This window comes from Nonomuraea monospora, assembly GCF_039531895.1.
In the GTDB taxonomy this organism is placed as follows: Bacteria; Actinomycetota; Actinomycetes; order Streptosporangiales; family Streptosporangiaceae; genus Nonomuraea; species Nonomuraea monospora.
Map to the genome: position 1 here is coordinate 79558 of NZ_BAAAQX010000029.1, position 87794 is coordinate 167351.

Consider the following 87794-nt stretch of genomic DNA (forward strand, 5'->3'; position numbering starts at 1 on the left):
TACGCCAAGTACGGCCGGGAGATCCTGCGCCAGCCCGGCTCGATCGCCTACCAGATCTACGACGCCAGGCTCCGGCCGCTGCTCCGCACCGAGGAGTACGACATGCCGGGCATCAGCGTCGTCGAGGCCGGCAGCGTCGAGGAGCTCGCCGACGGCCTCGGCATCGACGCCGCCGCGCTCTCCTCCACCGTCAAGGAGTTCAACGCCTCGATCGAGACGGACCGCCCGTTCGACCCCACCGTCAAGGACGGCAGGCGCGCCCGCGTCACTCCCCCGAAGAGCAACTGGTCCTCGCCGATCGACCGGCCGCCCTTCTACGCCTACCCGGTGACCTGCGGCATCACCTTCACCTTCGGCGGGCTGAAGGGGGACGACCACGGGCGCGTCCTGCGCGAGGACGGCACCGTCGTCCCCGGGCTGTTCGCGGCGGGCGAGGCGCTGGGCGGCCTGTTCAGCGGCAACTATCCGGGCGGCACGGGCCTGACCGCCGGAATGGTGTTCGGCCGGCGGGCCGGCTCCGTCGCCTGACACCCCCTGGCGGCTCACCGGAGCCGCCGCCCCTTCGCGCCTTGCGAAGACCCCCCTTGCGAAGACTCTCCTGCGAAGCGGAGACCACCATGACCACCGACCCGACCTCGACGCAGACCTCCCCCGACCCGAAGGACGTCCGCACCGCCGTCTCCTCCGGCGTCATCGGCACCGCCGTGGAGTACTACGACTTCTTCGTGTACGGCACCGCGGCGGCGCTCGTACTCAACAAACTGTTCTTCCCGACCTTCTCCCCCGCGCTGGGCACGCTCGCGGCGTTCGCGACCTTCGCCGTGGGCTTCGTGGTACGGCCGATCGGCGCCATCGTCCTCGGCCACGTCGGCGACCGGGTCGGGCGCAAGAAGGCGCTGGTGTTCTCGCTGGTGCTGATGGGCGTGGCCACGTTCGCCATCGGCCTGCTGCCGACGTACTCCACGGCGGGGGTTCTCGCGCCGATCCTGCTGGTGACGCTGCGGCTGGTCCAGGGGCTGGCCCTGGGCGGCGAGTGGGGCGGCGCCACCGTGCTCGCCTCCGAGTACGCCTCGCGCGGCAACCGCGGCTTCCTCGCCTCGTTCGTCCAGCTCGGCTCGCCGCTCGGGCTGCTCATGTCCAGCGGCGCGTTCGCCCTCGTCGGTCTCGGCTCGGACGAGTTCGTCCAGAGCTGGGGCTGGCGGATCCCGTTCCTGGCCAGCGCCGCCCTGGTGGCCATCGGCCTGTACATCCGGGTCCGGATCATGGAGTCCCCCGAGTTCAGGCGCGCGACCGCGGCGGGCGAGATGTCCACCCGCGCCCCGCTCGTCGAGGTGTTCACGTACTCGTGGCGGCAGGTGCTGATCGCCATCGGCATCCGGTTCGTGCCCGACATCGGCTTCTACATGGCCGCCACGTTCCTGGTCAGCTACGCGACGACGAGCATGAACTATCCCCGTGGAGCCATCCTGACCTGCGTGATGGTCGCCGCGGCGATCGAGCTGTTCACCATCCCGCTCTTCGGCCGGCTGTCCGACCGCGTCGGCCGCAAGAAGGTCTACCTCTTCGGGGTCGTGGCCATGACCGCGCTCGCCTTCCCGCTGTTCGCCCTGCTCGACAGCGGCTCGATCTTCCTGACCGGCGTCGGCGTGACGCTGGCCCTGGCCGTCGCGCACGCCTCCACCTGGGGGCTGAGCGCGGCGATCAACTCGGAGCTGTTCCCGACCCGGTACCGGACGACGGGCGCGGGGCTCGGCCTCAACGTCTCCAACATCGTCGGCGGCGGCCCTGCCCCGCTCATCGCGTCCGCCCTGGTGATCAGCGCCGGCGGCGGGTCGTGGCTGGTGTCGCTGTACATCGTCGCGGCCGGGGTGATCAGCCTGATCGCGATCGTGTCCATGTCGGAGACCTCCGGCCGGGACCTGGCCGAGGACTACAGCAGGCGCCCGGCCCCCACCGGCCTCACCCCCGAGGTGCGGGGTCAGGCCCTGTGACCGTGCTCGTGACGGGCTTCCCCGGGCACCCGCCCGCCCGCGCCCTGGCCGCCCTCGACACCCAAGGGAACCGTTCATGACCCGACCCGCTCTCGCCCTCGGCGGCACCACCTACAGCTGGCTGCACCAGGCCCCGTTCCACGACGCGCTGCGCGGCCTGGCCGCGACCGGGTTCCGGCAGATCGAGATCACCACGGCCGCGCCCCACCTGCAGACGAGCGGCTTCGGCGCGTACGAGCGCCACGAGCTGCGCCGCGAGCTGGCCACGCTCGGGCTGACCGTCACCTCCGTCAACCCGGGCTTCCTGGACATCAACCTGATCAGCCCCAGCAACGACTTCCGCCGCGCCAGCCTCGACGCCGTCCTCGGCGAGATCGAGCTCGCCCACGACCTCGAAGCCCCGATCGTCATCCTCATCCCCGGCCGCAGGCACGCGCTGTCCCCCGCGCCCGCCGACGCCTGCCGCTGGTGGCTCGACCAGGCGCTGCGCCTCCTCCTGGACCGGGCGGGGAAGCTGGGGGTGACGATCGCCCTGGAGACCAGCCCGTACGGCTACCTCGGCGACGCCTCCCAGCTCGCGCAGGTCGTCGACGAGATCGCCGCCCCGAACCTCGGCATCGCCTACGACGTCGCCAACACCATCAACCAGGAGGACCCGCTGGACGGCGTCCGCACGGCCGGCCACCGGATCCGGATCGCCCACATGAGCGACACCTGGCGCGGCCGGTGGGCCCACACCTCCCCTGGACGGGGCGAGGTCGACTTCGCCCGGTACGCGGAAGCGCTGCGCTCCATCGGCTTCGGCGGCGTCACCGTCTTCGAGCTCATCGACCTCGAACCGCCCCTGCCACGGCTGCACGACGACATCGCCGCCTTCGAGAAGCTGGGCTGGAGCCTGGACCATACCGGCACGGTGCCCTGGCGCCCGGCCGGCGCGGCGTCGTCCAGCGGTTAGGGATAATCCGGTCACGGCAAGTGCGGCAGATCCTGACAAGACCTGTGGACGTGTTCTCGTTACGATGCGAGCGGCATCCGGCCATGTGAGGCAACGTGCCGGAGGACGTAGCCGGAGGGCAACGTGTACGGCGTCGCGTGGTTCGGCATCCTCGGCCCGCTGGAGGTGACGGCGGCGGGCCGGCCGATGCGCGTCTCCGGCCGCAGCCAGCGAGAGCTGCTCGCGGTGCTGCTGCTCAGGGCCAACCGGCTGGTCTCGATCGACCTGCTGATCGAGTCGGCCTGGCCGCACGCGCCGCCCGCCAGCGCCAGGCGGCAGGTGCAGAACGCGGTGGGACGGCTGCGGAACACGCTGACCGGCGGCGGCCTGCCCGGCGACCTGATCGAGACCCGCCCCGGCGGATACCTGCTGCGGGCGATGGCCGACGAGCTGGACACGCTCACCTTCGAGCGGCACGTGGAGCAGAGCAGGCGGGCGAGCGCGGGGCGGCAGTGGGACAAGGCGGTGGCCAGGCTCCGCGCCGCTCTGGCCCTGTGGCGCGGCCAGCCGCTGCCCGACCTGGACAACGATCTGGTGGTGGCCGAGGCGCGGCGGCTGCAGGAGCGGCGGGTCGAGGTCCTGGAGGAATGCCTGGACCTGGAGCTGAGGCTGGGCCGTCACCACCAGGTGGCGGGAGAGCTGGCGGCACTGGCGGAGGAGCATCCGCTGAGGGAGCGCGTCTGCGCCCTGCTGATGCTGGCGCTGTACCGCGACGGCCGTACGGCGGAGGCGTTACGCGCCTACCAGCGCACCCGCCAGGAGTCCGTCTCCGAGCTGGGCCTGGAGCCCGGCCCGGAGCTGCGGCGCCTGGAGCAGGCGATCCTGACCGGCGACGACTCCTTGAAGCCCGAGCCGGCCGTGTCGAGCCCGAGCCGCCCACGCCAGCTACCGCCGGACATCTCGGACTTCACCGGCAGGGAGGGCGTCGCGGAAGAGCTCCATGGCCTGTTGCGCGAGGGCGGCCCCGGCAACGCGGTCACCGTCGTGTCCATCGCCGGGCAGGCGGGGGTGGGCAAGACCACGCTGGCCGTCCACGTGGCCCACCGGCTGACCGGCCGCTTTCCCGACGGCCAGCTCTACGTGAACCTCCAGGCGTACCCGATGGCGCCGGCCGACGTGCTCGCCCGCTTCCTGCGCGCCCTCAGCGTCCCGGAAGCCGACCTCCCTCGCGGGCTGGAGGAGCGGGCCGAGGAGTATCGGTCGCGGCTGGCCGACCGGCGCGTCCTCGTGGTGCTGGACAACGCGGTGGACGAGGCGCAGGTCCGCCCGCTGATCCCGGGAGGGCGGGGGTGCGGCGTGCTGATCACCAGCCGCCGCAGGCTGGCCGGGCTGCCGGGAGCGCGGCTGACCGAGCTGGAGGTCCTGAGCCTGGACCAGGCGGTGAGCCTGCTGACCCGGATCCTGGGCCGCGAGCGCGTCGCGGCCGAACCGCGGGCGGCCCGCGGGCTCGCGCGGTTGTGCGGCGGGCTGCCCCTCGCCCTGCGCATCGCGGGCGCGCGGCTCCTCACCCAGGACTGGCCGCTGGAGCGCCTGGCCGACGCCATGGCCGACGAGCGCGGCCGGCTCGACGAGCTCTCCTACAGCGACCTGGAGGTGCGCGCCAGTCTCGCGCTCAGCCACCGCGGCCTCAGCGAGCGGGCCCAGCGGCTGCTCCGCCTGCTGGCTCACCTCTACGCGCCCGACGTCGCCGCCTGGACCTGCGCCGCGCTGCTCGACCTGGAGGTCGCCGAGGTGCGCCCGCTCATCGCCGAGCTGGTGGAGGCGCGGCTGCTCGCGGTGTCGGGCGCCCGCTATCACCTGCACGACCTGGTCCGCCTGTACGCCAAGGAGACCGGCACGCAGGATCCGGCGCCGGCCGTCGCCAGAGCCCTGGGCGGCTGGCTGGCCCTGGCCGAGCGGGCGCACACCGTCCTGTCCGGAGGCGACTTCGCCACACTGCACGGCACCGCCGCGCGCTGGACGCCCGCCGTACGTGAACGGGCGGCGGCCATCACCGAGGACCCGCTGGCCTGGTACGACACCGAACGGGTCAACCTCGTCATGGCGGTACGGCAGGCCGCGGACGCCGGCCTGGACGAGCTGTGCTGGGATCTCGTGGCCAGCTCCTACACCCTGTTCCTCACCCGGGCGCACAACGACGACTGGGAGGAGACGCTCAGGTGCGCCCTGGCCGCCACCCGCAGGAGCGGCAACCGCAGGGGAACGGCGGTCATGCTGATGGGCCTGGGGCTGCTGGGCGCCTACCGGCACCAGTACGCCGAAGCCGTGGTCGTGCTGGAGGAGTCGGTCGGCACCTTCCGCGACCTCGGCGAGCACCGCGGCCTCGTCTACGCCCTGGGGGTGGCCGCCCACGTGGACGGCATGCTCGGCCGTTACGAGCAGGCCGTCGTCCGTCACGAGGACGCGTTGCGGGCCCATCGCGCCCGGGGTGACCGTGGCGCGGAGATCCTCCTGCTCAGATCCCTCGGGCAGCTGCTGGTGGAGATCGGCGCGTTCGACCGGGCGCAGCCGTACCTGGAGCAGGCTCTGGAGGCGGGGCGGGCCGGTGACCCGCGCATCCGGGCCGAGGTGTTCTACTGGCTGGGCCAGCTTCGGCTCGGGCGCGGGGAGATCGACGGGGCGGAGGCGGCGTTCAAGGAGATGCTGGGCATCTCCGAGGAGCTGCGCGATCCGCGCGAGGAGGCCGAGGCCCGATACGGCCTGGGCCTGGTCCGGCTGGAGACGGGGGCGCTGGGCGCGGCCACCGGGCTGCTGCGGGAGGCCCTGGAGCTGAACAGGCCGCTCGGCGAGCCGCTGACCGATGGCAGGATCCGGGTCGCGCTGGGCATGGCGCACCACCGGCGCGGGGAGGCCCGCCAGGCGATCGATCAGCTCTCCGCGGCGATCAGCACCTTCTCCGGCCTCGACGCCCCGCTGTGGGAGGCCCGCGCCTGCCGGGCGCTGAGCGAGGCGCACGGTGACGCCGTCGCCGCGCGGAGGCTGCGGGAGCGCGCTCGTGACCTGTTCCTTCAGGTCGGCTCGCCGGAGGCCGAACACGTGCACTTATGACGGACTTATGACGGCGGAAGCTCAGACTGAGCCTGTTTTGACTTCTCACTCTCAGGAGTCATCGTGCTCAGCAGAATCCTCATCATTGTCACGCTGTTATGCGGCGGCCTGACCGCGCCCGCGCTCGGGGACACGGCCACCCGGATGGCGCCGCCGGAGCTGGACTGGCGCGCGGCGCTCGGGAGATCGGCCGCCCCGCCGGGCTCGCCACGGGTCACCCCGATCCGCTCGGGCGCCGAGGTGCGCAGCACCCCGGCGCCCGAGCCGGAACGCACCGAGCTTCCTGCCGCGACGTCGGCCGAGGTGAGACTGGACGCGAAGGCGCAGCGCGTCGGACCGCTGGAGGTGAGCGGGGCCGCCGGCACGACCGCGCGGGTGGAGGTGCTGGAAGAGCGGCCGGGCCTGCCGGGGCTGCTGTTCCGGATCTCCGCGGCCACCAGGGTCTCCGTCGACTTCGCCGGCTTCGCCGAGCGCTACGGCGCGGGATACGCCGACCGGCTCAAGCTCGTCCGGCTCCCCGAGTGCGCCCTGACCGGCGGCTGCGAGCGCCGGCGCGCGCCCTCGCTCAAGGACGGCACCGACCGCCCGGTCGTGCCGTCGGTGAAGAGCGGGACCAGGCTGAGCGCGCAGGTCCCCGCCGGGCTGTTCGCCGTCACGGCCGGCCCCGAGGGCGAGGAGGGCTCGTTCAAGGCGACGCCGCTCGCGCTCTCCGGCGACTGGCAGGTCATCACCGGGTCGGGGAACTTCACCTACAACTACGACGTGCCGCTGCAGCAGGCGCCCGCCGGCCCGACGCCGTCGCTGAGCCTGAGCTACTCCTCCGGCGCGGTGGACGGCATGGTGTCGGGCAGGAACACCCAGAGCGGCCCGATCGGGCTGGGCTGGGGCGACTTCGCCGACGCCTTCATCGAACGCCGCTACAACTCCTGCCGCGCCGACGGCCAGGGCTCCGACGACCTGTGCTGGAAGTCCGACAACGCCACCATCTCGCTCAACGGCCGATCGGGAGAGCTGGTGCCGCTGCCCGGGACGCCGACGAAGCAGTGGCGGCTCAAGGACGACCCCCGATGGCGGATCGAGCAGTTGACCGGCGCGAAGAACGGCGACAACGACGGCGAGCACTGGAAGGTGACGACCCCTGACGGCGTGCAGTACTTCTTCGGCCGCGGCGTCAACCCCGACGTCGGCGTGGAGACCCACTCGGCGTGGACGGTGCCGGTGTTCGGCGACGACGCGGGCGAGCCGTGCAACGCCGAGACCCCGCTGCCGTGGTGCGCGCAGGCGTGGCGGTGGAACCTGGACCTGGTCATCGACCCGCACGACAACGTCCAGCAGTACGAGTACCGCAAGGAGATCAACCACTACGCCGCGCTGAACGGCTGGCCCGGCTTCGAGCACACGCAGTACGTCCGGGGCGGCGCGCTGGAGCTGCTCAAGTACGGCAAGCGGCGGGCCGCCGGCGAGACCGAGCCGTCGGCGCGGGTCACCTTCGACCTCGACTACCGGTGCGTGGACCTGGCGGCGGGCTGCTCACAGCCGACCGCGGCCACGGCCGCGAGCTATCCCGACACCCCGGTCGATCTCATGTGCTTCACCGAGGTGTGCGCCGAGCACTCCCCGACGTTCTTCACCGCGTTGCGGTACGTCTCGCTGACCACGCAGGTCGAGGTGGGCGAGGAGGAGTTCGCCGACGTGGACCGCATCCTGCTCTCCCACGCCTTCCCCGACCCCGACCCGAACCGGACCGGCGACCAGAAGCTGTATCTGACGGCGATCCAGCGCAAGGGCATGTCCGAGGAGGAGCGGATCACGATGCCGCCGGTGACCTTCTGGCCGGCCTTGCTGAGCAACCGGGCCGACACGGCGGGCGGCCTGTCGGCGATGCCGCACTACCGGGTCGGCGTGGTGACCAACGAGACCGGCGGGCAGGTCATCGTCACCTACGGCCGGCCGCACCCGTGCCCGAGCCCGATCCCCGATCCGCCGAACTGGCACCTGAACACCCGCGACTGCTTCCCGCACTGGCACGCGCCGGACGGCGGGGCCGCGGGGTTCGCGGTGTTCCACAAGTACGTGGTGACCCAGGTGGAGCAGCGTGACACCGTCGGCGGCAGTCCGCCGATGATCACCTCCTACAAGTACGGCGACCAGGTCGGCGCGGGTTTCCCCAACGCGGCCTGGCATCACGACCGGGACGAGTTCGTCCCCAACGCCAACCAGACCTGGTCGGAGTGGCGCGGCTACGCCGACATGCTGGTCACGCAGGGCTCCGGGCGTACGCAATACCGGCTCTTCCGCGGCATGAACGGCGACAGGCTGGCCGGGGACCCGTTCCCGGGGCCGGGCTCGCGGGTGGCCAGGACCTCCAGCCTGGACGGCACCGTCACCAACGTCAACGACGAGAACTGGCTGGCCGGCGGGGTGCTCGACCAGCAGGAGCTGCGCGCCGACGGCAGCGTCGAGCACGGCACGGTGACCGGCTACCACACGCAGCGCACCGTGGACGCCGCCGGGCCCGATCCGCTGGACGACGCCTGGTTCGTCATGCCGGGCGACCGGGTGGAGCGGCGGCGCGACCCCGCCGGCGGCGCTCTGGTGCGCAGCCGCTCCCAGACCGTCTACAACGGGCTGCTGGGCACGCCGGACAAGGTGATCGAACACGGCTGGCTGGCCTCGGCCGGTGACGAGCGGTGCACGGTCACCGTGCCCACGGTGAACACCGACCGCTGGCTGCTGGACCTGCCCGCGTCGGTCACCCGCTACGGCAACGCCACGTGCGACGGGCCCGAACTGGCCCGGGAGGAGTACGCCTACGACGGCGGAGCGTTCGGCGCGGCGGCGACGTCGCGCGGCGACCGGACCGGCGCACGAGTCAAGATCACCAGCGCGCCGGTCTGGGCGACGACCACCACGACCTACGACAGGCTGGGACGGCCGCTGAAGGTGACCGACCCCAACGGGCACACCACCACGACCGCCCACACCCCGGCGATCAGGTATCCGGCGACCACGACGGTCACCGACCACCTGGGGCACAGGACCACCACGACCTGGTTCCGCCCCCGGCAGGCGCCGGAGGCGACCACCGACGCGCGGGGCGCGCGGACCAGCTTCTCCTACGACGCGCTGGGCCGTACGCGCACCGTGCACCGGCCGACGGAGCAGGGCGGCGCCGCCTCGTACGAGTTCGGCTACGACCTCGACCCCGGCAAGACCAGGCCGGGCGTGGTCCGGACCCGCAGACTCCAGGACACCACCAGGTACGTGGACTCCTGGGTGCTGCACGACGGCTGGCTGCGTCCGCGCCAGACCCACGTGCTGTCCCCCGAGTCCGGCAAGGTGATCGTCACCGACACCCGCTACGAGGGACGCGGCCTGGTCGCCGCCACCTCCCAGCCGCAGGCTCTGACCGGCACGGCCGGAGCCGGCCTGCTCCCCGTCCCGGCGGGCGGCTGGGCAAACGACGAGACGACCGCTTATGACGAGCTCCGCCGTCCCGTCTGGCAGATCTCGTGGACCGCGGGCGCCGCCCGGCGCTCGGTCGTCACCGACTACACGCACGACTCGGTGACGACGACCCCGCATCCTCTGGCGGGCGGAGTCGTCCGCACGGTCAGCGACGCCCACGACCGCGTGACCAGAGTGGAGGAACGCGACGGCGCCGCCTGGCGCTCCACCCAGTACGGCTACGACAAGGCCGACCGGCTCACCACCATCACCGATCCGGCGGGCAACACCATCACCAACACCTACGACCTCGCCGGGCGCAAGATCGCCACAACCGATCCCGACCTGGGCGCCTGGACCTACGGGTTCGACGCGGCCGGGAACCAGACCAGGGCGACCAGCGCCACCGGCACCCAGGTGCACACCCTCTACGATGCCCTGGACCGCCCCGCCGAACGCCGCAGGGACTCCCCCACCGGCGCCCTGCTCGCCAAGTGGGAGTACGACGCGGCCGGGGAGACGGGCCTGCTGGACAAGACCACCCGCGTGGAGGGCGGCAGCTCCTACGTGGTGGACGTCACCGGCTACGACGGCCGGGCCAGGCCCACCGGCCAGACCTGGATCTTCCCCGACGCCGCCTACACCGTCGGCTACGGCTACGACGCCGCCGACCACCCCACCCGCATCACCTACCCGGCCGTCGGCGGGCTGCCCGCCGAGACCGTGACCACCACCTACAACGACGCCGGCCTCGCCGCCACCATGACCGGCGCCGCCGAGTACGTCTGGGCCGCCCTGTACGACGACCGGGCCCGCTCGGTGTGGAACCTGTCCGGATCCAGGTCCGTGCCCTTCAGCCGGGTGACGGAGTACGACGCCGACCAGCGCGTCAAGGCGATCAAGGCGGGCGGCGGCGACACCACGCTGCAGGACCTGCGCTTCACCTACGACGACACCTTCGGCGACGTCGTCGACCGGCTCACGACCCTGAACGGGCAGTCGTGGCGCGAGTGCTTCGGCCACGACGACCGCCGGCGCCTCACCCGCGCCTTCACCACGACGGGCACCTGCGCGACCGGCGCCCCGGGCACCGGCGCCAACGCCTACGACCACACCTACACCCTCAGCGTGGACGGCAACCTCACCCAGCGGGCCGAGGGCGGCACGCCGATCGCCTACGCCTATCCGGCCGCCGGCGGCGCCCGGCCGCACGCCCCCACCGCGGTCGGCGGCGACACCTACACGTGGAACGCCAACGGCGACCTGGCGAGCCGTACCGTCTCAGGCCGGACCGAGACGCTCACCTGGAGTCCCGAACGGCTGCTCCTCGCCGCGGGAAGCTCCAGCTTCGTCTACGACGCCGACGGCGAACGCCTGCAGCGCAAGACCCCGGCGGGCACGACCCGCTACATCGACGGCCACGAGATCACCGGATCGAAGGCGGTGCGCACCTACAGGTTCAACGACACGCCCATCGCGATCCGCACGGCCGGCGGTGTGGAGTTCCTGGCCGCCGACAATCAGGGCTCGGTCCAGCTCAGCGTCCCCACCGGCGCCACGGCCGCCTCCCACGTCAGGTCCTACCAGCCGTACGGCAGGCCGCGCGGCACCGGCACAACCGCCACCGACCGCGGCTGGATCGGCCAGATCGAGGACGCCTCCACCGGGCTGAGCTACCTCAACGCCCGCTACTACGACCCCTCGATGGGACGGTTCGTCTCCCCCGACCCGCTCTTCGACGTCGCCCGGCCGCAGACCCTGAACCCCTACGCCTACGGGCTCAACAATCCCACGGCCTTCTCCGACCCCAGCGGCCTGATCCCCGACGCGTGCGCCTTCGGAGAGGTCAAGTGCTCGTTCAACGGCAAGGGCTGGATCAACGTCCAGCCCGTGCCCTCGACCCCCGACCCGCCGCCGGCGGCCCAGGAGCTGTGCGCCCCCGGCAGCTCGGGCAACAACCATCCCGCCTGCGGCCCCAGGCCCGAGCGCGCCACCATCACAGGCGATGAGGACCTCACCGTCGAGGACCTCGCCGAACGCGTGAACGACGGCACCGACACCGCGCTCGACGTCACCGACCTCGGCATGGAGCTGTGCACCGACTCCCTCGGCTGCGCCAAGATCACCGAGTTCGTGGAGATGACCGACGGCATCGGCTACGCCACCGGCGCCCTGGGCGTCGTCATCGACTGCGAGTCACAAGGCTGGACCAGCCAGGCGTGCGTCAAGGGGGCCATCCTGGAGGGCGGCCAGCTCATCCCGGGGGTGGGGGTCGTCTTCCTCACCCTGGACGTGCTGGACCAGTTCGGACTCGTGGATCCCGTCATCGACTTCGTCCAGGAGCTCTTCACCAGCGACGGCCGCAGCCCCGTACGGACGTGCGACTCCGGCTCCAGGCCGGAATACGGGTGCACGCACCTGCCCAGCGGAGGGCAGGGCGAGCACACCGGCTCGGCCGGGGTGCCGCCGCCGTGCGAGGGCTGCGCGGCTCCGCAGGCGGGACCATGTCCGGTGAGGGGGTGCGACCACAACAGTTACAACCTGGATGACTGACGACTGGATGGGGGAACGTCCGGCAGCCCTCTTCATGGGCTGCCGGACTGATGCGCAACCTCGCCAACGCATTCGGTATCGCGTGAGACTGCTGTGGGACGGCCTGTGTAGCGTTGCCGAGGATCTAGGGGAGGCCGTGGTGACACGTCAGCACGCGACAGGCGCCGGCGCGTCGGCGCAGGCCCGATATCGGGCGACCTGGCGGGCGGGACGATCACGCCGATGGCTGGTGCGGGCGGCCCTGGCGGTGGCCGCGTTCGCGGCGGTGACCTGGGCCTGGACCTGGCAGGCCGGGCTGCTGGCCGCGGCGGTCGCGGCGCTGGCGGACACGGTGCAGCGGTGGCGGGTGCACTCAGCGGCGGCGGCCTGGCGCAAGGGCGCGCTCGGTGAGCGAGCCACCGCACGACGGCTGCGGGCGCTGGAACCGGCCGGGTACACGGTGCTGCACGATCGGGCGCTGCCGCGCTCACGCGCGAACCTCGACCACCTGGTGATCGGCCCGGGCGGGGTGGTGCTGGTGGATTCCAAGCGGTGGCATCGCAACACCAGCATCCGCGGCCACGGCGGCCGGTTGTGGATCGGCCGCCGCCCGGCCGACTCCCTGGTGAAGGCGACCGTGTTCGAGGCGGGCCGGGTCGGTGAGGTGCTGCGCGCGGCCGGGTGGCAGGTGCCCGTGGTGCCGGTGGTCGCGGTGCACGGGGCCAAGCTGCCCCGCTGGGGTGCGCTGACGGTGTCCGGCGTGACGATGTTGCGGGCCGGGAGGTTGTGCGGCTGGATCCGCCGTCACCCGCCGCGCCTGTCACCGGAGCAGGTGGCCTCCGTCAGCGCCGCCGCCGAACGCATCTTCCCGCCGTACTCGGCCGCCGAGTAGCGACGGCTTCCTCTCAGCGGCCGACCTCGCGATCGCCAGGATCCCGATCTCGTCGCTTGCCGGGTCGCACCCGGCCAATATTTGACCGTCGCCCTGCCCGGGCCCAGAGCCGCCGCGGGTAGGCCGACAAGCAGGCCGTGCCCGCCAGACGGTTCGTCCACGTACGCCACGAGGAGTACGCCGCGCTGGCCGCCGTGGGCTACGCCAAGTTCACCGGCCGGCCCGCCGCCTGCGTGGCCACCTCCGGCCCCGGCGCGCTGCACCTGTTGAACGGCCTGTACGACGGCAAGATCGACGGCGTGCCGGTGCTGGCCGTCACCGGCATGACCTACCACGACCTGGTCGGCACGCACTTCCTGCAGGACATCGACAACGACAAGGTGCTGGAGCCCGCCTGCACGTTCAGCGAGCGCGTGATGGGACCGGCGCACGCCCTCGCCGTGACCGACCGGGCCGTGCGCGCCGCCCTCTACCAGCGCGCGCCCGCCCACCTGACGATCCCCATCGACACCCAGTCCTGGACCGGGGAACAGGACACGGCGTCGGAGAAGAACATCCCCGGCCACCTCTCGGCCGCCGGCCAGCGGCACGTCCAGGTCCCGGCCGAGGACGACCTCGCGCGGGCCGCCGAGCTCCTCAACTCCTGCGCCAGGATCACCGTCCTGGCCGGCGCGGGAGCCCGGTTCGGCGCCGGAGAGCTGCTGGAACGACTCGCCGAGACGCTGGGCGCGCCGATCGCCAAGGCGGGCCTCGGCAAGGACGCCGTTCCCGACGACAGCCCGTGGTGCACCGGCGGGATCGGCTTCATCGGCACCCGGGCCTCACAGTGGGCGATGGAGAACTGCGACGCCTTCCTCATCGTCGGCAGCAGCACCCCGTTCTACGACTTCTGGCCCGAGCCCGGCCAGGCGCGGGCGGTGCAGATCGACGTGGCCGGGGACCGCATCGGCATGCGCTACCCGGTCGAGGTCGGGCTGTGCGGCGATGCCGCCGCCACGCTGGCCCTGCTGCTGCCCCTGCTACGGGTCCGCGAGGACCGCTCCTTCGCCCGGCGGGCGCGCGAGCTGTACGACGAGTGGTGGCAGCTGCAACAGCGGCGGGCGGCCGACCCCGCGGTGCCGATGAAACCGCAGGCGGTGACGTGCGCGCTGAGCGAGATTCTCCCCGACGGCGCGATCCTCACCGGCGACGCGGGCACGGTCAGCTCCTGGGGCTCGCGGGTGATGCTGCGCCGCGGCATGCAGTTCTCCTTCTCCGGCACGTTGTGCTCGATGGGCTCGGCCGTGCCGTACGCGATCGGCGCCCAGATCGCCTACCCCGACCGGCCGGTCGTCGCGTTCGTCGGCGACGGCGGCCTGAGCATGTGCCTGGGCGAACTGGCCACGCTCGCGCAGCACCGCCTGCCGGTCAAGGTCATCGTCCTGCGCAACGACACGCTCGGCCTGGAGGTGTGGGAGCAGAACGCCTACCTGGGCAACCCGCAGTACGGGTGCGAACTCTCACCGGTCGACTTCGTCAAGGTCGCCGAAGGCTGCGGCCTGGCCGCATTCCGCGCCGAGCAGAGCGGCCAAGTCACCGACGCGCTCACCCGGGCCTTCGCCCACGACGGCCCCGCGCTCGTCGAATGCGTGGTGGATCCGCACGAGCCGCCCTTCGGCGAAACCGTCAAACCGGACCAGGTCGGCAAGATGCTTCAAGCGTACGAACGAGGAGAGAAAGCCGCGGCCCCCATGTCCGCCAACCTGCTCGCCCCGGGCCGCCCGGCCCTGTCCCCAGGCGTCGCCCAGCACCAGGACGACCTCGCCCGCCACGCCCGCGACCCGAGGCGATGAAGCGCCCCTTTCACCAACTCGGCCGGTACGGCCTCTGCCAGTCCACCCCCGCTCACGCCACCGCGTTCAACTTCGCGCAAACAACGCCCGGGTCGAGGGATGGCGGCGGGTCGCCCGGGAATGAGGTCCCTGTTGTGGCGTCCTGTCCCCCCGGAGGCACCCCGGGGGGAGTGATGAGCACCGAGACCGAGACGGCCGCCGCCGCGCGCAAGCTGTCGCTGCCGACCCTGACCGCCATGGTGGTCGGCTCCATGGTGGGTGCGGGCGTCTTCTCCCTGCCGCGCAACTTCGCCCAGGCCACCGGCGTGTGGGGGGCGGTGGTCGCGTGGCTGGTGGCCGGGTTCGGCATGCTCATGCTGGCCTTCGTCTTCCAGCTGCTCGCCGTGCGCAGGCCCGGGCTGAACGCGGGCGTGTACGCCTACGCCAAGGCCGGGTTCGGCGAGTTCCCCGGGTTCCTGTCGGCGTTCGGGTACTGGGCCAGCGCGTGCGTCGGCAACGTGTCGTACTGGGTGCTGATCAAATCCACGCTCGGCGGCGTCGTGCCCGGCCTCGGCGAGGGCAACACGCTGCTCGCCGTGGGCATCTCGGCGATCGGCGTCTGGGCGTTCCACGCCATGATCATGCGCGGGGTCAAGGAGGCCGCCTCGATCAACAAGATCGTGACGGTCGCCAAGCTCGTCCCCATCCTGCTGTTCGTCATCATCGTCGCGGTGTCGCTGCGCGGCGGCGTGTTCACCGGCAACCTGTGGGGCGACGGGCCCGCCTCGGCGGGCGCACTCTTCGAGCAGGTCAAGGCCACGATGCTGGTGACGGTCTTCGTGTTCCTCGGGGTCGAGGGAGCCAGCGTCTACTCCCGCTACGCCCGGCGGCGCCAGGACGTCGGCCGGGCGACGGTGCTGGGCTTCCTCAGCGTGCTCGCGCTGTTCGCCTCGGTCTCGGTGCTCTCGTACGGAGTGCTGCCCCGGCGGGAGCTGGCCGGGATCCGCCAGCCGTCCATGGCCGGGGTGCTGGAGTCGGTGGTCGGGCCGTGGGGGGCGGCCTTCATCGGCGCCGGGCTCATCGTCTCCGTGCTGGGCGCGTACCTGGCCTGGACGCTCATGGCGGCCGAGGTGCTGTACGTCGCGGCCAAGGACGACGACATGCCGGCCTTCCTCAAGCGCGACAACGGCCGGGACACGCCGGTGGCCGCGCTGCTGCTGACCAGCGGCCTCATCACCGCCGTGCTGGCGATCACCCTGTTCTCCGACGACGCCTTCGCCTTCACCCTCAAGCTGTGCAGCTCGCTGTCGCTGGTGCCGTACCTGCTGGCGGCCGCGTACGCGCTGAAGATCTCACACGCGCCCGAGCGCGGCAGGGACCTGCTGGTGGCGGGGCTCGCGGTCGTCTACACCGCGTTCCTGATCTTCGCGGCGGGGCTGAAGTTCCTGCTGCTGTCCTGCGTCATCTACGCCCCCGGAATGATCCTGTTCGTCCTCACCAGGCGCGAGCGCGGCAGGCCCGCCTTCTCGCCCGGCGAGCTGGCCCTGGCCGCCGTCATCCTGATCGGCGCGGTCGCCGGCGTCGTGGCCCTGGCCGCCGGCCTGATCACCATCTGAGCGGGAGAGCATCGTGACCACCAGATTCGGCGTTCACTCCGAGGTCGGCAGGCTGCGGCAGGTAATCGTGCACCGGCCCGAGCTGAGCCTGAAACGCCTCACCCCCTCCAACAAGGAGGCGCTGCTCTACGACGACGTGCTCTGGGTCAGCCGCGCCCAGATCGAGCACGACGAGTTCGCCACGGTCCTTCGGGAGCGCGGCATCGAGGTGCTCTACCACCAGCGGCTGCTCGCCGAGGCGCTGGACGCGACGCCCGAGGCGGCGCGGCACGCGGTCGAGCGCATGGTCACCCACCTGACGGTCGGCCCCGCACTCGTGGACGAGGTCCGCGCCGAACTCGCCTCCTGGGACGGCGCCACGCTGGCCGCCCACCTGATCGGCGGGCTGACCAAGGAGGAGTTCCTCGACGCGGCGCAGCCGCGCAGGGCGGGCTTCGACGCGCGCTCGCTGGTCACCGCCACCGCGGGCACCGGCTCGTTCATCCTGCCGCCGCTGCCCAACTCGCTCTACCAGCGCGACCCGTCGGCCTGGCTGTACGGCGGAGTGGTGCTGAACCCCCTCTACTACCACGCCCGCCGGCTGGAGACGATCAACCAGAGCATCGTCTACCACTTCCACCCCATGTTCGCCGGCGGCGACTTCGCCTACTGGTACCCGCCCATGGGCGACGACGGCGGCTTCGACGAGGAGGACTTCGGCCGGGCCTCGCTGGAGGGCGGCGACATGATGCCCATCGGCAACGGCGCCGTGGCCATCGGCATCAGCGAACGCACCAGCCCGATCATGATCGAGCACCTGGCCATGGAGCTGTTCGCCGCCGGCGCCGCCCATCGGGTGCTCGCGGTGAACATCCCGCCCAGCCGCTCCTACATGCACCTGGACACCGTGTTCACGCTGCTGGACGCCGACAAGGCCACCGGCTACCCGCCCGTCGTCGAGAACGCCGAGGTGTACTCACTGCGCCCCGGCGACCGGCCGCGCACGGTGGAGGTGCACCGCGAGCCCGGCCTGGCCGCCGCGTTCGCCGACGCGCTCGGCATCGGCGCGCTGGACGTCATCCCCACCGGAGGCGACGACCACCAGCGGGCCAGGGAGCAGTGGGACAGCGGCAGCAACTTCGTCGCCCTGGAGCCCGGGGTCGTGGTCGGATACCACAAGAACGAGTTCACCAACAGGAAGCTGCGCGAGCACGGCGTGGAGGTCGTCGAGATCGAGGGCTTCGAGCTGGGCAAGGGCAGGGGCGGCGGGCACTGCATGACCTGCCCGATCCTGCGCGACCCCGTCTGACCACCCGGCAACGTCATGGCGATCTCGGTGGGTGAGCCGGCAGCGGCTGGGCTCACCCGGCCTGGAGCGGCCGTTCCGCCTGCTGGTTGCCCTGTTCACTGCGCGAAACGAGATCAACGCGAGCACTTTCACTGACCGTTACGGTCAAGACGTGAGGATCATCGCCGTAGAGGATCACTGGCCCGAGTACGGAACGATCGTCGTCAGGGACACACATGGCGTCGATCCGGCATCCAGATCGCGACCGGGGCTGCCCCTGCTCGACGAGCACGCGGTGAACACGCAGCCTGGCGGCACCATCGCCAAGGCGGGCGATGGATGGTTACAGGCGTCAGCTCGCGATGCGCGCCATCACGTGCGCCTGGAGGCGCATCACGGCCCTCCCCCCTTGGACGACGCCTGGCACGACGTGGTCGAGACGCCGTACCACGCCAACACCGGTTCCGTCATGCTGACGACCGTGCACCACGGCCAAAACTACGCAGACAGGCCGCTGAGGCTCGGAGCACCGGGAATGCATCGAGTCCGCGTCTCCTGCCGCAGGACTCCGCCGGAGGTCCCCGGATTCGAAGCATCGGAGGGTGACCTCTGGCGGATGCAGTTCTGGGCGACCCCCGGGCCTCCTCAGCCTCCCCGCTGGTTCGCGCGGAACCGGCCCGCCGTACGGTCCGGGCACTCTGGCTGGGAGGCTGTTCTCGGGCTCCCCTGTCAGGAGGTGCTGCACGCCGTCCGGGTCGCCGCCCGCACCGGTGACGCCACCGAGGAACAGATCGCCACCGCTTACCAGCCATGGTCCAGCAGCTCAGGCAGTTGGAGCGCCCCGCTTTCCGACGATCTGTCGGGCTACGCCGTTCAACTGGGTGTGCCCGCACCGGCCACCCGGCAAGAGTTGCTCCGGCTCCTGGTGACGGCCGGCCTTGTGATCGCTGAAACCTCCGCCGAGGTGACCCGCTATCGTCCCGCCGCAAGCCCACCGCATGTTGAGGAGGTGCTGCGCCTGCCGGACGAGCAAGTAACCATGATCCGGAGCCAAGACGCGTTTCACCGCTACACCTCGTTCGCCGCCGACCTGGCCGCCGTGGCGGTGTGGAGCCCGGGTTGCACCGTCTCGGCAACGCTGGAGGAGCTCTCCCACCAGTTGCTGGCAACAGAAGAAGAGATTCGCGGGGCGATCCGTTACGGCACCGAACGGGGCTTCTTCAGCACCTCCGCAGACGAGGGCATGTTCACGGCGATGCCACGTCTCCCGCCACCCGAGGTGGGCCGCCAAGCCGGAAGGCTCATGTGAGGCGGTTCGAGGGCCCGTAGCAGGGTGAGGTCGTCGACCGGCGCGACATGGCCGGGTTGTCTCAGCCGGCGGGTGCGGCGACCAGGCCAGCGTGGAACAGCCCGAGGTAGGCGTCGCTGGCGGCATTTCGCCGGTCGGCCGGGTGCTCACTGATGGCGTGGACCAGGCCGCACAGGAGCTTGAGAAGATTCTCTCCGGTCAAGGTGGTTGACGGGGCCGCCTGCTTGAGGAGATCGGCGACCGCGGCGGCCAGTTCGGCTTTGGCCAGCGCGAGAGCCGGCGTCTCGTCGTCGCTCGTGATCAGCACTTCGAACAGGCCGGGCCGCTCCAGGGCGATCCGCAGGGCCGAACGCAGGAACCCGATCAGCGACTCACCCGGGTCGGCACCGCGGGCCATCTGCGCCGCCAGGTCGATGAGCTCGCGCACGGCCTCCTCGACCACGGCCTCCAGCATCGCCCGCTGAGTGGGAAAGACCCGGTAGACCGTACCGACCCCAACACCGACGCGCCGCGCGAGCTCGTTGAGAGTGAGCCCGGTCTCCCCGGCGGCGACCGCCTCACGGGCTTCCTGGAAGATCCTCTGCCTGTTGCGTACGGCGTCAGCGCGCATGCCCCTCCTCCACTCGATGTGGATAGCTTATCAACTTTCCTGCTACGGTTAAATCGATAGGTTATCAACTTGCAGGAGAGTCTCCATGACCATCGTTTTCGTGCACGGAGTCCCCGAGACCCCGTCCGTCTGGAACGGCCTCCGCGCCCGCATCGAACGCCCCAGCGTCGCCCTGCGACTGCCCGGCTTCGGCAGCCCGCATCCGGCCCACCTGCGGGACAAGGAGGACTACGCCGCCTGGCTCGCCGACCGGCTGCGCGCCATCGGCGGCCCCATCGACCTCGTCGGACACGACTGGGGCGCCCACCTCGCCATGCGGGTCGTCTCCGCCTACGACGTGCCGGTACGCAGCTGGGTCTCCGACGTCGCGCACGGCTGGCACCCCGACTACCGGTGGCACGACGCCGCCACCCTGTGGCAGAAGACCCCGGACGGCGAGCTGTCCCTGGCCTCGCTACGCGACGCCGAGCCCGGAAGCGGCGCCACCTTCGGCGACATTCTCCAGCCGCGCGGCATGAGCATGGACCTCGCCAAGGAGGTCGACGAGGTCCACGACGAGGACATGAGCACCGCCATCCTCGCCCTCTACCGCTCCGCCTGGCCCAATCTCGACGCCGACTGGGGCCAGGACTTCACCGGCCCGGCCAAGGCTCCCGGGCTCATCCTCGCCCCCAGCGGCGACCCCATGGCCCATCCCTCCCAGGACCGGGACATCGCCGAGCGCCTCGGCGCGCGCTTCACCGAACTCGAAGGCCTCACCCACTACTGGATGCTCCAAAGCCCCGACCGGGGCGTCCAGGCACTGCACGCCTTCTGGGACTCCCTCTCAGAGCGGCGGCCAGCGCCTGGCAGGTGAGCTGCTCGCACAAAGCGGCGCTCACGCCCTGGCGTGCACCCGTCGGGCGGCGACCAGGGAGGCCACCACCAGACCGGCGAGCACGCTCCAGTACAGGATGCCCCGGGCACCGGTCACCCTCAGGTTCTCGGCCAGGTAGACCAGGCCGGGAAGCAGGTAGACGGCGGCCGCCAGCGCCCAGCGGCCGTCCCTGGCGGCCGGCGTGGCGGCCAGCACCAGCAGCAGGGCCACCACCTCGACGCCGGCGGGCAGGGTCCGTAGCGTACGCTCTTGACCGCCATGCTCTTGCCGACGAGCTCCGCAGCCAGCACGTCGCGCGGCCCGGCTTAGCCGTCGCCGCCATCGAGAACGTCGACCGCGACCCGGATGGCCACGCTGTCGTCCAGCGCGGCACGGTTGAGGCGGTAGTCGTCACAGAAGCGGGCCAGGTCGGGCACCGGCACCGCAGCGGCCAGCAGCGCGGTGAAGAGAGATCACTATACGATCTGAGCGCCTTTACAAAGTAAGTCCAGCATCGGGCTAGGACGGCCCGCGTAACCCCAACGGCAGTCGCCTTCCGCGATGATGAAAGCCATGGCTCACCTTGTCGAACACATGGAACGCTTCCTCGGCCCGATCGACAGCGGCTCCCGCGGTGACGACTCCACCCCCGCAGGCGTGCAGGTCATCCGCTTCGGTCCAGATGCGCCTTTCACTGGGGTGACCACGTGGGCCACCCTTGGCTTGTCCGACCATCACCTTGGCCAGACGAGTGGACGTGGCCTCCACCAGGAGCTAGTGATGCACGTACGTCATGACCGTCAACCAGCCAATCTCGCCGGGGTGCTGTTCCAAGTCGCTGGAGAACTGGTCCAGCGAGGGCGAGGCTTGGCGCGAGGAGAGGTGATCGGCCCGCGCGGTCGCCTGTTCCCCCAAGGCGAGATGGCCGCATTGGTAGCGGCGCCTCCGGTGTATCTCCCCGACTCGTTCGCGGTCTGCGACACACCTGCCACGCCCATCGTGGTGACCTGGCTTGTTCCCCTCACCGAGGCTGAGGCGCGGTTCGTGCACGCTCACGGATGGGGTGTCTTGGAGGACATCTTCGTTGCGCAAGATCCTGACCTCACCGACATCGAGCGCGCCGGCGTGCAACTGAGAGACACCCTTTAGCCTTCCCCAATCAGGCTGGAGGGGTCCGCCTATGAAGGCGCACATCATCATCGCAGGCTCGGCTCGGTCACCGCATGCCGCTAGGTGTGCGGAGCGGATACGCCCGGCTACCTACAGATCGTATGGCGAAGCGTCTTTCGTGTATCAGCGTTCGCACGTAGGCTCACGGTGACGGTGACACCGTCACCGACCGCGCTCACCTACGTCAGAGGAACATGATCGCTGCTGCTCTCCGAGGTCCCCATGTCGCCCTTGCGCCTTGACTGCCGCCCGTTCACCGCAGGCCCAGGGAGTGGCGTGCTGATCAGCGTGTCCGATGAGCGGGATGCCGCCAACGCCGATGAGCTGGAGTCCTACATCGGCCGGATGCGCCGGCCGGTGGTGCTTGAGCTGGGCGGGCTCACCTTCATGGACAGCATCGACCTGCACGTCCTGCTGCGCGTGCACGGCGACGGGCGCCGGCGAGGCGGCTCTTTACGCCTGGCGGCGGTACGGGACGTGCCCCGAGCCGGAGCCGGGAACGTCCTGGACCTTCATAACAGCGCCGAAGCCGCCGGCATCGCCACACTGAGCCCCCCGGCACACCGCCGGCGGAGGCCGCGGTGATCCTGACGCACCGTTACCTGCCGCGGGCGTGCGTGATCACGATTGCGGGTGAGGTGGACAGCACCACCTCCGGCCGGTTGGAGACCTACATCGATCAGGTACGCCGCAGACTGGGCGAGCATCTGGTCATCGATGCCACCAGGTTGGCGTTCCTGGACAGTTCCGGCCTCGCCGTGCTGCTGGCCGCGGCCGCCCTGACCCGCGCTGCCGGCGCGGACGTGCACCTGGCCGGGCCCCGGCCACGGGTGACCCGCATCCTGGAGATCACCGGCACGCACCGGGCGATGAGCGTCCACGACCACATGACACAGGCGCTGGCCGCGATCGAACGCCACGGCGACGCCGACTCACCGGCATCGGCGTAGACCGCGCCGATGGCGCGGGAAGGGCGGGCTCCGGACGCCGGCCGGCAGCGTGTGGCCGCGGCAGCCGGCCATCCGCAGGCGGCGGTGCGTACGGTGGACGTCCCGCGGGACTTCGGCGAAAAGGCGAGGGGGCGCTACGGATGCCGATGACGCGCCTGATTCTCACACGTCGTCACCTGCCCGGCGTCACCGCGATCCACGTGGACGGCGTGCTGAACGTCACGTCCACCGCGATCCACGTGGACGGTGTGCTGGACGTCACGTCCACCGCACACCTGACCGCCTACCTCATCACCACCCGGCAGAGCCGGCGCGTTCAGCTCGTCCTGGACCTGGCCAGGCTGCGACCTGCTGGTACGGGCCGGGGCGATGGCCTGACGCCGCGCCGGTGGCCTGCACTCGGCCGCCGTCCCCTGCAGCCTGGCCGGCCACCTTGACGCGCGCCTGGCCGAGGCGGGCTTGCTGGCACATCGCGACTGGCCGAGGCAGGCTTGCCAGCACATCGCGACTGGCCCTCCACCGTGCGGGCCGGCGGCACCATCCCTGCTGCCCCAGCGCCCTGAACCTCCTGCGAACGGCCGGCCGCATGCGCTGGCGGGCTTCGTACCCGCTCAGTCGTCGCACGCTTCTACGCTGCGGGCACCGCCCCGAAGCATCCGCCCGCGACTGCGGGCGCCCCACCATGCAGCCACGGCTGCCGGGGACAAGGGAGCGGCACGTTCGGCTCGGCAACGGCTATCGGCTCGGTGGCGTGACGGGCGCCGTGCCCGCCGCCTCGGCCACCAGCCGCTCGTAGACCTCGGCCGCCGTGGTCTCGCAGCCCAGCCGGTGGCCGGTCAGCTCGCCGTGGTCGTCGCTGGACCCGGTCACGGCCAGGCCCAGGTCGGCCGCCAGCCCGCGTACGTGCGCGCGTGCGGCCGCGTCGTGGTCCATGTGGTCGGCCTCGATCCCGAACAACCCTGCCGCGGCGAGCTCGGCGATCCACTCGTCGGGCACGACCGCGCCCCGCTTGACCGCTTTCGGATGGGCCAGCACCGGCACCCCGCCCGCGGCGCGTACCAGGCGGACCGCCCGCTCGGGGTCCAGCGCGTAGCGGGACACGTGGGCGCGGCCGCCCGTCCCGATCCACTCCGGCGTGAACGCCAGCTCCGGTGCGTCGATCGCCCCGGCGGCGACCATCGCGCGGGCGATGTGCGGCCGCCCGACCGGCCCTCCCCCGGCCAGTTCGGACACCTGCTCCCAGGTCACCGGCACGCCCAGCTCGGCCAGCCGCTCGACCATCAGCCGCCCGCGCACCTCCCGGGCCTCCCTGATGCGCGCGCACTCGGCGCTCAGCTCGGGCTCCTCCGCGTCGAAGAGGTAGGCGAGCAGATGGATGCTCTGGCCCGCACGCCGGCAGGACAGCTCCATGCCCGGCACGAACGTCAGCCCGCCGGGCAGCGCCTCGACGGCCTCGGGATGCCCGGCGACGGTGTCGTGGTCTGTCAGCGCGAGCACGTCCAGGCCGCGGGCGCGGGCGCGGCGCACCACGTCGGCCGGGGGCTGCGTGCCGTCGGAGGCGCTGCTGTGGCTGTGCAGATCGATGCGCATCGTCCCTGATGGTAGGTCACACCGCGACCCGGCCGGCAGCCGCTGGAGTCGTACGAGCCGCATTGGGTTGTGCTGGCCCGTTGGTTGCCGCCGTCTGCGGGCCACGGCGGTACCTCTCGCTGACAACCGGCTCGCTGCGGGCGTCTCCGAAGTGACCAACCGCCGCTTTGAGCAGCTCTGGAAGCTCAGCCCGGACGAACGCTCCGGTGGACGATCTCCCGCTCGCCCTTGCCCGGATACGCCATGATGAGCAGCCGCTGCCCACTCCGTGCCTCGCCCTTCCAGGGGAACCAGGCGTAGTGCACGCGGATGCGGTAGTGCCCCTTGCGCCCGTTGAGGGCGAGGTTGGGCAGTTCGGTGCCGCTGAGGCTGTCGTAGAGGACGATCTCGCCGCCCGGGCTGTCGTAGCCGACCTCGACCACCTTGTCCCAGCCCTTGGTCTCGACGGGCGGCCGGCGGGTGTAGGTCTCCAGGGTGACGCAGAGGTCGAAGTCGGGGTGGGTCATGACGGCGAGGATGCCGCGCGCGGAGGAGACCAGCCCGTTTCCGGGGTCCATGTCCGGCTCGGTCTCCTCCTCTCCTTCTCCCTCGTACGTCTGCAGCACGCCGTAGTCGGTCCACTGCGGCTCCTTCATCCGGATCGCCTGGACCGGCTTGATACGGGGACGGTGGCGCGGCGTGGCGTCGCACATGGCTTGGGAGTCGGCCTGCATCGCCGCGATCTCCTGGTCCTGCTCGGCCTTCGCGGCCTGGACGATGGCGGTGGCGCTGGGGCAGATGCCGGCCAGGGGATGGGTGAGGGCCGCGCGGTCGAGCTTCAGCCGGGCCAGTTCGCGCGGGTCGTTGCGGGTGTGGACGCCGCACAGGCGGCGCCCGTAGGCGAGTACGGCCTGGTCGGGCGTGGTGTCGGGGAACACGTGCAGGGCCTGTGCGCCGTAGTCGCCGCGCAGGGAGCAGACGAACTTCTGCTCGGCCGTCAGCTCGCGCGGCTCCGCCTCGCCCATGTCGATCTCCCACTGCTCGGGCACGTCGCAGTCCGTGACGGGGCCGCGGGCCATGTCCGCCGCGGGCAGCAGGCACAGGGCCACGGCCGAGGCGAGCCCCGCCAGCAGAACGTGGTGGCGCACGCGGTGAGCGGGCCGGGCGGCGTACAGCAGGAGCAGGATGAGGCCGGAGGCGGTGAGCGCGAGCGCGTACCAGAGCGGGGAGATGCCGGGTGACAGGAGCTGAGCGCCCTCATAGGGGACGGTGGCGCCCGGCTCGACGTAGAGGCTTTCCGGGTAGAGCCACAGCTCCCCGAAGAAGGTGGAGCGCTCCGCGGCGAACGCGCTCACGGCGCCGGCCCCGCCCAGCAGGAACAGGCTCAGCGTCGTAGCGCGCAGTAACGTGCGCGTCCGCCGCCGCACCGCGACCAGAATCAGCACCGCCGGCGCGCCGACGCCGACGAGGAGGTCGAGCGCGAACCAGTACGCGGTGGCCTCCGCCCCGGTGTACTCGCGTACCGCGTCGCCCAGCACGTTCTTCGGTCCGAGCCAGAACGGCACTCCCCGCGCGAGATTGACGGCCGCGGGGACCAGCGGGAGCACGATCGCCACGGCCGGCAGCGGCCACCACCTGGCGCGCGCCCGCACAGGCTCCGTCCGGGGCGCGGGAGGCTGGAGCGTGCCCAGGTCGTGCGCCGACCGCGCCCACCAGACCAGCGAGAAGACCGAGACCGCGCCCAGCAGCGAGGGAATCAGCGACTCCCAGGGCACCGCGTCCGAGCCGCTGAACGCCACGATCGAGGTCGAGCCGGACGAAAGGAGGGAGAACAGGACCGCGATCACGCCCGCCCGTACCGTCGCGCCGCTCCAGCGCGGGTCCCGCGCCTGCGCCACCAGCAGCGACGCCAGCCACACCGACCACAGGGCGTCCAATGCCCAGGTCCAGTTCTGCCCGGCGAACAGGAAGTTCCCCGTCTGGTACGCGATGGTGGTGACGACGTCGTACACCAGGCTGAGCGTGCCGGTCGCGAGCATGAACACTCGCGTCCAGCGGCGGGTGGTCTCCCGCAGCACGCGGAAGAACAGCCAGATCACCACGAGCTCGATCACATCGGCGACCACCGACGTCCACCACAGGTAGGGGATCGGCAGTCGCCAGGTCAGGACGTACACAACCGTCGCGTAGAGGGCGACCCGCAGCCATCGCACCTCCCGCCCATACCGCGCCGGTTCTCCCCGCAGCCGCCCGCGCAACACCTCCCGATACGCCCAAGCCTGCACCGCCGCGATCGGCACCAGCAGGGCGAGCAGCCACGGCCACGCCTCGATCTCGTCCGCCAGGTATCCGTCCGGGTCCGCCACAACCCTCCACAGCGGGACGAGGTCGCCGGTGACCAGTCCGACGATGGCGAGGACGATCGCGGCGGCCACGTAGAGAGCCGCGAAGCCTGCGGCAAGCCGGCCGAAGCGGTGGCGGCGCATGAGGCACTCCGGGATGGGGATGGGGAGGAAAACGCCCAACCCTACTGATCCCTTATCAAGTGGATCAAGCGCTGACTTTCCCTTGGCGGCCCTTGGCCCGAAGCTCGGGAGCCGTGCGTCCAGCTCGTCGTATCGGAAGCCGACTTCGAGCACCTTCTGAGCCGTATGAGGGACTGCCGTCCCCGAGCTCCTGCCAGGCGGGCGTGGGTGAGGGCGCGTGGCGCGATTGTGGTCAACCCTTGATGTGTGCGGCCGCCCTGGCGACCTGCTCGATCTTCGCGCGGTAGGCGGCGCGGGCTTCCTCGTCGATGGGCTTCTCGTGTTCGGCGCGCAACCCGGTCCGGCCGTCGAGGCCCTCGCGCAGGATGTCGGCGTGCCCGGCGTGCCGGACGGACTCGCTGAGGACATGGAGCATGATGGCGAACAGGTTCGTGTTCGGATAAGGCTCCGGCCACCACGGCACATGGCCGGAGGCATCGGGAGGAAGCTCGTTGACCGGGTCAGCGGTTCCGGGGAAGGACGGTCGAAGACCTCGCCGAAGTACCTGGCCTCGACGGTGGCCACATGCTTGACCAGGCCGAGGAGATTGGTCCCGGTCGCTGTCAAAGGTCGGCGGGCGTCGTATTCGGACAAGCCGTCGAGTTTCCAGAGCAGCGTCTTACGGTCCCGCCGCGAAATCGTCGATCACGGGTCACGATCTTGTCAGACTGCGACCGTGGGCTCAGCCGGCAGGATCGTCGATGGCGGGCGGCGGCGTCGAATGGGTACCGGCCGATGCTGCTCGCCGTACCCGCTGAACGCCAGCGCGCGGGAAGTCGAAGCGGTGCATCAGCTCATCGATCGTGGGACGGAGCACCCTCCTGCTCGCTTGTAGCGATGCCTGGCCAAGGCTCGCGGCCGGTTCCGATTCGGAGGGAGAGAACCCGAGCGGCGAGATCGGCTGATCGAGGTGTTCGACGAGCCTGGGCTCATCGAACAAGCGCCTCGGCCTGCGCTTCCCCTCGCCCACGTCGCACCACGGTGCACACAGGCTCCCCTTTGCGTCGAGTAGGCGGAACAGCACTCCAATGGGGGAAAGCTGCAGGTGAGAACCACCCACACAGGGAGTAGAACCATGCGCGCCGCCGTCGTCACCGCCTTTGACAAGCCCGTCGAACTACAGGCGGTGCCCGCCCCACAGCCGGGACCGACCGAGGTGCTCGTCCGGATCGAGGCGAGCGGACTGTGTCACACCGACATCCACGCCGCCCACGGCGACTGGCCGGTCAAACCAGCGCTGCCGTTCATCCCCGGCCATGAGGGGGTCGGCGTGATCGAGGCGATGGGTTCCGCGGTGACCGGCCGGGTGGCCGGGGAGCGGGTGGCCATCCCCTGGCTCGGCTACGCCTGCGGCACCTGCGAGTACTGCGTCAGCGGCCGGGAGAACCTGTGTGAGTCCCAGCTGAACAGCGGGTACGCCGTCAACGGCGGCCACGCCGAGTACGCGGTCGCGCACGCCGCCTACGTGGTCCCGGTGCCCGGCGGGGTGACCCCGGCCGAGGCCGCGCCGCTGACCTGCGCGGGCGTGACCACGTACAAGGCGGTCAAGGTCTCCGGCCTGCGCCCGTCGGAGCGGGCGGCGATCTTCGGCATCGGCGGGCTGGGCCACCTGGCGCAGCAGTACGCGCAGATCTTCGGCGGCGAGACCGTCGCCGTCGACGTCACCAAGGACAAGCTGCGCCTGGCCCGGGAGCTGGGCGCCGCTCACACGGTCAACGCCGCGCTGGCCGATCCGGTCGCCGAGATCAAGGCTCTCGGCGGGGCGGACGTGGCGATCGTGCTGGCGGCCAGCCCGCGCGTGCTGGAGCAGGCGCATGCCTCGCTGCGCCGCGGGGGCCGTCTGGTGCTGGTGTCGCTGCCCAAGGACAACACCATGAGCCTGCCGATCTTCGAGACCGTCCTCGGCGGCATCAGCGTCATCGGCTCCATCGTCGGCACCCGCGCCGACCTGGCCGAGGTCTTCAAGCTGCACGCGGCGGGACGTACCAAGGTCATCTACGAGACGCGCAGGCTGGAGGAGATCAACCGGTCCTTCGACGAGGTCCTGGCCGGCTCCGTGCCCGCCCGGCTGGTCTTCGAGCTCTGACCACCATCGCCCGGACGTGCGGGGCTCGGGTCGGGCATCGGCACGGACATGACAGCGGCCGCGGTCAGCCCGGCGGCGCTCCTTTCCACGGCATGCTGCGGCCGAGCACGGGGGGCGGAGGGCGCCGGACGGTCCTCGGCTGCGGTGATCAAGAGCACACCTCGGATTGCGCGCCTTCCTCTCGCGAACCTGCCTGGGCAGTGTGGCGTGGCTCAGCCGAGCTCAGCGGGCAGGTCACGCGAATTCACCTTGGCCACGATCAGTGCCGGCGCGCTGGACGCCTTCGCCGTGGCGAGCGCCTGGTCGAGGGCCGCCGTGGTGGTGACGAGTTGGGCGGCCTGCACGCCGAGCCCGTTGGCGAACTTGACGAAGTCCCAGCGGTTGAGCACGACGTATGGCCTGGGCTGGGTGGCGGGATCGCTGAAGTAGCCGGCGTCGAGCAGGAACTGCTCGAAGGCGTAGATGCCGTTGTCGATCACGACCACGACGGGGTCGCGTGCGTAGCGGACCATGGTGGACAGCGCCTGGCCTGTCATGTGGAAGCCGCCGTCGCCGCAGATGACCAGCGGGCGCCGGGTCGAGCCGAACGACGCCCCGACCGCCGCCGCCACCGAGTGTCCGATCGAGGCCCACACGGCCCCGCTCAGGAAACCGTCGCGGCCCTTGACCGGTAGGTGAGCGGCGGAGTGCACGCCGAGGAAGGTGTCGGGAATGACCAGCCAGGACGGGTCGAGCGCGGCACCGATGCGCTCGAACACCCGGCGATAGGTCAGCGGGCCCGCGGCCGTGGGCGTGACCGGGGCGACGGCGGCCGGTACCGGTCGCGGCGCCGCGCTGGCGGCCTCGGTGACGAGTGCGGTGATCAGGGCGCTGAGCTGCGCGTTCTGCTTGGCGGCGGTCTTGATTCTCACCTTGCCGTCGTAGGCGGTGATGATGCGGTTGGTGCCGGTACGGATGAGCGTGGCGTAGCTGCTGGGGAACACGCAGCCGAGCATCACCAGCAGGTCGGCCTGCGCGACGGCGTTCACGGCGGGCAGCGAGTGCGGCGGGGCGTAGACGCCGGTCCAGCCGTCGCCCTGCTCGGCCAGCACGCCCTTGGCCGGCAACTGGACCGACCAGCGCACGCCGAGCTTGGCGATCAGGTCGGCGACCTTGTCGGCGAGCCCGTGGCGCTGGATCTCGATGCCGACCAGGATGAGCGGCGACGTCGCGGCGCGTACCAGGCCGACGATCGTGGCGGCGAGTTGCTTCTCGGTGCCCGCGGGCGGTTCGGTGACCGGCAGGGATCCGGACGGGGCCGGGCAGGTCGCCGTCCAGATGTCCCGGTTGATCTCGATGTAGACGGGTCGCTTGCGTTTGAGCGCGGTGGCGATCGCGGCGTCGACCACGCCCGGCACCGCGGCGGCCGTCGCGGCGCGCGCAGCGCTCGCGGTGACCAGCTTGTAGGTGCTCAGGTCGTGGTCGGGCTGCCCGGTCGAGTGTGAGAACAGGACGTCGAAGTCCGCCAGGCCGGCGAGGTTGGCCGCGTTGGGGCCGCCGTTGACGACGACGACCGGGCTGCGCTCGACGAAGGCGCCGGCGATGGCGTTGAGCATGCTGAGCGTGCCCGCGCCGTTGGCGACGGCTACCGCGGCGAGCCCTCTGGTCCGGGCGTAGCCGTCGGCCGCGTAGCCGGCCTCGAGGTCGCTCGCGGTGACGATCGGCTTGACGCCGTTGCGGCCGGCCGCGTCGAACAGCCCGGCGCAGTACGCGGCGGGCACGCCGAACAGCGTGTCGACCCCCTGCTGGGTCAGCCGTTCGAGCACGTAGTCGGCGACGGTGAAGGCCACGATGACGCTCCAGTGCGGGCCCGCCGGGGCGGGGATCGGTCAGTCGGAGACGGAGAGCCTGGGGTCGGCCAGCCGCCTGTTGCGCGGGTGGTCGATGTGATCGACGGGCATCGGCACCTGCGCCAGCCGGCCGAACGCGGCGGCGAGGACGTCCACCAGTTCCTTGCACTTGGCCGGGTTGAGGTCCTCGTCCTCGCCCGGGTCGGTGGTGCCGCCGATGACGACGTGGTCGGAGCGCGGGAACAGGTAGCCGTTGCGGCTGTAGAGGTACTGCAGGGCCGGCTGCGCCGGCAACATCGCGAGGTAGCCTCTGACGCCGGCCATCTCGGTGTCGTTCCACAGCTTCTTGGCGCCCATCCCCGTACAGTTGATGATGATCTTCTGCGGCACCGTCGCGAGGATGTCGGCCTTGGAGGCGAACCTCTTGTCCACGAAGGTGACGCCCCGTGCCTCCAGGTCGTTCTTCAGCCGCGGCAGGAAGATGGGCGGCTCGATCAGCAGCGTCCGATACAGGAATCCGGGCTGGGTGTGGTTCTGGAACGGCAGGCGGTCCAGCCGCTGGCGGGCCGGCAGCAGGCCGGGGAGGAGGTTCAGCACCATCTCCAGACCGTCGGCCGGCTTGGGGCAGTAGTTGGGCCGCTCGCAGACGCCGAAGCCCTTGCCGATGCTGTCCTTGAAGGTCGTGTAGGACGTTTTGATGATCGCCTTGAGGTCCTGCTGGTTCATGGCGGTCTCGACGACGGACACCGCCCACTGGCCGCCTGCCTTGAACGACGTGGTGTCCGTCAGCTTGCGGTCCGAGAAAATCCTGATCTTGAGCCCCAGGTCGAGCAGCATCGTGGCGGCGGTCAGGCCCATGACGCCGGCGCCGAGCACCGCGGCCTCCGTCTGGGGCGAGGTGGCCAGGAACTGCCGGACCATGTCCTGCACCTTGGCCGCGCAACCCCAGCTCAACGTGATGCCGGCACCCCCGTGGCCGTAGTTGTGGACGACGAACCGGCCGGACACCCGCTCGGAGTTCAGCCGGAAGGTGCCCTTGCGGTACGGGCGCACCCCGGTGACGCACGCCCCGGGCACGCTCGGATCGAAGGCGAAGTCCGGGGTCGGCAGATTGGTGAGCTCCCGAACGTGCATCGCGCCGGCCCCCGACTGATCGTCTCTGCATGCGATCGGGGGCTGCCGTCACCCATACCCGGCGACGGCGCAGGGCCGGCCCACCGCCACCAAGCCTTGACCCCGGCCAGGGCAGTTGTTTTCTCGGGCTACCCGTTGCGAGTGGACACGGGATCCGGCAGGCCGTCTCCCTCCCCGACGCAGCCGGGCGCCTCGCCGGCCCACACCGGCAGGCAAAGCTTGCTGAATATCGCAGTCAACCGCCTGGACTGGCGGCCGAGTCGAAATACGCTGGTAGGACGCGTCGCCCCACGGCGGTACGCGGTCGGAGGCAGCGCCGACGAGCCGGGCGGCAGCCCCCGGCACAACACTCTCATCCGAGAGGGTGCGGCAAGCAGAACTCCAGGTTCGCCTTCGTGAGGGTCGCCCTACCGGGCCATCCAGGGTGCCGTCCCGACGTCCGTCGGGAACCGGCCGCCTTCATCAGGAAGGAACGAGGATGCACCCCAGCCATCTGCTCATCACCAGTCCACTGATCACCACCCTGGTCTTCGGGTCGATCGGCGTCTCACACGCCTCGGTCATGGCAGCGCCGGTCAGCCCGGGCGAGACTCACGCCGCGGCGACCTCGCATGCCGTGCCACCCATCTGCAGAAAGATCCACAAGGACGAGAAGCCGATCTGCGCAGACGGTTACTCGGACGGATTCGAGGCCGGAACGAAATGCGGCCCGCCCCGCCAGACCGGAAGATACTCCGACGACGAGGCCTACGACGTTGGCTACGCCGCCGGCTACAAGTCAGGGAAGAAGACCTGCCCGCCCTCGTAGCCGGACGCCGGAACGGGCCTGTCCGGGCAGTTACCGCCGGGCAGGCCTGCCGATGCCGTTCAGATCCGCGAAACGCTGACACTCCGGAAAGGCGACGTTCGCGCAGATGACCATGCCCTTGCGGAGCGGACCCGTCCCTTCCCATGCCGTGCGGGCTCAATTCCTGGGACGTGCGCGCCTACCGCCTGGATCGCCAGCCAGATCCGGTCGTCTTCCACGGGGCCCAGGTCAGCAGCGCGGAACTACGGCGAGGTGCGCGGCCTGAACCGGGCGGCACCGCCGCACTCGCAGATAGGCAGGGCGGAGGTGCATGGCGGTGGTCAGTCGTTCCAGTAGCGTTGTTCACGCCACGGGTCGCCGTAGTTGTGATAGCCGGCCCGCTCCCAGAAGCCGGGCTGGTCGTGCTCCAGCAGCCGGATGCCCTGCACCCATTTGGCGGACTTCCAGAAGTACAGGTGCGGGACGAGCAGCCGGGCCGGGCCGCCGTGCTCGGCCGGCAGCGGCGCGCCGTCGAAGGTGTGGGCGATCCACGCCTGCCCGCCGCGCAGGTCGGCCAGTGGCAGATTGGTGGTGTAGCCGCCGTGGCAGTAGGCCAGCGCGAACTGGGCGTCGGTCTCCACCTCGGCCAGCAGTACGTCCAGGGACACCCCCTGCCAGTCGGTGTCGAACTTCGACCAGCCGGTGACGCAGTGGATGTCGGTGTGCGGGCTGTCTTGCGGCAGGTCCCGCAGCTCGGTCCAGGTCCAGGTGTGTTCGGTGCCGGTCTCGGTGAGGAGGGTGAAGTTCCAGTCGGCGGTGCTGACGTGCGGGGTGGGCCCGGCGGTCAGTACGGGGAAGCCGGTGGTCAGGGTCTGGCCGGGCGGCAGCCGCTCGCTTGTCTGGCCGCGCCCGGTGAAGCCCCGGGAGATGACGGCCATGCTCACACTCCTTCTGCCGGGCGGGTGTCGAGCCTGGTCAGGCCGGGCATCGCGCCGATGATCCCGCCGGGCGCCTCGATCATGGTCATCAGCAGGTTGCCGCACGAGCGGCAGTGCAGCGCGGTCCCGGCGGCCGGGCCGTACACGAGCGCCTCGGCCAGCGGCGCGTGCCGGTCACAGGCCGCGCACAGGCCGTGTGCGGTGGTCATGTCCCGGCCGAAGAAGGCGGCCAGCGTTCCGGCCGCGGCGTTGCCGTCGGTGGGTGTCATGAAGATCCTCTCGTGGTGGGCGGTGCGGGTCAGCCGTAGCGTTCGGTGCGGATGTCGTCCGGCAGGCAGCCGAGGTCGGTCAGGAGGTCGGCGGCGTGCTGGACGAAGGCGGCGGACCCGCAGACGTAGGCCGGCGGCGCGGCGTGGCCTGGCAGCCGTTCTCGGTGGTGAGCCGTACATCCACGGGCTGCCCGGCCAGCCGGGCACCTGAAGCCGCAGCGTGCGGGTCTGCCGTTCTCCGCGTCGGTGCCGGTGATGGTGGCCGCCTTCCCCGTGAGGTCGCGCATCCCAACAGCGTCGGTACGCAGACACGTCGGCACGCAGGCACGTCGGCACGCAGGCGCCGATCGGAACCCGAGCGGCGCAGCGCGGCGGCGGCAGGTCAGCCGACCGGGGCGCCCCTGAACCGCGCGCTGCGCCGGCGGCACAAACCCGGCCTGGCACTGGCACCTCTGGCTTCCGGGTGGCCAGGGGTGCCCAGCGGATCCAGATCTCGTATCACCGATCTCGGCGGCAGCGAGGGGTCTGGCGGCCCCGCGGGTGATGGTGATCGCGCCGGTCGGTGAGTGGTGTCAGCTACGCAGGAAGTCCAGCAGGTCGGCGTTGAACTTCTCCTTGTCGCCGGGGACCAGCGCGATGCCGTGTGAGCCACCCTGGTACACCTTGTAGGTGGAGTTCTGAATGATCTTGGCAGATTTGTCGCCGGAGGCCGCGATCGGCACCACCTGGTCGTCGTCGCCGTGCACGATCAGGGTGGGGATGTCGAACTTCTTCAGGTCCTCGGTGAAGTCGGTGGCGGAGAAGGCGTCCACGCACGCCACCCCGGCCTGGATGTTCTCGGCCATGGCCATCAGCCAGAAGGCGTCCTTGTTGCCCTGGGTCACCTTGTTGCCCGGGCGGTTGGCGCCGAAGAAGCCGTCGGCGGTGTCCTTCCAGAACTGCGAGCGCTCGGTGAGGATCCCCTTCTTGATCTTGTCGAACACCTCCTGCGGGGTGCCCTCGGGGTTGTCGGCGGTCTTGAGCATCAGCGGCGGCACCGCCGACAGCAGCACGGCCTTGCTGATGCGGGAGGTGCCGTGCCGGCCGATGTAGCGGGCCAGCTCGCCGCCGCCCATGGAGTGCGCCACCAGCGTGACGTCGCGAAGATCGAGGGCGGTGAGCAGGTCGTCGAGGTCGTCGGCGAAGGTGTCGAAGTCGTAGCCGTCCCACGGCTGGCTGGAGCGGCCGTGGCCGCGCCGGTCGTGCGCGATCGCCTTGAAGCCGTTGTCGACGACCGCCTTCATCTGGTCGTGCCAGGCGTCGGCGTTCAACGGCCAGCCGTGGATGAACACGACCGGCGGGCCGCTGCCCCAGTCGTAGAAGAAGATCTGCTCGTCGTCGCGGGTGGTGATGTACGGCATGGTGAACCCTCCCCAGGGGTCGGTGGTCATGTCGATGGCCAGGTCGATGGACGCCGCGGGCGCGCCCCGGCCGCAGCCCTTGTCGAGGGCTGGACGGCACACCAGGAGATCCGGGCACATCGCTCCAGGGCAGGCAATACCGCGCTTCACGGTCGTCTTAAGGCCAAGGCCGGGTGCGAAGATTTTTGCCCGCCCGCCGCCCGCCCACCCGCCGCCCGCCCACCATCGGCCGCGGCCAGGCCCGGGTCGGCCGCAACCGGCCCGTCGAAGGGGCCGGTGGCAGCGCCCACCGGCGGGGCGGGCACCGGCAAGCGATGTGACCGGCCACCCCACCCCGCCGGTGCCGTCACAAGCGCTCGCTCCGAGCGTAGGGGCCGGATGACGCCGCACCCGTTCGGCCCGCGTAACCGGGGACGGCGGGCGGCGTCCGGCGACCGGCGCGCCGGGGTTGGCGGCGGAACTCGTGAGGGTAAGAAAGGCCGTGGCCCCCCGATCTGAGCCATCGTCCAACGCCGGGGGACCCCATGACCGACCACAACAGCGACAAGCAGCGCCAGCTCGACCAGTACCGGGTCGATGACACCAACACCCGCTACACCACCGATCAGGGCGTGCGCGTCGAGGACACCGACAACTCCCTGTCGATCGGCGAGCGTGGCCCGACGATCCTGGAGGACTTCCACTTCCGGGAGAAGGTGACGCGTTTCGACCATGAGCGCATCCCGGAGCGGGTGGTGCACGCGCGCGGGTCCGGGGCACACGGGGTGTTCCAGGTGTATGAGTCGCTGGCCGAGTTCACCTGCGCCGACTTCCTGTGCGACCCCTCGCAGCAGACGCCGGTGTTCGTACGGTTCTCCACCGTGGGCGGCTCACGCGGCTCGGCCGACACGGTCCGCGACGTGCGCGGGTTCGCCACCAAGTTCTTCACCCGGCAGGGCAACTACGACCTGGTCGGCAACAACTTCCCGGTGTTCTTCGTCCAGGACGCGATCAAGTTCGCCGACTTCGTGCACTCGGTCAAGCCCGAGCCGCACAACGAGATCCCGCAGGCGCAGTCGGCCCACGACACGCTGTGGGACTTCGTGCAGCTGCAGCCGGAGACCATGCACACGATCATGTGGCTGATGTCGGACCGGTCCATCCCGCGCAGCTACCGCATGATGGACGGCTTCGGCGTGCACACGTTCCGCCTGGTCAACGCCGACGGCAAGGGCACGTTCGTCAAGTTCCACTGGCGGCCCGCGCTCGGCGCCCACTCGCTGGTGTGGGACGAGGTGCTGCGCGTGCAGGGCAACGACCCCGACTTCAACCGGCGCGACCTGTGGGAGGCGATCGAGGCCGGCCAGTACCCCGAATGGGAGCTGGGCCTGCAGCTGGTGCCCGAGGAGGACGAGCACAAGTTCGACTTCGACCTGCTCGACCCCACCAAGATCATCCCGGAGGAGGAGGTGCCGCTGCGGATGGTCGGCAAGATGACCCTCAACCGCAACCCCGACAACTTCTTCGCCGAGACCGAGCAGGTCGCCTTCTGCACCGCCAACGTCGTGCCCGGCATCGACTTCACCAACGACCCGCTGCTGCAGGGCCGCAACTTCTCCTATCTCGACACCCAGCTCACCCGCCTGGGCGGGCCGAACTTCCAGCAGATCCCGATCAACCGCCCCCTCGCGCCGGTGCACAACGACAACCGTGACGGTTTCCACCAGCACATGATCCACACCAGCCACACCAACTACTCCAAGAACTCGATCAGCGGCGGCTGCCCCGCCACCGGTGTCCTGGCCGGCGACATGAGCGGGGTGTTCAAGCACTACACCGAACGCATCGACGGCGAGAAGATCCGCAAGCGCAGCCCCAGCTTCGCCGACCACTACAGCCAGGCCACCCTGTTCTGGAACAGCATGTCGGCCTGGGAGAAGGAGCACATCATCAAGGCGTTCCTGTTCGAGCTCGGCCACGTACAGCGCCGCTACATCAAGGAACAGGTCGTCGACCGGCTCGCCAACGTCGATGCCGGGCTGGCCGCGCACGTGGCCGCCGGGATCGGCCTGCCCGCCCCCACGGCCCGCGGCAGCAACCACGGCAAGAGCTCACCGGCGCTCAGCCAGGACAACCAGCCGGCCGGCCTGGCCACCCGCAAGATCGCGATCCTGGCGGCCGACAGCACCGACGCCGGCGTGCTGTACCCGGTGCTGCAGGAGCTGGAAAGCGGCAAAGCCATCTGTCACGTGATCGCCCCGCACGAGGGCATGGCCGGAACCCTGGCCGTCGACAAACAGGTCAGCGCCGCCACCTCGGTGCTGTATGACGCGGTGCTGTGCACCGGCGGTGAGGAACTGGCCGGCAACGGCTACGCCGTGCAGTTCGTGCGCGAGGCCTTCAGGCACGGTAAGGCCATCGGCACGCTGCCGGACGGGGAGGCGCTGCTGCGGGCCGCCGACCTGCCCGGCCGCCAAGGCGTGATCGACTCCGCGGCGGGCGACGGCTTCACCGGCCAGTTCATCGCCGCCATCGTCAAACACCGCCACCACGACCGGGAGGTGACCGCCTTCCCCGCCTGACCTCCGCGCTCGCCCCACCGGCCACTGTTCGCGGCCACTGTTCGCGGCCTCGGCCGGCCCCGCACACCTGCGCCCGGTTCCGGGCGTGTCCCGGGCCTGCTCGCGCTGGAGCCATCTCGCTCTCGCGCCGGGCAGCGGTCCGGGCTCGGTGGTCACGCCGTACGTCTTCCAGACTCCGGCGCAGGCGGGCGGGACGTGGAGAACCGCCCGGATCGTCGGGGCCGCGCTCGCCGATCGACAGTGCGTTGCCGGTGTACTCGGCGCGCCGGTCTGAACGGCCCCGGGGCGGCACCACACCGCCCCGGTCGCTCAGCCCGTCCTGGACCGTCAAAAACCATCTCCGGGTACGCCAAGCGAACACCCCCACACCGGCCTACAACGTCAGGAAAGCGGACACCCCCATGTCGGCGCTCACCACGCGGGCGGCGTCGGCCGCGGCGGCGTTGAGCGACTCGATCGCGTCGCGCTGCGGGGCGGGCGCGACGACCGTGCGCGCCGGCCGCGCACCGGCGGGCGACTCGATGAGAGCCACGATCGCGTCGGAGACCGCCCGGGGGTCGGCGGGCGCCTCGCTCTGCAGCTTGGTGAGCTCGGTGACGAAGCCGCCGAACCCCTCGGCGTAGGCCTCCATCCGCGCCGCGTCGGCCGGCATGACGGCGTTGGCGCCGATGCTGGTGGGATACGGAGCCGCGTCGACGATCACCGACTCCACGCCGAAGGGCGCCAGTTCGTGGCGCCACGCCTCGGTCAGGCTGCCGAGCGCGGCCTTGCTCGCCGCGTACAGGCCGGAGTACGGGATGGTGACCCGGCTCGACGTCGAGCCGACCTGGATCAGCACCCCGGCGCCCTGCCGGCGCAGGTGCGGCAGCGCGGCCCGGCTCACCCGCAGCGCTCCGAGGACGTTCACGTCGAACTGGCGCTGCGCCTCCTCGGCGGTGAAGGCCTCGACCGGCCCCGGGAAGATCAGGCCGGCGTTGTTCACCACGGCGTCGATCCGTCCGGCCGCGTCGATCACGGTCGCGATCGCGCGGTCGGCGGACGACTGGACGCTCACGTCGAGCTCGACGACCCGCAGCTCGATCGCCTCGGCGGCGGCGAGTCCGGTCAGCTCGGCGGCGGCCTTCGCGTTGCGCCCGCCGATGTCGCGGAGCCCGGCGAAGACCTGGTGGCCTCGCCGCGCCAGCGTCTCCACGGTCAACCGTCCGAAGCCCGTGCTGGCGCCTGTCACCAGGGCGACTGTCATGGCTCTCTCCTCGTCAGCAGGAAATGGGGTGGCACCCCGTTTCAACGACTCGTACGATATGGGGTGGCACCCCGGTTCGCAACCGGAAGTGGGGTGCCACCCCATTTCCGAAGGGATTCTCCGTTGGCACAGGAACGGCCGAGGCGGGCAGACGCGAGGCGCAATTACGACCGGATCGTGGCCGCGGCCGAGGCCGAGATCGCCCGGCACGGCGCCGACGCCTCACTCGAGGAGATCGCGCGCCGGGCGGGCGTCGGCTCGGCCACCCTGCACCGGCACTTCCCCTCGCGGCAGGCGCTGCTCGAGGCGGTGTTCCACGACCGGGTGGAGCTGCTGTGCGCGCGGGCACGAGAGATGCACGACAGGCCGGACGCGGGAAACGCGCTCCTGGAGTGGCTGCAAGCGGTCGCGGCGTACGGGGCGACCACGCGGGGCCTGGCCCGGTCGCTGCTCGACGGCGGGCGGGAGGCGGGGCCGCCCCGGGACAGCACGTGCGAGGCGATGCTGATCGAGGCGGGCGGCGAGCTCCTGCGTCTGGCCGCCGAGACCGGCGCGGTGCGGCCCGACGTGTCGATCATCGACCTGCTGACGCTGGTCAACGCGATCTCGCTGGCCACGGAGGGCAGCACCGGCGCGGCCGGCGAGGCGGCCCGCCTGCTCCGCCTCGCCGTCGAAGGCGTCCGGACAACGACCCGCTGACGGCGACGACACATCCGTCATCGCCGGCGCTGGTTGAAGGGACATGACAGGCGGCCTGCCGGTTCGCACCCGGGTTGGCCGGTGCGGCCGTCTCTTGCCGAGCGACGCGATCGGTCAGCGTTGATCTCGCCGCCCGTGGAAGGTCACGGCTGCCGGCTGACCTGATCGGGTGCGGAGGTGAGGGCGGCGACGGTGAGCGTCAGGTGCTGAGCCAGGACCTCGGCGGCGGTGTCGGCGTCACGGGCCAGCGCCGCCTCCTCCAGGCGGCGGTGCTCCGCGGCGCCGTCGCGGCCGGGCGTGCGCTGCGCCGACCAGCGGCGGGCCAGCTCGCCTGCCGTCCACAGCCTGTCGAACGTGTCCAGCAGCACGGCGTTGCCGCACCCGTCCAGCAGCGTCCGGTGGAAGACGCGGTGCGCCTCCGACCACGCGCTGGTGTAGGACTCGCCTTCCTCCGGCAGGTACGGCGGCGTGCGGGCCAGGCGGTGGTGGGCCGCACGCACCCGCGCCTCCCAGTCGAGGTCGCCGCGCTCGATCGCCAGGCGCAGCATGACCGGCTCGATCGTACGGCGGGCCTCGGCGATCTGCTGCCACCGCTGGTCGGAGAAGTCGGGGACGGCGAAGCCGCGGTTGGGCAGCCGCACCGCGATGCCCTCGCCCACCAGCCGCACCAGGGCCTCACGTACGACGGCCAGGCTGACCTGGTGCTGCTGGGCCAGTTGCTGCGGCTTGAGCGCCTCGCCCGGGGCGTACTCGCCCCTCATGATCGCTTCCTGAAGCCGGGCGTGAACACGCTCGGAGAGCATCTGTTTCGTCGAAGGATCGACCGTCTGCGGCCCTTTGCCCGTCTCCCCCACGCGCCCTCCTTCACCGTCACCAGCGCCACGCTGGCCGACGGCGCTCCCTGGCCCACCGACCAGATGTCCGCGGGCGTGCCGGGGGGCAAGGACATCTCGCCACAACTGGCGTGGAGCGGCGCCCCCGAGGGGACCAAGAGCTACGCCGTCACGGTGTACGACCCGGACGCGCCGACCGGCTCCGGGTTCTGGCACTGGGCCGTGGCCGACATCCCCGCCACCGTCACCGAACTGCCCGAAGGCGCGGGCGACGACACCGGCACCGGCCTCCCCCACGGCGCCTACCAGTTGCCCAACGACGCCCGCGTGGCGCGCTACCTCGGCGCGGCCCCGCCGGCGGGGCACGGCCCGCACCGCTACTTCGTCGTGGTGCACGCCCTCGACACCGAGACCATCGGCGTCCCCGCCGACGCCACCCCGGCCTACCTCGGCTTCACCATCGCCGGCCACCTCCTCGGCCGCGCGGTCCTGACCGCCACCGCCGAAACCCCGTGACCGTGACCCCGATCGAGCTCTCCGCGTCCGGCATCCATCTGTCCCGGGGCGGCAGGATCCACGCCGGCGCCCGGCCGGCGGACGCCGGGTGCGATGGCTGGCACCTGAAGTCCTTCCACGCCAGGACCGGCGCCGACGTCCACGCCGACCACTGGCAGGTGAACACCGAGGCCGACGAGATCATGTCCTGCGTCATCGGCATGATCCGCCTCTACCTGCGTCCAGAACGGCAGGGGGAAGGTGAGGAGGAGATCAGGCTGACGGCCGGCACCGCCGCCATCGTCCCGCGCGGACGGTGGCACCGGATCCGGCTCGACATCCCCAGCACCGTCATGACCATCACCGCGCCATGTGGCGGCAGTTCGGAGAGACGCGCCGACCCCCTCTGACGGCGTCCGCTCTCCGATGACGACCCGGCAGTCCCTGAGAGCCGTCCTGACTACCGGAGGACAGGCCCGGCTGTCAGCGCTTGTACGCGGCGGCGACCTCGACCTCGACAAGCCAGCCCGCGACCGGGAGATTGGCGATTTCGATCGTCACGCGGGCCGGACGGGCGGGGTTGACCTCCAGGGGCGGGGCGGGCGGCGCGGTGCCCAGCGGGACGGGGACCGGCTGTCCCGAAGCCAGGTCCGTGTTGGCGAAGAACTGGCGGTAGGCGCGGTTCCACCCGGCGAAGTCGGCCGCCGCGGCGCCTGGAGGCTTCTCCAGGTACGCGCGCATGGAGACGACATCCCCGGGAGCCAGCCCAGCCGCGGCGAGGTTGGCCTTGACGCGCTTCAGCGTGTTGACGGCCTGGGCCTCGGTGACCGTGACGCCTGGGGGCAGGGCGCCGCCGGGGAAGTCGACGTAGCGCTCGGGAGAGTCGGCGGGGGCCGTGGGATTGGCCGCGGCCGGGCCCAGGCCGCTGGCGGTGTACGTGGCGACCTGCTTCCCGAGCGCCACGCCGTCGGCGATCGCGGGGTTGGTGCTGCCCGCCGGGAGGAAGGGCTTGATCTCGTGGGGATGGGGTGACCAGCCGGCGGTGGCGGCGGCCGTACCCGTGCCCAGGAGGAGGACGGTGGCCGCGGCGAGGGTGACAGCGGTGCGGATCTGCATGCGACGGCGTCCTCTCAGGCGGCGCTCAGCGCGCGCTGGTGCAGCTCGGTGACGACCTTGCGGGCGGATTCCAGGGCGCCCGACTGCCAGGCGATCATGTGGCTCAGCCAGTCGCCCGCGAAGTACACGCGGCCGGCGGGCTTGTTGAGGAGCTGGTAGGCGCCCTGGCGCGACGGCCAGCCCACCCATGCGCCCTCGATGTGCGGCTGGAGGTTCCAGGCGACGGACACCGACGAGGCCAGCTCGTCGCGGTACTTCGCGCCGTGGATCCGCATCCCCTGCTCGACCGCGCGGCGCTCCCGGTCGGCGTGCTTGAGCGCGGCGTACGCGTTGGCCTGTGCTCCGAAGTTGTAGTAGCCGACGACCAGGCCGCGGGCCGCGCCGTACCCGTAGGAGGGGTACCAGATGGTGGCGAGGTCGAGGTCGGTGCTGGTGATGCCGCCGTAGATGTCCTCGTCGATCTCCCACCAGCGGCGGCGGTATTCCAGCCCGATCTTGCCCGCGTTGGAGACGGTCGGGGTGGAGAGGGCGGCCTGGATCTCCGCGCCCAGGTTGTGCGGGGTTCTGGCGAGGAGGTGCGGGGGCATCGCCGCGACGCACAGGTCCGCCTTGATCATTTGGGTGCGGCCGTGGCGGTCCTGGTACTCCACCTCGACGCCGTCCGGCAGGTTTGTGATCTTGGTGACGGTGGAGCGCAGCCGGATCCGTTGCCGCCCGATCTTGCCCGCGAGGGCCCGCGGGATCGCGTCCATGCCGCCGACCGGCTGGAACATCAGCATGGCCTGGTCGTAACCGAACTCGAACGAGAACCGCTGACCGATGCCGCTCGCCAGCACCTCCGACAGCGAGGGTAACGATCCGAGCACCGTCCCCGCCTGCTCGCCCGCGCCCGGGTTCACGCTGTAGCCGCGGCGGGAGCCTCCGGTGTACTTGAACCCGCTCGCCTTGTTGCCCACCGCCCCGAAGCCCGACAGGAAAGTGATCAGCCGCTCCTTGTCCTGCGTGGTCAGCTCGGCGTCCAGCGCGCCCGCGTCGGTGGCGCGCGACAGCAGCTCGGAGACGTAGCCGTAGACGTCGGCCTTGGCCGTACGCCAGCGGACGGGGGCCGGCATGTTCTGGTGATAGATGTAGGCCTGGGCGTTGGAGTTGGTGAAGACCTCCAGGTCCACGCCGAGTTCGCGGCAGTAGTCCATGGTCACCATCCACTGCGCCAGCCGCGCCGGGCCCGCGTTCAGGTAGACGCCGTCCCGGAACTGCGCGACCTGCGTGGAGCCGTCCAGCTCGGTCAGCCGGTCGCCGCCGCGGATGGTCCAGTTCCGCCCGCCCACCCGGTCGAGGGCCTCCAGGATCGTGCAGTCGTAGCCCGCCTTGCCCAGCTCGTACGCCGTGGCGAGGCCGGCCATCCCCGCGCCGAGGATCACGACCTTCTTCGCGGACCGCCCGGTGAGCGAGAAGTCGGACGGCTGCGGCGGGTCGAAGGCGGTCTTCGCGGACGCCTCGGCGGACGGCGCGAGCCCGAGCGCCCCCATGGTCGAGAAGAGCGCTCCCGCGCCGCCGGACACTCCGACGGCGGACAGAAAGTCGCGTCTGCTGTACCCCAACACGCACCTCCATGGTCTCGTCGGAGGTGAGTCTCGGGGTGCCTTGTTGCCGGCCGTTCGTCTCTGTGTTCCCGGTGAGTTTCGGGGCGATCATCGGGGATTTGAGGCGGAGGTGAGCTCGCGCAGTGACCTCTCAGCTCGATGCCGTGCCGCTGTTCGCCCCTCGTGCGCCTCTCCTTCCGGAAGACGTACGGATGTGGGCCGAGTGCGAGCTGCGAAACCCGTCCAGCACGAGGGTGATGACACCGTCGGCCTCGGCCCGCCAGCCGGGGCGGTCATGGGCCGCGCCGATGCCGTGCAGCGCCATCATCACGGCGCCGGCGTCCACGTCGTCGCGGACGGCGCCCGCCCGCACGGCGGCGGCCACCAGGTCGGTGACGGCCTGCTCCAGCGCCCGGCTGCCCTCGGTGAGGGCGTCCGAGCGGGTGGCCATGAGCGTGGACAGCGTCCGGGCCAGGCCCTCGTGGGCGGCTATGTGGTCGACCATGTCGCGCAGGAAGGTCGCCAGAGCCTCCGCCGCGGGCAGCTCGGCCCGCAACTGGCGGACACGGTCGCACAGCGCGGCGATCTCTCCGTGGTATACGGCCTCGGCCAGCGCCTCCCGGGTGGGGAAGTGGCGGTACAGCGTGCCCGTGCCCACCCCGGCCAGCCGGGCGAAATCATCGAAGCGCAGGTCGAAGAAGCCGCCGGCGTCGAAGACCTCCCGGGCGGTGGCGAGCAGGGCGTCGCGCTTGCGCTGGGCGTCGGCCCGCAGGGGCTTGTCGGCGGTCATGCGCTCCCTCGCGTTGACAAATGGAGATGGTCTCCATATTTTCGAGAAAGTGGAGATTGTCTCCACATTGATCGTACCCCACGAGGTGCAGTGTGAAGATCCTGATGTTCGGCCGCGGCGTGATCGCCGGCATCTACGGCTGGGCTCTGCGACAGGCGGCCCATGACGTCGAGTTCTACGTCCGGCCGGGCCGCGCGGCGACGTACGGGGACACGATGGACCTCGACCTGTTCGACATGCGGCGCCGATTGTGGGGGCAGCGCGTCACCGAGAGGTGGCCGGTGCGCTACCGCGAGGCGCTGGAGCCGGACCACGACTTCGACCTGATCGTGCTCAGCGTGCCGCACCACCGCCTCGCGGGCGCGACGGACTTCCTGGCCCCGCGGGTCGGCCAGGCCACGGTGCTGATCTTCGGCAACCTCTGGACCGAGCCGCTCACCGCCGTCGGCGCACTGCCCGCCGACCGGATCGCCTGGGGCTTCCCCCAGGCCGGTGGCGGTTTCGGCGCGGACGGCGTACTCCACGGAGTACTGATGCCGTCGGTCGTCTTCGGCACCCTCGACGGGCCCCCGACCCACCGGGAACAGGCCGTGCGCCAGGCGTTTCGCGAGGCCGGGCTCCGGATCAAGGAGCGGCCCGACTTCCGCGGCTGGCTGTGGATCCATTTCGCGTCGGATGCCGGCATGTTCTCGCAAGGCCTGCGGCTGGGAACCCTGTCCGAGCTGGCCGGGGCGACGGGCGATCTGCGCGAGGCGCTGCTGGCCGGCCGCGAACTGCTGCCGCTCCTCCAGGCGCGCGGACTCGACCTGCGACGGCACCGGGGCGGCGTGCTGCCGTTCCGGGCGCCCACCTGGCTTTCGGCACCTGTCCTCGCCTGGCTGACCGCTCATGTCGCGCCCGCGCGCCTGAGCCTCACGGCGCACTCCGACCCCGACGCCGAGGAGCCGCGTGAGGTCTGCCGGGACACCCTCGCCGAAGCACGACGGCTGGGCATCTCGGTACCACGGCTGGAAGCGGCGGAACCGCACTTCGCCCGCGAGGGGACGGGCCGGGGCTCGGCGGTCCGATGAGCGCGCTCCTGCCGGTCTGCTGAGGACACCTCGCCGCCCCGTCGCGGCCGGGCGGTGCAGGGCATGAGGGGCGCGCGCGAGGGAAGACGAGCAGGACGCCCGGCTCTCTCGATTGCCTTTCGGTCCTTACTTGGGCTCGGGTGCAGAGAGTCTTAACGGCGATGAAGTGCTGAAACCCTGGTCATAAAAGTTGGATTCGAGTTTACTTTTAGTCCCGAGACCAACCAGAGATAGGGTAGATCATGAACCGGCGCAATCTGCGACAAGAGAGCCCGGCCGAGATCGCGATCATCGGGATCGCCTGCCGGTATCCAGGAATCCACGGCCCCGGGCAGTTCTGGCGCTCCCTTCTGGACGCCGACGACACGATCGGCGACGACACGATCGGCGACGGCGCCTCCCAGCGCGGGCGGCGTCCCGGCCCGCAGGGCGGGCGGCTCGACGCCATCGACGAGTTCGACGCGGCCTTCTTCGACATGTCCCCGCGCGAGGCCCAGCAGGCCGACCCGCAGCTCCGGCTCTTCCTGGAGACCGCCTGGGAGGCCATCGAGGACGCCGGCGTCCTCCCGGAGCGGCTCGCGGGCAGCCGCACCGGCGTGTTCGTCGGGCAGGCCACCTCCAATTACTGGGAGCTGCTCTGCCGCAGCACCGATCCCGACATCTACAGCCTGGTGGGCAGCGAGTTCCGGGCGTCGCTGCCCGGGCGGGCCTCCTTCCACCTCGATCTGCGCGGGCCGAGCATGTCGGTGGACACGGCCTGCTCGGCGTCGCTGGCCGCCGTCCACCTCGCCTGCCAGAGCATCCGGGCGGGCGAGTCGGTGCTGGCGCTGGCCGGCGGGGTCAACCTGGCGCTGCTGCCGTACGAGGAGGACGCCTTCTCCGACGCCGGCATGCTGGCCTCCGACCGGCGCTGCAAGTTCGGCGACGCGGGGGCCGACGGGTTCGTCCGGTCCGAGGGTGTCGGCGTGGTCGTGCTCAAGCCGCTGGCGGACGCGGAGGCCGACGGCGACCGGGTGTACGCGGTCGTCCGCGGCAGCTCGGCCACCAACGACGGGCGCAGCAACGGCCTGCTCATGACGCCCAGCCAGGTGGGCCAGGAGCAGATGCTCCGCCACGCCCTGGACGACGCCGGCGTACGGCCGGAGCAGGTCGACTACGTCGAGGCGCACGGGACGGGGACGCCCGTGGGCGACCAGGTGGAGCTGACCGCCCTCGGCAACGTCCTCGGCACGGCCCGCCCACCCGGCCGGCCGTGCTTCGTGGGCTCGGTCAAGTCGAACATCGGCCACACCGAGGCCGCCGCCGGGGTCGCCGGGCTGATCAAGGCCGCCCTGTGCCTGCACCACCGCGTCGTGCCGCCCACGCTGCACGTGCGCGAGCCGAACCCGTCGCTGGCCCGGGACTCCTCGGCGCTCGAACTGGCCACCCGGGCCCGGCCGCTGACGGGCGCCGCGCCACGGGTGGCGGGGGTCAGCTCGTTCGGGATCACCGGTACGAACGTGCACGTCGTGCTGGCGGAGCACGTGCCCGACGAGCAGACGGCAGACCGCGGGCCGGCGCCCGCGCCCGCGGGCGGGCGCCATCTGCTGACCCTGTCGGCGCGCTCCCCCGAGCCCCTCCGTGCCGCCGCCTCGCGGGCCGCCGACTTCCTCTTACCCGGTGGCACGGGGCGCGGCCTCACCCTCACCGACATCTGCTACACCGCGTCCCGGCGCCGCAAGCACCACGAGCACCGCCTGGTGGCGACCGGATCCACTCACGAGGAACTGGCCGCGGCCCTGCTCGCCCACGCCGAGGACGGCCCTATCCACGCCGGGGACGCCGTCGCGGGCGAGGCGATGGCCGGCGAGCCGCCTCGCGTCGTCTACGTCTTTCCCGGCCAGGGCTCCCAGTGGACCGGGATGGCCCGCGACCTGCTGTCCGGCTCGCCGGTGTTCCGCGCGGCCCTGCGCGAGTGCTCCGACGCCGTGGCGGAGGAGCGGGGCTGGTCGGTGCTGGACCGGCTGTCCGGTGACGCCCCGCTCCCGGACCGCGCCCGGGACGTCCAGCCCATCCTGTGGGCCGTGCAGGTGGCGCTCGCCGCGCTGTGGCGCTCGGCCGGGGTCGAACCCGCCCTGCTGATCGGCCACAGCATGGGCGAGGTGGCCGCGGCCTGCGTGGCGGGCAGCCTCAGCGTGCCGGACGCGGCAGCCGTCATCTGCCGCCGCAGCGCCCTGGCCGAGCGGCTCAGCGGGCGCGGCGCGATGCTGACGACCGGCCTGACGCGGGAGCAGGCCCAGGACGCGGTCACCGGCTTCGCGGACCGGGTGGCCGTGGCCGCGCTCAACGGCCCGTCCAGCACGGTGCTGTCCGGGGACGCGGCGGCGCTGGCGGAGATCGCGGCCCGGCTCGACCGCGCGGGCGTGTTCCAGCGCGAGGTCGCGGTGGACTTCGCCTCGCACAGCCCGCAGGTGGACGAGCTGGCCGGCGACCTCGCCCAAGCCCTGGACGGCCTGCGCCCGACGACCGGGGACGTCCCCGTGTGGTCCACGGTGCTGGACCGGCTCGCGGACGGCGGCTCGTTCGGCGCCGCCTACTGGGTGCGCAACCTGCGTGATCCGGTGCGCTTCTCGTCCGCGATCGAGCGGGTGGCCAAGGAGCGGCCGGCGGTGTTCGTGGAGATCAGCCCGCACCCGATCCTGGCCGGCGCGGTGCGGGACTGCCTGCGCCATCACGGGCTGCCCGGCACGGCGGTGCCCTCGCTGCGGCGCGGGCGGGCGTCGTGGGAGCAGGTGCTGGAGTCGCTGGCCGCCGTCCACGTGGCCGGGGGCACGGTGGACTGGGCCCGGCTGTATCCGGCCGGACGGCCGGTCGGCCTGCCGGGATACCCGTGGCAGCACGAGAGCTTCTGGTTCGGCCCGCGCACCCACGCCCCAGCCGCTCGCCCCGCCCACGCCCCAGCCGCTCGCCCCGCCCACGCCCCAGCCGCTCGCCCCGCCCAGGCCCCCGCCGATCGCCCCGTCGATCGCGCTCCCGATCGCCCTGCCGATCACGCTCCCGATCACGCTCCCGATCACGCTGCCGATCACGCTGCCGATCCCCTGACCGCCCCCTCTCCGACGGCTCGCGAAGCGGCCGTTCCCGAAGCAGCGGCTCCCGAGGCGCCCGATGAGCTGGCCGCGTGGGTGATGGCGCAGATCGCGGGCGAGCTGTCCCTGCCCGCCGACCGGCTGGAGCCCCGCCGCTGCCTGTCCTCGGCCGGCCTGGACTCGTTGATGGCCGCCCGGCTGACGGCGCGCCTCCGCGCGGCGACGGGAGGACGGATCACCCCCGGTCTGCTGCTGGCCGACCGGCCGCTCGGTGAGGTGCTGGACACCATCGAGCTGTTGGCCAGGAAGGCCCGCTAGTGTAGACTCCAGTCTACGAATTTACTGCGGACCATCGAGGTGGACCCACGCGATGACACCTCAGCACAGCACGGGACGGCGCGAGCGCAACAGGGAGGCGATGCGCGCGCGGGTGTACGAGGCCGCCATCTCGCTCTTCGCCGAGAAGGGCTACGTCGCGACCTCCTTCGACGAGATCGCCGACAGGGCCGACGTCGCCCGCGCCACCGTCTTCAACTACTTCAAGCGCAAGGACGAGTTCCTGCTGGCCTGGGGCGACGAGCGGCGCCGCCGGCTCGGGGCCATGCTGATCCAGGAGAGCTCGCGCGAGAGCGGTGTCCTCGACCAGCTCACCCGCTGCATGAACAGGCTCGGCGAGGTCACCGCCGACGAGCGCCGGGTCACCAGCGAGCTGCTGCTGGCCTGGGTGCGCACGGGCGCGCCGGTGCTGGAGGAGCCCTACACCTCGTTCATCTTCGCGCAGATCATCACCGACGGCAAAGCACGCGGCGAGGTGCGCCCCGACGTCGACCCGGTCGCCGTGGGCCACCTGCTGCGCGACACCTACCTCGGCACGCTCTACCGCTGGGTGGGCGAGGGGCCGGCGCCGTTCTCGCTGGCGCAGTCGCTGACGTCGTCGCTGGGCCTGATCTTCGACGGCATACTCGCCCATGACGTGACGCTGTCGCCCTAGACATGGCCTTGAGTCTCAAGTTAGACTTGAGTCTATAACTGTACCGCTGATGGGATGACACCATGAGCCTCAGCGAGCCGAACGACCGGGCAGCGCCCGGAGCACCGCCCCGCGTGAGGGGCGACTGGTCCCCCGAGCCGCGACGCGCGACGGAGGTCGAAGTCCTCCTCGTGGACGCCCACCCCGCCTTCCGCGACGGTCTGCGCGTGGCCCTGGAGTCCGCCGGGATCGCCCGCGTCGTCGGGGAGACCTGCGACGGCGCGAGCGCGGTGCACCTGGCCGCGGTCGTGCGACCCGACGTCGTCCTCATCGACGTCACGCTCGACGGCGGCTCCGGCATCGACGCCACCCGCCGCATCACCAGCGGGCCGCACGCGCCCCGCGTCCTGGTGGTCTCCGCGGTGTACGACGACGACGTCGTCATCGGGGCCCTGCGCGCCGGCGCCAAGGGGTTCATCGACAAGGCCGTCTCGCGCGATGAGCTGCTGCACGGCATCCACCTGGTGATGCACGGCGGAGCGGCCTTCAGCCCCAAGGTGGCCGACCGGCTGCCCGCCTACTTCTCGGCCCTTCAGGAGGTGCCCGGCCGGGTGGCCTTCCCCGAGCTCACCGACCGCGAGACGCAGATACTCGAACTGCTCGCCAGCGGGTACGACAACCGCAGCATCTCGCGGCGCCTCGTCCTGGCCGAGAAGACGATCCGCAATCACATCACGCGGATTTTCACCAAATTGGACGCCCCCGACAGAATGACCGCCGCATTGCGCGCCAGAAACGCCGGAATCGGCCTGGAGCGCGTTTCCTGATTGATTTCCCCTGACCGGTTCCGGCCTCCGCCGGGACCGGCTGCACCCATGCCATCAGGCCCTTCTCGACAAGGGACTGAACAGGGACATCGCTCCCAAGAGTCCGGGACTTCCGGCCGCCTAGGGTCGGAGACGTCGGCGCAGAAATTCCGATGTATGGGAGGCAGAATGCGTGACGACGTTCTGACCCGCGACCCGAGGCGAACGGCCGCTCCCGGCGGAAAAGGGCCGCTGGCCCCCGGCGCCCAGGTCTGGCACAATTTCGCCCTCTCGGCCGGCCGGCCCGCTTTCTTCCGGTCCGCCAAGGGGGCCCGTGTGTTCGCCGAGGACGGCACCGGTCTGCTCGACCTGTACGGCGGCAGCGGCACCATCATCCTCGGCCACGGCAACCAGGCGCAGATCGACGCCGTGACCTCGGTGCTCGGCAGCGGCGCCACCGTGAGCCTGCGTCACCCGCTGGAGCCGCGGCTGGCCGCCCGCGTGGTCGAGCTGTGCCCCGAGGCCGAGTACGCCGCCTTCTTCAAGACCGGCTCGGAGGCCGTGCACGCCGCCATCACCGCCTGCGTCCGGGCGACCGGGCGGCGCAAGGTGCTCACCACGACCTATCACGGCTGGCTGCTGCCGCTCGGCTACCTCAAGCCGGAGCGCCGCTCGGCGGCCGAGCGGACCTCGGCGCGGGAGTCGTCCGGCGACTCCTCCGGCATCGACGTCGTCGACCTCGACTGGCAGTCGCCGGACCTGGTCGAGCAGGTGCGCGCGGCCGCCCGCGGCGCGGCCTGCGTCCTCATCACCCCGAACGCGCTCACCCCCGCCCCCGATGTCGTGCGCGAGGTGGTGCGGGCGGCTCGCGACGCCGGCGCGCTCGTCGTGTTCGACGAGGTGAAGGCCGGGTTCCGCTACGCCTACCCGAACGTGACGGCGGTGTGGGACCTGGTGCCGGACCTGCGGGTGCTGAGCAAGGCCATGGGCAACGGCTTCCCGATCGCGGCGCTGGCCGGCGGCGAGCTGCTGGCCTCGGAGTCCACCTTCAGCCTGTTCAGCACCTACGCCTCGGAGTTCGTCTCGATGGCGGCGGCCACGGCCTGCCTGGACGAGCTGGCCGGCGGCGGCTACGACGCCTTCGCCGCGGCCTCGTCCGCGCTGCACGACGGGCTGAGCGAGATCGGCCCGCGCTACGGCGTCGCGGTCCGCGGCATCCCGACCTTCTTCCGGCTGGAGCTGCCCGGCACCGTGCACCCGGACGAGTTGTGCCGGGCGCTCTACGACCGCGGCGTGCTCCACCACCCGCTGGACGAGGTGCTGGCCAGCGCGGCGTGGGGCCCGGCGGAGGTCGAGCAGGCGCTGGCCGCCTTCTCCGGCGCCCTCGACGAGACGATCCTGGGGTGAGCGGCATGGGCTCCAGGACCTACGACTACGTGATCGTCGGCGCCGGGGCCGCCGGCGCGGTGCTGGCCGCCCGCCTCAGCGAGGACCCCTCGTGCGAGGTGGCGCTGCTGGAGGCCGGGCCGGACTACCCCAGCGCCGAACACCTGCCGTGGGAGCTGCGGCGCAGCTACGGCGTGGGGCACGTCGTCCAGGGCTACGACACCCACGACTGGAACCTGCGGGCGCGGGTGACCGAGCACGCCACCATCCCCATGCCGCGCGGCAAGGTGGTCGGCGGGTCGAGCACCACCAACGGCCAGGTCTTCCTGCGTCCCGAGCCGGGCGACCTGGACTCGTGGAACCTGCCCGAGTGGACCTTCGAGCGGGCGCTGCCGTACTACCGGATGCTGGAGAGCGACCAGGACTTCGCCGGCCCCTACCACGGGACGGACGGCCCGATCGCGGTGCGCCGCTTCCCGCGCCACACCTGGACGCCGGACCAGGAGGCGTTCTACGAGGTCAGCCGTTCCTTCGGCCATCCGGTCTGCGACGACCACAACCGGCCGGGCTCCACCGGCGTCGGCCCGACCCCGCTGAACGACGCGGGCGGGCTGCGGAGCAGCACGCTGACCGGCTATCTGAACCCGGCCCGCGGCCGCCCCAATCTGGTGATCGCCCCCGGCGCGCTGGCCTGCCGGGTGGTCATCGACGGCGGGCGCGCGACCGGCGTGGTCGTCGAGACGGGCTGCCGGACGGAGACCGTGCACGGCCGGGAGATCATCCTGTGCGCCGGCGCCATCGGCTCGCCGCACCTGCTCATGCTCTCGGGCGTCGGGCCCGCCGAGCGGCTGCGCCGGGCCGGCCTGCCGGTGGTCGCGGACGTGCCCGGCGTGGGCCGCAACCTGCGCGACCACATGACGACGGAGCTGATCTGGCCGCTGCGCCAGGACTTCAGGGCCGACGGCCTCCACCACCCCCACCAGGTGCTGCTGCGGCACACGTCCTCCGGGTCCGCCCCGGTCAACGACATGATCGTCTACGCGGCGGCGCGGTGGAACGAGCGCACGTTCGCGATGCGGCCGACGGTGAACCTGGCCGTCAGCCAGGGCGAGCTCAGGCCGGCCTCGGCCGATCCGCACGACCCGCCCGTCCTCGACTTCCGCTACTTCTCCGCCCCGTCCGACCTGGAGCGGCAGAGGGAGGGCGTCCGGATGTGCGCCGCGATGGCGCGCGAGCCGGAGTTCGACAAGCTGATCGACGCGCGCGCCACGCCCGCCGAGGACGTCCTGCGCTCCGACGCCGCGCTCGACCGCTGGATCCTGCGCAACGCGGCCACCGGCTACCACGCGTCCAGCACCTGCCGGATGGGCCCGGCCGGGGACGCGGCGAGCGTGGTGGACGAGTGCGGCCGGGTGCACGGGGTAGAGGCGCTGCGGGTGCTCGACGCGTCGATCCTGCCCGACAACGTCCGGGCGAACCTGCACGCAACCGTGATCATGATTGCGGAACGGTCCGTGGCGCTGATCCGCGAGTCGAAGTGAGGAGCGGGACATGTCCGGCGTGATCGCCCCCTACCTTTCCCTGTTACGGCTGCCAGGCGTGGCGCTGCCGTTCGTCTCCGCGTTCGTCGCCCGCCTCCCGCTGGCCATGACGCCGCTCGGCATCGTGGTGCTCATCGAGGAGGTGAGCGGCTCGTACGCCGACGCCGGGCTCGTCACGGCCGTGTACGCCCTGGCCACGGCCGCCTCCTCGCCCCTGTGGGGCATGGCCATGGACCGGGTGGGGCAGTCGGCGGTGATCGCCGGCACCTCGCTGGGGTCGGCGGCGTTCCTGGCGGGCGGGACGCTCGCCGCCGCCGCGGGCGCGCCGGACCTGCTCCTGCTCGTGCTCGTCGGCCTCGCGGGGCTGAGCTTCCCGCCGGTCATCCCGGCCATCAGGGTGGCCTGGTCGGCCGTCGTGCCCGATCCGGAGCAGCGCCGGACGGCGTACGCGATGGACGCGGTCGCCGTCGAGACGATCTTCGTGCTGGGGCCGCTGCTGCTCACCGTCCTGCTCTGGCTGCCACCGGCGGTGCCCCTGCTGGTGACGGCGCTGCTCATGGCGGCCGGCGGCCTGACCTACAGCCGGACCCGCGCCTCCCGCATGTCCTCCCCGGGCAGCGGTGTGCAGGGCGCGCCCCGGCGTGGCCGTCCGCCCCTGACGGTGCGCGGCGTCTGGCTCGCGCTGCTGACGGCCCTCGGCATGTCCGTCGGCTTCGGGCAGATGGACGTGGCCATGACGGCCTCCGCCGAGCGCCTGTTCCACAGCGAGGGCCTGATCGGCGTCTTCTTCGCCTGCACCGCGATCGGCAGCACCGCCGGCGGGCTCTGGTACGGCAGCCGCTCCTGGACCGGCCCCGAACGCCGGCACCTGCCCCTCACCCTCGCCGCCTACGCCGCCGGCCTGGCCCTGGTCATGCTGGTGCTGCTTCCCGGCGGCGGCCTGCTCCCGGCCGTCCTGCCGGCCCTGGTGCTGACCGGGCTGTGCATCTCGCCGAGCCTCATCGTCCAGCAGGCGCTGGTCGACCGGAACACCGCGCCGGAGCGCCGCAGCGAGGCGCAGGGCTGGTTGCAGACCTCGCTGACCGCAGGCTCCGCCCTCGGCATGGCACTCGCGGGCGTCATCGTGGAGCAGGGCGGCCCGGCCGCCGCCTTCGGCGCGGCCGCTATCGCGGTGGCCGCCGGCGCGCTGGTGGGCGCGCTCGCCCAGCGGCACTGGCGGGTGGCGGGCGGCGAGCCCGACCGCGCCGAGGCCACCCTCCCCTCCTGATCATCCCCCGGACCACCACTCACTGATCACTGCACGACCGCGCTCACGGGCGGCACCCGGCGTGCCCCGGCGCCCGCGAGCCATCTCACCCTGCCCTGATCCGCTGAAGGAGACGCGTTCCCATGTCATCTCTGCAAACCGAGATCATCTACTCGCTCAACGGCGACCGTCCCGACGCCGCCCTGCTGACCAAGGCGTTCCGCGGCCCCGACGGCGCCCCCGACGCGCTGCGCTGCGGCGAGTTCCTGGTCGCCGGGCGGGAGCGGGCGGAGCTGCTGCTGCGCAAGGTGCTCGGCCTGCGCGGCGTCACCGACCCGCAGGCCCAGCAGACCGTCGCCCGCGCCGCCGTGGACGAGGTGCTGAGCTGGCGCGTCCGGCTGACCGGCGCGGAGGCGGTGGCCGTGCTGCTGGCCGCCGGCGAGGTGAAGACCGTGTTCGTCTACGCCGGCACCTCGGAGCTGTCCATGTGCGACGCGGTCGAGCGGGTGCACGGCGTGCGCCTGGTGAACGGCCGCGGCGACAAGGAGTCGGCGTTCATGGCGGCCGGCGCGTCGCTGCTGGAGCCCAACCGGGGCGTGGCCATCCTCCACGGCGCCCGCGGGCTGACCAACGCGGCCGGCGCGGTGGCCGACGCCCGGCGCAACGAGGCGGGGACGCTGTTCATCGTCGGCATGCCGTCCACGAGCTCCGCCCGCTTCCTGCCGCCGCACGGCGAGGACGACCTGATGGGCGGGATGGGGGCGTTCGCGGACTGGATCTGGCAGGCGGGCGCCGTGCCCGAGGACCCGGGCAGGCGGCGCGAGGCCGCCCGCCGGTTCGTCGCGCAACTGCGCGACGGCCTGGACAGCTCCGCCCAGCCGCCCACCCGGCCCGCGATCTTCGGCGTGCCGCAGGACGTGGCCGAGCAGCGGTGGATCCCCGTCGAGGACCTGATGCGCGCCCCCGCCGCCGAACGGCCGCTCGACCTCGACCAGCCGGCCTTCGACGCGGCCTTCCGCGAGCTGCGCCACGCCGGCAAGCCGCTGTTCCTCATCGACGACTACGCCCTGCGCCACCCCGGGCTGCGGCAGGCGCTCGACGACCTGTCCGGCATGCTCGGCGCGCCCGTCCTGCAACTGCGCTACCGGCGCGGCCCCATGATGTTCGAGCGGCTGCAGACCTCCGAGGTGGCCAACTTCGCCGGCTGGCTCAACCAGTTCAGCTCCGTGCACACCGACCTGCTGGAGGCCTGCGACCTGCTGGTGACGGTCGAGGACCGCAACCTCTACGAGCGCACCGCCGGCCGGCTGCCCGGCTGCCGGAAGGTCGCGATCAACACCGACCCGGAGAAGGTGCTCAAGAACGAGTACCTGGACGCCGACGACGTCCTCGTCATCGGCGAGGCCCCCGGCGTGCTGTCCGGCCTCGCCGACCGGCTGCGCCGGGCCGGCCGGGGGCGGGCGGATCGGTGGTGGCCGCGCGAGGAGGTGCTGTCGGCCGCCCGCGTCACCCCGGACCCGGCCGCCGCCGCCGTCGAGAGGGGGCGCGGCGCGGTGGCGGGCGCGCTGGCAGGCCTCCTCGGCGGCTGGGACCGGCCGGTGCTGGTGGACGACAGCCAGATGTTCGGCGGGCTGCTGTCGGAGCACTACGACGACCTGCCGCCGGGCCTGCGCGTCTTCGGCGGCCACGGCGGGTTCGTCGGCGGCGGCCTGTCGTACGCGGTCGGCCTGGCGATCGCCGACCCGCGCGCCCAGGTGTTGTGCACCCTCGGCGACCAGGGGTTCACCAACTCCTTCCAGGGGCTGGTGGCCGCCGTCCAGGAGCGGGCGCCCGTCCTGTTCGTCGTCTGCAACAACGGCCGGTCGGTGTCGCTGACCAAGCAGGCGCTCGCCTCCTTCGGCGAGCCGCCCGGCGGGCGCCGCTACCTGTCGAACGTCGCCGGGTTCTCCTACTGCCGGCTCGCCGCCGCCTTCGGCATGCCGGCCGAGCGGGTCCCGATCCCGATCGGCGGCTCCCCGGACGAGCTGCGCCAGGCGGTGGCCGAGCTGCCCGGCGCCCTGGCCAGGGCCGCGGCGGCGGACGGCCCCGCCCTGGTGGAGCTCGTCCTGCCCGCCGACCCCGACGTCTGGCGCGGCATCTGGATCACGCAGGGCTTCGAGCAGCGGACGGCGGTGCCGGTGTGATGGGCCTCTACCTCGACTCCGCCGGCCTGGACGACGCCGTCGCGGCCGCCGCGCTCGGGTTCGTGCGCGGCATCACCACCAATCCCGCGCTCATGCGCAAGGAGACCGGCGACCCGCTGCGGCACCTGCGCGACCTGCTCGCCGCCGTGGACCTGCCGGAGGTCTACTACCAGCCGACCGGCGCGTACGGGCCGCCCGGCGCGGAGGCGGAGGAGGCGGAGGAGGCATGGTCGGCGGACAAGGACCGCGTCGTGCTGAAGCTGCCCGCCACCCCGGACGGCGCCGCGCTCGCCGGGACGCTGACCCGGCGGGGCGCCCGCGTGGCCCTGACCGCCGCCCAGACGCCGCACGCGATGCTCGTCGCCGAGTCGATGGGCTGCGCGGCGGTCATCCCGTACCTGGACCGGGCCGTGCGCGACCTGCGGACGGACTCCGAGCTGATCCGGTCGCTGGCCGGCCTGCGCCGCGGGCCCACCCGCGTCATCGCCGCCTCCGTGAAGAACTCCGGGCAGGTCCTGCACGCCTTCGCCTCCGGGGCGGACGCGGTGACCGCGCCGCTCCCCGTCCTGCGGGAGCTGCTCAGCCACCCGGCGAGCATCGAGGCCGAGCAGGCCTTCGCCCGCGAATACGCCTCCACAGCAAAGGGGTAGAACCGCGATGTCCATCCTCATGCCGACGAATCCCACCGTCCTGGCGACCGCGGTGGCCGACTCCCTCGTGATCGCCGCCGACCTGGGGGCACGCCGCGCGGGCCTGCTCTACTGGGAGCTCGCGCAGCCGTGGACCTCGGCCGTGGTCAAGGCCGTCCAGGAGATCGACGAGCCGCTCAGGTCCCTGGGGCAGGCACTCGCCGACGACCCCGCCGACCCCGGCGCGTACTACGGGCTCATCTCCGCCCTGCTGCGCCGCGACCCGGGCGAGCCCGCCGTGCGCGCGCTGTTCGACCTGGCGTGGCAGGCGGAGTGCAACTCGCGGGTGGCCTACCACGTCGGACAGTCCTACGACCGGTCGCAGCCGCGGGTCAGCGCCGCGGAGCTGGCCGGCCGCCCGGTGGACGGGCCGCCGCCCGGCCCGTCCACGGCCGGCGCGCTCATCGTCATCCCGTTCCGCGACCGCGACACCGGCGGCGTCCGGCTGCGCAACCTGCTGGCCTGCCTGCTCGCCCTGCGCGACCAGTCGGCCGCCCGCGCGGACTACCGCGTCGTGGTCGTGGAGTCCGACGACGAGCCCCGGTGGCGGGAGCAGATCGAGCCGTACGCCGACGACTACCTGTTCGCGCCCAAGGGCGGCCTGTTCAACAAGTGCTGGACGGTGAACGCGGGCGTCGCCAACCGCGGCGGCGCGGCCGAGCTGGTCTGCATCCTGGACGCCGACGTGCTGGCCGACCGCGACTTCGTCGCCCGCAACCTCGCCCGCTTCCAGCGGCCGGGAACCGCCGGTCACCTGACCTACCGGGACATGTTCTGCCTCGACGACGCCGCCACCTCCTGGGCGATCCGCGAGCGGATCGACCGCGGGGCTCCCGACGCCGCCCCCGCCGGGCTGCGCGGCTTCCTGCTGCGGCGCCCGCCGGGCTGCTGCCTGTGGGTGCGCCGGTCGGTGTTCGAGCGCATCGGCGGCATGGACGAGCGCTACGAGGGCTGGGGCGGCGAGGACCACGACTTCGTCTACCGCTTCGACATCGCCGCCCCGTTCGACAGCTACGACGACCGGCTGCTGCACCTGACCCACCCCGAGGCGTCGGTGCTGAACGACGACGGCACGCTCATCAACGCCCACATCCCTCCGCTGAGCTGGAAGCCCGCGGAGCCCATCGGGCGGCTGGACCGGTTCGCGCGCGCGGAAGGAGCCTGAGGTGTACGAGGCAGTGCTGTTCGACATGGACGGCGTCATCGCCGACACCGAGCGGTCGGTGACGGAGTTCTGGCAGCGGCTGGCCGCCGGCCTCGGCCACCCGCTGAGCGCCGAGGATCTGGAGCGCCACGTGTACGGCCACCGCGCCGACCACACGCTGCGCGTGCTGTTCCCGCAGGTGCCCCCCAGCGCGTACGGCGAGATCTACCGGCGGCTCAGGGAGAACCAGGAGAGCCTGGTCTACACCGCGATCCCCGGCGCGACCGCGCTGCTCGGCGCGCTCGGCCGGGCCGGCGTGCCGCTCGCGCTGGTGACGGGCGCGCAGGACTGGAAGGCCGCCGAGGTGCTGCGCCAGCTCGCCCTGCCCTCCGCCTTCGCGGCCGTGATCTGCGCCGACGACGTGCCGCGCGGCAAGCCGGACCCGGCGGGCTACCTGCTGGCGGCCGAGCGCCTGGGCGTGGACATCGGCCGCTGCCTGGTCTTCGAGGACGCCGTGAGCGGGGTGAGCGCCGCGGTGGCGGCCGGGGCCGCGTGCGTGGCGCTGGCCTGCGCGCGGCGGGAGGCACAGGTGCGGGCGGCGGGCGCGACGGCCGTGGTGCCGGACTTCCGGCAGGCCGCGTACGACGCCGCCACCGCCACCCTGCGGGTGGACGCGCGCATTTCGTTCCCGTTCGTCCCGGCCCGCCGGACCGAGCCGATGGCGAGGAGCGGTCATGGATGAGCTGTTCACGCCGCCGGTGGACCGGTGGGACCCGGCCGTCGCCGGCAGGCTCTCGGGCCGCGACGAGGTCGTCTACCGCTCCCACCTGGTCGGGGCCGATCCGGCGCTGACCAAGGAGGGCGGCGGCAACTTCTCCGTCAAGGACGTCGCCGTGGACCGCGGCGGCCGAACCGTCGAGGTCCTGTACATGAGCGCGTGGGGGTGCGACGGCGCCACCGCCACGCCGGACGACTTCCCGGCGCTACGCCTGGCCGACCTGCTGCGCCTGCGCGACAGCGGCCCGCTGAGCGAGAGCGAGATGATCGGCCACCTGGTGGACAGCGGCCTGCGGGGCGAGCAGCGCCGGCCGGGCATCGAGACGCTGACCCACGCCTTCATCCCCGCCCGCCACGTGGACCACTGCCATCCGGACGCGGTCATCGCGCTCACCGCCTCCCCCGGCGGACGGCAGGCGGCCGAGGACGAGTTCGGCGCGGAGGCCGTCTGGTTCGACTACCGGCAGTTCGACGTCGGCGTGGCCCGCGAGCTGGCCGGCCGGATCGCCGCCGAGCCGCGCTGCCGCTTCGTCCTGCTCGCCAACCACGGCATCTTCACCTGGGCCGACACCAGCGAGCGGTGCTACCGCAACTCCCTGGAGGCTGTCGAGCGGGCGACGCGCGCGCTGGGCAAAGTGCGGTGCCGGCCCGCGGACCTCGGCGGCCAGGCCGTGCCCGCTCCCCCGCCAGAGGCGGCCGAGGACCTGCTGGCCGAGCTGCTGCCGGCGATCCGCGGCACCCTTCCCGGCACCCTTCTCGGCGCCGGTCGTGGGGCCGATCGGGAGGTCGGTCGGGGGGCCGGTCGGGGGGTGGTCCTGTACCTCGACCGCAGCCCCGAGACTGTCGGCTTCTCCTCGTCGGTGCGCGGGCCCGGGTGGACGCAGGAGGGGCCGGGCTGTCCCGACCACCTGGTAACGGTGGGCTACCGGCCCCTCGTCCTCGACCGGACGCCCGCCGGGCCCGCCGAGGTGCTGGCCGCGATCCGGCGGCACCGCGACTGGTACGACGCGTACTACGACCGGCACGTCGCCGGGCCCGCGCGCGCCCTGGGCAAGCGTGACAACGGGCCACGCGCCGTCCTGCTGCCCGGCCTCGGCGCGGTGACCTGCGGCCCCGACGCCGCCAAGGCCCGCCTGTGCGCCGACCACCTGGCGCAGACCATGACGGTCATCAGGGCGGCCGACGCGGCGGGCGGCTACCGGTCGTTGTCGCAGGCGCAGGGCGCGTCGGACGAGTACTGGCCGCTCATGCGGCTCAAGCCACAGCTCCGGGCGGGCCAGGAGCCGCTGGCGGGCGTGGTGTTCCTCGTCGCCGCGGACGACGAGCGCGCGGACGCCGTCGCCGAACGCCTGGCCGCGGCCGGCGCGCACGTCGCCCTCGCCGCCCCGCCCGGACGGCACGCGGCGGCGATCGCGGCAGCCGCGGCGATCAGCGGCCGATACGGGGAACGGCGCGCGGTGGCGCTCGTCAGGGACACCGACCGCGGCGCCGTGCGCCAGGCGGTGCTGGCGTACGGCGGCTTCGACGCGGTGGTGGCACCCGCCACCCGCGTGACTCCCACGGCGGACTCGGGCGCGGCCGGACCACCCACCACGCGCGTGACCCCCGCGGCGCACTCCGGCGCGCCCGTAGCACCCGCCACCCGCGTGACCCCCGCAGCGCACTCCGGCGCGCCCGTAGCACCCGCCACCCGCGTGACCCCGGCGGCGGGCGGGGGCGCCCTGGCCCGCGCTGCCCTGCCCGTCTTCGCCCGGCAGGGCCGCCCTGGCTCGATCCTGCTCCTCGGCGAAGGCGGCGCGGGCGGCGCGGAACCGTCCGTGCCCGGACCCGCCGGCGACGGGCGACCACGCTCGGACGGGCTCGACGGCGGCGGGGCGGCCGTGCACACGATCGTCGCCACGGACCCGGAGGCCGTCGCCCGGGCGGCGATCCTCCTCACAGGCTCCGGCGGCCCGGCGTGGCTGGACACCACGCTGGTCGCCGCGTCCGGAGCCCCCGAGACGACCACGACCACGAGGGGAAACCCATGACCAGCGAGAAGCCGACCGGCCCGCCGGGTCTGATCCCGGAAGGCCACCACCTGCTCGCGTCCTGTTTCGACGCGCATCACACGATCGGCGGCGGCCTGTTCGCCATCGGCGGCGCGGACGGCGCCGTCGAGGAGATCGACCGCGTCTCGAGCACCGGCCTGCACGCGGACGACGGGCTGCTGCACCGCTGCCTGTGGAGCGCCGAGGGCAGCCCCGCCGAGCTGATCGCCTACGACGCGACCGGCGTCCGCCGCTACCACCGGCTCGACGACGTCTCCACCCCGCACGACATCCTCGCCGTGAACGGCCAGGTGCTCGTGGTGGGCACCACCCAGAACGAGGTGCGCTGCGTCGCCCCCGACGGCCGGGTGGCCTGGCTCTGGCGGGCTCCCGGCGAGGCGGACAGCTGGCACCTCAACAGCCTGGCCGTGGTCGGTGAGCGGATCATGGTGTGCGGCTTCGGCCCGTTCCTGCGCCGCCGCGGCTGGGACGAAAGCGGCAAACCCGCCACCGGCCAGGTCGTCGACCTGGAGACCGGTGAGCCCGTGCTGTCCGGCCTGCGCGCCCCCCACAACCCCTGCTACAGCGACGGGGCCTGGCTCGTCTGCGACTCGGCGGCCGGCGACCTGGTGGAGTTCTCCGGCGAGACCCGGCAGGAGACCCGGCGGCTCGGGCTGCCGGGCTGGCCGCGCGGCCTGGCCGTGACCGACCGTTACTTGTACGTCGGGGTCAGCCCGCACCGCTACCTGACCGCCTCGGTGGAGACGGCGGCCGTCGCGATCGTGGACCGCGCCGAGTGGCGGCAGGTCGCGCTCGTCCCGCTGCCCGCCCGCGAGGTGTACGCGCTCGCGCTGGTGCCCTCGCCGCTGGCAGAAGGCGCGCGGCAGGGGTTCGCCGCCAACCACACCCGGTCGCACGAGCAGGGCCAGCGGCAGCTGTTCGACCTGCTGGGACGGCAGCCGAGCCGGTTGTGGGCCATCGGCGACCGGCTGGCCGAACAGGAGTGCCGGGCCGAGATCACGACGGACGGGCCGGCCGAGGAGCGGGCCGAGCCGGGCAGCCTGCTGACGGTGGAGTGCCGGGTCGCCAACACGGGCGCGGGCCTGCTCACGCCCGCGCCGCCGTACCCGGTCAGGGTGGTGCACCGCTGGTACGACGCGGACAGCCAGGAGGTGCTCACCCAGCCGATCAGGGCGGCGCTGCCGCGTACGCTGCCGCCCGAGGGGATCGTCGCGGTGCCCGTGCGGGCGCGCACGCCCGGCGAGCCGGGCGACTACCGGTTGCGGATCACGCTCGCCCAGGACGGCGGGGTGCCGTTCGACGAGCTGGACCCGTCCGCCGCGGCGGACGTGCGCGTGCGGGTGCTCGCCGCCGGTCCCGCCGCCGACGCCCTGGCCCCCTTCGGCCTGAGCCCGCGTGAGGTCCACGCGGCCCGCACGGCAGGGCCCACGGTGCACGACCTGCTCCGCGCCCTGCTGACTCGCCCGGACGGCGGCCTCAACGGCCTGGTCGCCGCCCTGATCGAGGACGCCGGGCGGCCGGAGTTCGGGCGGGCGCTGGCCGGCGCGCTGGGCGGCGCGTCCGAGCAGGCGCTGAGGCACGCCGTCGCCCAGGCCTTGCCCGATCCCGCCGAAGTGCTGCTGACCGGCGCGGAGGCGGTGGCCCTCACGCTCAGGCGCGAGGGCGTCGGCATCGTCTTCGCCGCACCAGGAGCCGGTGAGTCGCCTCTGCGGGACGCTTCCGCGCGCCTGGGCCTGCTGACGGAGGCGCGTGACGACCGGGAGGCGGCCGTCCAGGCGGGCGGTGCCGGCCTGGTGCGGCCGGGCAACGGCGCGGCGGTGCTGTCCGGGGCGCGGGGCCTGACCGACGCGCTCGGCGTGCTGGCCGACCTGCGGCGCGACGGGATCGGCACGGTCGTCTTCGCCGAGCTGCCCGCCGCCGACCCCGGCCTGCTCGCGGCCTGCGGCGCGTTCGCCAAGTCCTGCCACGAACCACTCCTGCCTCCTGCCCCTGCGGACGGCACGGCCGCGGCGCACAGCGGGGCCCCGGCGGACGGCACGGCGGCGGCGCACGCCCTGGTCGCGGCGGTCCGGCAGGCGCTGCACGAGAGCAAGCGGTCACCGGCCGGCCCCACGCTCGTGGCACTCCCCCAGCAGTTGGCGCAGACCGCCTGGGTGCCGCTGACCGCGCTCGCAGACACGGCCACGGGCACCGCCACGGGCACGAGCACGAGCACGGGCACCGGCACGAGCACGAGCACGGGCACCGGCACGAGCACGAGCACGGGCACCGGCACGGGCACGGCCGCAGGCACGGGCGCGGGCACGGGCACCGGCACGGGCGCGGGCGCGGGCGCGGACCGGTCGCCCGACCAAGAGGCCGCCGGGCAGACCACCGGGCAGGCGGCCGGGCGGGCGGCGGCCTCTGTGGCATCGGTCCTGGGGGACGTGCTGGGCGGCGCGCCGGAGGAGCTCCCGGCGGCCGTGTTCGCCGCCAACGCCCGCCCCGCCCTGGCCACCGCACTGGCCACCGGCCTGGCGCTGGGCGAGCCGTCCGCCAAGGTGCTGTGCGGCCTCGGCGACGGCGACGGCGTGCGGGCGCTGGCCGACGCCGCCCGCCAGGCCGCCCCGGTGACGTTCGTGGTGTGCGGCGACGGCGGCCCGCGCTACGGCGAGCTGGCCGCCGCGCTCGGGTTGCGGACCCGCCGGGTGGACCTGAGCGGCCGCCTGGACGCCGGCTATCTGGCCGCGCAGACGAAGGCGTTCGCCGTCACGCTGCAGGCGCTGGCCGCGGGCCCAGGCCCGAGCCTGGTCGAGCTGGTACCGCCGGCCGGCGCCGCGCTGTGGGAGACGAGCTGGATCGGCATGCTGGAGCAGCCGGAGACGGTGGGGGCGGGCCATGCGTGAGATTCCCTTCGCCGAGGTCCCGCTGGAGCCGTACGGGGACGTGCTCGGGGAGCGCCGGCTGGCGGAGCTGCGCCGGGGCGGCGAGCGGGTGCGTGAGCTGCTGGGCGGCCGTACCGTCTGGAACGTCAACTCCACCGCCGCCGGCGGCGGCGTGGCCGAGCTGCTGCACGTGCTCGGCCCGCTGGCCCGCGCGACCGGCGTGGACGTGCGCTGGCTGGTGCTGGACGGCGACGCCGATTTCCAGGCCATCGCCAAGCGGCTGGTGTCGCGCCTGTACGGCGTCGCGGGCGACGGCGGCCCGCTGGGCGTGGCCGAGGCCCGCCGGTACCGCCGTCACCTGGCCGGCGCCGCCGGCGAGCTGGCCGCCCTGGTCCGGCCAGGGGACGTCGTGGTCGTGCACGACCCGCAGCCCGCGGGCCTGATCGGCGCGGCCCGGCGGTGCGGCGCCCGCGTGGTGTGGCGCTGCCACATCGGCAGCGACCGGCCGAACGAGCACACGCGCGACGGCGGCCGGTTCGTCGCCGAGCACGTCGCCGCCGCCGACGCCTGCGTGTTCTCCACGTCCGGCCACATCGCGGGGTGGGCGCCCCGGCCGGTGGTCGTCCCGCCCTCGATCGACCCGTGCGGGCCGAAGAACATGCCGCTCACTCGGGCGCAGGTCCGTGACGTGCTCGGCGCGGCCGGGATCCTCGCCTGCGAGCGGACGGGGCCGGTCGAGACGCCCGTGCCCGTCGGCGCGCCGGTCCGGGTGAGCAGGCCGGCCGTGGTGCTGCGCGAGGGCCCGCCGCCGCCCGCGGACCTGCCGATGGTGGTGCAGGTCTCCCGCTGGGACCGGCTGAAGGACATGGCCGGCGTGCTGGAGTGCTTCCTCGCCTCCGGCGTGGACGGCTGCCTGACGCTGGCCGGCGCCGATCTGGCGGGCGTCGCCGACGACCCGGGCGCGGCCCGGGTCTACGCGGAGTGCCGGCGGGTGTGGGAGGCGCTGCCTGCCGCGCACCGCCGCCGCTGCCAGCTCGTCTGCCTGCCGATGGACGACCTGCGCGAGAACGCGGTGGTGGTCAACGCGCTGCAGCGGCACGCGAGCGTCGTCGTGCAGAAGAGCCTGGCCGAGGGCTTCGGGCTGACGGCGACGGAGGCCATGTGGAAGGCCAGGCCGCTGCTCGCCTCGGCCGTCGGCGGGCTGCGCGACCAGGTGGTCCACGGCCGGTCCGGCCTGCTGGTGGACGATCCGCGCGACGTGGCGGCCGCTGCCGCGCACCTGCGGCGGCTCTGCGGCGACCGGCCGTTCGCGCGGCGGCTCGGGCAGGGCGCGCGGCGCCGGGTGCGCGAGCGGTACCTGCCCGACGGCCAGCTCCTGCGGTGGGGCCGGCTCATTGAGCACCTGACGACGGAGAGGGCGGCATGATGACGCACACGATCGAGAGCGCGCCGGCGCCTCGTCGCACGCTGGGACGCGGCGGGCCGCGGGTCTTCCCGCTCGGCCTGGGCTGCATGGGGATGTCGCAGTTCTACGGCCCCTGGGACGACGGCGACTCGCTGCGTACCATCCACCATGCTCTGGACCTGGGGGTCAACCTGCTCGACACCGCCGACATGTACGGCCCCTACACCAACGAGGAGCTGATCGGCCGGGCGGTCAGGAACCGCAGGGACGAGGTGCTGATCGCCACCAAGTTCGGCAACGTCAAGGGCCCGGACGGGCGGGTGATCGGCGTGAACGGCCGTCCCGACTACGTCCGCGCGAGTTGCGAGGGCTCGCTGCGCCGGCTGGGCGTGGACGTCATCGACGTCTACTGCCAGCACCGCGTCGATCCGTCCGTGCCGGTCGAGGAGACGTGGGGGGCGCTGGGGGAGCTGGTCCGCGCGGGCAAGGTCCGTCACCTGGCGATCTCGGAGGCGTCTCCCGAGACGGTCAGGCGGGCGCACGCGGTGCATCCGATGGCCGCGGTGCAGACCGAGTACTCCCTGGTCAGCCGCGATCCGGAGGACGGGCTGCTGGCGACGCTGCGGGCGCTCGGCATCGGGTTCATCGCCTACGCGCCGCTCGGCCGCGGCCTGCTGACCGGCCGCATCACCGCGACGGACGACCTCGCGGACGACGACTTCCGCCGGACCCTGCCCCGCTTCCAGCCGGGCAACCTGGCGCGCAACGCCCGCCTGGTGGAGGGGATCGCCCGGCTCGCCCGCGAGCGCGGCGTCACTCCGGCGCAGCTTGCGCTGGCCTGGGTGCTGGCGCAGGGCGACGACGTCGTCCCCATCCCCGGCGCGAAGAACCGGGCCCGGCTGGCGGAGAACGTCGCCGCCACCCGCCTGCGGCTCAGCGCCGAGGACCGCGCGCTGCTCGACGCGGCGGCCCCGCCCGGCAGCGCCGCCGGCGATCGGTATCCGGACATGTCAGGAGTGGGCAGATGAGCGTCACGACCCAGGCGGAGTGGTGGCGGTCGGCCGTCATCTACCAGGTCTACCTGCGCAGCTTCGCCGACCGCGACGGCGACGGCGTCGGCGACCTGCCGGGGCTGCTGGGCAGGCTGGACTACCTGCGGGAGCTGGGCGTGGACGCGGTCTGGCTGTCGCCGTTCCATCCCTCGCCGCTGGCCGACTTCGGCTACGACGTCAGCGACTACGAGGCGGTGGACCCGGCGTACGGCACGCTCGCCGACTTCGACGACCTGGTGCGCGCCGCGCACGAGCGGGGCATCCGCGTGCTGATCGATCTGATCATGAACCACACGTCCGTGGCGCACCCGTGGTTCGCCGAGTCGAGCTCGGACCGCGCCGCCCCCAAGCGCGACTGGTACATCTGGGCCGATCCGCGCCCGGGGAACGAGCCGCCGAACAACTGGCTGAGCTCGTTCGAGCGGTGCGGGCCCGCGTGGACGTACCATCCGGAGACCGGGCAGTGCTACCTGCACAGCTTCACCCCCGGCCAGCCCGACCTCAACTGGCGCAACCCGGAGGTCCGGGCGGCGATGCGCAAGGTGTGGCGGTTCTGGCTCGACCGGGGCGTGGACGGCTTCCGCATCGACGTCGCGCACCGGCTGCTGAAGGACGCCGGCCTGCGCGACAACCCGGCCGAGCTGGCGCACGCCCGCCGGCACACCGTCCATCCCACGCTGCGGATGCGCAACCTCGACCTGCCCGAGACGCTGCAGGTGCTGCGCGAGCTGCGCCGGACGCTCGACGAGTACGGCGGCAAGCTGGCGCTGGGCGAGGTGCCCATCTCCGACGACCGGCGGCTGGCCGACTACTTCGGCGGCGACGGCATGCACACGGCCTTCCATGTCGCGTTCTGGGAGCAGCCCTGGCAGGCCGCCGCCTTCCGGCGGACCGTGGACGGGCTGGCCGCCGCGATGCGGCCCGGCGCGCTGCCGACGTACGCCCTGGCCACCCACGACATCCCCCGCTCCGCCTCCCGGTACGGCGCCGGGCGCGCCCGGGTGGCGGCCATGATGGCGCTCACCCTGCGCGGCATCCCGTGCGTCTACTACGGCGAGGAGATCGGGATGACCGACGCCCCGCCGCCCGACGCCCTGGACGTGGACGGCCGCGACGGGCAGCGCACCCCGATGCAGTGGGACGCCACCGGCCGCGGGTTCACCGCCGGGAAGCCGTGGATGCCGTTCGCGCCGGGCCAGGCGGAGGTCAACGTGGCGGCCCAGCAGGACGATCCCGGCTCGTCGCTGCGCCTGTACCGGCGGCTCATCGCCTACCGGCGGGCCAGCCCGGCGCTGCGCGGCGGCGACTACCGGTCGGTCGAGGCCGGCGACGACGTCTTCGCGTACCTGCGGTCGGCGCCCGGGGAGCGGCTGCTGGTCGCGCTGAACTTCGCCTCCCGCCCGGCGGCGGCCGTCCTGTCCGGGCTGCCGGGCGAGGGCGTGGCCGAGGTGTCCACCGGCGACCGGCCCGCCGGGTCGGCGGTGGGGCTGCGCCCGCTGCGGCTCGCGCCCGGCGAGGGCCTGATCGTCAGAATCGAGGAAGGGACATGACCACCAACTGGGCAGGCAACATCACCTACCGGGCGCAGGAGGTTCACCGGCCGTCCTCGGTCGCGGAGCTCCAGGCGGTGGTGGCGCGCAGCCGCCGGGTCCGGGCGCTCGGCACCCGGCACTCCTTCAACGACCTCGCCGACTCCCCCGGCGCGCTGGTGTCCGTCGCGGGGCTGCCCGCCGCCGTCGAGGTGGACACCGGCCGGGTCACCGCCCGGGTGCCCGCCGGCCTGCGTTACGCCGAGCTGACCCGGTGCCTGGACGAGCGCGGCTTCGCGCTGCCGAGCCTGGGCTCGCTGCCGCACATCTCCGTCGGCGGCGCGTGCGCCACCGCCACCCACGGCTCCGGCGTCCGCAACGGCTGTCTGGCGGCCTCGGTGTCCGCCCTCGACCTCGTGACCGCCGAGGGCGACCTGCTCACCGTGGCGCGCGGCGACGGGTGCTTCGACGGGATGGTCGTCGGGCTGGGCGCGCTGGGCGTGGTGACGCACCTGACGCTCGACCTGGTGCCCGCGTACGAGATGCGCCAGCAGGTCTACAAGGGGTTGCCCCTGGACGCGCTGGACGACCACTTCTGCGAGCTGATGTCGAGCGCGTACAGCGTCTGCCTGTTCACCGACTGGAGCGCGCCCCGCCTCACACAGATCTGGATCGGCGAGCGGCTGGACGTGCCCCCCGCGGACGTGGCCAAGCTGCCGTGGTTCACCGCCCTGCCGGCCGACGGTCCCTGCCATCCCGTGGACGGGATGCCCGCGGCGAGCTGCACCGGGCAGCTTGGCGTGCCCGGCCCCTGGCACGAGCGCCTGCCGCACTTCCGGCCCGACCACGAGCCGAGCAGCGCCGGCGACGAGCTGCACTCCGAGTACATGATCGGCCGGGGCGACGCGGTGGCGGCGCTGCACGCGCTGGACGCCGTCCGCGACCGCATCCGCCCGGTCCTGCAGATCTGCGAGGTGCGCACGATCGCCGCCGACCGGCTCTGGATGAGCCCTTTCTACGAGACCGACTCCGTCAGCGTGCACTTCACCTGGACCTCCGACACCACGGCCGTGCTGCCGGTGGTCCGGCTGGTGGAGGAGCGGCTGGCGCCGTTCGCCGCCCGGCCGCACTGGGCGAAGATCTTCACGATCGAGCCGCCGGAGCTGGGGCGGCTCTTCCCCCGTCTCGCGGACTTCGCCCGCCTGGCCGGCGACTGCGACCCGGCCGGCAAGTTCGCCAGCCCGTTCCTCGACCGCTACCTGCGCTGACACCGGAGGACCACGATGCTGACCACCCCCGGGCTCTCCCAGCTCGACGTGCTGGAGGCCGAGTCGATCCAGATCATCCGCGAGGTCGCCGCCGAGTTCGAGCGGCCCGTGCTGCTGTTCTCCGGCGGCAAGGACAGCGTGGTGCTGCTGCGGCTGGCGGGCAAGGCGTTCCGCCCGGCGCCGGTGCCGTTCCCTGTGCTGCACGTGGACACCGGGCACAACTTTCCCGAGGTGATCGAGTTCCGCGACCGGCAGGTGGCCGGGCTGGGCGTCCGCCTGGTGGTCGCCTCGGTGCAGGAGTCCATCGACCGGGGCCGGGTGCGCGAGGAGCGCGGCCCGCGGGCCTCGCGCAACCGGCTGCAAACCGTCACGCTGCTCGACGCGCTCGCCGGGCACGGCTTCGACGCCGCGTTCGGCGGCGCCCGCCGCGACGAGGAGAAGGCCCGCGCCAAGGAGCGGGTGGTCTCCTTCAGGGACGAGTTCGGGCAGTGGGACCCCAAGAACCAGCGGCCCGAGCTGTGGAACCTCTTCAACACCCGCATCCGGCCGGGAGAGCACGCGCGGGTCTTCCCGCTGTCGAACTGGACCGAGCTGGACGTGTGGGAGTACGTGCGGCGCGAGTCGCTGGAGCTGCCGGCCATCTACTTCGCCCACCGGCGCACGGTGTTCGAGCGCGACGGGCTGCTGCTGGACGACAACCCGTACACCCGCCGGCAGGACGACGAGCCGGCCTTCCCGGCGACCGTGCGCTTCCGCACCGTCGGCGACGCCTCCTGCACCGGGGCGATCGAGTCGGGCGCCGCCACGGTCGGCGAGGTGATCGAGGAGCTCAGGGCCACCCGGGTCACCGAACGCGGCCAGACCCGCGCCGACGACCGCGTCAGCGAGGCCGCGATGGAGGACCGCAAGAGAGAGGGCTACTTCTGATGGACATTCTCCGCCTGGCCACGGCGGGCAGCGTGGACGACGGCAAGTCCACGCTGATCGGCCGGCTGCTCTACGACTCCAAGGCCATCTTCGAGGACCAGCTCGCCGCGCTGGAGCGGGCCGCCGCCGCCCGCGGCTCCGGGCACGCCGACCTGGCGCTGCTCACCGACGGGCTGCGGGCCGAGCGGGAGCAGGGCATCACCATCGACGTCGCCCACCGCTACTTCGCCACGCCGCGCCGGACGTTCATCATCGCCGACACGCCGGGGCACATCCAGTACACCCGCAACATGGTGACCGGGGCCTCGACGGCGGACCTCGCGATCATCCTGGTGGACGTGCGCAAGGGCGTGCTGGAGCAGTCGCGCAGGCACGCCTTCCTGGCCTCGCTGCTCCGGGTGCCGCACCTGGTGGTCGCGGTCAACAAGATGGACCTGGCGGGCTACGAGCAGGCCGCGTACGAGCGGGTGGTGGCCGAGTTCGCCGCCTTCGCCGCCAAGCTGGACATCGGCGATCTGACGTTCGTCCCGGTCTGCGCGCTGCACGGCGACAACGTGGTCGAACGCTCGATCAACATGCCCTGGTACGACGGCCCGTCCCTGCTGCGGCACCTGGAGCACGTGCACATCGCCTCCGACCGCAACCTCATCGACGCGCGCTTCCCCGTCCAGTGCGTGATCAGGCCGCGTCAGGCCGCCGACCCGCTGCTGCACGACTACCGCGGCTACGCGGGTCAGGTCGCGGGCGGCGTGCTGCGGCCCGGCGACGAGGTGGTGCACCTGCCCTCCGGGCTGACCAGCACGATCACCCAGATCGACGGCCCCGGCGGCCCGCTGGCCGAGGCCGTCGCCCCGATGTCGGTGGTGCTGCGGCTGGACGACGACCTCGACATCTCACGCGGCGACATGATCGCCAGACCCGGCAACCGGCCGCGGGCGGCTCAGGACCTGGAGGCGATGGTGTGCTGGATGAGCGGCGAGCGCCCGCTCACCGCCGGCGCCAGGCTGCTGCTCAAGCACACCACGGCCACCGCCACCGCGCTGGTCGGGGACCTGCGTTACCGGCTGGACGTCAACAGCCTGCACCGTGACACCGAGGCGCGGGCGCTGACGATGAACGAGATCGGCCGCGTCCGGCTGCGCACCGCCCGGCCGTTGTTCGCCGACGAGTACGCGCGCAACCGGGCGACCGGGGCGTTCATCCTCATCGACGAGGCCGACAACGCCACGGTGGGCGCGGGGATGATCACCGGCCTCCCTTGACCAGGCCGCGCGTCCTGATCGCGGCGGACAAGCCGTGGGGCTGTCCCGCTCGGCCACCGCAGCCACCCGGCCTCGGCCACTCGGGTGCGGAACGCTTCGGCCCCGCTGGGATGGGCGAGGCCGGGCCGAGGTCACGTGGGGTCCGGCGGCCAGTTGGACAGGGCGGCGTGCAGGATGTCCAGAACCCTGTACCAGGAGGCGGCGGTGTCGCGTACGTGGTCGGAGTGCTGGAACGACTGCGCCATCTCCAGGTCCACGAACCCGTGGAAGGTGCTGCCCAGCAGCCGGATGGCGTCGATGTGGTCGGATTCGGGAATGCGGTAGCCGCGCAGGATCGCCCGGTTCATCTCCGAGTGCCGGGGGGCGGCGCTGGCCGCCGCGGTCTCCAGGTCGAGGGGGAGCCTGGCGGCGGCGTACCGCCCCGGGTGTTCTCTGGCGTAGTCGCGGTAGGCGTCGGCGAAGGCGACCAGCGCGTCCTTGCCTGAGCGGCCGGCCAGGGCGGCGCCGGCGGCGTCGGCCAGCTCCGACAGGGCAAGCAGCGCCACCCTGGTCCGCAGGTCCCGCATGTTCTTGATGTGGGAGTACAGGCTGCCCTCCTTGACGCCGAAGCTGCGCGCCAGCGCCGTGACCGTGACGTTGTCGAAGCCGATCTCGTCGGCCAGGTCGGCCGCGACCTGCGTCAGGCGTTCGATGGTCACCCCCGCCCGTGGCATGGATCACTCCCTCAAAACCTAAAGCGTTTATTTATTTGCATAATAACCTTAGCTTTGACTAGCCTCACGATACATGAGAGCCATCACTGAGCGTGACATTCGCCGATCATTCATCAACTGCTCCAAGGGCGAGGCGCAGCGGCTCGGCATGCCCAAAGACCTCGACGACCAGCCATGGGACGATCTCGACTTCCTCGGCTGGCAGGATCCCGGCGCGCCGGAACGCACCTACCTGGTCGTCGACCGTGGCGACCGGCTGGTCGGGGTCGCGCTGCGGATGACGTCCGGCGGCGGGCGCGCCTTCACCGCGCGCAGCATGTGCTCGTTGTGCCTGACCACCCGCACCGGCGGCGGCGTGGTGCTGATGACCGCGCGCCGCACCGGCGAGGCCGGCCGCGCGGGCAACACCGTCGGGCACTACCTGTGCGGCGACCTGCACTGCTCGCTGTACGTGCGGGGCAAGAAGGAGTCCGTGGCCGGCGGCGGCCTGGAGGAGTCGTTGTCCCTGGAGGGCAAGGTGGCCCGCCTGCACGCCAACCTGGACGCCTTCCTGGCCAAGGTCACCGGCTGACGACAGAGGTGTTCAGACCGTCCAGGGTCAGCTTGAGTGTCGGGGCGATGGTGCCGCCGAAGCCGGCCCGCGCCTGCGCGGCCCCCGCGTACCGGAGATCCAGGCCCTGGTGTGATCGGTAGTTGGCGAAGCTGACCACGTGGAGATCCGGCAGTACCAGCCAGGCGTAGGCCTGGTCAGGTTGGCCGGCGGGGTTCCCGATCACGAGCCCGGAACCGTTGAGCGGCTCATACGGTCCGGTCAGGGTGGGCGCGGCGAAGCCGTACAGGCCGGTGGGCGCGCGGCCGGCCGGGTGGAAGGCGTGGCGCTGGGTGCAGAAGAAGAGGTAGTACCAGGAGTCGTGGACGATGACGTGCGGGCGTTCGAGCTCGTGGTTGACGCCTTCGGCCACGAGCAGGGGTGGAAGCAGTGACCAGCCGCCGTTTCGTGGCCCGGCCAGGGCGATGGCACCGGTGAAGGTGTCCTGCCAGGCGACGGACGCGGCGACGAGCAGATGGCCGCCGCCGTCGGCCGGATCGCGGAACCAGCCCGGATCGCGAAAGGCCCTGATGCGGCCCGGCGCCCCGTCGTCCTCGTCGGCCGGCAGATAGATCCGTCCGTCGGAACGCAGGATCTCGCGGTGCGGGACGTCCTGGCACAGCCTGATCCGGTCTCCGCCGGAGATCACAGCGGGACGGGCCTCGATGACGCTCTGCCGGTACGTCGGACGCGCTTCACCGCGCCGCCCGGCGGCCGTGTAGAACACCGACACGGTCCCGTCGGGACGGCGGATCGCCGATCCGGACCATTCGCGGCTGCCGGGCGAGGCCCCATCGGGGAAGGCGTTCCCCAGGTCCGCCCACTCGTCCCCCTTCTTGCCGAGCAGGCGGATCCTGGCCCGGTCGTGGCGCTCCTCGGGGTGGCCGAGGGCGGGAGCCGACAGGGCCATCCACAGCTCGCGGCCATCTGCCACGCTCGTCGAGCCGTCCTCCTCCTGGATCGGCCACAGATCCCACAGGTCGTGGCCGGGCAGAATCCGCGGCAGCGCCGCGGGGTCGATGACGGGCGCCGTGGTCGCCTCGTCCTCGGCGAGCAGGCCGAGGTGCCGGCGGGTCCAGCGCGCCGGCCGGTCACCGCTCACGTGGTGTCGCATGGACGACCTTTGCTTTCGCTCGTGGGATGGAGGCGGGCCGGCTTGCCGTCAGCCCTTCAGAGAGCCCTGGAGCAGGGCCTTGACGAAGTGGCGCTGGAAGATGAGGAAGATCACGAGTGTGGGGGTCAGGATGAGCAACGACCCTGCGCACAGCAACGGGATGTCGGTCCCCCACTGGCCCTGGAAGGCGCCCAGGGCTCCGGACATCGTGCGCTTGGCGGGGTCGTCCACCAGGACGATGGCCAGCAGGAACTGGTTCCACGTCCAGAGGAACAGCAGGATGCCCAGGGACGAGATCGCCGGCATGGCCAGGGGGACGTGGATGCGCCGGAACAGCTGCCACACGTTGGCGCCGTCCATGCGGGCGCTCTCGGACAGCTCGCCGGGCATGTTGACGAAGTGGGCGCGCATCCAGAAGACACTGAACGGCATGAACAGGCCGATGAGCGGCAGGATGATGGCCCAGCGGGTGTTCAGCAGCCCCATGTCGCGGATCTGGTAGTACAGCGGCGTGATGATGCCCTCGAAGGGGAGGGTCAGGCCCAGCACGAACAGCAGGAAGATCACCCGGCCGCCGATGACGCGCAGGTGGCCGATGGCGAAGCCGGCCATCGTGCCGAGCAGGATCGAGATCGGCACCACGCCCAGCACGATGAGGGCGCTCGACCACAGCAGCGCGCCCATGTTCGCGGCCTCGAAGGCGCGCGGGAAGTTGCCCCACTGCGGGTCGCCCGGCCAGGCGAGCCCCGCCGGGTAGGTGCCGGAGGGATGCAGGGCGGTGACGAACAGGCTGAGGAACGGCAGGAGCGTGACCGCCATCATGAGGATGAGCAGCAGCCTGCCGGTCCAGGCCTCCCGCCGGGCGGTGATCATTTGTTGCCGTCCTTGGCGAACCACTGGATGGGAAGGGCGCAGGCGACCACGAGGAGCATGAGGACCATGGCCAGAGCCGAGGCCGTGCCCACCTCGCGTTCGGAGAAGGCCAGGTAGAAGATCTGCAGCCCGGGCACCATGGTGGTGTTGCCCGGACCGCCCTGGGTGGCGATGTAGATGATGTCGAAGCTGGCCAGGGCCGCGATGACGGTCACGGTGACGCAGACCGCGATCTCCTGCCGGAGGCTCGGGACCGTGATGGAGACGAACTCCCGCCACGGGCCGGCGCCGTCGAGCCGGGCGGCCTCGTACAGCGCCGGGTCGATCTTGCTCATGCCGGCGAGGAGCAGCAGCGTGCAGAGGCCGAGCAGCACCCACGCGCCGATCATGCCGACCGCCGGCAGGGCGGTGGCGAAGTCGCCCAGCCAGGCGCGGGTCACCCCGCCGAGGCCGATGAGCGTGAGCAACTGGTTGACCACGCCGGTGGAGGCCAGCAGCCAGCTCCACGCGATGCCGGCGGCGACCAGCGGGATCACCTGGGGCAGGAACAGCACGGTGCGCGCCACGACGGCGAGCCGGCTGGCGGCGATGCGCCTGATCGTCGCCGCGATGGCCAGGCCGAGCACGACGGGGACGGCGCTGAAGAAGACGATGAGCTGGAAGGCGTTGACCAGCGAGTCGAACAGGTCGGGGTCGGTGAAGACCCTGCCGTAGTTGGCCAGCCCGACCCAGGTGGAGGCGCCGATGCCGTTCCAGTCGTACAGCGAGTACTGGAACGTCAGAGTGATCGGACGCAGGACGAACACCGCGTAGAAGGCGAGCGCCGGCAGCACGAACAGCCAGCCGATCAGGCCGCGCGCGCCGCGCAGCCTGCCGGCGGCCGGCCGCCGATGCGCGGACCGGGACGTCACCTGGCTCAGTTCCCTTCGAGCTGGCGGGCGTAGTCGGCCTGGACCGCCTTCAGCAGCCCTTGCGGCGTCTGCTGGCCGGCCACCAGCTTCTGCAGGCCGGGCGTCCAGCTCTTGGCGTAGATGGCGCCGGTGGCGTTGGCGATGAAGTCCATCGCGCCGTCGTCCTTGGCGATGTCCGCCCCGGCCGCCAGGGTGCTCGCGGTGACCTTGTCAGAGCTGACGGCCGGCATGTACGCGTCCGCCGGCCCCATCGGACGCGATCCGCCGATCTCGACGCCGATCTCCCTGGCCCGCTTGTCGGTGGCCACCCAGTTGAGGAAGAAGGCGGCGCAGCCGGCGTTCTTGGCGTTCGCGGCGATGCCGTAGGTGAGGGGCGCCGACATGGCGGCGACCTTGCCCCCTTGCTGGGCGGGCGGCATCAGGGTGAAGCCGACGTTGCCCGCCATCTGCTTGTCGAGGTTGCCCGACTCCCAGTCGCCGTTGAACATGAACAGGCCCTGGCCGTCAATGAAGCGGCTCATCATGGTCGCGTAGTCGACCGCGTTGACGTCCTTCTGGAAGTAGCCTGCCTTGATCCACTTCTCCAGGTGCTGGGCGGCCTGCAGGTTCGCCGGGGTGTCGATGGTGGCGCCGGGCTTCTGGAAGATCCAGTCGTTGATGGGCGCGGTAGGGCCGTAGGAGGCCATGAGGTTCTGCAGCGGGAAGGCCAGGCCGCCGGTGGCTCCGCCGTTGAACTGCAGGATGGGCGTGACGCCTGCCTGCTTGGCCTTGTCCAGCGCCTGGTCGAGCTCGGCCAGCGTGGTGGGCGGCGCCGGCATGCCGATCTGGGTGGCGAGCTTCTTGTTGTAGAACAGGCCGGTCATGCTCATGTTGAGGCCCAGGGCGTAGAGGGAGCCCTCGCCGCGCGGGCGGCCGCCCGGGCCCAGGCGCAGTTGTTCGAGCTGGGAGGCCGGCCACTTGTCCCAGCCGAAGGCCGTCGCGTAGCCGTCCAGGTTCTTCAGCAGGTTGTCCTTGACCAGCTCGGAGACCTGGGGCAGGCGCATGAGGTCGGGCGGGTTGTCCGCCAGCACGCGGGGGGCGTTCTGCGTGATGACCGCGAACTGGTCCTCGCGGATGTTCCACGTCACGTTCGGGTGCTGCTTGGTGAACTCGGTGGTCAGCGCCTTGGGCAGCGGGAAGCCGGTCTCGAAGTAACCGCTCATCGTGATCGGCGCCGAGCCGCAGGCAGGCGCCGCGGACACCGAGGGCGTGCCGGTGGCCTGCGGCTGCGCACTGTTGCTGCCGGGGGCCGCGCAGGCCGCGGCCAGCGTCCCCAGGGCGACCACCAGCGCGGCCCCGGACCTGCCGGGGCGGACTCGACGAGCCATGTCGATCTCCTCTGCTGCTGGGACGACCGGCACGCGGCAGATGTCCCAAGTACGTTGCTAAATCGGGTTAGCGCCCGATAGTCTCACCACGCGAGTCCTACGATGTCAACCCCTCGTAACACACTCTTGACGACGGGAGATCCGGTGAGCCCACGACGGGTCACGCTGGCCGATGTGGCCAAGGCCGCGGGCGTCTCCCGCACGACCGCCTCGCTCGTGTTATCGGGCCGCGGCCGTGAGCTACGGATCTCTCAGGACGTCGAGCACCGGGTGCTGAAGACCGCCGAGGAGCTGCAGTACCGGCCGAACATCGTCTCCAGGGGGCTGCGCACGGGCAGCAGCCGGACCATCGGCTTCGTCTCCGACACCGTCGCCACCTCACGACTGGCCGGCGACATGATCAAGGGTGCGCTCGAGGCCGCCAGGGACCGCGGCTTCATGCTGTTCATCGGCGAGACAGAAGGTGACGCCGAGCTGGAGCGCCTCCTGCTGCAGGCCATGCACGACCGGCAGGTGGACGGGCTCATCCTGGCCTCGATGTTCACCCGCGCCATCAAGGTGCCCAAGGCCGTCACGGCCGCGCCCGCCGTGCTGCTCAACGCCCTGCCCAAGCAGCCCTCTCCCCTGCCCGCCGTCCTGCCCGGCGAGGTCGAGGCCGGCCGCCGCGCGGCCCGCGTCCTGCTCGACGCCGGTCACCGCGACGACATCTACCTCATCGGCGCCGGGCCGCGCCTGCGCGACGTGCCCGCGGAGAGCGTCGCGGCGGTGGAACGGCTCATCGGCATCCGCGAGGCGCTCGGCGAGGCGGGGGTCAAGGTGGCCGGCGCTCGCACCTGCCCGGACTGGCAGCCCGAGCACGGCCTCACGGCGACGCGGGACCTGCTGCGAACCGCCCAGCCGCGTGCGCTGATCTGCTTCAACGACCGGATCGCCATGGGCGCCTACCAGGCGCTTGACGACTTCGGGCTCAAGGTGCCCTCGGACGTCTCCATCGTCTCCTTCGACGATCATCCGATCGCCTCATGGGTGCGGCCCCAGCTGACCACCGTGGCGCTGCCTCACTACGAGCTGGGCCGCAAGGCCGTGGACGTGCTGTTCACGGAGATCGAGCGCGACCGCTCCGCCGGTGACGGGGTGGGCGAGGTGCACCGGGTGCCGATGCCGGTCCGCCACCGCGAGTCCGTCGCACCGTCGTCCGCCACAGCCCGGACAACGGATGCTCAAGGGTGATGAGGAGGAGGTCGCTCCGGCCGCTCAGGCTTTCAGGATGGCCGACTCGATGCGCTCGGTGATCCATTGGACGGTCCGGCCGGCGCCTGGCTCGGCTGGGCACCAGCCGCGTCCGTTCCAGGCCCGCCGCGTGGACCCCGCCCGCGATGGGCTGCGTGACTCCGGCGTGGACGTGTGCGTGGTGGCCCCAAGGGCACCGGCTTGCACCTGGCCGCCGTACACGCCGCCCCCGCCCGCCTGCTGGAACTCGCGGGAAGCGTGTTCGCGGGCGTGTCATGGAGGAGCGGCCTCACCCATCGATTTGGGACACTATCGGCATAATGATCAACCAGTCATGCGATGGGAGTGTTGGTGCCGGGGAAGACGGAGTAGACCGCGAAGATCGAAGCGCGTTGCGGTGCATGCGGCGGCATCCTCGTCCGTCACGTGAACCAGTTCATCGACCGTGGGCGGCTGTGCTGGGATGTCGAGGCCGCCTGCCAGTCCTGCGGTGTCGGCTGGTGCGAGGGGTTCGGTTCAGATGAGACGCCGGAGGACATCCGCGCCGCCCTGCTGGCGGAGCACGGCCCGAGCCGGCTGCACGTGGCCGGTCCGGTGCCGAGCTTGGTACCGGTCCTGAAGGTGCTGCGGGAGGTGTGGAAGGTGTCGCTTCCCCGCGCCCGTGAACTCGCCGGCGACCTCACGAGCACCGGCCTGGCCGGGACGCTGGCGGAGATGGAGTTCCTGGCGATCCAGCTGCGAAGCCGCGGCGTCACAGCCGAGGTGAGGCCCGGAGACTGAGCCGATCTGGCCGGCACCAAGCGTCCGGCCTGCCGGGCAAGCGCTCGGGTCGCAGAATCGGCCGGACCGCAACTCATGACCCTCACACCAGCGGCTCAACCGAACAGCCTGTCCAGAGCGTCGGTGAACCTGCCCTGCGTGGCGCGTACCAGCCGGTAGTAGACGTAGTAGCTGTGCCGCTCGGTCTCCGCCCAGCCCGCCTCGGCCAGGAGTTTCAGGTGCTTGGAGACGGCCGGTTCGGTGAGCCCGATCAGCCCGGCGAGCTCGCGGGTGGAGCGCGACCGCCCGGCCAGGAGCTGCAGGATCTGCAACCGGGTGGGGTGGGCGGCGGCGCGCAGCAGCTTGAGCAACTCCTCCGAAGGGATGGGCGGCTGCGCCGTGCGCTGCATCGCGTCCAGCGCGTAGGTGATCTGCACGCTCTGCCGGTCGCGCCCGGCGCGGGGTTCCCGCCGGGCGCCGATCGTCAGCAGCGGCCAGGCGAAATGGGACGGCACCAGCAGGAGACGGTCCTGCGCGGTCAGGGTGATCTCCAAGGGAGCGAAGCCGTCGCGGGCAGGCGTCGAGGTGATCGACACGTCCGTCCCCTCCTGGACGACGCGCAGCTGGGGCGCGAGGCCCTCCAGCATGCGCACCATCCCGTCCTGAACTCCCGCCCGGCTGCGTGCGGCGATGTCGGCCAGCAGGTACCGCTGCAGGTTCGGCCACTCCTCGGCCACGCAGGTCTCCCAGTACGCGCTCAGAAACTCGGCGAACCGTTTCCGGGACCGTTCGGGATCCTCGACGAGTTCCCGCAGCACGCGCAGCGAGGCCGGGTGCCGTTTCCGCACCGTGTCCTCCGCCCGCTGACGCAGCGCGGGATCGGCGCGCACCTGCTCCAGCCGCACCGGGGCCAGTCGCCCGTTCACGGCCAGGGTTTCGGCGAGCAGGTGTTCGGCGTAGTGCTCCACCGGCGCCTCGCGCAGCGCGGCCAGTTCCTCCGGCCACGACGACACCTCATCGGGACGCCAGATGTGGGGCAGCACCAGGGGGCGGTCCTGGCACCAGTAGGCGAACTGGTCGATCTCGTTCCTCAATTCGGCGTCAAGCCGCTCACGGGTGCGCAGCGCCCAGGAGATGTGCAGCGGATGCCGCCTGACCGAACCCAGCACGTGCAGGCTGCGCAGCGCCTCGAGAGCCGGTGAGCAGCCGAAGACCACCGCGCCCACGGCTGACGCGGGCAGGCGTACGCGCATGTTCATCGCGCCACTCTAGCCTCGGGCTTTCGCGGTGAATTTCGCGAAGGTTGATCGACTACATGAGAAAAGTGCTTCTGAGCTGGGAGGATGGGGCTTGTCTAGAGTCCTGTCCGCGCCAGATCGAGAAGCACTTTCCACGTGAAGACTATCGCCTCCCATCGCACCATCACCGCCTCCGCAGACGGCACCGGGCTGCTGTCCCATGCCGGGAGCCTGCTGCTACTCAAGACCCTGCACGTCACCGGCCTGGACCGGGCGCTGTCGGCGCAGCTGGAGCGCTGGCGACCGGCCCGCACGGTGCACGACCCCGGCAAGATCGTGGCCGACCTGGCCCTCGCCCTCGCCCTCGGCGGCGACTGCCTGGCCGACATCGCCCTGCTGCGCGCCCAGCCCGACCTGTTCGGACCGGTCGCCTCCGACCCGACCGTCTCCCGGCTGATCGACCGGCTCGCCCGCGACGAGGCCAAGGCGCTCAAGGCCCTGCGCGCGGCGCGGGCCCTGGCCCGCGAGCGTGCCTGGCACCTGGCCGGGCACGCGGCGCCGGGCAGCGACGGCGAGCTGATCCCGCTCGACCTCGACGCCACCATCGTCATCGCCCACTCCGACAAACAGCACGCCGCGCCGACCTGGAAACACACCTTCGGCTTCCACCCGATGACCGTCTTCGCCGACCACGGCCCGGGCGGCTCCGGCGAACCCCTGGCCATCGTGCTGCGGCCGGGCAACGCCGGATCCAACACCGCCACCGACCACATCGAAGCCACCCGGCTGGCCCTAGCCCAACTCCCGAAGCACCGCCGACGCCAGGTGCTGATCCGCACCGACTCCGGCGGCGGCACCCACGAGTTCCTGACCTGGCTGACCAAGCCCGGCCGCCGGCTGTCGTACTCGATCGGGTTCGCCCTCACCGAGCAGATTCGGCAGGCCGTGCTCCGCCTGCCCGCCAGCGCGTGGACGCCCGCCTACGACGCCGACCGGCAGGTACGGCCCGGCGCCTGGGTCGCCGAGCTGACCGGCCTGCTGGACCTGACCGGCTGGCCCAAGAACATGCGCGTCATCGCCCGCAAGGAACGCCCGCACCCCGGCGCCCAGCTGCGCTTCACCGACGTCGACGGCTGCCGCGTCACCTGCTTCGTCACCGACGCCAAACAAGGGCAGCTCGCCGACCTGGAACTCCGCCACCGCCGCCGGGCCCGCGCCGAAGACCGCATCCGCTGCGCCAAGGACACCGGCCTGGCCAACCTGCCCCTGCACCACTTCGCCCGCAACCAGATCTGGTGCGAACTCGTCGCCCTGGCCTGCGAACTGCTCACCTGGATGCAGATGCTCGCGCTGCCCGGCACCGCCGCCCGCGGCTATGAGCCCAAACGCCTGCGCCTGCGGCTGTTCGCGGTGGCCGGACGGCTGGTGCGCGGCGGCCGCCGACTGCGCCTGCGCATCGCGGGGCGATGGCCCTGGGCCGGGGACATCCTCACCGCGCTGGACCGCCTGCAGGCCCTGCCCGCACCACCCTGACCAGCCACCCACCGCCCCTACGACCAGAAAGGAAACCCGCGGGCTCGTGGAACCCCGCCCACCCGGCGCGCCAGCCGGGCCGAAGCACTGACCGTCGCCCGGATTCAACCCTCAGCCAGACCGCTCAGCCGACCAATCCTTAGTCATGAAAGATCGAGGCTAGCGGGGTGAAATCCGATTAGCTGGTCCGCCAATCAGTTGGGGAAGATCGCCACGGTGCCCTACAGTCCCGTCTCGAACCACCCCGAGAAAGGGCTACCGTAATGACTGCCAGTCGTAGAGTATTTATCGGTGGAGCGCTCCTGATGGCGCTGGTCGCGGCAGGCCAGCCAGCCGCACAGGCGGTGGCCGACCCCTCGCCGGCGGATTGGCGCGCTTTTCATGAATACCTTGAGGAGCTGGCCGAGGCCGGGAAATTCTCCGGAACCGTGTTGGTGGCCAAGAATGGCCGGGAGGTGCTGAATAAGGGTTATGGAATGGCCGACGCGGCCAAGAAGAAAGCCAACACGCCGCAGACCAGGTTCAGCATCGGCTCGATGGGCAAGATGCTGACCGGCGTCGCGATCGCTCAGCTCGTCCAGCAGGGCAAGGTGTCCTTCCAGGACACGATCGGCAAGTACGTGGACGGGCTCCCGAGCGAGATCGCCGGCAAGGTCACCGTCCATCACCTGCTCACCCACACCTCCGGGCTGGGAGAGATCCCCGCTCACGACGGCAAGGGCGACCTCGACCTCGACGCCCAGCTCAAGGCGATCGCCCAGCAGAAGCTCCAGTTCGAGCCGGGCACCAGGTTCGGCTACAGCAACGCCGGCTTCGCCGTCCTGGGGGCGATCGTCGAGAGCGTCAGCAAGCAGCGCTACGACGCGTACGTGAGCAAGCACATCCTCAAGCCCGCGGGCATGCACGACACCTCCTTCGGCTCCCGCACCGGCACCTACACGCCGTCCAAGGTCGCGCGCATGGCCCACCCGTACGGGCTGTTCGACGCGAGCGGGAAGTGGGTCGGCGGGCAGGCAGCACCCGACGGCTCCCTGCCGGACGGCGAACTGCGGGACGTCGGCGACCAGGCCACCGGGGCCGGGCCGGCGGGCGGCGCCATCTCCACGGCGGGCGACATGCTGAAGTTCACCCAGGCGCTGCGGAAGCACAAGCTCCTCAACGCCAAGCTCACCGAGACGGTTCTGGAGGGCAAGGTAGAGACGGGCCCGCAGAACAAGTACGCCTACGGCTTCATGGACTGGACGCGCAACGGCGTGCGCGCCGTCGGCCACAGCGGCGCCACCATGGGGTACGAGGCGATGCTGGACGTCTTCGTCACCAAGGGCTACACCGTGGTCTTCCTCGTCAACCAGGACGGGGTCATGACGCCGCCCCTCAAGAAGGCCCGAGCCTTGATCACGGATTGATCTGTCCCGCGCTGGCCGTAGCCCGACGGCACACCTGCACCATTCGGACCCCAGAACACGTCGCCACGCCGGCATGGCCCGCGGCGAGCAGTCAAGAAAGGATGACATGTCCGAGGGAATGATCGATCGCCGCAGGTTCATCACCCTGGGTTCCGCGACCGCCGCCGGCATGGTGGGGCTTGCGCTGGTCCCCGCCGAAGCACGAGCCGCGTCCCAGGCCGACACCCGCGCCCGGCGCAGCGCGGCGACCTGGGAGAACCTCGTCGAGAAGTCCTCCTTCAACAGCGCCACCGCCTTCACCCAGGAATGGAACCACGGCTATCCCTGGGGCAGCTACCACAACGGCGCCGCCAAGATGCTGTCGAGCAAGGTCACGCTGTCCGGCGGGGTCCTGACCCTGACCGCGACCCGGCTGAGCCAGTCGACCGAGCAGAGCCCCAGCGCACCGAACGCCCCGATCTGGTACCACTCCGGCGCTGTCCATGCCAAGGAGCAGATCATCATCAACGACCAGTTTCCCGAGTACGACATCGAGGGCGAGTTCCGCACGGCGACCGGACAGGGCATCTGGCCCGCCTTCTGGACCACCGGCACCTACCCCGACTGGCCTCCGGAGAGCGACATCCTGGAGTACGTCGGCGACGCCACGAACCTCTTCAACACCTGGACCAAGGAGGCCGGCGAGAACGACCCCGCCGAACGCTACGAGCTCTCCGGCCACGACCCCGGCACCTGGCACAAGTACCGCGTGTGGATGGAGAAGGACGGCGACGACGTCCTGCTCGACTACTACTTCGACGGGGTGTGGAAGGCGAGCCACCGGGGGGTCGGCTGGGCCGGGATCCCGCAGTACCTGATCATCAACTTGCAGATGGGGTCCTGGGCCTCGGGCATCGAGGAGGGCGATGCCCTCTGGAGCCAGCAGCCCGGGCCGTCCGGTAACACCACGTTCCAGGCGCGCAACGTCTGGTTCGGCCGCACTCGCAACTATTGAGGCGTCTCTGGCAAGGCAGGGCGAGCCGAGCTGTACCACTGCACGGGACACAACCGCTCATCTGCTGGGCACGGCAACCCGCCGCCGTCGCGGCGATCGCCTTCCTGCGCATCAGGCTGCGCGGCACCCGTACGGGGCTGGCGGTGGCCGTGCTCATCCCCTCGTTGCCGGCTCCGGCGACCTGGGCGCCGCCGCGTACATCATGAACAGCGAGGGGCCGCGCGAGCCCGTACCGCCTGGATCAGCCGTGCCCCCGCCGAGTACGCCGGCCCCGAGCAGCCGGCCGACACCGCGTCGGTGCGACGAGCACGTGGTCATGGTGGGCGTCGGGTTCGCCTACCACCATGAGCCGTCGTCCGAGAAGTGGCGGGCGACGACTCACACCTTTCTCTTACCGTGAGTGCGTAGAACGATGTCGTGAACGAAAAACCTGCCGCAAAGGTGCTGGTCGTCGATGACGAGCCGAACATCCGCGAGCTGTTGTCGGAGGCGCTGGAGCTGAACGGCTTCACCGTGCGGACCGCCGCGGACGGCCGCCAGGCGCTGGAGGCGGTGGCCCGGGAGCGGCCCGACATCGTCGTGCTGGACGTGATGATGCCGGGCCTGGACGGGTTCGCGGTGGCGCGCAGGCTGCGCGAGGCCGGTGACAGCCCCATGGTGCTCTTCCTGACCGCCAAGGACGCGGTGCCCGACCGGATCGCGGGGCTGACCGCCGGCGGCGACGACTATGTGACCAAGCCGTTCAGCCTGGAGGAGGTGGTGCTGCGGCTGCGCGCGATCATGCGCAGAACGCGTACGGCGGAGGATCAGGTCGACGACGGCGTGCTGCGGTACGCGGACCTGGAACTGGACGAGCAGGCCCACACCGTGCGGCGGGCCGGCCGGGCGATCCACCTGTCGCCGACCGAGTTCAGCCTGCTGCAGTACCTGATGATCAACGCCGAACGGGTGGTCAGCAAGGCGCAGATCCTGGATCGGGTGTGGGACTACGACTTCGACGGCGCGAGCAGGATCGTCGAGTCCTACATCAGCTACCTGCGGCGGAAGATCGACGCCGATGGCCCGCCGCTGATCCACACGCTGCGCGGCGTCGGCTACCGGCTGCAGAGGCCGTCGTGAGAGCGGCCTGGCCGCTGCGGCATCGGCTGCTGGCCGCGCTGCTCGGGCTGTGCGCGGCCGGCCTGGCGGCCTTCGCGACGGCGAGCCTGCTGCTGCTCGGCCACTCGCTGCAGACCAAGCTGGACGCCCAGCTCACCGAGGTGGCCGCCACCTTCGGCAGGCGCCCGGTGCCCCTGCCCCCGCCGGTGGAGGTGAGCCGGGGCGCCGAGTTGCCGACGCAGTTCAGGATCGCCTTCTACACCCCCGCCGGAAATCTGCTGCGCAACCTTCCCGCCGAGACGTCCGACGGACCGGACATCCCCGCCACGATGATCTCCGCGATGCCTCGTGGCCCCGTTGACGTCTCCGCCATGACGGGGCCGGAGCAGTGGCGCGTCCTGGTGAGGAGCATGCCCGACGGCACCCGGATGGCGGTGTCGATGTCGCTGGAGCCCAACCGGGCGACCGTGCACCAGATCCTGGTCATCGAGATCGCGGTAGGCAGCCTGGTGCTGCTCCTGCTCGGCACGCTCGCCCTCGCCGTCGTACGGCTGGGGCTGCGCCCGCTGACCCGCATGGAGCGGACCGCCGAGGCCATCGCGGGCGGCGACATCGACCGCAGGGTCAGCGACACCGACCCGAACACCGAGACAGGACGGCTCGGCAGGGCGCTCAACATCATGCTGGAGCGCCTGGCGACCGCGCTGCGCGAGTTCGAACGCTCAGAACGGCGGTTGCGGCATTTCGTCGCCGACGCCTCCCACGAGCTTCGCACGCCGCTCACCTCCATCCGCGGCTTCGCCGAGCTCTACCATCACGGCCAGGGCTCCAGGGATCCGGCCGCCGAGCGGCTGCTGCGCAGGATCGAGGCCGAGGCCGCCCGCATGGGCGTGCTGGTGGAGGACATGCTGCTGCTGGCCCGGATGGACCAGGAGCCCACGCTGGAACCCACCGTGGTGGACCTGCACGTACTCGCGGGGGACGTGGTGCACGCCGCCCGGGCACGCGACCGCGAGCGGCCGATCCGGCTGATCGTCTCCGAGGAGCCGGTGTTCGTGCTCGGCGACGAACACCGGCTGCACCAGGTCATCGCCAACCTGGTCGGTAACGCCATCCAGCACACCCCTCCGGGGGCGGAGATCCAGGTCGGCATCGCCCCGCGCGCGGTCGCCGGCACTCCCCCGTCCGGGGTCGTCCACGCCGGCTCCGGACCCGTCCCCCATGTCAGGGCCGCGCTGATCGAGGTGCGTGACAAGGGGCAGGGCATCGACCCCGAGCACCTGCCGCACCTGTTCGACCGCTTCTACCGGGCCGACGCGGGCCGCTCGCGCGGCAGTGGCGGAACCGGGCTGGGCCTGGCCATCGCCGCGGCGCTCGTGCAGGCGCACGGCGGCCGGATCGAAGTGACGAGCGCTCCGGGCCGCGGCACCACCTTCCGCGTCGTCCTGCCGCTCGAACAGCCTCAGGACGGCTGAGCGCACCGGTCGTTCACCTTGACGTCAGACACGCTTCACACACTATTCCCAGTTTCGTGCTGTCAGATGTGTGCTGACGAAAGGGAGGGACATGCTGAAGAAGTTCCGCAAGCCTGCCGTTTCCGCTGCTGGCAGCGAGGAGCCAGTGTCCGGTGTGGAGGCGGGCGGCGACCTGGGTCACCGGCTGCGGGCGCCGAGCAAGCTGCACGCGTTCAACCGCTACGAGATCAAGTACCTGGTCGACATGAACGAGGCGGTCGCGCTGCGGGAGGAGATCGCGCAGCGGCTTGATCGCGACCGGCACAGCGGCGACAAGGGCTACGGCATCTGGAGCGTCTACTACGACACCCGGCAGCTCCGGTTCTACTGGGAGAAGATCGAGGGGCTGAAGTTCCGCAGGAAGCTGCGGGTGCGCCACTACGGCGACCGGTTCGCGGTGGAAGACGACACGCCGGTGTTCGTGGAGATCAAGCAGCGGGTCAACCGGGTCACGCAGAAGCGGCGGGTACGGCTGCCGTACCGGGACGCGCTGCGGCTGTGCAACGGGCGGCAGATGGTCGAGCACGACCCCTCCCAGCGGGCCTTCCTGGAGGAGGTGCTCGACCTGGTGCTCCGCCTCGACCTGCGGCCGATCGCGATGACCGGCTACCAGCGGCACGCCTACATGGGACGTGACGCCGACGTGGGCCTGCGGGTCACCTTCGACCAGCGCATCCGCGGCCGGGACCGGGACTTCCACCTCGGCGCCGACGCCGAGAACCGGCTCATCGTCCCCGCCGGCAAGTCGATCGTCGAGGTCAAGGCCAACGACCGGGTGCCGTACTGGCTGACCGACCTGACCGCCAAGCGCAACCTCCAGGTGGTGCGGGTGTCCAAGTACTGCCAGAGCGTCGAGGCGCACGGCCT

Annotated in this window: 71 protein-coding genes and 1 pseudogene (1 of these 72 running past the window's edge); 49 read left to right on the forward strand and 23 right to left on the reverse strand. The window is 72.0% G+C overall.

Features of this window, described 5'->3' with window-relative positions; translation table 11 throughout:
* The 10 genes from tcuA to ABD331_RS41425 all read left to right on the forward strand — a co-directional run.
* Positions 1-528 carry the end of an FAD-dependent tricarballylate dehydrogenase TcuA gene (tcuA, locus tag ABD331_RS41380; protein WP_344487825.1) on the forward strand. 954 nt of this gene lie to the left of the window's left edge, so 528 of the gene's 1482 nt are visible here — the last part of the coding sequence; its start codon lies beyond the left edge, outside the window; the stop codon is at positions 526-528.
* 89 nt (positions 529-617) lie between these two features.
* The gene (locus ABD331_RS41385) at positions 618-1991 is read left to right on the forward strand and encodes an MFS transporter (protein WP_344487827.1); all 1374 of its coding nucleotides are present in this window, start codon (positions 618-620) and stop codon (positions 1989-1991) included.
* A 76-nt stretch (positions 1992-2067) separates the two neighbouring features.
* Positions 2068-2946 carry a sugar phosphate isomerase/epimerase family protein gene (locus ABD331_RS41390; RefSeq protein ID WP_344487829.1) on the forward strand — a complete coding sequence of 293 codons (879 nt, stop codon included), beginning with the start codon at positions 2068-2070 and terminating at the stop codon, positions 2944-2946.
* Positions 2947-3069: 123 nt separating this feature from the next.
* Positions 3070-6033: an AfsR/SARP family transcriptional regulator gene (locus ABD331_RS41395; protein WP_344487831.1), complete on the forward strand. Its 2964-nt coding sequence runs from the start codon at positions 3070-3072 to the stop codon at positions 6031-6033.
* A 63-nt stretch (positions 6034-6096) separates the two neighbouring features.
* Positions 6097-12033: an RHS repeat-associated core domain-containing protein gene (locus tag ABD331_RS41400; protein WP_344487833.1), complete on the forward strand. Its 5937-nt coding sequence runs from the start codon at positions 6097-6099 to the stop codon at positions 12031-12033.
* A 139-nt stretch (positions 12034-12172) separates the two neighbouring features.
* Positions 12173-12904 (forward strand): nuclease-related domain-containing protein, encoded by a 732-nt coding sequence (locus tag ABD331_RS41405; RefSeq protein ID WP_344487835.1) that lies wholly within the window; start codon positions 12173-12175, stop codon positions 12902-12904.
* Between the two features lie 137 nt (positions 12905-13041).
* The gene (locus ABD331_RS41410) at positions 13042-14736 is read left to right on the forward strand and encodes a thiamine pyrophosphate-dependent enzyme (protein ID WP_344487837.1); all 1695 of its coding nucleotides are present in this window, start codon (positions 13042-13044) and stop codon (positions 14734-14736) included.
* 173 nt (positions 14737-14909) lie between these two features.
* A complete protein-coding gene (locus ABD331_RS41415) occupies positions 14910-16331 on the forward strand; it encodes a basic amino acid/polyamine antiporter (RefSeq protein ID WP_344487839.1) in 1422 nt (473 codons plus the stop codon).
* Between the two features lie 13 nt (positions 16332-16344).
* The gene (locus ABD331_RS41420; protein WP_344487841.1) at positions 16345-17619 is read left to right on the forward strand and encodes an arginine deiminase; all 1275 of its coding nucleotides are present in this window, start codon (positions 16345-16347) and stop codon (positions 17617-17619) included.
* Positions 17620-17650: 31 nt separating this feature from the next.
* The gene (locus ABD331_RS41425; RefSeq protein WP_344487843.1) at positions 17651-18907 is read left to right on the forward strand and encodes a DUF6042 family protein; all 1257 of its coding nucleotides are present in this window, start codon (positions 17651-17653) and stop codon (positions 18905-18907) included.
* 61 nt (positions 18908-18968) lie between these two features.
* Here the strand turns inward: ABD331_RS41425 and ABD331_RS41430 are convergent, their stop codons facing one another.
* On the reverse strand, positions 18969-19517 hold the full coding sequence (locus ABD331_RS41430) for a TetR/AcrR family transcriptional regulator (RefSeq protein WP_344487845.1): 549 nt from the start codon (positions 19515-19517) through the stop codon (positions 18969-18971).
* Between the two features lie 85 nt (positions 19518-19602).
* Between ABD331_RS41430 and ABD331_RS41435 the strand changes: the two genes are divergently transcribed.
* Entirely contained in the window at positions 19603-20373 is a 771-nt protein-coding gene (locus ABD331_RS41435) for an alpha/beta fold hydrolase (RefSeq protein ID WP_344487847.1), read from the forward strand.
* A gap of 21 nt (positions 20374-20394) precedes the next feature.
* Here the strand turns inward: ABD331_RS41435 and ABD331_RS41440 are convergent, their stop codons facing one another.
* Positions 20395-20604, reverse strand: a complete 210-nt coding sequence (locus ABD331_RS41440) for a hypothetical protein (RefSeq protein WP_344487849.1) — start codon at positions 20602-20604, stop codon at positions 20395-20397.
* A gap of 342 nt (positions 20605-20946) precedes the next feature.
* On the opposite strand from ABD331_RS41440, the gene ABD331_RS41445 reads away from it, so the two are divergent.
* From ABD331_RS41445 to ABD331_RS41460, 4 genes are all read left to right on the forward strand, one after another.
* Positions 20947-21522 carry a suppressor of fused domain protein gene (locus ABD331_RS41445; RefSeq protein WP_344487851.1) on the forward strand — a complete coding sequence of 192 codons (576 nt, stop codon included), beginning with the start codon at positions 20947-20949 and terminating at the stop codon, positions 21520-21522.
* 297 nt (positions 21523-21819) lie between these two features.
* On the forward strand, positions 21820-22128 hold the full coding sequence (locus ABD331_RS41450) for an STAS domain-containing protein (RefSeq protein ID WP_344487853.1): 309 nt from the start codon (positions 21820-21822) through the stop codon (positions 22126-22128).
* The gene (locus tag ABD331_RS41455) at positions 22125-22493 is read left to right on the forward strand and encodes an STAS domain-containing protein (protein ID WP_344487855.1); all 369 of its coding nucleotides are present in this window, start codon (positions 22125-22127) and stop codon (positions 22491-22493) included. The genes ABD331_RS41450 and ABD331_RS41455 overlap by 4 nt, the downstream gene beginning before the upstream one ends.
* 146 nt (positions 22494-22639) lie before the next feature.
* Positions 22640-22930 (forward strand): hypothetical protein, encoded by a 291-nt coding sequence (locus ABD331_RS41460; protein WP_344487857.1) that lies wholly within the window; start codon positions 22640-22642, stop codon positions 22928-22930.
* A gap of 298 nt (positions 22931-23228) precedes the next feature.
* On the opposite strand, the gene ABD331_RS41465 is transcribed toward ABD331_RS41460, so the two are convergent.
* The 4 genes and pseudogenes from ABD331_RS41465 to ABD331_RS41480 form a co-directional block, all read right to left on the reverse strand.
* On the reverse strand, positions 23229-24083 hold the full coding sequence (locus tag ABD331_RS41465; protein ID WP_344487859.1) for a PHP domain-containing protein: 855 nt from the start codon (positions 24081-24083) through the stop codon (positions 23229-23231).
* A 185-nt stretch (positions 24084-24268) separates the two neighbouring features.
* Entirely contained in the window at positions 24269-26587 is a 2319-nt protein-coding gene (locus ABD331_RS41470) for a hypothetical protein (protein WP_344487861.1), read from the reverse strand.
* A gap of 193 nt (positions 26588-26780) precedes the next feature.
* Positions 26781-27181 (reverse strand): annotated as a pseudogene (locus tag ABD331_RS41475) (mycothiol transferase).
* Positions 27182-27269: 88 nt separating this feature from the next.
* The gene (locus tag ABD331_RS41480) at positions 27270-27527 is read right to left on the reverse strand and encodes a hypothetical protein (protein ID WP_344487862.1); all 258 of its coding nucleotides are present in this window, start codon (positions 27525-27527) and stop codon (positions 27270-27272) included.
* 135 nt (positions 27528-27662) lie between these two features.
* Between ABD331_RS41480 and ABD331_RS41485 the strand changes: the two genes are divergently transcribed.
* Entirely contained in the window at positions 27663-28673 is a 1011-nt protein-coding gene (locus ABD331_RS41485; RefSeq protein WP_344487864.1) for a zinc-dependent alcohol dehydrogenase, read from the forward strand.
* 212 nt (positions 28674-28885) lie between these two features.
* On the opposite strand, the gene ABD331_RS41490 is transcribed toward ABD331_RS41485, so the two are convergent.
* A complete protein-coding gene (locus tag ABD331_RS41490) occupies positions 28886-30502 on the reverse strand; it encodes a thiamine pyrophosphate-dependent enzyme (RefSeq protein WP_344487866.1) in 1617 nt (538 codons plus the stop codon).
* 39 nt (positions 30503-30541) lie between these two features.
* Positions 30542-31636, reverse strand: coding sequence for an FAD-dependent oxidoreductase (locus ABD331_RS41495; protein WP_344487868.1), 1095 nt, complete (start codon positions 31634-31636; stop codon positions 30542-30544).
* Positions 31637-32114: 478 nt separating this feature from the next.
* Here ABD331_RS41495 and ABD331_RS41500 point away from each other — a divergent pair, with 478 nt between their 5' ends.
* Positions 32115-32444: a hypothetical protein gene (locus ABD331_RS41500; RefSeq protein WP_344487870.1), complete on the forward strand. Its 330-nt coding sequence runs from the start codon at positions 32115-32117 to the stop codon at positions 32442-32444.
* Positions 32445-32764: 320 nt separating this feature from the next.
* Here the strand turns inward: ABD331_RS41500 and ABD331_RS41505 are convergent, their stop codons facing one another.
* The 4 genes from ABD331_RS41505 to ABD331_RS41520 all read right to left on the reverse strand — a co-directional run bounded on the left by ABD331_RS41505 (position 32765) and on the right by ABD331_RS41520 (position 35150).
* Positions 32765-33361 carry a sulfite oxidase-like oxidoreductase gene (locus tag ABD331_RS41505; RefSeq protein WP_344487872.1) on the reverse strand — a complete coding sequence of 199 codons (597 nt, stop codon included), beginning with the start codon at positions 33359-33361 and terminating at the stop codon, positions 32765-32767.
* A 2-nt stretch (positions 33362-33363) separates the two neighbouring features.
* Complete coding sequence (locus tag ABD331_RS41510; RefSeq protein WP_344487874.1) at positions 33364-33630, reverse strand: DUF6510 family protein; 267 nt, start codon at positions 33628-33630, stop codon at positions 33364-33366.
* A 29-nt stretch (positions 33631-33659) separates the two neighbouring features.
* Entirely contained in the window at positions 33660-33917 is a 258-nt protein-coding gene (locus tag ABD331_RS41515) for a ferredoxin reductase domain-containing protein (RefSeq protein ID WP_344487876.1), read from the reverse strand.
* A gap of 285 nt (positions 33918-34202) precedes the next feature.
* Positions 34203-35150, reverse strand: a complete 948-nt coding sequence (locus ABD331_RS41520; RefSeq protein WP_425566185.1) for an alpha/beta fold hydrolase — start codon at positions 35148-35150, stop codon at positions 34203-34205.
* 404 nt (positions 35151-35554) lie between these two features.
* Here ABD331_RS41520 and ABD331_RS41525 point away from each other — a divergent pair, with 404 nt between their 5' ends.
* Entirely contained in the window at positions 35555-37591 is a 2037-nt protein-coding gene (locus ABD331_RS41525; protein WP_344487878.1) for a catalase, read from the forward strand.
* Between the two features lie 373 nt (positions 37592-37964).
* Here the strand turns inward: ABD331_RS41525 and ABD331_RS41530 are convergent, their stop codons facing one another.
* On the reverse strand, positions 37965-38834 hold the full coding sequence (locus ABD331_RS41530; protein WP_344487880.1) for an SDR family oxidoreductase: 870 nt from the start codon (positions 38832-38834) through the stop codon (positions 37965-37967).
* A 177-nt stretch (positions 38835-39011) separates the two neighbouring features.
* Here ABD331_RS41530 and ABD331_RS41535 point away from each other — a divergent pair, with 177 nt between their 5' ends.
* Complete coding sequence (locus tag ABD331_RS41535; RefSeq protein ID WP_344487882.1) at positions 39012-39533, forward strand: TetR/AcrR family transcriptional regulator; 522 nt, start codon at positions 39012-39014, stop codon at positions 39531-39533.
* 143 nt (positions 39534-39676) lie between these two features.
* Here ABD331_RS41535 and ABD331_RS41540 read toward each other — a convergent pair whose 3' ends face one another.
* Positions 39677-40294: a GntR family transcriptional regulator gene (locus tag ABD331_RS41540; RefSeq protein ID WP_344487884.1), complete on the reverse strand. Its 618-nt coding sequence runs from the start codon at positions 40292-40294 to the stop codon at positions 39677-39679.
* Positions 40295-40315: 21 nt separating this feature from the next.
* On the opposite strand from ABD331_RS41540, the gene ABD331_RS41545 reads away from it, so the two are divergent.
* A complete protein-coding gene (locus tag ABD331_RS41545; protein WP_425566187.1) occupies positions 40316-40882 on the forward strand; it encodes a YbhB/YbcL family Raf kinase inhibitor-like protein in 567 nt (188 codons plus the stop codon).
* A gap of 2 nt (positions 40883-40884) precedes the next feature.
* Complete coding sequence (locus tag ABD331_RS41550) at positions 40885-41271, forward strand: cupin (protein WP_344487886.1); 387 nt, start codon at positions 40885-40887, stop codon at positions 41269-41271.
* 73 nt (positions 41272-41344) lie between these two features.
* Here ABD331_RS41550 and ABD331_RS41555 read toward each other — a convergent pair whose 3' ends face one another.
* The 3 genes from ABD331_RS41555 to ABD331_RS41565 form a co-directional block, all read right to left on the reverse strand.
* Positions 41345-41977 (reverse strand): Rid family hydrolase, encoded by a 633-nt coding sequence (locus ABD331_RS41555; protein WP_344487888.1) that lies wholly within the window; start codon positions 41975-41977, stop codon positions 41345-41347.
* A gap of 14 nt (positions 41978-41991) precedes the next feature.
* Complete coding sequence (locus tag ABD331_RS41560; RefSeq protein WP_344487890.1) at positions 41992-43578, reverse strand: flavin monoamine oxidase family protein; 1587 nt, start codon at positions 43576-43578, stop codon at positions 41992-41994.
* 133 nt (positions 43579-43711) lie between these two features.
* On the reverse strand, positions 43712-44350 hold the full coding sequence (locus ABD331_RS41565; RefSeq protein ID WP_344487892.1) for a TetR/AcrR family transcriptional regulator: 639 nt from the start codon (positions 44348-44350) through the stop codon (positions 43712-43714).
* Positions 44351-44442: 92 nt separating this feature from the next.
* Between ABD331_RS41565 and ABD331_RS41570 the strand changes: the two genes are divergently transcribed.
* The 19 genes from ABD331_RS41570 (at position 44443) to ABD331_RS41660 (ending at position 71588) form a co-directional block, all read left to right on the forward strand.
* Positions 44443-45420: a ketopantoate reductase family protein gene (locus tag ABD331_RS41570; protein WP_344487894.1), complete on the forward strand. Its 978-nt coding sequence runs from the start codon at positions 44443-44445 to the stop codon at positions 45418-45420.
* 242 nt (positions 45421-45662) lie between these two features.
* Positions 45663-48806 carry a type I polyketide synthase gene (locus ABD331_RS41575; RefSeq protein WP_344487896.1) on the forward strand — a complete coding sequence of 1048 codons (3144 nt, stop codon included), beginning with the start codon at positions 45663-45665 and terminating at the stop codon, positions 48804-48806.
* A gap of 52 nt (positions 48807-48858) precedes the next feature.
* Entirely contained in the window at positions 48859-49479 is a 621-nt protein-coding gene (locus ABD331_RS41580) for a TetR/AcrR family transcriptional regulator (protein WP_344487898.1), read from the forward strand.
* Positions 49480-49541: 62 nt separating this feature from the next.
* On the forward strand, positions 49542-50285 hold the full coding sequence (locus tag ABD331_RS41585) for a response regulator (RefSeq protein WP_344487900.1): 744 nt from the start codon (positions 49542-49544) through the stop codon (positions 50283-50285).
* 168 nt (positions 50286-50453) lie between these two features.
* Positions 50454-51671, forward strand: coding sequence for an aminotransferase class III-fold pyridoxal phosphate-dependent enzyme (locus tag ABD331_RS41590; RefSeq protein WP_344487902.1), 1218 nt, complete (start codon positions 50454-50456; stop codon positions 51669-51671).
* A gap of 5 nt (positions 51672-51676) precedes the next feature.
* A complete protein-coding gene (locus ABD331_RS41595) occupies positions 51677-53191 on the forward strand; it encodes a GMC family oxidoreductase (protein WP_344487904.1) in 1515 nt (504 codons plus the stop codon).
* Between the two features lie 10 nt (positions 53192-53201).
* Positions 53202-54458, forward strand: coding sequence for an MFS transporter (locus ABD331_RS41600; protein ID WP_344487906.1), 1257 nt, complete (start codon positions 53202-53204; stop codon positions 54456-54458).
* Positions 54459-54580: 122 nt separating this feature from the next.
* Positions 54581-56620: a thiamine pyrophosphate-binding protein gene (locus ABD331_RS41605; protein WP_344487908.1), complete on the forward strand. Its 2040-nt coding sequence runs from the start codon at positions 54581-54583 to the stop codon at positions 56618-56620.
* Positions 56620-57270: a transaldolase family protein gene (locus tag ABD331_RS41610; RefSeq protein ID WP_344487963.1), complete on the forward strand. Its 651-nt coding sequence runs from the start codon at positions 56620-56622 to the stop codon at positions 57268-57270. Before ABD331_RS41605 ends, ABD331_RS41610 begins: the two co-directional genes overlap by 1 nt.
* 7 nt (positions 57271-57277) lie before the next feature.
* Positions 57278-58474: a glycosyltransferase family 2 protein gene (locus ABD331_RS41615; protein ID WP_344487910.1), complete on the forward strand. Its 1197-nt coding sequence runs from the start codon at positions 57278-57280 to the stop codon at positions 58472-58474.
* A 1-nt stretch (position 58475) separates the two neighbouring features.
* Positions 58476-59195 (forward strand): HAD family hydrolase, encoded by a 720-nt coding sequence (locus ABD331_RS41620; protein WP_344487912.1) that lies wholly within the window; start codon positions 58476-58478, stop codon positions 59193-59195.
* The gene (locus ABD331_RS41625; RefSeq protein WP_344487914.1) at positions 59188-61260 is read left to right on the forward strand and encodes a class II aldolase/adducin family protein; all 2073 of its coding nucleotides are present in this window, start codon (positions 59188-59190) and stop codon (positions 61258-61260) included. Before ABD331_RS41620 ends, ABD331_RS41625 begins: the two co-directional genes overlap by 8 nt.
* Positions 61257-64166 carry a DUF4915 domain-containing protein gene (locus ABD331_RS41630; RefSeq protein WP_344487916.1) on the forward strand — a complete coding sequence of 970 codons (2910 nt, stop codon included), beginning with the start codon at positions 61257-61259 and terminating at the stop codon, positions 64164-64166. The genes ABD331_RS41625 and ABD331_RS41630 overlap by 4 nt, the downstream gene beginning before the upstream one ends.
* Positions 64159-65571 (forward strand): glycosyltransferase, encoded by a 1413-nt coding sequence (locus ABD331_RS41635; RefSeq protein ID WP_344487918.1) that lies wholly within the window; start codon positions 64159-64161, stop codon positions 65569-65571. Before ABD331_RS41630 ends, ABD331_RS41635 begins: the two co-directional genes overlap by 8 nt.
* Positions 65568-66578, forward strand: coding sequence for an aldo/keto reductase (locus ABD331_RS41640; protein ID WP_344487920.1), 1011 nt, complete (start codon positions 65568-65570; stop codon positions 66576-66578). The genes ABD331_RS41635 and ABD331_RS41640 overlap by 4 nt, the downstream gene beginning before the upstream one ends.
* Positions 66575-68152: an alpha-amylase family glycosyl hydrolase gene (locus ABD331_RS41645; protein ID WP_344487922.1), complete on the forward strand. Its 1578-nt coding sequence runs from the start codon at positions 66575-66577 to the stop codon at positions 68150-68152. The genes ABD331_RS41640 and ABD331_RS41645 overlap by 4 nt, the downstream gene beginning before the upstream one ends.
* The gene (locus tag ABD331_RS41650; RefSeq protein WP_344487924.1) at positions 68149-69399 is read left to right on the forward strand and encodes an FAD-binding protein; all 1251 of its coding nucleotides are present in this window, start codon (positions 68149-68151) and stop codon (positions 69397-69399) included. Before ABD331_RS41645 ends, ABD331_RS41650 begins: the two co-directional genes overlap by 4 nt.
* 15 nt (positions 69400-69414) lie before the next feature.
* The gene (gene cysD, locus ABD331_RS41655; protein ID WP_344487926.1) at positions 69415-70326 is read left to right on the forward strand and encodes a sulfate adenylyltransferase subunit CysD; all 912 of its coding nucleotides are present in this window, start codon (positions 69415-69417) and stop codon (positions 70324-70326) included.
* Positions 70326-71588 carry a sulfate adenylyltransferase subunit 1 gene (locus ABD331_RS41660; RefSeq protein WP_344487928.1) on the forward strand — a complete coding sequence of 421 codons (1263 nt, stop codon included), beginning with the start codon at positions 70326-70328 and terminating at the stop codon, positions 71586-71588. Before cysD ends, ABD331_RS41660 begins: the two co-directional genes overlap by 1 nt.
* Before the next feature lie 131 nt (positions 71589-71719).
* Here ABD331_RS41660 and ABD331_RS41665 read toward each other — a convergent pair whose 3' ends face one another.
* Positions 71720-72301: a TetR/AcrR family transcriptional regulator gene (locus tag ABD331_RS41665; protein WP_344487930.1), complete on the reverse strand. Its 582-nt coding sequence runs from the start codon at positions 72299-72301 to the stop codon at positions 71720-71722.
* Between the two features lie 73 nt (positions 72302-72374).
* Here ABD331_RS41665 and ABD331_RS41670 point away from each other — a divergent pair, with 73 nt between their 5' ends.
* Positions 72375-72872 carry an FBP domain-containing protein gene (locus ABD331_RS41670; RefSeq protein WP_344487932.1) on the forward strand — a complete coding sequence of 166 codons (498 nt, stop codon included), beginning with the start codon at positions 72375-72377 and terminating at the stop codon, positions 72870-72872.
* Here the strand turns inward: ABD331_RS41670 and ABD331_RS41675 are convergent.
* Genes ABD331_RS41675 through ABD331_RS41690 form a run of 4 tightly spaced genes read right to left on the reverse strand, consistent with a single transcriptional unit; the run spans position 72862 to position 77155 of the window.
* Entirely contained in the window at positions 72862-74004 is a 1143-nt protein-coding gene (locus ABD331_RS41675; protein WP_344487934.1) for a glycoside hydrolase family 68 protein, read from the reverse strand. The two genes, ABD331_RS41670 and ABD331_RS41675, sit on opposite strands and share 11 nt — an antisense overlap.
* A gap of 48 nt (positions 74005-74052) precedes the next feature.
* Positions 74053-74877, reverse strand: a complete 825-nt coding sequence (locus ABD331_RS41680) for a carbohydrate ABC transporter permease (RefSeq protein WP_344487936.1) — start codon at positions 74875-74877, stop codon at positions 74053-74055.
* Positions 74874-75788, reverse strand: coding sequence for a carbohydrate ABC transporter permease (locus ABD331_RS41685; RefSeq protein WP_344487938.1), 915 nt, complete (start codon positions 75786-75788; stop codon positions 74874-74876). The genes ABD331_RS41680 and ABD331_RS41685 overlap by 4 nt, the downstream gene beginning before the upstream one ends.
* A 5-nt stretch (positions 75789-75793) precedes the next feature.
* Positions 75794-77155 carry an ABC transporter substrate-binding protein gene (locus ABD331_RS41690; RefSeq protein ID WP_344487940.1) on the reverse strand — a complete coding sequence of 454 codons (1362 nt, stop codon included), beginning with the start codon at positions 77153-77155 and terminating at the stop codon, positions 75794-75796.
* Between the two features lie 144 nt (positions 77156-77299).
* Here ABD331_RS41690 and ABD331_RS41695 point away from each other — a divergent pair, with 144 nt between their 5' ends.
* Both ABD331_RS41695 and ABD331_RS41700 read left to right on the forward strand, forming a co-directional pair.
* A complete protein-coding gene (locus ABD331_RS41695; protein WP_344487942.1) occupies positions 77300-78385 on the forward strand; it encodes a LacI family DNA-binding transcriptional regulator in 1086 nt (361 codons plus the stop codon).
* 426 nt (positions 78386-78811) lie between these two features.
* On the forward strand, positions 78812-79165 hold the full coding sequence (locus tag ABD331_RS41700; protein WP_344487943.1) for a hypothetical protein: 354 nt from the start codon (positions 78812-78814) through the stop codon (positions 79163-79165).
* Between the two features lie 95 nt (positions 79166-79260).
* Here the strand turns inward: ABD331_RS41700 and ABD331_RS41705 are convergent, their stop codons facing one another.
* Positions 79261-80403, reverse strand: coding sequence for an ArsR/SmtB family transcription factor (locus ABD331_RS41705; protein WP_344487944.1), 1143 nt, complete (start codon positions 80401-80403; stop codon positions 79261-79263).
* A gap of 135 nt (positions 80404-80538) precedes the next feature.
* Between ABD331_RS41705 and ABD331_RS41710 the strand changes: the two genes are divergently transcribed.
* The 6 genes from ABD331_RS41710 to ABD331_RS41735 all read left to right on the forward strand — a co-directional run.
* Positions 80539-81915: an IS1380 family transposase gene (locus ABD331_RS41710; RefSeq protein WP_344487945.1), complete on the forward strand. Its 1377-nt coding sequence runs from the start codon at positions 80539-80541 to the stop codon at positions 81913-81915.
* A gap of 305 nt (positions 81916-82220) precedes the next feature.
* On the forward strand, positions 82221-83321 hold the full coding sequence (locus ABD331_RS41715) for a serine hydrolase domain-containing protein (RefSeq protein ID WP_344487947.1): 1101 nt from the start codon (positions 82221-82223) through the stop codon (positions 83319-83321).
* Between the two features lie 106 nt (positions 83322-83427).
* The gene (locus ABD331_RS41720) at positions 83428-84315 is read left to right on the forward strand and encodes a glycoside hydrolase family 16 protein (protein ID WP_344487949.1); all 888 of its coding nucleotides are present in this window, start codon (positions 83428-83430) and stop codon (positions 84313-84315) included.
* A gap of 417 nt (positions 84316-84732) precedes the next feature.
* Positions 84733-85434 carry a response regulator transcription factor gene (locus ABD331_RS41725; RefSeq protein WP_344487951.1) on the forward strand — a complete coding sequence of 234 codons (702 nt, stop codon included), beginning with the start codon at positions 84733-84735 and terminating at the stop codon, positions 85432-85434.
* Complete coding sequence (locus ABD331_RS41730) at positions 85431-86888, forward strand: sensor histidine kinase (RefSeq protein WP_344487953.1); 1458 nt, start codon at positions 85431-85433, stop codon at positions 86886-86888. The genes ABD331_RS41725 and ABD331_RS41730 overlap by 4 nt, the downstream gene beginning before the upstream one ends.
* Before the next feature lie 91 nt (positions 86889-86979).
* Positions 86980-87794, forward strand: an 815-nt coding sequence (locus ABD331_RS41735) for a polyphosphate polymerase domain-containing protein (RefSeq protein WP_344487955.1), incomplete at its 3' end; no start/stop codon positions are given.

Excerpts from the sequence above, each read along its gene's own strand:
- ABD331_RS41385 (WP_344487827.1), top strand. The coding sequence starts at position 618 with ATGACCACCGACCCGACCTCGACGCAGACCTCCCCCGACCCGAAGGAC.
- ABD331_RS41390 (WP_344487829.1), top strand. The coding sequence starts at position 2,068 with ATGACCCGACCCGCTCTCGCCCTCGGCGGCACCACCTACAGCTGGCTG.
- ABD331_RS41415 (WP_344487839.1), top strand. The coding sequence starts at position 14,910 with ATGAGCACCGAGACCGAGACGGCCGCCGCCGCGCGCAAGCTGTCGCTG.
- ABD331_RS41430 (WP_344487845.1), bottom strand. The coding sequence starts at position 19,517 with ATGCGCGCTGACGCCGTACGCAACAGGCAGAGGATCTTCCAGGAAGCC.
- ABD331_RS41435 (WP_344487847.1), top strand. The coding sequence starts at position 19,603 with ATGACCATCGTTTTCGTGCACGGAGTCCCCGAGACCCCGTCCGTCTGG.
- ABD331_RS41445 (WP_344487851.1), top strand. The coding sequence starts at position 20,947 with ATGGCTCACCTTGTCGAACACATGGAACGCTTCCTCGGCCCGATCGAC.
- ABD331_RS41460 (WP_344487857.1), top strand. The coding sequence starts at position 22,640 with ATGACGCGCCTGATTCTCACACGTCGTCACCTGCCCGGCGTCACCGCG.
- ABD331_RS41465 (WP_344487859.1), bottom strand. The coding sequence starts at position 24,083 with ATGCGCATCGATCTGCACAGCCACAGCAGCGCCTCCGACGGCACGCAG.
- ABD331_RS41485 (WP_344487864.1), top strand. The coding sequence starts at position 27,663 with ATGCGCGCCGCCGTCGTCACCGCCTTTGACAAGCCCGTCGAACTACAG.
- ABD331_RS41495 (WP_344487868.1), bottom strand. The coding sequence starts at position 31,636 with ATGCACGTTCGGGAGCTCACCAATCTGCCGACCCCGGACTTCGCCTTC.
- ABD331_RS41500 (WP_344487870.1), top strand. The coding sequence starts at position 32,115 with ATGCACCCCAGCCATCTGCTCATCACCAGTCCACTGATCACCACCCTG.
- ABD331_RS41505 (WP_344487872.1), bottom strand. The coding sequence starts at position 33,361 with ATGGCCGTCATCTCCCGGGGCTTCACCGGGCGCGGCCAGACAAGCGAG.
- ABD331_RS41510 (WP_344487874.1), bottom strand. The coding sequence starts at position 33,630 with ATGACACCCACCGACGGCAACGCCGCGGCCGGAACGCTGGCCGCCTTC.
- ABD331_RS41515 (WP_344487876.1), bottom strand. The coding sequence starts at position 33,917 with ATGCGCGACCTCACGGGGAAGGCGGCCACCATCACCGGCACCGACGCG.
- ABD331_RS41520 (WP_425566185.1), bottom strand. The coding sequence starts at position 35,150 with ATGTGCCCGGATCTCCTGGTGTGCCGTCCAGCCCTCGACAAGGGCTGC.
- ABD331_RS41525 (WP_344487878.1), top strand. The coding sequence starts at position 35,555 with ATGACCGACCACAACAGCGACAAGCAGCGCCAGCTCGACCAGTACCGG.
- ABD331_RS41530 (WP_344487880.1), bottom strand. The coding sequence starts at position 38,834 with ATGACAGTCGCCCTGGTGACAGGCGCCAGCACGGGCTTCGGACGGTTG.
- ABD331_RS41540 (WP_344487884.1), bottom strand. The coding sequence starts at position 40,294 with ATGAGGGGCGAGTACGCCCCGGGCGAGGCGCTCAAGCCGCAGCAACTG.
- ABD331_RS41555 (WP_344487888.1), bottom strand. The coding sequence starts at position 41,977 with ATGCAGATCCGCACCGCTGTCACCCTCGCCGCGGCCACCGTCCTCCTC.
- ABD331_RS41565 (WP_344487892.1), bottom strand. The coding sequence starts at position 44,350 with ATGACCGCCGACAAGCCCCTGCGGGCCGACGCCCAGCGCAAGCGCGAC.
- ABD331_RS41575 (WP_344487896.1), top strand. The coding sequence starts at position 45,663 with ATGAACCGGCGCAATCTGCGACAAGAGAGCCCGGCCGAGATCGCGATC.
- ABD331_RS41580 (WP_344487898.1), top strand. The coding sequence starts at position 48,859 with ATGACACCTCAGCACAGCACGGGACGGCGCGAGCGCAACAGGGAGGCG.
- ABD331_RS41585 (WP_344487900.1), top strand. The coding sequence starts at position 49,542 with ATGAGCCTCAGCGAGCCGAACGACCGGGCAGCGCCCGGAGCACCGCCC.
- ABD331_RS41590 (WP_344487902.1), top strand. The coding sequence starts at position 50,454 with ATGCGTGACGACGTTCTGACCCGCGACCCGAGGCGAACGGCCGCTCCC.
- ABD331_RS41595 (WP_344487904.1), top strand. The coding sequence starts at position 51,677 with ATGGGCTCCAGGACCTACGACTACGTGATCGTCGGCGCCGGGGCCGCC.
- ABD331_RS41600 (WP_344487906.1), top strand. The coding sequence starts at position 53,202 with ATGTCCGGCGTGATCGCCCCCTACCTTTCCCTGTTACGGCTGCCAGGC.
- ABD331_RS41605 (WP_344487908.1), top strand. The coding sequence starts at position 54,581 with ATGTCATCTCTGCAAACCGAGATCATCTACTCGCTCAACGGCGACCGT.
- ABD331_RS41610 (WP_344487963.1), top strand. The coding sequence starts at position 56,620 with ATGGGCCTCTACCTCGACTCCGCCGGCCTGGACGACGCCGTCGCGGCC.
- ABD331_RS41615 (WP_344487910.1), top strand. The coding sequence starts at position 57,278 with ATGTCCATCCTCATGCCGACGAATCCCACCGTCCTGGCGACCGCGGTG.
- ABD331_RS41625 (WP_344487914.1), top strand. The coding sequence starts at position 59,188 with ATGGATGAGCTGTTCACGCCGCCGGTGGACCGGTGGGACCCGGCCGTC.
- ABD331_RS41630 (WP_344487916.1), top strand. The coding sequence starts at position 61,257 with ATGACCAGCGAGAAGCCGACCGGCCCGCCGGGTCTGATCCCGGAAGGC.
- ABD331_RS41635 (WP_344487918.1), top strand. The coding sequence starts at position 64,159 with ATGCGTGAGATTCCCTTCGCCGAGGTCCCGCTGGAGCCGTACGGGGAC.
- ABD331_RS41640 (WP_344487920.1), top strand. The coding sequence starts at position 65,568 with ATGATGACGCACACGATCGAGAGCGCGCCGGCGCCTCGTCGCACGCTG.
- ABD331_RS41645 (WP_344487922.1), top strand. The coding sequence starts at position 66,575 with ATGAGCGTCACGACCCAGGCGGAGTGGTGGCGGTCGGCCGTCATCTAC.
- ABD331_RS41650 (WP_344487924.1), top strand. The coding sequence starts at position 68,149 with ATGACCACCAACTGGGCAGGCAACATCACCTACCGGGCGCAGGAGGTT.
- cysD (WP_344487926.1), top strand. The coding sequence starts at position 69,415 with ATGCTGACCACCCCCGGGCTCTCCCAGCTCGACGTGCTGGAGGCCGAG.
- ABD331_RS41660 (WP_344487928.1), top strand. The coding sequence starts at position 70,326 with ATGGACATTCTCCGCCTGGCCACGGCGGGCAGCGTGGACGACGGCAAG.
- ABD331_RS41665 (WP_344487930.1), bottom strand. The coding sequence starts at position 72,301 with ATGCCACGGGCGGGGGTGACCATCGAACGCCTGACGCAGGTCGCGGCC.
- ABD331_RS41670 (WP_344487932.1), top strand. The coding sequence starts at position 72,375 with ATGAGAGCCATCACTGAGCGTGACATTCGCCGATCATTCATCAACTGC.
- ABD331_RS41675 (WP_344487934.1), bottom strand. The coding sequence starts at position 74,004 with ATGCGACACCACGTGAGCGGTGACCGGCCGGCGCGCTGGACCCGCCGG.
- ABD331_RS41680 (WP_344487936.1), bottom strand. The coding sequence starts at position 74,877 with ATGATCACCGCCCGGCGGGAGGCCTGGACCGGCAGGCTGCTGCTCATC.
- ABD331_RS41690 (WP_344487940.1), bottom strand. The coding sequence starts at position 77,155 with ATGGCTCGTCGAGTCCGCCCCGGCAGGTCCGGGGCCGCGCTGGTGGTC.
- ABD331_RS41705 (WP_344487944.1), bottom strand. The coding sequence starts at position 80,403 with ATGAACATGCGCGTACGCCTGCCCGCGTCAGCCGTGGGCGCGGTGGTC.
- ABD331_RS41715 (WP_344487947.1), top strand. The coding sequence starts at position 82,221 with ATGGCGCTGGTCGCGGCAGGCCAGCCAGCCGCACAGGCGGTGGCCGAC.
- ABD331_RS41720 (WP_344487949.1), top strand. The coding sequence starts at position 83,428 with ATGTCCGAGGGAATGATCGATCGCCGCAGGTTCATCACCCTGGGTTCC.